Raw genomic sequence first — 111,077 nt, forward strand, 5'->3', positions numbered from 1 at the left:
GTGAGCGGCCGCTGGTCGGCATAGCCGGCGGCGGTGAGGCGATCACCGCGCACCCCGGCGTCGATGAACAGGCGCACGACCGACGACGCACGCACCGTCGACAACTCCCAGTTCGACGGGAAGCGTTCGGTGCTGATCGGCACGCTGTCGGTGTGGCCTTCGACGGTGATCGGGAAATCCGCACCGGCGAGCACCTGCGCGACAGCTCGCAGCACCGCGACCGCCGGCGCGCCGAGCGTCGCGTCACCGGGCGCGAACAGCACGCTGGCGTTGATCTCGACGGTGATTCCATGCACGCCTTCGGCAACGCTGACCTGTCCGCCTGCGGTGAGCGGCTGCAGTACGCGGCGTATTTCGTCCGCCATGCTGTTGATGCGCTGCATTTCGGCTTCGCGCCGGGCGTCAGGGGTGCGACGACGCGACATGGGCGGGGCTTGCGGCTAGCAGCGTGTCGGACTTGAGCACCGCCGGCGCTGTATCCGGGGGCTTGATTTCACAATGTGAGAAACGGTCGGCATTTCAGGTTCCAATCAGCGGTTTCCTGTCCGAAATCGCAATGCCCCTGTCCTTTTTTCTCACTGCGGACGCAATACGGCCATGCGCTTCAAGTTCCACGCCAAGCACACCAGGGTCCACTCGGCGCGCACGTTGTCGAGCCCGCGCAGCAGGAACTGGCGAAATCCCATCACCGACTTGATGATGCCGAACACCGGTTCCACGGTCTGTTTCCGGAGCGCGTAGGCGGCGCGGCCGGCCCGGGTCTTGAGGGCGTGCTTCATCTGTTCGACGGGGCTGGCGGGCTGCTCGAGCGGGGCGGGCTCTTCGAAGCGGCGGCGCCAATCCGGATGGTGCTCGTCGCGCCCGACCGCGATCAGCGGTTCGATCCCGGCGGCCTGGCAGCGCTCGACGTTGCGCTCGCTGAAGAAACCGGTGTCGGCCAGCAGTTGGTCGGGCTGATTGAGCCCTTCGGGCAGGGCCGCGATGCGGGCCAGCATCGGCTCGACCTGCTCCTTGTCGTTGCCCGCCTGGGTAAGGTGGGGCACCATCACCAGCATCGACTCCGTATCGACCAGCGCCTGCGCGTTGTAGCACTGCTCGAAGCCGCCGCCGGTCACTTTCATGATGCGCGAGTCTTCGTCGGTCAGATTGAGCTGGTCGTCCGCGCGCGGACCGGGGGCAGGCGGGGTCGGCGGCTTGCCGCCGGGCTTCTTGCCGGTGGCCGCCGCCTTGGCCTGACGCTTGGCCAGCTTGGCATCAAACTCGGCCTGTTCGCGCTCGAAGCGCTCCTTGGCGCGCGCTTCGATCTTGGCCTTGGCGGCCGCGATGGCGGCCAGCCGGTCTTCTCGGCGCTGGATCTCCGCGGGCAGATCCACGCCCTCGGGCACGCAGCTCCGATCGGCCGCTTCGGCCAGCGCGAGCATCTCCTGCACTTCGGCCTTGAGCTGGGCCTCGATCTTCTCGGCGTGCCCATACGAGAGCGCGCTGTGTCGGCTGGCGTTGGCGTGGATCTTGGTACCGTCCAGGCTCACGGTGCCAAAGCGCGAGAGCTGGTTCTCGCGGGCGACTTGCAGCACCTGCACGGTAAGCGGTAACTGACGAGCGTTCTTGACTACTTCGAGATCCCGAAGAGATCGGATCGCAGCGGGTTGGCAGCGAAGTGCTGCTTCCACAGACGGGGGGTGAGTTGCGCGACGTCGGCAGCGGGGTGTTGGCCGACACGCTGCAGCACATCGACCAGATAGTCGTACGGATCGATGTCGTGCAGCCGGCAGGTGGCGATCAGGCTCTGCGCGATACCGACGTATTTGGCGCCGACCTCGGTCCAGCAAAAGAGCCAGTTGCGACGACCCATCGGCACCACGCGTAGCGCCCGCTCGAGATGGTTTGTGTCGATCGCCACTTCAGGATCGCGCAGGTACACCTCGAGGGCGGCCCGGCGCTCCCGCACATAAGCCATGGCGGTGGTGAGCGGCGAGCTGGGCAACAGGCCGTGGGTGTCGAACTGGGCATCGACCCAGGCGAAGAACTCGTGGACCACGGGCTGTGCATGCTCGATCCGGTACGCCCGGCACGCCTCGCCGACGAGCGTGGCCTCGCGGATGCGTTTTTCGACCGCATAGAGCTTGCCGATCATCTCCAGCGCCCGGCCCGCGCGCTCGGGCTCGACCGACTGGGCGTCGAAGAACTTCCTCCTCGAGTGCGCCCAGCATTGCGCGTGCGTGAGCCCGCACTTCTCGGCATAGCGTTCGTAGGCGCCATAGCCATCGGTGAGCAGCACCGCCCCCTCGGGCGGCGGGTCGGTGCCCAGGATCTGCTCGATGTGCTGCGCCTTGCGGCTCTCGCGATAGACGAAACAGATCTCGTCACGTTCGCCATAGACCGGCCAGAAGTAGCCGCCCTTCATCTTGCCGGGGCCCGCACGGCCGGCCTTGATCGGGGTCTCGTCCATCGCCTTGATGCGGCTCGCGCGGATCGAGTCGAGTTGGGCCGTAAAGATCGGTTCGAGCAGCGCGAGCGCCCCGTGGGTGAGCTGCGTGAGCCACGGGCGCGACACCCTGATGCCATTGTCGCCGAGCCGCTGGTGCTGGCGGTAGAGCGGCTGGTGGTAGCAGAACTTGTCGGTGATGAGCCCGGCGACGAAGCTCACATCGGCGCGGCTGCCGCGAATCACCCCCCCGGGTGCCGCCGGGCAGGAAATCGCCTGGGTGTCGAGGCGCTTGATCACCGGACGCACGTACTTGAGGATCACGTAGCTGCCCGGGCGCTGCGCCAGGCGGTGACTGACCTTTTCGCCGATCACCTCGAACTGGTCGGGGGCGAGCCCCTCGGCCTCGGGGTTGGGCACCTCGATGGTCTCGACCGGCACGCGGGCCTCGTCGAAGAACAGCGCCGATGCGTCGCCCTTGGCGCAGTCGCTGGTGCGGGCCCGGCGGGTGTGGGCGGCAATGTCCTGACCGGGGGGCGGCGGCGAGGATTCGGGCACCGGCAACTCGCCCAGGCTCATCTGATGCGGGTTGGCGTCCACGAGGCGCTTCTCGCTCTTCGCCCCGAAGAGCTGGCGCCGGAACCAGTCGAGCTGGTGGCGCATCGCCTCGCATTCGCCTTTGATGACCTCGAACTGGCGCTGCTGCGCCAGATGCGCGCCCGCCAGTTCGACGACCTGATCGGCCGTCCACCGGGCGGCTTCTTCACGGGTCGGCAGCTGCGTCAAAGGCGTCGGAGGCATGGCGTCATTTTACCAAAAAAGCCAGCATTCATGCGGGTTTGCGGTGACTTGCGGGCAGCGCGAAGCGCTTTTTGAAGCGTGCCGGCTCGATGCCTTCGAGCAACAGCTTCAGCCCCGTCCAGTCCATCTCGCGGCTCGTCGCCCGCGACCAGTCCGACACGAAGCGACCCGACTCGAGCCGCTTGGCCCAGATGCAAAACCCGCTGCGGTCCCAGTACAACACCTTCATCTGGGTCGCGCGCCGGTTGATGAACACGAACAGATGCCCCGACAACGGATCCTGTCCCACGCCGTGGCGCGCCAGCGCATACAAGCCGTCGAAGGATTTGCGCATGTCGACCGGGCGCCCGTACAGATGCACCCGCACCGCGCCTTCGGGAAAGAACATCAGCCGCGCACCAGGTGCAGCACCACGCCGTCACCCAGGTCAAGCTTCAACTCCCAGCGCGAAGCGCCGCCCGAACCCAGCACTCCCAGATCGACGAACGCCTCTTGCCGAGCCGGCCCCACCGCGACGGCCTTGCCGCACACCGGCCCGACGATCGCACGCCAGCGCTGAAAGCTCGAGACGCTGATCGACTCGTGCGCGCAGAATGCCGTGACGCTCAGCCCGCTCGAACCGTGGCGGGCGAACACCTCCTGCCACTCCTCTCGGCTGCGCCGGCGCCATTTGCGCTTGAGCACCCCTGCCATGAACGATCCCTCCATTGTTGACCCTGGAGGCAATTGTCCACGTCGATCACGTGCCCTGGAATAACGCCGGTCAGTTACCGCTTACCCTGCACGAAGGCATCGGCGAACTGATCGCCGAAACGGCGGCGGAACGTCGCCAGCGTGTCGTGGTCCGGATGCTGGTCGCACGCGATGAAGCGGAAGGCCAGCGAGTCGTACGTGGCCCGCTCGATCTTGCGGCTCGAATGGGTTCCCGTCGCGTAGCCGTAGATCAGCAGCGACAGCAGCAGCGCCGGGTGGTAGGCATCGCTACCGCGACCCGCGTAGGCGCGCTCCAATGCCGACAGGTCCAGCCCTTCCACCACATCGACCACGTAGCGCGCCAAGTGCGATTCGGGCAGCCAGTCCTGCACCGACGGTGGTAGCAGGTAGTCCGTTTGGCGATCGATCGGGCGGAAGCGGCTCATGCTCTCGGGTTCCAGGGGCGACGCGTCATTTTACAGGGGATAGTCCGACACGCTGCTAGGGCCGAGCGGCGCGCGGCAGGAGGAATTCCATCACCGGCTTCAGCTCACATAGCCCTGCATGCGACTCTCGATGATGCGCGGGTTGTCGCCGCTGGCGATGCCGACGAGTCCGTCCACCAGCATCTCGCGCTGCGAGACGCCACTCGCGACATGCGCCAGGAGCTTCTTCGAGATCGGCAGGAAAATCAGGTTCGCGAAGGCGACGCCATAGATCGTCGCGGCGAATGCGACCGCGATGCCCGAGCCGAGCCGCGACGGATCGGAGAGGTTTTCCATCACGTGGATCAGGCCCATGACCGCGCCGAGAATGCCGATCGTCGGCGCGTAGCCCCCAGCCGCTTCCCAGATCTTCGCGCCGAGCCGCATCTGCGCGCTCCAGGCGTCGATTTCGACTTCGAGCACGTCGCGCAGGTGCTGCGGCTCCACACCATCGATGAGCAGTTGCAGCCCCTTGCGCACGAACGGATCGGGCAGCGTTTCGATGCGCTCTTCGAGCGCGAGCAGGCCTTCCTTGCGCGCGATGTGGCTCCAGTCGGTGGTCTGCGCGATGAGGTCGGTGTGGTTCGAGGACGGCGGCACGAACACCCATTTCGCCATCCGCATGCCATCGCGGAATACCGGCAGCGGGCTCTGCAGCATCACCGCGCCGAGCGTCCCGCCGACGACGATCAGGAACGCGGTCGGCTGCACCAGCGAGGAAATATGGCCGCCCTCGAGCACCTGTCCCGACAGGATCGCGGCGATTCCGAGCGTGATGCCGATGAGACTGGTCTTGTCCATGCGAGAGAGCCGGTGAAACCCCGTTCAGGCCGCGGCCGGAGGGGTCTTTCGCGGTCGGCCGCGCCGCGCGCCGCCGGCCTCGCCAGCACCGAGGATGCGCGCCCGCAGCCGATGTCGGCGCGCGCCGGCGCGTTGCGCCGCGCTTCGCCCCATGCGAAGCCGGAGAGCTGGCGCTCGATCAGTTCGCGGATGCCGGTCAGCTCGTCCATCAGCCGCGCATTCGCCTGCTGCAGGTCGCGGATACGCATGTCCTCTGCGCGCGGTGAGGCGTCATGCGCCGCGCCCGGAGCCGCCGCGGCGGGACGTGCTTCCACTGCGACCCGAGCCGGCGATGGTTCGGCAGGCATCGCGTGCGCGCGGGGCTCGGCGTACCAGTCGCCCCCGAGCGGATCCGTGCCGCGCGGCATTGCCGGCGTGCGCATCATGTAGTCCGGCGCTTCGACTCGCGGCGGCTGGAACGGCCTGACGACCGGTGCGGAGGCTTGACGCTCCACGGGCGGGCTTGCGGGCGCTGGACGTCGGCCGGACAGGCTGACGTGAAAATCGTCGTCGATATCCGGCGGGGAAGCCGGGAACGGGGCCCGGGCGGGAGCGGCCGCGGCCGCGACCGGGGCGGCGGGGGCCGGAGCTGGAGACGCCGGACGTGTCGCGCTCTGCAGTGCACCGACCGCGTCGGCCGGCAGCGCGAGGATCTCGACGCCGCCTTCGACGGTGCGGTTCGCCAGCACGATCGCATCGGCGCCGAGTTCGGCCTTGAGTGCACGCAGTGCCTCGCGGGCGGTCTGGGCGAAATGGCGCTTCACGTTCATTTGAGTGTCCCCCGGCTACGCACTCGGCGCAGGATGGTTCCGATTATCGTCGGCGCCGCGGACCCCGATAGGGTGGAATAAAAGCGGTTTCCCCCGCCTATTCGGGCATGCGTCAGCGCGCCGCGCCGCCGACCATCGCGGTGACACGAATCGTGCGCGTCTCGGGCACTTCGGAATTCGCGATGACCTTGAGCGAAGGCACCGCCCGCCGCAGGAAGCGCGACAGCAGCCAGCGCAGTTGCGGCGGCACCAGCAGCACCGGCGGCAGCCCGATGTCCTCCTGGCGTTGCGCCACTTCCGCGGCGTGGCGCAACAGGCCATCGGCGAGGCTCGGCTCGATGACACCGCCCTCGCCGCCGCCGGCGCCGACCGCCTGGCCGAGGATGCGCTCGAGCGAAGGATCGAGCGCCATGACCTTGCCCGCGGCATCCGGACCGGTGTGGCCTTCGAGCAGCACGATGCGCGTCGAGGCGACGTTCAGCGCGAGGCGCAGGAGTGTGGTCACCAGCAGCACGGTCGGGAACACCGAGAACTCCAGCGGCTTCTTCGTGTACATCGCCACCAGCATCACCATCACCGAGATCGCGATGTTGAACGTGAAGAACACGTCGAGCGCGAACGCCGGCAGCGGCAGCACCATCATCGACAGCACCATGATGATGAAGACCGGCGCGCCGAGCATCCGCAGGTTCGCCGGCGCCATCAGCGCGCGCAGGTTCAGGGCTTCGAACATTGCCTACCTCAAGAGAGTCGGAGCGCGGCGCATCAGGCCGGTGCGCCCGGGTCCATGTCTTCGGGCACCGGCAGCTTGCCCGGCACGACAGGCGGGACATCGCCGCCGGCCATCCAGCGGTTGAGCTGGTACACGTAGGCCATGACTTCGGCCACCGCGGTGTAGAGCGCGCCCGGCACCGCCTGCTCGAGTTCGCAGTGCTTGTACAGCGCGCGCGAGCGGCGGCGCCTCGAGCAGCGGCACCTTGTGCTCCTTCGCCAGCTCGCGGATCTTCAGCGCGATCTCGCCACGCCCTTTCGCGACGACGACCGGCGCGCCCATCTTCTGCGCGTCGTATTTCAGCGCGACCGAGAAATGCGTCGGGTTCGTCACGACGACGTCGGCTTTCGGCACTTCGGCCATCATCCGCCGGCGCGCCATCTCGCGCTGCATGCTCCGGATGCGGCCCTTGACGTGGGGGTCGCCTTCCTGCTCCTTGCCCTCGCGCTTGACCTCTTCCTTCGTCATGCGCAGGCGCTTGTGGTATTGCCACAGCTGGAACGGCACGTCGATCAGCGCCAGCAGCGCGAGTCCCATGATGATCAGCAGCGCAGAAAACAGCACCGCCTGCAGAAAATCCGGCACCGCGCGCTCCACCGCCTCGGAAGTCAGCGCGAAGATGTGATCGCGTTCGCGCCACATCGCGAAAACGCCGATGCCGCCGACGACCGCCGCCTTGAGCAGCGACTTCAGCATTTCGACCAGCCCGTGCAGCAAGAACATCCGCCCGATGCCCTTGAGCGGATCCATGCGGTCGAGCTCGAGCCCGAGCGCCTTCGGCGAGAACACGAAGCCGCCGAGCAGGATCGGCGCACCGACCGCGGCCACCATCAGCACGCCGAACAGCGGCAGCATCGTCAGCAAGGCTTGCGTGAACAAGTCGCCGAAATCCTGCAGCATCAGCTGCGGGTCGAAGGCGAGCGCGCGCTCGAAACGGAAGCCGTGGCGCAGCATGCCGAGCATGCGCTCGCCGATCCAGCCGCCCATCAGCCACAGGCCGCTGGCGCCGGTGATCAGGACGAGGAAAGTCGACAGCTCGCGCGACTGCGGAACCTGCCCTTCCTCGCGGGCCTGCTCCAGCCGCCGTGGCGATGCCTGTTCCGTTTTCTCGAGATCGCTGTCTTCGGCCATCGCCGGCTCCTTGCCTGCGCCGCGCCGCAAGTCGCCCGCGCGATGTGGGCGAACGACGAGCTGCGGGGATTATCGCGGCGCGACGACAGGCGACAGCGGGCGATAAGCGGCGGGAAAGACCCTTAATTCAGGAGCCGGAAGGCGAAACCGGGACGAACCGCGCTGCTCAGCGCGCCGCGGGGAGCTTGTCGACACCGCGGATCCGGGCGCCGGGAGCGATATTGCGTCCCGCAAACCAGTCCCGGTTCATTTCCAGCGCGAAGCGTGCCGGGCCGGCGGCACAGTGGCTGTCCTCGCTTCGCGGCTGCATCTGCTCGATGTTGAGGATGCGCCCTTCGTGGTCGAGAAACGCGACCGACAGCGGGATCAGCGTGTTCTTCATCCACATGCAGTGGCGGGCGTCGTGGGCGAAGACGAAGATCATGCCGCGGTGCGCCGGCATGGCGGGCCTGTTCATCAGGCCGGTCTGGCGCGCTTCGTCGGTGTGCGCGAGCTCCGCCTCGATGCGGTACATCCCCGCTCCCAGTTCGACGAGCGGCAAGTCGGCCTGCGCGGCCGGAACCTGGAGCAGACAGCTCGCGAGAAACAGCGCGGCGTGACGGACGAAACAACGTTTCATGAACATGGCAGCAGCCCGGGTGCGGTTTCGACGCGGAATTCTACTCTTGGCCGCCTCTGCGCCGTCCGTCCGCGCCCGCGAATCGCTTCGCACCGGACATTACCGGGCTTTGCACCTGCTCGCTGCGCCACTGGCCGGGAGCGAGCCCGGCCAGCGACCAGTCGCCGATCGCCACCCGAATCAGCCGCAGCGTCGGGAAACCGGCTTTCGCCGTCATCCGTCGTACCTGGCGGTTCTTCCCCTCGTGCAGCACGATCTCGAGCCACGAGGTCGGCACGTTCTTGCGGAACCGCACCGGCGGATCGCGCGGCCACAACCAGTCCGGCTCGGCGACGCGGCGTGCACTGCATGGACGAGTGACGAAGTCCCCCAGATCGAGCCCGCCACGCAGCGCGGTCAGCGCCGTCTCGCCGGGCTCGCCCTCGACCTGCGCCAGATAGGTTTTCGGCAGCTTGTGGCGCGGATCGGCGATGCGGTGCTGCAGCGCGCCATCGTCGGTGAGCAGCAACAGGCCTTCGCTGTCGGTGTCGAGCCGCCCGGCAGGATAGACGCCGGGCACCGGGACGAAGGCCTTGAGCGTGACGTGCACGCCGTCGCCGGAAAACTGGCAGATCACGCCATACGGCTTGTTGAGGAGGATCAGGCGGGACATCGGATCGCTGCTTTGGCCGGTCCCCGACGGCGCGGCGCGCGTTGCTTCGCGTCCCGCGGCCCGGCTCTCGAGGGCCGCCACCGCGTTCAGTCGTTGGACGATTTCGCGTCAGCGGCGGCTGTGGTCGTGACCCTCGCGGCGGTGGCGGAAGGTTCCTCCGCCGCTTCCGCTGCCTCCGCCGCGCTCTGCCGGATTCGCGCCAGCACCGTCTTGCCCTTGGTCGTGAGGAAAGGTTCGACCATCAGCTGGAGGCCTTCATCGACGTATTCGGCGAGCGTGTAGCGATCGCGGAACGCCCAGTACTTCAGCGCCCACGCATGCGCGAACGTGACGCACTGATAAGACAGGAGATGCTCGTTGATCGGGCGCATGAAACCCCCCGTGGTGCACGCGCGAATCGCCTTCTCGATCAGGCGGTTGGTACGGGTTTCGCCGTCCATGATCAGACCGCGCCGATCGGCACGCAACGACTTCGTCGAGCGATAGGCGAGCACCGTCGCGTCGCGCTGCGCGTCGACGATCGCGCAATACGCCCAGATCGCCCGGCACAGGCGCTCGACCGGGTGCGTCAGGCCTTCGATCTGGCGCGGAATCTCGTTCTCGTAGGTATCGAGCACCTGCTTCAGCGTCAGGAACAGGATATCGTCCTTGTCGCCGAAGTACTGGTAGATCAGCCCGGTGCTCACCTTGGCCTCGCGGGCGATCTGCAGAATGGTCGTCGTGTAGTAGCCTTCTTCGGAAAAAAGCTTCGTCGCCGCACGGATGATCTGGTGACGGCGCTCCTCGACCAGTTTCGGGTCGGAAACCACGCTCTTGACGCTTTCTGCTGAACTCATGATCGTTCCTCGGGGATGTTCTGTTGCTGCCGCCGGCCGGCGCCGGAATCGCGTCGGACGTCGTATTGTGCCATCACTGCGTGCGTGTTTCCGCGCCCGCGGTCATGAGGGCCCGCCTCGACAGCGCTGGCGGAACCGCCTCGCGCAGCGCTCCCGGCAGCGGCGCCGCCACACATGGCACTTTTACTGCCGCTGCTTGTCGAGGAATCGCTGCACGCGCCGCTGCGTCTCGGCGTCGGCGAGCAGCGCCGCGCTGCCGGAGAGTTCCACTTCGAATCCATTTTCCTCGGCGGCGACCGCGACATCGATGCAGCGCTTGCATTCGGCAAGCGCCGTACCCGGCAGCGCCGCAATGCGTTCGACCACGGCCCGCGCGACCGATTCCAGCTCGGCAGCCGGCGCGACCCAGTGCGCACAGCCGAGTGCGACCGCTTCCGCGCCGCCGATCACTTCGGCGCCGAGGATCAGCCGCCTTGCGACCGCTTCGCCGCAGATGCGCGTCATGCGCTGTGTGCCGCCCGCCGCCGGCAGAAGCCCGAGCCGCGCTTCGGGCAGGCCGATCCTGGCGGAGTCGGCGACGACGCGCAGATCGCACGCGAGCGCGAGTTCGAAGCCCCCGCCCATCGCCGCCCCGCCAATCTCGACGACCGACACCTGCGGGAGACGTTCGAGGCGCGCATACACTTCCTGCATCCGGCGGGTCATCGCGATCATCTGCCTGCGCCCGGTCTCGCTGTCGAACAACGAGCGGATCAGCTCCAGATCCGCACCGGCGCAAAACACCCGCTCGCCGCTGCGGATCCACAGCACGTTGACGCGCGGCGTGCGTTCGATCTCGGCGAGGATGCGGTCGAGCTGCTCGATCCATTCCTCGTTGATCGCATTGACCGGGGACCGGCACAGTGTCACGGTCGCGACCGAAGCTTCAATAGTTAGCGAAATCATAAATCCCTCGATGGAGCCCGATTCCCGGCCCACGGCGCCGCTACGGCGCCCGCTGAAAGGGGAATCGGCACGGCGCGATCAAGTATAAAAAGGGGCATCGCCGGCGTTTGCGGACGTCGGAGGAGATGAGCAGCGTGGTATCACGCAAGCCGTTCGATGCGATGCCCCGAAAGCGGATCGCCAGAGCCCGTGTTCCGACGAAAACCGCGGCGGCGCAAGGGACGCCCTCGGGCGCCGGCTCCCTCTGGCCGCGCGGCCATGTTTTTCCCTCTCCCGCCCCGACGCCGTACCGACACCGGGGCGTTGCCGTTTCCGGCTCAGTTGCCTTCGAACTTCGGCACCTGCTTGTTCACGAACGCGTTGTAGGCGCGCGTGAAGTCCTGTGTCTGCATGCAGATCGCCTGGGCTTCGGCCTCGGTCTCGAGCGCCTGCTCGATCGTCTGGTTCCATTCCTGGTGCAGGCACTTCTTCGTCATCGAATGCGCGAACGCCGGGCCGTTGGCGAGCGACAGCGCCATCTCCTGCGCGCGTCCGAGCACCTTCTCGGCCGGCACGATGTCGTTGAAATAACCCCAGGCGCGGCCCTCCTCGGCACTCATCGAGCGGCCGGTGTAGAGGAGCTCGGACGCGCGGCCGTGGCCGATGATGCGCGGCAGGATGCTGCACGCGCCCATGTCGCAGCCAGCGAGGCCGACGCGCACGAACAGGAATGCAGTCTTCGCTTCCGGCGTTGCGTAGCGCAGGTCCGAGGCCATCGACACGATCGCGCCGGCACCGGCGCAGATGCCGTCGACCGCCGAGATGATCGGCTGCGGGCAGTTGCGCATTTCCTTGACGAGGTTGCCGGTCATGCGCGTGAAAGTCAGCAGGCCGTTCATGTCCATCTTGGTCAGCGGCCCGATGATGTCGTGCACGTCGCCGCCCGAGCAGAAGTTGCCGCCGGCGCCGGTGATGACCACGGTGCGCACGTCATCGACATACTGCAGCTTGTGGAAGGTGTCGCGCAGCTCGGCGTAGCTCTCGAACGTGAGCGGGTTCTTGCGCTCGGGACGGTTCAGGGTGATCGTCGCAACGCGGTCGGCGACTTCCAGCTTGAAATGCTCGGGGCGCCATTCGGCGGCTTTCAGCTTGTACATAACATTCTCCTGATGATCGACTGTTGGGAAAGAGTGGGGGTCGGGTTGGGGTTGGAACTGGCAGGGAACCGGTCAGCCCGCGAGCGTCAGCCCGCCGCTCACGCTGATGACCTGGCCGGTGATGAAACTCGCCCGGTCGCTGGCGAAGAACAGCACCGCATCGGCAAGTTCGGACGGCTTGGCAAGGCGCCGCATCGGCGTCGCCTTGACGAAAGCTTCGCGGTGCTTCTCCGGCACTGCCTGCAACAGCGGTGTGTCGGTCGGTCCCGGGCAGACACAATTGACGTTGATGTTGTAACGCGCGACTTCACGGGCAAGCGACTTGGTGAACGCGATCGCACCGCCTTTCGCTCCCGAATACACGGTCTCGCCGAGGCTGCCGACGCGCCCCGCGTCGCTCGCGACGGTGACGATCTTGCCGGCGCCGCGCTCGATCATCTGCGGCAGGAACGCGTGCGAAACCGCGACCGGCCCGAGGAGGTTGAGGTCGATGACCTTGCGCCAGAAGTCCGGTGTGTTCTCCATGAACGGCTGGATCTTGCCCCACCCCGCGACGTTCGCGACGATGTCGATCTGGGGGCGGCGGCGGTAGGCTTCGTCCTTGAACGCAGCGATCGAATCGAGATCGGTGACGTCGAGGCGGATGAAGTCCACACCCAGTTGCTGTTCGCACAGCGCGCCGGCGACGGCGGCGCCCTTCTGCTCGTCGATGTCACCGATCAGCACATAAGCTCCGGCGCGCGCCAGCGTTTCCGCCGTCGCCAGGCCGATTCCCGATGCTCCGCCCGTGACTACTGCCGTTTTTCCGTCAAGCCGCATTTTGTTCTCGCCTCCTGATTCACAAAGTTTTGCCTGGTCGGGTGTCCGGATGCCGGCCTTGCCGCTCACGAACCCCTTTTGTCACACGCCGCGCCTGGTTCCGTATCGAAGTGCAGCTGGTGTATGAATGATTGTTCAGTCAGTCGATCAAGTCAACCCCCCTGATGCAGGATTCCTCTCGTCTACGCGACAAAGCTCTCCGGGCGAGCGCTGGCCCAGCCCGGATCAGGCGGGCGTCATCGCGGCGGGAACAGGGAATATCCCGTTGCATGATGTAACACGACAGGGACCCACCGCTCGTCCGCGACGCGCGCAAGTGCCGGCTATCGATCGACGTGTGCCGCCCCGGGAAGCCACGTGTTCGAGAGCCTCGGCAACGGCTTCGCATGTCGCACAGTTGACTGTTGTGACTGAGCACTCAATCATTCATCCATATTCCAGGGGAAAGCAATGCAGAAGACTTCATGGGCGGCAGTGGGCATCGCGATCTTTTCAGGCATGGTGGCGGCAGCGGCCATCGGCAAGGTCCCGCCCGCGCTGCCGGCAATGCGCGACCAGCTGGGGCTGACGATGGTCGAGGCGGGCTGGGTGATGTCGACGTTCGCGACGCTCGGGGGCTGTTGCGCGCTGTTTTTCGGTGGTGCGAGCGCACGTGTCGGCGAGCTTCGGCTGGCACTGCTCGGGCTCGCGATGATGGTGTTCGGCGCGCTCCTCGGCGCCTTCGCGCAGAGTTACACGCTGCTGCTCTTGTCCCGCGTGCTCGAGGGCAGCGGCTTCATCGCCGTCGTCGTCACCCTCCCCTCGCTGATCACGCGCAGCACGGCGCCACGCGACTATCGCCTCACGCTCGGCCTGTGGAGCATCTACCTGCCGTTCGGCAGCAGCGTCGCGATGCTGACGGCACCGTTCCTGCTCCCGTCACTCGGCTGGCGGGGACTGTGGCTCGTTCTCGCCGGCGCGACGCTCGCCTGCGCGACACTGCTCTACCGCATGCGCCAGCGCTTCGTCGCGCCGGCGAACGCCCCCAGCGGCCCCGCTTCGGACGTGATCCTGGAAACCCTGCGCAGTCCGGGCGCGTGGTGCCTGACCGCCGCGTTTTTCACGTATACGCTGCAGTGGTTCACGCTGATGGTGTGGCTGCCGAGCTTCCTCGTCGACCACCGCGGCCTTTCGGTGTCGCTCGCCGGCGCGCTGACCGCAGGGGTGGTCGCGGCAAACGTGCCCGGCAACATAGTCGGCGGCTGGCTCGTCCACCGCGATATCCGCCGTGGCACGCTGATCTGCGGAACGTCGCTGTTCATGCTGGCGTGCGCGTTCGGCATTTTCGACGAGCGCCTGCCGGACGCACTGCGCTACGGCCTGTGCCTGCTGTTTACCTCTGTCGGCGGCATTCTCCCGGCTGCCGCGTTCTCGGGCCTGACGGCTCATGCGCCGTCGCCCCGGCACATCGGGGCGGTCAATGGACTGCTCGTGCAGGGCTCGAACCTCGGCCAGTTCATCGGACCACCGGCGATTGCCGCAGCCGTTACTGCGGGAGGCGGGGACTGGCGCGCCGCGACCGGTCTCATGGCGGGGGCCGCTGTGGCAGGCGTCGCCGCCGGGCTGTTGCTGCTGGTGATCGAACGCACGCCGCCGGACACGCGCAGCGCTCCTGCCGGACATGCGGTGGCGGAAGGGGGCGGCTCGAACTGCTAGGAACGCGGAACGAAACAACGGCGGTCTTCGAACCGCCGTTTGTGTGCTTGCTGCTGCAAGGCGGCGTCGGAGGTGGCCGAGCCGAGACTTTGCCCGGCCACCTCCGACGCGGCTCACATCATGCGGCCGTTTTCATCATTTCCCGCAAACGGTATTTCTGGATCTTGCCGGTGGCAGTGCGCGGCAGCTCTTCGACGAAGCGTATCGTGCGCGGGCACTTGTAGATCGACAGGTTCGCTTTCAGCGTGTCGAGCACTTCCTCGGACAGCCGCGCCTCGTTGGCCGTCGGGTCCTTCGCCACGGCGATCAGCGCAAGACGCATCAGCCCGTCGTCCTGCTGGATGCCGACGACCGCGGCCTCGGAGATCCCCGGCGCAGTCATTGCACAGGATTCGATCTCCGACGGGCTCACCCATTGCCCGGAAATTTTCAGCATGTCGTCGGCGCGCCCGTTGTGGTACCAGTACCCGTCGCGGTCGAAACTGAACATGTCGCCCGGGTAGTACCAGCCGTCCCGCAGCGCCTTCGCGGTCAGCTCAGGCTGCTTCCAGTAACCGGCGAACTGTGACGGTGTCCTGATCGCGATCAGCCCCGGCACGTCGGGCGTGACGATCTCTTCGCCGGCCTCATCGACGAGGCGGACTTCGGCCCACGGCACCTTCTTGCCGCACGAACCCGGCCGCTGCTCGTGCCCCTCATTGACGAGAAACAGGAAAATCGTCTCGGACGCGCCGATGCCGTCGATGATCGGCTTGCCACAGACTTCGAGCCAGCGCTGGTAAAGCGTCTCGGGCAGCTTCTCGCCGGCCGACAGGAAATGGCGGATCTGGCGGCAGGCGGACGTTTCGGCGACGCCTTCGCGCAGCAGGTTGCGGTACATCACCGGTGTGCTGAAAAAAAGCGTCGGCTTGTGGCGCTCGATGATCTCGGCCATCAGCGTCGGGTCCGGCCAGCCGGGCGCGATGATCACGGTCGCCCCGCAACGCAGCCCCCCCATCAGCGAATGGCCGAGCGCCCAGCCGAAGAACATCTTGGATGTGGTGAAGATGCGGTCTCCCGGCACGACGCCGAAATACTCGCGCTCCATCCGGTCCGCGATCAGCACGCATTCGTGGGTATGCATCACTGCCTTTGGCCGGCCCGTCGTGCCCGAGGAGTAAACCCAGAACGCGACGTCGTTCGGTGCCGCCGGCTCCGATTCGAGCGCGTCGGAGCAGCCCGCGACGAAGCTCTCGAGCGATACGCAACCCGCAGGAAGTGCGGGGCCGCGGACCACGACCAGCGGCCGGGATGCGAGCTCGCCGGCAATTTCCTCGTACAGGTGCACGAACTCGGCGTCGATCATCAGCACCCGGCACTCGCTGTCCTCGATCACGTAGCGCACATCGCGCGGCGCGAGGCGGACGTTGAGCGCGACCGAGACGGCGCCGATACGCAGCGTGCCGAGGTAGGCCGCGACCATTTCGGGCGAGTCGTCCATGAGGAAAAGCACTCGCTCTCCCCTGGCGACGCCGTGCTCCTTCAGCGCGTTACCGGTGCGATTGACCATCGCGTTCAGTTCACGATAGCTCACCGAGCGTTCGCCACTGACGATCGCGGCCTGCTCGCCGAGACCCAGGGAAAGGGGGCGACCGATGATTTCGTCGGCCGCGTTCATCGTTCCGTATCGCGCGGTATTGTCAAAGCTCATGTCTACTCCACAACGACAGAAAAAAATCCCCGGTGCGAGGACCGGGGAACGAGACGACTTTGCGCTCAGTTACTCAGCAGCGCCTGGGCTTCGGCGAGCAGTTTCTGTCCGTCATGCCCCTTCGCAGTCACCTCCTTGACCCACTCGGCAGTCACCGACTCGGAGGCTTTCTGCCACTTCTTCACTTCCTCTGCAGGCACCATGTAGAACGTGTTCTTGTGGTCGACACCGGACTGGCGCCCCGTGAGCGTCGCATCGTCCCAGACCTTGCCGGCCCACGCCGACACTTCAGCGCCGCTGTTCGCGTCGATGACCTTCTTCAGCTCCGGCGGCAGGCTGTCGTATTTGGCCGGGTTCATCGCCAGCACGAAAGCCGAGGTCGACAGCAGCGGCATGCTCGGGTCGGTCTCGGTGTGGTATTTCACGACGTCCTGCACCTTCATCGCCGGCACCACTTCCCACGGGATCATCGCTCCGTCGATGACCCCCTTGGCGAGGCTCTCGGTGACCAGCGGCACCGGCATCGGCACGGGCGTCGCGCCCAGCGCAGTGAGCATCCGCGTCGCCAGGCGCGTCGGCGCCCGCACTTTCAGGCCGCGCAGGTCGTCCATCGTCTTGACCTGCTTCTTCGAGGTATGCAACGCCATGCCAGAGATCACGTGGAAAACGAGCGGCCGCACCCCCTTGTATTCGTCGGTCGCATTTTTGGTCGCGTAGGTCCACAACGCCCGGCTCGATTTCTCGCCGGAGATGCCCATGAACGGCAGCTCGAACGCTTCCGTCACGAGGAAGCGACCCGCCTGGTAGCCGGGCAAGGCCCAGACGATGTCGGCGATGCCGTCCTTGGCCTGGTCGAAGAGCTGCGGCGGCGTGCCGCCCATCTGCATCGCCGGGTAGATCTGGCATTTCAGCCGGCCCGCGGATTCCGCGCTGATCTTCGCGCACCACGGTTCGAGAAATTTCAGCTGCGTGTTCGACGACGGCGGCAGGAAGTGATGTACACGCAGCGTGACGACATCGTCTGCCGCCTGGACCGGGGCTGCGCCGAGCGTCATCAGCACGGAAGCGCAAAGCGGAGTGAGCAGGTTGCGGGTTTTCATCGTTTTTTCCTTTGAACAGATCGAATGAACCGGCTCCGGCTAGCCGCCGAAAGTCCGTACCAGGTACAGAGTGATGACCGGGAAGAACATCAACAACATGATGCGCGCGAGGTCGGAGGCGAGGAACGGCATCACCCCCTTGAAGGTGTCGCTGAGCGGGACGTCCTTGGCGAGACGGTTGATGATGTAGATGTTCATCCCGACCGGCGGATGCACGAGGCCGATCTCGACGACCATCAGCACGAGGATGCCGAACCAGATCGACTTGTCCGCCTGGCTCAGGTCCCAGAACTCCAGGCCCATCACCACCGGATAGAAGATCGGGATGGTCAGCAGGATCATCGCCAGCGCATCCATGACGCAGCCGAGGAAGACGTAGATCAGCAGGATCGCGGTCAGTACCAGCAGCGGCGACAGCCCGCTGTCCTTGACCCAGTTCGCGAGCTCGGCCGGCATCTGCGTGAGCGCGAGGCCCGTGTTGAGCATGTCCGCGCCGAGCAGCACGAGAAAGATCATCGCCGTCGCTTCGGCTGCGCCGAGGATGCTGTCCTTGACGCCTTCGAGGCGCATCCCGCCCGAGACGACCGCGAGGATGCCGCACGCGGCCGCACCGACCGACGCCGCCTCGGTCGGGTTCGCCCAGCCACCGTAGATGCCGACGATCACGACCAGGAAGATCAGCGCGACCGGCATCACGCTCACCACCGAACGCAGCTTCTCGGCGAGCGGCACGTGCGGTCCGGCAGGGCCGGCTTCCGGCTTGAGCGTGACGATGATGCGGATCACGAGCATGTAGCCGAGCATCGCGATGAGGCCCGGCAGCACCGCCGCCATGAACAGCTTGCCGATCGATTCCTGCGTCAGCACGGCGTAGATCACGAGCGGCACCGACGGCGGGATCAGGATGCCGAGCGTGCCGCCGGCCGCCAGCGCGCCCGTCGATAGCGAGCCGGAATACTTGTAGCGCTTGAGTTCCGGCAACGCGACCTGGCCCATCGTGGCTGCCGTCGCCAGCGACGAGCCGCAGATCGCGCCAAAGCCGGCACAGGCACCCGTCGAAGCCATCGCAACACCGCCGCGCCAGTGGCCGACCAGGGAACTGACACAGCGGAACAGCGCTCGCGACAGCCCCCCGTGCGTCGCGAACTGCCCCATCAGCAAGAACATCGGGATGACGGCGAGGTCGTAGTTCGAGAGCCGCGCATACGCGAGATTCTTCAGCATGTTGAGGAAAGGCGACCAGTCGCCGCCGGTCATCGTCAGGAAGCCGCCGGCCCCTACCGTGAACATCGTGATGCCGATATGCACGCGCAGCACGAGCATCACGAGCAGGAGGCCGAACATCGTGACGCCGATTTCGATGCCGCTCATTTCGCTTCTCCCAGGGCATGACGGAAGCGCCGCCCGGCAATGTACAGGCCGGTGAGCGCGAACAGGATGAAACTCGGCACGATCAGCGCGATCGCGATCCATCCAGGCCATCCCAGCATCAGCGATGCCTCGCCCGACTCGAACGACGACACGGCGCCGACTGCCGTGCGCCACGAAATCAGCAGCGCGACGGCACACATCAAGAGTGCAGCGAGGCCATCGAGGAAGGCGCGCAGGCGCTCCGGCATCCAGGTCGTGAAGAAATCGACTTTCACGTGTCCGTCAGTCATCTGGCAGTACGCGAAGAACGTCGCCGCGGCCACGGCCGCGCCCATCTGCAGGAGCTCGAAATCACCGGGAACCGGCATCGAAAACAGCTTGCGCCCGACGATCGAAACCAGCGACATCGCGATCAGCACGATGAACAGGCCTCCGCCCGCGAGCGCGAGGGCGCGGCTCGCCGTATGCAGCCGCATCCCCCACGGTCCGTGCGGCAGCGCTTCGGGATGGGCGACGTGTTCGACGGAACCGGGCTCGAGCTGGATTCCATCCTCGTCTGCGGGCACCTTGGACCGAACAGGAAACTCTTCGACGCTGCGCGGCGTAGTCGTCGCATCGTAGCTCGCAATGCTTGCATGCATGTTCTGTCTCCTCTTATATGGACTGCATGAACAGGCAGTCACACAGGAACGGGTATTTTCCCGGTTGATCCCGGCCCGCGCCGCCAAACTCGTGGCCGTGGCGGGCACCGGACGCGAGTGCGAAACGATCTCCGATCGCTCGCACTGGACGGCCGGCGTCAGTGCTCCTGTTGCCGTTCGTACGCTGAAAGCGTCTGCCGGGCGATGATGAGTTGCTGGACTTCGGTCGCGCCTTCGTAGATGCGCAGCGACCGGATCTCGCGGTACAGGCGCTCGACGGGGTGATCGCTGACGACTCCGCAGCCGCCCCACATCTGCACCGCGGCATCGATGACTTGTTGCGCGGTCTCGGTGGAAGTCATCTTCGCCATCGCGGCGGCGCCCGTGATGGTCTGCCCCTGGTCGCGCAGCCACGCAGCGCGGTAGGTCAGCAGCGCCGAGGTGTCGACGGCAGTGGCCATCTGCGCGAGCTTCGCCTGCGTGATCTGGAAATCGGCGAGCTTCTGGCCGAACATGTCGCGCGTCGTCGCGCGCTTGAGCGCTTCGTCGAGCGCGCGCCGCGCAAAACCCAGCGCCGCGGCAGCAACCGACGTGCGGAAGATGTCGAGCGTCTGCATCGCGACCTTGAAGCCCTGGCCGGGCACGCCGAGGAGGCAGGACTTCGGCACGCGGCACTCGCGAAAGCGCAGGCGGGCGAGCGGATGCGGTGCGATGACGTCGATGCGTTCGGCGATCTCGAGCCCGGGTCGGTCGGCGTCGACGATGAAAGCCGAAAGCCCGCGGGAGCCGGCCGCTTCCCCAGTGCGGGCGAAGACGACGTAAAAATCGGCAATGCCGCCGTTCGAGATCCACGTCTTCTCGCCGTCGATCACGTACTCGTCGCCGTCCTGGCGCGCGCTGCATGCCATCGCGGCGACGTCCGAGCCCGAGCCCGGTTCCGACAGCGCGAAGGCGGCGATCGCCCGGCCCGACGCGACGCGCGGCAGGTAATCGCGTTTCTGCGCGTCCGTTCCATGCAGCGTGATCGCGCCGGAACCGAGCCCCTGCATGCCGAATGCGAAGTCGGCGAGCCCGGAGTGACGTCCCAGCGTCTCGCGCAGCAGGCACACCGCACGAGTGTCGATGACATCGTGGCAACCTCCGTACGCGGTGCCGCCGACGACGTAGCGCAGCCAGCCGGCAGCGCCGAACTTTGCCACCAGTTCGCGGCATGCGGTGTCGAGATCGCTGCCATGATGTTCGGTCACATTCGCCGACGCCCAGGCCTCGAGTTCGATCTGCAGTTGACGGTGGGGCTCGTCGAAGAACGGCCACTCGAGATAGGTCTGATCACTCATCTACTTCTCCTCCTGCAAACGGGAAGGTGAGCCGATGTCACCTCCTCCTCTGGTTCATTGTCCTGGTCCGCGCTGCCCGCAGCCGTGGTCTTCAGCCGGATCGGGGCGGCGATTCCCGCACCGCCCGTGCTCCGCGCAACCTCACATCACTTCGCCGCCGGACACCGAGATCGCCTGGCCGGTGATCGCTTCAGCTCCCGGCAGGCAAAGCCACAGCACGGCGTTCGCGACTTCGTCGGGACGGACCAGACGACCCTGCGGGTTGTGCTTCGCCAGCTCCCCTTGTGCTTCGGCTTCGCTGCGGCCGGTCTTGGCACGGATATTCGTGATCGCCTCGCGCACGATGTCGGTGTCGGTGTAACCGGGACAGACCGCATTCACCGTGATGTTCTTCTGCGCCAGTTCGAGCGCCAGCGCGCGCGTCATGCCGATGACGCCGTGCTTGGCGGCGCAATAGGCCGAAACGTAGGGATAGCCTTTCTGCCCGGCGGTGCTCGCGACATTGACGATGCGGCCCCAGCCGGCGGCGAGCATCCCGGACAGCACGGCCTTCGTCCCGAGATAGGTGCCGGTGAGGTTGACATCGAGCATCCGCTGCCACAACGCGAGATCGGTCTTGACGAACGGCGCGCTCGACGCCTGACCGGCGTTGTTGACCAGAATCGAGACCGGCCCGAACCGGCGTGCGGCAGCATCGAAAGCGGCTGCGACGGAGGCCGGATCGGCGACGTCGACAGCTTCGCAATGCATGTCGCAATGCACGCCGATGAGTGCGCGCAACGCGTCCGCCCGCTCTTCGAGCGGTTCGCGCCTGCGTCCCATCAGCGTGACGCAGGCGCCCTGTTCGGCCAGGCGCTGTGCGATCGCGGCACCGATGCCGCGGCCGCCTCCGGTGACCACTGCGTGCTTGCCGGAAAGTTCGCGCACCGTACTCATTTCATCATCTCCTTCCTTGACCGGAACCCGCCGCCATCTGCCTGGGGCTCCGCTTGCTGCCCCACGAGCCGCGCATCCCGTAAAGGTGTGGCTGCCTCTAAATCGATGAATGAATGGTCACTCATTCATGTCGGCACGTCAAGCCATATTCCACATTGAAAGGACAATTCTTCCGGTCCCCGGCTGGTGTCGATGAAGCTCGTCTCTTTCGGAGGCGATAAGGACGGAGGCGGTGTCAATGCGGACCTGGAGCGCCTTGGCGCGCTCCTGGTTGACTACAGGCAGTCCCGCGTTGGCGCGGCAGACCTTGACGGTCGCCGCGCCAGTTGCCCGGTCAGGGCAGCTGATATTCCAGATTCACCCGCTTGGACGGCGTGAACTTCTGTCGCGAGAAGAATTTCTCCAGCGCGAAATCGTCCCAGTTCACCAACGTGTAGACTTTCTTCACGCCCGCCGCCTTCATGTTCATCATGAACTGGTCGAGCATTTCACTCGCGATGCCGTGGTTCTGGAACTCGGGATGAACGCCGATGGTGTCGATCGTCGCCGACGTTTCCGGGACTCCGAATTCGCCGAAATAAACGTCACCCATGACGAAGCCCACGATCCTGCCGTCGACTTCGCAGACGATCGACGAGTTGATGTTGTGAGCCGAATTGAGGATCGTCTCGAACTTGCGTTCGTAGTAATCGTGACGGGAGCGCTTCGCACCGATTTCGTCGATTGCGACGATTGCGCCGAGATCATCCTTCTTCAGTACGCGCATTACACGGTTCTTTTCGGGCATTTCCCCTTCTCCTCGATAAATGCAGCGTCGGCCGGGATGCCGGCGCTGCTTCAGCCCGGACTTCAGGCCGCTTTCGCCTGCTTCTGCATCAGCGTGTAGCCAAAGAGCGCTGCGCCCAGCGCGCCGGCGATCTGGCTGTCGACCTTGGTGTCGACCGCCTTGATGCCGAGGATGCGCTCGATGCGCTTGACGACACCCGGGTTCTTCGCAATGCCGCCGGTGATGAAGAAGCCTTCCTCGACGCCGATGCGCTCGAGCAGGCTCACGACGCGCTCGGCCATCGCCTGGCAGTAGGCCGCGATCACCATGTTCTTGGTGTAGCCGGCTTTCAGCAGGCCCAGCGCTTCGGACTTGGCGAACACGACGCAGATCGACGACACGGCTTCGGGCTCGACTTCGACGTCGAACGAACGCGGACCGAGGTCGGCGATGGGGATCTGCATCAGGTCGGAGATGACTTCCATGCCGCGCCCGGTACCGGCCGCGCACTTGTCGTTCATCAGGAAGTTCGTGACCTTGCCCTTCTCGTCGCAGTGGATCGCCTTGCAGTCCTGGCCGCCCATGTCGAGAATCGTGCGCACGGCGTTGCCGCCCATGTAGTTCGCGCCGCGGGCGTGGCACGCGATCTCGGTGATCGCCTTGTGGGCGAACGGCACGTTCACCCGGCCATAGCCGGTGCCGACGACGTAGTTGATGTCCTCGAGCTTCATGCCGATCTTGTCCATGATGCCCTGCAGCGCGTTGCGCGCCGAGTCCGGCGAGTTGTTGCCGGTGCGCATGCTGTTGTAGCCGTAGAGCTCGCCGTCACAGACCAGCACCGCCTGCGAGGACACCGAGCCGACGTCGATGCCGCAGGTGATGATCTTCGCGTCGCGCCAGTCCTTGTTCTCGTCCCAGACGGTGTTTTCCTGCCAGCGCCAGAATTCCTTCTTCTCGGGTGCGGTGGCCGCAGCAGCAGCAACTTCTGCATTCATTTGATTGCTCCTATTATCCGTATCTGTTCGCGTGTCGGTTCAGTGCACTCGTTCGGCCGCAATCAGCGCGCAACCGAGCGCGCTGACGAATTCGGGCAGCTCGGGCAGCAGCACTTCATCGACGTCCATCGCGTTCTTGAGCGATTGCACGAAGCCCGGGTTGTGCGCCATACCGCCGATCAGCACGACGTTGCCTTCGATACCGACGCGACGCACCATCGCGCACACCCGGCTCGCCACCGCGTCGAGCACCGCCTTGGCGATGTCTTCCTTGGGCGTCGAGGAGTGGATCAGCGACACCACTTCGGACTCGGCGAACACCGTGCATTGCGCGTTCATCGGGATCGACTTGTCCGACTTCAGGCTCGCTTCGCCGAATTCCTGCAGCGTGAGCTGCAGCGCGCGGCTCATCGCCTCGGCGAACGATCCGGCCCCGGCAGCGCACTTCTCGTTGCCGGCGAAGTCGATCGCCTTGCCGTCCGAGTCGGTCTTGATGCCGCGGCCTTCCTCGGCACCGACGTCGACCACGGTGCGCGCCTGCGGGTACATGTACACCGCGCCGCGCGCCCCGGCCGTCATCTCGGTGACGCCTTCGGTGGCGAACTCGACCTGTTTGCGCCCGGCACCGGTCGCGAACACCGACTTCACCTGGTCACGCGACACGCCGGCTGCGGCCAGCGCTTGGGTGAAAGCCGCCTCGGCGGCCTGGTCGGCGTCGATGTCGCCCGGCATCATCAGGTGCGTCTTCTTGATCGCCAGCTGCGGCTTGCCTTCCACATCGATCTCTTCGAGCAGCACCACCTTCACGCTGCGCGAGCCCATGTCGATTCCTGCAGTAATCATTCTCGTGTCCTCGTTCGAATTCTATTCTGATATGCCCGCGAATCGGACGCATCGACGCGGCGCCCGCCGTACGCAAGGTAGGGCGGGCGCCATCGGGAGCGGAACGGCGCGCAGGCGGCGCGAAAAAATCAGGCGGCGAGACGGCGCAGGCCGAGCTGCTCCATGAATGCATCGACGCGGGCCTGGGTGCGCACTTCGTCGAACTCGCGCTCGTCGCCCATGTTTCCTTCGTACGTCATGATCGGGATGCCCGCCTTCGCGATGGCCTGCCGGTTCTCCATGATGCCGACCGACAGACCTTCGCAGCCGCGGTTCAGGTGCATCATGCAACCGTCGACATTCCAGTCGCGCGCGATGTTGAGCATCATCTCGGACTTCACCGACGGATCGAAGAACTGCTGCCACAGCGGCTTCGACAGGTTCCAGTCGGCATACAGACGCAGCGCCGTATCGCGATCGTTCATCTCGATGCCCTTTTCCCACGGCAGCGTGCGCGCACCCCACGAACCGTCTTCCTTGTACTCCCACGTGCCTTCGAGGCCGAAGGTGTAGAGCGAGCCGATCGACACCGCACCGTAGGTCTCGAGGTAGCGGAAGATCTTCAGGAAAGGCCACGGCGGTTGCGTGTCCGACATCAGCCGGCAGCGCTCGTTGGGCACTGCCGCTATGCCGCGCGCGACGCGGTCCTTCACTTCCTCGTACAGCTCGTCGTAGAAGTCGGCACACCACTGCGAGGACTTGTGCAGGATCGCCAGCACGTACAGCGAGTACATCGTCTTTTCATCCAGCGGCGCGGGCACCGCTTTCTGCAGCTCGCAGATCTGCGCCCAGCGCGCGGTCGAGCGCATCTCGTTCTTGATCGCGCGGATCAGGAGCTCGTCATCGCACTTGCGTCCGGTCGCCTTCTCGACGAACTCGATCGAGTCGTGCAGCTGGCTCGTCACGTAGTCGAGGCTGTCGGACGTCAGGTCCTTGTACGCGCCGACCGACACGTCGACGTAGAAGTCCGGGATCTTCTTCGTGCGCGAGACGTGCTGATACCACTTTGCATGCGAGCAGCAGATCTGCGTCTGGAAAATGAAGTCCGACGTCGGCCACTTGCCGCCGTAGAAGTACTCGTCCAGATGCATGCTGCCCCAGTAGATGCGCATGTAGGAGCACATGTCGCGCGCGAAGCCGTACGATTCGGCCGCGTCGAGGCAGCGCTGCGTGAATTTGCGGTCGAGCGACACGCCAGCCGAATACGGCTCGCCGGTCAGCGGATAGACGTCGTCGCCGAGCGAGGTCGGGATCGCGTCGAACGACCAGCCGGCCGCCGACCAGCGGATGCCGCCGTTGTCCTTCGCGCGCGCGAAGTTCTGGTAGTACTGCTCGCGCAGCTGCTTGGCCTTGCCCCACAGCTTGAGCGGTTCGGTCGGGTACAGGTTCGTCATGGTTGGTCTCCTTGAGGGCTCAGAACAGCTCTTCTTCGCTCAGCGTCTCGAGCATCGCTTCGATGCGGATACGGAACGGGCCGATCGGGTTCGTGATGTCGAATTCCAGGAACAGCGTCGGGACGCCATTCGCTTCGAGGTGACGCTTCAGGTCCGGATAATCGCCCTCGTGGGGGTCGCAGAACTTCTGCTGCAGGAAGATCGCGCCCTGGACGTTGTATTCCTTAGCCAGATTGAGCACGTGGTCGTAGCGCGTGTGGACCGGATAATCCTTCGTCGGGCATGCCGGGCGGTCGCAGTAGCGCTCTGCGATCGCGCGGATGACGTCGTCGCCGGGTTTCGAGGCGTTCCAGAAGTAACGGGTACCCGAGCACTGGTCGTCGATGACGATCGTCGCGCCGACCGATTCGACCATCGCCATGAACGCGACGTCGTCGTTTTCCGAACCGATGGTCATGAAGCGGGCACCGGTCTTGCGCTCGACCTTGCGCGACGGCAGCGCCGCCAGCACTTTCTTCAGCTGTTCGTTGTGCTCACGCTTATCGATGAACTGAGCGGTGATCGACGCGTACAGCGCTTCGACGCCCGTCACCTTCGGATCCGCTTCCTTGCGGTAGTCGAACAGCTGGCGCAGCAGGCGGCGGTTCTCGTCGCACACGGCGAGCGCGTCGCGCAGCATGTCGTCGGTGATTTCCTTGCCGGTCAGCGTCTGCAGGAACACGCGGAAGCGCTGCACTTCGGCGACATGCGCCTTGCGAGCATGCGGCGACTGCACATCGTTCGGCATCGCGACGTAGTAGTCCCACTTCACCGTCGGGACATTCTGACGCCACGAACTGTAGGTCTGGCGGTACTGGATGCACGACTGCGTCAGCGTCACGCCTTCGGCGTAGTCGTAGCGGCCGAGCAGCCCCTGCGCGAGCGAATCGCGACAGAACGGGCAGAACATGCCGAAGATGTGCGGCTCGGTCACGTTTTGCGGTTCATGGGCACCGAGCACGCGCACCGGCAGCATCCCGAAGGCAATCAGCAGTTCCTCCGGCGAATAGGTACACATCGTCGCCACCACCTGCCCGCCCGTACGCGCCTTCCATGCCCGCGCGTAGTCGTGACGCTTCTCGTACCACTCCTTGAACTGGTCAAACAATCCGTCGTTCATGAACCTGCCTCCTTAAGAATGTTCCGCTGCGCGGCGGATCCGGCCATCTGAAAAACTATCGAGCGATACAAATCCCATCCGCCCTGGGGGTTTTCACTTGTTTGATGCCAATCAAACGACTGAATGAACACTCACTCTACTCCCGGTTTATCGGGAATGCAAGCGTTCAGGGGAAATCGAATCTGCCGCCAAACAGGGGCGGCTCGGGAGTGTCGTCGGATGGGCGGAATGCCGCAGTCGTGGCTCAGCCAATCACGGCCGCATGACGAACCACAGCGGCGTCGCTTGACCCCGAGCTCGTTTCGGCTTCACTGCGGGCGTTGTGGGTGAACGGAAAAAGCGGCCGAAAAGGCCGCTTTTTCTCGTGTTTTGGCGGAAGCGGTGAGATTCGAACTCACGAACGGTTGCCCGTTGCCGGTTTTCAAGTTTGCCGTAATTTAGCTTTCTGCAGCTTTACCTAAATTTCTCAAGCTGTACTTACCTTTATAATTCAAGCAATTAAAGCAGTGGCCAGCTTAACGTAGTTTGCTGTACCTTTCTCTAGCGTGCTTACATAGCGCTTACAATGCGCCTAGCCAGGGAGAGTGAATATGACAAAGCTGACGAAAACCTATATCGACAGGCTCGCATTGCCGGAAGGCAAGGACGGCGAGTTCCACTGGGACACCGAGGTCAAGGGCTTCGGGCTACGAGTCAGCCCTACCGGGAAGGTCAGCTACCTTATGCAGGGCCGCGTCCATGGACGGTCAGCCCGCATCACAATCGGACCACATGGGGTCTTCACTGTGGATCAGGCGCGGGAGGTTGCGCGCGAGCACTTGCGCAGCATGCGGATGGGCATCGACCCGCGCGAGGTCGCCAAACAGAAGAAGGCAACTGCAGAGGCCGAAGCGGTGGCGGGCGTCACGCTGCAGGAGGTATGCGACGCATATGTGAGCCGACCGGGCAAGCTGAAGGCCAGCACGCAGATCGAGATTAAACGGCACGTCGCCACGACCTTTGTCGCGTGGAAGGACAAGCCCATTGCTGCGATCACCGAGGACGACTGCCGGAAGCGTTACCGGGAGATGCTCACGAAGGGACTGCGCGGCGACCGCGACGGCGGTTCGCCGGGGCAAGCAAACCAAGGGTTCTCCGTCCTCCGCGCCCTCATCAACTATGCCGCTCGTCAATATAAGAAGGCGGACGGCTCGCCGCTCATCCTGCGCAACCCCGCCTCGGCGCTGAAAGACGATTGGGTCGCCCTCCCGGAGCGCAAGACCCGCATCCCCGAATCGAAGATCGGGGCGGTATGGAACGCGCTGCAGCAGTGGCGCAAGGTCGCCTACACGCGCGACACCGAATCCAGCATCGACCTCGTTACCTTCCTCCTGCTCACCGGGGCTCGCATTGGCGAAGCGGCAGCACTGGAATGGGAGCGCGTGAATCTTGACGAGGGCTGGTGGCACCTGCCCGACCCGAAGAACCGGAACCCTGTGTGGTTACCGCTATCCACTCAGGCCGCCGAACTGCTCAAGACCCGGCGTCGCATCAAGGACAATCCTTTTGTATTCACGTCGTGGGGGGAGTGTAAGCATATCTCCGACCCGCGCGACACGATGAAGAAGCTGTCCGCCGTCGCTGGGACCAAGATCACGCCCCACGACCTGCGGCGCACTTTCACCACATTTGGCATCGCACAGTGCAGCGTCGAACTTCACAAGATCGAGCTACTGACGAACCATGTGCCCAAGGGGGTCACTGCCCGGCACTACCTTGAGACGTCGCACCTGCAGTACCTGAAGCCGGAAGTCCAGCGCATCGCTGATTGGATTGAGGAACAGGGACGGATCGCGAAGGGTGACAACGTCATTGCAATGGCTGCTAGGCAGGGCGACGCAGGTAGCTGAAAACACTGCGTTTTTAATTTTAGTGCAGCCTGCATAAAGCTATGTTAATGTAGCACCACCTAAGCCTGTCCCGCGCAATGCGGGCCAGCACAGCGCCGCACTGGGGCACGCCCGCGAGGCAAATTCCAGAGCCATGAGCCGGTGGAGCAAGGGTGAAAGCCCCCCATGACCCGGACACCCCCGAATCCGTCTGGGGCAGGTGACCACACAAAACTCGACGGCAAGCATAGCCTTGCTGACGCATCCCTACACCGATCGCAGCAAGGCAAGTCGGAGACTTGTCACCATGGCTGCTCACACCCCCGCTATCACCCTCCTCACCAACGACGAAACCGCCGCTCTGATCGGCATCAGCCCCGAAACGCTCCCCGTCTGGCGCGTCAAAGGCAAAGGGCCGGCTTTTCGCAAAATCGGCCGCTTGGTCCGCTACTCCGAAGCGGAGGTTCTCGCTTGGCTGGACAGCAATTCCCACACCAGCACTAGCCAATACCCGACGCGCCTGAACCCGTCGCGTCTAGTGGCAGCTTGAACCTCCGCCAAACACCGAAAACGACGCGGAGCGCTCGGATTCGCACCTATTTCGCAGGGACCGGGCTTGCCGTTACCGAAACGGTGAGCCGCCTGTGAGCCCATCAGAGAGAAAGGTAAGCGGAACGCTTGCCGGAGGAGTAGATATGCAGGAAGCACAAAAAAGCAACGGCGAGGGGGCAATCCTCGCCGCTACCGGAGAACATACGCAAAGCTATACGGCAAGCATACCACAGCCTACCCTGTGGGGCCAGATTCCGGCAGCGCTGCGCCAGCGCCCGCAATGGTGCCATACGATCCCCGACTCCAAAGCCCCGCACCAAGCGAATGGCCGGTCAGCGAGTCCGACAAACCCAGCGCACTGGTGCGACTTCGAGACCGCGTGCGACGCTGCTGCGCGGTGCGGCGGCGGAATCGGGTACGTGCTGACCGCCGACGACCCGTTTGCGTGCATCGACTTGGACGTGAAGGACGACACCACGCAGGAGCAGCGCGAACGCTTCGACAAGATCGTCAGCACCTTCGACAGCTACACCGAGCGTTCGCGCAGCGGAAAAGGGATGCACGTATGGGTTGAGGGCGAGATCGGCAAAGGCGCACGTCGCGACAGCGTGGAGGTGTATTCGCAGGAACGCTTCATCATCTGCACAGGGAACGTGATGGCGGACCGCCCCATCACCCCCCGCCACGACATGCTCGATGTCTTGGTGGCAGAGATGAGACGGGGCAGCGCACCGGAGGTCGAGCTTGAAGATGACCCGGACCCCGATTCCGGCTGGTACGTAGTCGAGCAGGCGCTTGATGAGAACGGAGCGTTCAAAGACGAGGAGTTTGGCAGACTGTTCGCTGGCGATTTGGAAGGGCGCAACTACCCGTCGCAATCCGAAGCAGACTTGGAGCTGGTCAAGCTACTCGCCCGCTGCACCGGTTCCAACGAAGCCTGCTGGTCGGCGTTTCGTATGTCGGCGCTGGGCAAACGCGAGAAGGCAAAACGCCCAAGCTACAAGCGCAGCACACTTGTGAAGGCACGGACGCACCTCGCGAACGATGCGGTACAGGAGGCACACGGGAAGGAGATTGCTGACGCCCTGTTCTGGCGCCTTACCGGTGGCGCGTCGCTCCCCTCTACCGACACCTCGCGCCACTTCCAGCTACTAACCGACGACGACCTGCAACGGCTCCCGCCCCAGCGCTGGCTGGTGAAAGACATCATCCCCGACGGAGGCTTTGGTACGCTTTACGGTCAGTCGGGCACCTTCAAATCGTTCCTTGTGCTCGACCTGCTGGCACACATTTCCACAGGCTCCCCGTGGTTTGGGCACCGCGTCAAAGCTGCGCCCGCCGTCTATATCCCTTTCGAGGGTCAAGGTGGCATCCCGAAACGGGTCGCAGCGTGGAGGCTTGCTCGTTCCCGTCAAGCGGGCCTGGATGTAACAACCAACATGCGATTCATCACCGACCGAATGAACCTGCGCCTTCAAGCAGACCGCGAAAAGCTCGTGACGACGCTGATTGAGAAGGGATGGGCGGGCGGCGTGCTGTGCCTCGACACACTGGCACAGGCGGGCGGAGGCATCGACGAGAACGGCCCCGAAGGCATGGGCGAGATGATCGCTATCTTCCAAGAGCTACAGCACAAGTTTGGCGGGACGGTCCTTGTCATCCACCACAGCGGCAAGGTTGAAGCGGCCGGGATGCGCGGATGGTCGGGTCTGCGCGGTGCGCTCGACTTCGCCATCAAGTGTCAAAAAGCGGTAGGCAAGAATGCTTCAAAGTTCGACGCCCAATTTGTGCTGGACAAGGTGAAGGACGGCGAGGACGGCAAGACCTTCGACTTTTCGATGCTGCGTGTCCATCTTGGATATGACGAAGAAGGCGACGAGGTTACTTCGCTCGCGGTGACTCCTCGCATCGCCCCACAGGTTGCGCCGCCGGTCTCCGATAGCATGCGGGATGTTGAGGATGATGAATTCATCTGGAATTGGATCAAGAACGAGGTGGCTGCTGGGCACTATCCAAGCAAGAACTCGCTGAAGGGCGATCTCAACGCGATGAAGGAACAGCGGCCGATCACACAGGTGCGAATTTCCCCTGCTGTTGATCGACTATTGGCGAGTGGCCGCCTTCAAAAAATGTCTGACCCGAGCAGGGGGAACCCATGGCTCCGGGCAATTGAAACTACGCCGAGTGAGTGTCTCGCAGTGGGGGTTCGCTAGCTTTGGGGGTTCGCTGGGGGTTCGCTGGGGGTTCGCTAGCCCTCACTTAGAGAACCCCCGACCGCACTTACCCCCCAGCGAACAGGGGTTCGCTAGGGAGGGGTAACCCTATAGCAGCGAACCCCCCCCCAGCGACCCCCCCCCCCCTACCCCACCTGTGGAAATGCATGCGCTAGCCGCAACCGTACCCCAGCGCATACCGCCAGCACGCTGCCATAGCGCTGCCGCTGCAGGAATGGTACCGACGCGCGGTTTTAGGGGGTGGGGGTATGGGTAGCTATGCCCCCGCTGTAAAAACCGCGCACAGCGCGTTTTACGCGGTCGCGCTCGCGCACAGGTTGCTGACGACCAAAAGCAAAAGCCCCGCTCAGTGGCGGGGCTCGGTGACACGGGCTGCTTTGTGGGAGATCAGGGCTTCGGCTGGCGCCCTGTCAGTCCATTGAACTGGCGCCAGCGGGCGTACTGCGTCCGCACCGTCGCCGGGTTGATGCCGCTGCTTTCGCTGATCGCGGCAAGGTGCTTGTTCTGTAGCTCCTCGTAGCCATCGAAGATCGACCACGCCTTCGCGCACAGGCCGCCCTCCTTCGGGCGCTTGATCCCGTTGCGCTCTTCAAGCTGGACCCTCGGCTTCGCCTGCTTCGGCTCGACCTGCTCGCTGTCCGCCTGCTGGCTGTCCGCCCCTGTGGTCGCACCCGGCTCGCCCGGCTCCATCGCCTTCCATCCAAAGCGCACCTCGTCGCCGTCTTTATGCACGGTGATTTCCACCAGCTCGACGGGCACCCCGGCAGCGACACCAGCTCGGCGGGCGTTCTCGCGCTTCGTGTAGGTCTTGGCTTCCATGTCGTTCTCCTTCATCGGTTGTTGGCGTGATTGATGCTCAACATAAGCGCGATTCAAGGCAACGGCCGACAAACAGCGATATCAATTCCTTTTGAATATCGGAATTAACCTACACCAAATCTGTAATACGGCGTTCGTCATACTATCAACGTGAGCTAAGCTATTGTTTTTTACCTGTTATTTTACGAGAACAGTTGTGTTACCACCCCGTAACAGGTAATTTGTAAGCACAAAACAAGCGCTAACCTATTTTGGGAGTCAAATCATGTCCGTCTATGCAGATGTCACACCAGCCCTCCACCCTGCCGTTATCGAAGAGCTCCCCGGCTACGAGGACCACAAGGGTTATGTTCAAGAGATCACCGAAGCTTTCTCGGTCGCGTACGAAGGGATTGCAGACCTGCACAAGGCACGGGCTGCGGTGGCGCGAAACCCGACGATGAACGAAGCAGCGCAATTGCTGATGGTGGCGAAAGAAGCCACTAAACGAATGGACGCTATGACGCGCAAGTTCGATTCGGCAACCGCCAACCTGAGCAAGGCGATTGACGCTATTGAAGGCGACCTGACCCGCCCGCTCGCCACCTCCGCCGCTGCAGGGCCAATCCCTACTGAAATTCGCGCCTACGTCCATTCTCTGGACAACGACAAGCGCAGCGCTTTCCTGAACGAGGCAATGGCGAATAAGGACGAGCAAACCCTCGCCGCCGTGCTGGGCGCTCCCAGCTACCTGTCTGGCATCACCGAGGCGGACAAGGCATACCGGGTCCGCCGATACCACGAGCAGACCAAACCGGAACTCGCGCAGCGCTTGGACCTCATGAAGCGCGCCCGGGAGATGGCGCATAACCGAGCGGGGCTGATCTACATGCAAATCGAGAAGGCTATGGGCGCGCCATGGAGCCGCGTGCAGGAATTGCGCGAGCAGACCGGCGCAGCGGAATCAGCGTTTAAGAGATTTGCCAGCTGACCTGTATCCCCCCTGCAGAAAACAGGACGGCGCGAGTTATCCATCGTCGTCGTCCTAGGTGACACATAGGAGTTGAACATGGCAAGACAGCTATTCAAGCCCGGCCAGTCCGGCAATCCGAAGGGACGCCCGAAAGGGTCGGTTAATAAGCAGACGCTGGTGTCGCAGGCGCTGATGCAAAACGCGGAGAAGGTGGCCCATGTGGTATGCAAGGCAGCAATGAACGGCGACATGCAGGCCGCACAGCTTTTGATGAGCCGCGTTCTCCCGATGCTGCGTTCGACTAGCGCCACTGTGCAATTTGAACTCGACACCACTGGCCCGCTGACCGAGCAAGCGAAGCAAGTGCTTCAGGCTGTGGCGGATGGGGATCTGAACCCCGATACCGGCAAGTGGCTGATTGACAGCATTACCGCGCTCGCTGGGCTGCGTCAGGTAGATGAACTGGCGGGACGGCTGGATGCGCTGGAAGGGGAGCGAGCATGAACCCGACCAATATGACCACATTGGTAACAGAAGACCTGTTCGAGCAATTGGTCGTCATGGCTATCCCGCGCCATGCGCGAGCTGTGGAGCTCAGGTACGACGGCAATTTCTGGTTGATTACCGGCCCGAAGACTCGCGCCGGCTTGATCGAGAAAGCCAAGCAGTCGCTTCGTCATTACAAGTATGTGACCTATTACTTGGACGGGAATTACCCGCCCTACGACCGTCAAGCAATGATCACCGCCGTTTGCGAACCGACGCTGCCTACCTATCCCGTGGTGGCTTTTCTTCGGTCGCTCTGGCAAGCCGCTGAGAAAGACCCGCATCCCGAGGTGCGAGCGTATGCGCGGGCTGTACTGGACGCGAACCCCCAAGCAGGCGTGACCAAACGAAGGAGAGCAGCATGACCACAGTAACGACGCAAGACGAGCAGGAGATGATTCAGGTGATGAGCGGGCCGGACGGCGCGACAGCGGTACTGCTCGTCTATGGCGGATGTAGCTGGCTGGTGGAACGGGAGAGCCTTGCGCGTTCCATCGCAGCGGCGAAGGGAGTGCTGCGTGACTACCGGCATTCTACCTACACGGTGCGGGCCGAATGCACGCCGAGCGATCTGTGGGCAACGATCACGCCGGTGTTCTCGGCCAAAGACATGCCCGCCGACGCGCTGGCCAAGCTGCAGGACGCTGCGCAGAACGATCCGGACCCTGCGCGGCGCGAAGTGGCACAGCGGGAGCTCGATGCTCGCCACTGGTCGCTTTGTCAATGCCGATTTAAAACTGACACGCTTTCCCGGCGGTTGCCGATTTAAAACTGATACACCTCTATCCCATTGACATGTGCGACGGAGCGCCCCGAAGGGAGGGCCGAAGGCCCGACCGCAGGGGCGCTCCGTCGCGCGGCCCTCAGCCGGCGACCGCCAGCGCTTGCACCATCCCGGCCTTGCGCTGGTGTTTCAGCCGGTAGCTCTCGCCGCTGATCGGCACGATGTGCGCGTGATGCAGCAGCCGATCCAGTAGCGCCGCCGTGAGCGTCGCATCCTGGGCGAAGGTGCTGTCCCACTGCCCGAACGACAGATTGCTGGTCACGATCAGGCTGCCCCGCTCGTAGCGCGCCGCGATCACCTGGAAGAACAGGTTGGCCTGCTCGCGCGTCATCGGCAGGTAGCCGATCTCGTCGACGATCAACAGCCGGTAGGCGTTGATCGCCCGCTGCATCACGTTCTTGAGCTGGTTGCGCTCATGCGCCAGGACCAGCGTCAGCAGCAGGTCGGCGGCGGTGGTGAAGCGCGTCTTGATGCCGGCCTGCGTGGCGCGGTAGCCCAGCGCGATGGCCAGATGGGTCTTGCCCACCCCGCTGGGGCCCACCAGCACAACGTTCTCGGCACGCTCGACGAAGGCGAGGCTGGCCAACTCCTCGATCTGGCTGCGCTTGAGCCCGCTGGCAAAGCCATAGTCGAAATCCTCCAGCGTCTTGATCGCGGGGAAGCCCGCCAGGCGCGTGAGCATGCTTTGCTTGCGGCTCTGACGACCGGCCGCCTCGGCCCGCAGCAACTGTTCGAGGAAGTCGCTGTAGGCCAGTTGATCGGTGGCCGCCTGCTGGGCCGCTGCGGCATAGCCTTGGGCGGTGAGCGGCAGGCTCAGCGTCTGGCACAGCGCCTGGATCCGTTCGTATTGCAGGTTCATGCGCCGATCTCCTGCGCCTGTTGCAGCGTCTGCAGCAACGCGTCGTAGACGGCCAGCGGATGCTGGGCGGGTTGCGCCGTTTCGAGGTGCGCACGCACGGCGGGCGGGCGCACGGGGCCCTCGTCGTGTGCCGCCTCAGCCTGCGGCCGGGCGCCCTCGATGTCGCCCCGCCACGGCGGTGCCAGCGCCTGCAGCGCAGCCCGTTCGGCCGCCAGCCGCGCTACCGGTTGCTCGCCGGTGGTGCCATGCACGCGCACGTTGGCGACTTCGTCGAGCCAGCGGCGCACCTGCACCGTGGCCGTGGCGGCGTCGAGCACCAGACCGGCCTGCTTGAACTGCGCCACCAGCGGCACGTAGAACGAGCGCCGCAGATAGCCGTTGAAGCGCTCCACCTTGCCCTTGGTCCGTGCCCGATAGGGGCGGCACAGCTTGATCACGAACCCGGCGTGACGGGCGTAGTCCAGAAAGCCGGCGTGGTAGCGGTGCGCGCCTTCGCCGTCGACATCGCGCTCGAGCACCACGGTCTTCATGTTGTCGTACAGCACCTGGCGCACCACGCCCCCGAACGCCGCGAAGCTGCGCTCGTGGCAGCCGATCAGCGTCGTCACCTTCATGTCGGTGACAAACTCGACGTAGCTCATGCGGCTGTAGCCGAGCGTGGCGCAGAACGCGTACAGCGGCTGCGCGCCCTTGCGAAACTCCACCCAGTCGACCTGCATCTGGTGGCCCGGCGCCGTCTCGAAGCGCACCACCGGCTCCGATGGCTGCGCCGGCTTGAGCATGTGCATGAACGCGCGCAGCTGGCTGGCGCCACCCTGATAGCCCTGCGCCACGATCTCACGCATCAGGACCGAGGCCGGAATCCAGTGCGGATGCGCCGCCGCCTGGCGTTCGCGCAAGTACGCCTCGAAGGGCGCCAGCTTCGTCACCCGCTGGACCTTGCGCGCGTAGCGCGGCAGCCCCGGCGACGCCAGGTGCGCACGCACCGTGTTCACCGCACACCCCACCTCGGCGGCGATCCGCCGAAGGCTCAACCCGTGACGCCTCAACAGTTCGATTTCCACATACACCTCGTCTGTGATCACCCGGGCTCCAAATGGCCCGATCTTCTCAACTCGGTGTATCAACTTTCAATCGGCAGCCCGTATCAACTTACATCCGGCAGTGACAGCTTCGCCCGTGGCCCGGGAAGCGCGCGTGAGGGTTCGCGTCTCGACCGCCGTCCTTGCCCGACTTGGACGGCTTGAGCAAATGAAGAGCGCTGCCAAGCCAGGGAAGCTCTGGCCGCGGATTATGGGGCTGGACGAGTGGGAAGAAGCTGCACAGGACTCGCAGCATGAGCTCGTGGAAGCCACTCACCCGTCGGGGCCGCGAATCCGCATCCTCACCGACGGTAACGCCTTCGACCGGGGCGAGCAGGCCAGGCGCCAGCAAGCGGACCACAGGGCAGCGAACAAGGAAGCTAGCAGCCAGCAGCGCGACGGGAACCGGGAATACCTCCGTCGGCAGCAAGAGATGCGAGCAGAGGCAGAACGACAAGCGTTAGGAAACCGTGGCTAAACGGAACCAGCATCGGGGTGATTACATAGCTTGACGGTGCCGAACCCGCCCATGGTGGCGGGTTTGTTTTGACTGCATGCTTCGAATCGACGTTGCGTGGGCGAAGACGTGGCGCAGGAGACCTTAGCGCCGTAGACACACCGTCACACACCGTCACACACCGTCATTCACCGTCATTCACCGTCGTCTCGCAATCCCATTAATTTTTCCTTGCGTCGCTTTGTACGTCATGATCTAATTCGCCTAACGAACCATGAGAGGCAGACCATGACGAACCTAGAGCAGCCTCTTGCTGCGTTGCGATCGCTGATTGCCCAGAAGAAGAAAGAGCTTGATGAACTGGAAAACGCGTTAGCCGTCATTGAGAAGTTCGTATTGGAACCGGAGAAGATCGCCGGGAACGATGTCTCGGAAGGGGACGGTGTAATTAAACTCGATGAGCTGGTCTTAGAAGGAGGACCTTCAGGGCGACACAGCACCTTTACAAACGACGTAATCGACGTGATACGACGGCTTGGAGATCAGGAGTTCTCCGTCGCGCACATCGACACGCTCATGCGAAAGATGGGAAAGATTTCGGGTGAAAAGTCGCCACGCCCGCGGATCTCAGCACTGCTTGGTAAGTTGGAAGAAAGCGGGATGCTTGAGCGCACCTTCAAGGGCGGGGGTAACGTACCCCATAAATACAGATTGAAGGTGCAAGACGAAACTGCTCAGAATGAGCTGTCTGAAGAGTTATGAAACAGCCAAGTTGGCGCTTGGCTGTTTCATTAGGGAAAAGTCCTTGGTGGGCCCAAGGGACTCTCGCTAGCTTTGACGAAAGCGTTGCAATAGTAGCCCTCAAAGGGGGGCGTTGCAAGGTTGCGAGTTCTGTGTTCGGGCCCTGTCCTAATTGGAGCCCATCATGTCGCAACGCGATCTGTTTGGAGTGCCGGCCGAGGAGGAAGGGACCGTCATCTACACGATGACGATCCGCCTTAAGTCCGGAAAGGTGATTCGGAGGCCGAACGGCCGTCCGTTCCGCATCGTGATTCGCCCGAAGAAGTAATTCGGGGCGGCTATTAACAATCGCTGCAACGGCGCCTTCAGTGAAGGTGCCGTTTTTTGTGCGATGGGCGAGATTTTGCAGTTAATTGCACTGCTCGTTACCCTAATCTTCTTACCATGTGCTTACAAGGCACATTTCTTACGTACCCAAAGCACCTACTTCACGAGAAAAACATACAGCTAAGTGCTTGTTTTTGTTGGCGGAAGCGGTGAGATTCGAACTCACGAACGGTTGCCCGTTGCCGGTTTTCAAGACCGGTGCAATCGACCACTCTGCCACGCTTCCCGGGCGGTTCGGGCAGGTTTCCAGTTGCGCTGCCGTGCTGCCGAGAGCGGCGAAGTATACCACCGGGCGCGCCCTGCACTGCCACACGAAAGTTGCCGGCCGCAGCGCGGGCGATTGTGCCCCAGGGGAGTCCTCCGCCTCAATTCCGCTCGAAAAGGGCGATCGACTCCACATGCGAGGTTTGCGGGAACATGTTCGCAATGCCGGCGCCCCGCAGCACGTAGCCTTTCTCGTGCACCAGCACGGCAGCATCGCGCGCGAGCGTGGCCGGGTTGCAGGATACGTAAACGATGCGCGCGGGCGATTGCAGGGTGCTGAGCGCCTTGACGACCGCGATCGCTCCCTCCCGCGGTGGATCGATCAGCAGCTTGTCGAGCCTGCCGAGAGCAGCGAGGCTGTCTTCGGTCGCTTCGAACAGGTTTGCGGCGTGGAATTCGCTGCGGCCGTGCAGGCCATTACGTCGCGCGTTCTTCGCCGCACGCCTGACGAGTGATTCGCTGCCCTCGACGCCTACCACGGTGGCTCCGCAGCGGGCGATCGGCAAGCTGAAATTTCCGAGCCCGCAAAACAGGTCGGCGATGCGCTCGCCGGGCCGGGGATCGAGCAACTGCAACGAGCGACGGATCAGCAGGCGGTTGATGTCGATATTCACCTGGGTGAAGTCGGTCGGCTGGAACGCCATCGCGACGTCGAACTCGGGCAGCGTATAGGCGAGCGGCGCTGCACCTTTCGGGTGGAGCGGATGCGCCGTCGCCGGCGCCCCGGGCTGCAGCCACACCTGCACGCCGTGCTCGCCGGCGAAAGCGGCGAGTCGCGCCTCGTCGGCAGGAGTCAACGGCAACAGGTTGCGGAACACCAGCACGATCGCGGTGTCGCCGATCGCGATTTCGATCTGCGGCAGCCGGTCGGCTATCGAGAGGCCGCCGACGAGCTCGTGCAGCGCCGGCAACATTCCCGAGACGTGAGGAGGCAGGATCGGGCAGCTGCGCATGTCGGCGATGTAGCTGCTGCGCCGTTCGTGGAAGCCGATCAGCACTCCGCCTTTTTTCGGCACCACCCTCACGCCGATCCGCGCGCGATAGCGGTAACCCCAGGACGGGCCGTGGATCGCCGCGTAGATGATGTCGGGCCTTACCTTTCCGACGTGCCACAACGCGTCCTCGAGCACGCGCTGCTTGGCGGCCGCCTGCGCGACCGAGTCGAGATGCTGCATCGAGCACCCCCCGCATACGCCGAAATGCTCGCAGCGAGGTCGAACGCGCTGGGCGCTGGCCTTGATGATGCGTGTCGCCTCGGCAAGGTCGTAACTCGGCCGCTGACGATAGACCGTATATTCGACCTGCTCGCCCGCAAGTGCCCCCTCGACGAAGACGACTTTGCCGTCAACATGCGCGACCCCGCGACCTTCGTGATCCAGCGACTCGATGACTGCGACAGGCATTGAAGATCCACCAAAAGTCGATAATTTTACGTCTCTCCGCGGCACATTTCCCAGCGGTACACTGCGGGGAGGAAAACTTGACGGCAGCAAACGTCCGACGGTCTTGCTCGGCCACCCATACAAATCGAAACATACCGTCCGGCGGGATGCCACAACCCTTGTGCCGTGCGGAATCCCGGTGTTTATCCTGGTGCGGCACTGCAACATATAACGAGTGACTGCGACATTGACATGCTAGAATTTCCATTGGTCTACCGCTTGCATAATCGTTTTGACGATCTGCAGCCAGGGCGGATCAACTGCTGTCATCACCTCTATCCAATAAGGAAACCAGACATGAAACAATCGCTCCTCGTCGCTGCCCTCCTCACTTTCGCCCTGTCCGCATGCGGCGAGAAGGAAGAGCCCGCAGCTCCTCCTCCCGCGCAGGAAGCAGCGCCGGCAGCCGCCGTCGAGGAAACCGCTAAGGAAGCCGTGGAAAGCGCCAAGGAAGGCGCGGCCAACGCGGTCGAAGCAGCCAAGGAAGGCGCCGAGCGAGCTGTCGCAGCAGCCAAGGAAGGTGCTGAGGCCGCTGTCGAAGCAACGAAGGAAGCCGTTCAGAAGTAACTGCCTGTTCCGGAACGAAAAAGCCGGCGCAAGCCGGCTTTTTCATGAGCGAAGGAAATATCTCCGACGCGAGTTCCCGGTCATCCCTATGGGATGACTCTACCCCTCAGCGCAGTTGCTCCTGCAACAGAGTGAGAATCTTGCGCGCGGTCGCTGACGAATCTTCCCCGCCTTCGCGTGTCATCACGGTGATCACCGAGGCCTCCTGTTCGCCCTGCACCCGCAGGCGATATTCGCTGCCGCTTGCCGCGACTTCGTCCTTGCCGCGCCAGAACGCCAGCTTCGACAGGAAGCCCTCGGATTTCTTCGACTCGATGTCGACCTCCGGATCGACATAGCGCACGAAATACAGCCCCTTCGAACGGTCGCGATCCTCGACCGTGAAACCGATCCGGTCCAGCGCGAGCCCGACCCGCCGCCACGCGCGATCGAAAGACTCCTGCATCGCCAGGCTCGCCTTCCCGCCGGCAGTCTGCAGCGTCGCGCGCTCGGCCTCCGGAGCCGCGGCAAGGATTGCCTGCGCGCGCTCCTCCTTCGCGCCGAGGCGTACCATCAGGCGGCGCAGCATCTCGGCCTCGAGGTCCGGATCGGCGGGCCGAGGCTGCCAGATCGTCGTGTCCTTCGCTTCGGTCGGATAGATCTCCACCATTCCGCGATGGCTGATATAGATCTCGACCGTGTTCGGCTCCTTGCCCAGCTCGAGTCGGGTGCGGAATTTGTCCCGTTCCGGCGTCGAGAACAATCCATCGAGCACCCCGCCGATCGCGGAGCGCAGGAAGTCCTGCGGAATCTTCGCCCTGTCCTCGGCCCAATCCGTTTCCATCACCCCGACTTGCGGGCGCTCGATGTTCACGATGAAGCCGAGTTCGAGCCAAAAATCCTTGACCTGCGGCCACAGCACGTCCGGGGTTCCCGGAACGACGAGCCAGCGCTGCGTGCCGGCGCGTTCGACGCTCATGCTTTGCACTGCAGGCAGCACGTCTTCGGTCGCCGCTGCCTGCGGCTGCGCGGCGCGGTCGTTGGTATAGGCCGAATAGGTCGCGACGCCGCGCGGCGAGACGTCCGGCACGGCATAGCGGTCGTCACGCGTCGGGGCCGTGAGGTCGGGAGGGATTTCGAGCGGCGGCAGCTGGCGCGCGCTTTTATAGTCGATCTTCTTCGATTCGACGAGTGAGCCGGAGCATCCGGCCAAGGCGAGTGAAAGGGCGAGAAGTGAAGCGGAGGTGCGGACGCTGCGATTCATGAGTTTCCGAAAGTCCTGAAGATTCAAACGTTCACGCCGGCGCGACGCATCGCGAGCAGCACCCGCTCCTGCGAGGCGGACGACAGGGGGGTCAGCGGGAGACGAATGCCGGACTCGATCAAGCCCATGCGGGCAACCGCCCACTTGACCGGAATCGGATTGGCTTCGCAGAAAAGATCGCGATGCAGGCCGACGAGGCGCCCGTTGATCTCGCGCACCCTGAGCGCCTCTCCCGCCAGCGCTGCGGCGCACATCTCGTGCATTGCCCGCGGTGCGACGTTGGCGGTGACCGAGATCGTGCCGTGACCGCCGAGAAGAATGAAAGCAGCCGCGCTCATGTCGTCGCCGGTGTAGAGGGCGAAGTCCTTCGGCGCGCGCTCGATCAGGTCGCAGGCGCGGTCGATGCTGCCTGTCGCGTCCTTGATGCCGATGATGTTCGGGATCTCGGCCAGGCGCAGCGTCGTGTCGTTCGACAGATCGGCGACGGTGCGCCCGGGCACGTTATAAAGGATCAGCGGCAGTTCGACAGCTTCGGCGATCGAACGGAAGTGCCGGTAAAGGCCTTCCTGAGTCGGCCGGTTGTAATACGGAACGACTGAAAGCTGCGCGACTGCCCCCGCCTCCTGTGCAAAGCTGGCCAGTTCGATCGCTTCGGCTGTCGAGTTGCCGCCGGCTCCGGCAATCACCGGGATGCGTCCGGCGGCATGCTCGACCGTCGTGCGAATGAGTTCGCAATGCTCCTCGACGTTCACTGTCGGCGATTCGCCGGTGGTGCCGACGACCACGATCCCGTCGGTGCCTTCGGCCACGTGGAAGTCGATCAAACTGCGCAGACGAGGGTAATCCAGGCTGCCATCCTCATGCATCGGCGTGACGATGGCGACAAGCGATCCGGTAATCATGGAAGTGGTCGAAAGATTAAAAACGCTGATTCTACCCGATCGACGGCAGACGACCACCCCGGTGCGGCTGCGAACTGCGTCGCCCGCGCCCCATCACAGATCGGCCAGCGCCTTGATATGCGCAACCACAGAGCGGGCGAGCGAAGACAGCGCGTACCCCCCTTCAAGGACGGAAACGATGTTCTTGTGTCCGCAGTCCGCGGCAAGCGCCTTGACCTGCTGCGTCGCCCAGACATAGTCGGATTCGACCAGGCCGAGCGATCCCATGTCGTCTTCGTAATGCCCGTCGAAACCTGCGGAGATGAAAATCATCTGCGGGTTGTGGTTTCTCAGCGCGGGGATCCAGAGGTCGCTGACGATCTGGCGGAAAGTGTCTCCGCGCGCACCGGCGGGGACCGGGACGTTGACCATATGGGCCGCCGTGCAGTCCACGCCGCTGTAGGGATAGAACGGATGCTGGAAAATGCTCGCCATCATCACCCGGGGATCCTCGCGGAAGATATCCTCGGTGCCGTTGCCGTGGTGAACGTCGAAATCGACGATCGCCACGCGCTCCAGTCCATGCGCCTCGAGCGCGTGGCGCGCCGCGATCGCGACATTGTTGAGGAAACAGAATCCCATCGCCCGGGCCCGTTCCGCGTGGTGACCCGGCGGGCGCACCGCGCAGAACGCGTTCTCGATCTCGCCCTTCAGCACCAGATCCGTCGCCAGCACGCCCGCACCGGCCGAACGCAACGCGGCCTTCATGGTCTCGGGATTCATCGCGGTATCCGGATCGAGGTGGCGAATGCCATGCTCGGGCACGCTGTTCATCAGCTCTTCGAGGTACGCGGCAGGGTGTGCGCGAGTGATCTGCTCGGGCGTCGCCTGGGGTGCGTCGTAAAATGAGAGATAGAGGTCGAGCCCGGCCGCGATCAGGCGGTCATTGATCGCCGCAAGCCGGTCGGAGCATTCCGGATGGAAGGTCCCCATATCGTGCAGCCAGCATTCCCGGTGCGTAATGAACGCCGTCGTCGTCATATCCCTCCCCTCACTCATTGCAGGCGATATCACCGCGGCCTGGCCTTCGTTTCTTCGCCTGCGCGGGCGCAGCCTGATGATCTTTGCCGTTTATTATCACCGCTTCCCGGTCAATTTCACAGTACACAGCCCCATGCCTCACGGCCGTGCCGCCCCCTGCCTCGCGGAGCAATCCGGCCTTTCCCATCCGGGCGGCTCCACAACTTCGCGCCGCGGCAACTCAAGGCGGTTCCCGTTCTGCATCAGCGCGACACCTATTGCCGACCACCTGGTTTCCTGGCCGTAACAGGGGGACGAGGGATTCCCCGCGACTACCACCCAGACACACCGAGACACACGAGACACAAATGAAACAACGCTTTATCACCCCGCTCCTCGCGCTCGCGCTCCTCTCGGGCACAGCGCTCGCCGATGCGTCCTATGTCCGGCGCGAAGAGGTCAGAACGTTCGTCCGCACGATGGAGGAAAAACACGGCTTCGACGGCGGGGAAGTGCTCGCGGCGCTCGACCGCGCCCGGCACGACCCCGACGTTATCCGGCTGATCAGTCCGTCCGGGTCGTCCGGCCTCCGCTCGTGGCAACGCTACCGCGCCCGCTTTCTCGACTCGGCACGCATCGGTAGCGGCATTGCATTCTGGCAGGAGCATGCGGCGACCTTGCAGGCTGCGTACGAACGCTACGGCGTACCCCCGGAAATCGTCGTCGCGATCATCGGCGTGGAAACCCACTATGGCCGCAATACGGGAAATTTCGAGACGCTGTCGGCACTCGCCACGCTGGCGTTCGACTATCCCCCACGGGCGCCGCTGTTCCTGCGCGAACTCGAAAACCTGTTCCTGCTGGCACGCGAGCAGCAACGCGATCTTTTCAGCTACTACGGTTCGTATGCCGGCGCGATCGGCTACCCGCAGTTCCTGCCCAGCAGCATCCGCAGCTACGGCGTTGATTTCGACCACAGCGGCACCATCGATTTCGATCTGGAACCGACCGATGCGATCGGCAGTGTCGCACGCTACCTCGCCGAGCATGGCTGGGTGCGTGATGAACTCGTAGCGGAGCCGGCGCGCATCGCGTCCGAAGCCGATCTGCAGGCGCTGATCGACGCAGGCATCAAACCCATGCTTTCGCCGGAACAGCTGGCTCAGGCCGGCGTGACGAGCCTCGATGGCACGTTACGCGCGGCTCCGGCGACCCTCGTCGACCTTGCGACGCCCGACACTGGAACCGAATACTGGCTCGGATACCAGAACTTCTACACGATCACGCGCTACAACAAGAGCAGCTTCTACGCGATGGCCGTGTTCGAACTGTCACAGGCATTGCGTGAGCAGCAAAAGGCTGAAACCGCCCGCGTGGAATGAATGAGAGCGGGCGGACCTACAGCAGTTCGTCCCGCGAAATGCCGCGCCGTTTGACGGTCCTTCGCAACTGGCCCAGCGCCTCGAGCTGGATCTGGCGTACCCGCTCACGCGTCAGGCACAGACGCGACGCGAGTTCCTCCAGCGTCATCACTTCGCATTCGTCGAGCCCGTATCGATGCCGGATCACCAGGCGCTGCTTTTCGTTCAACATCCCGATCCATTCCTGGATCAGCTTCTCGACCTCCGCATCCTGAATGTGGGTATCGGGAGGCTCGGCCTGATCGTCGGCAAGCGATTCGCCGATCGAAAGGGTCGGGTCGATCTCGAGCGGCGCGTCGAGCGACGCAGTGTGCTCGCTCAGGGCGAGGATCGCGCGCACCTCATCGACCGACTTGTCGAGACGATGTGCCACCTGCTCGAGCGTGAACTCGCCGTTGCCCGACGCTTCGAGAGTGCGCTGCGCGCGCAGCACCTGATTCAGCTCCTTCACCACATGCACCGGCAGACGGATCGTGCGCGACTGGTTCATGATCGCCCGCTCGATGTTCTGGCGAATCCACCAGGTCGCATAGGTCGAGAAGCGGAAACCGCGCTCAGGGTCGAATTTCTCGAGCGCATGCATCAGGCCGAGATTTCCCTCCTCGACCAGATCGAGCAGCGGGATGCCGCGATTGAGGTAATGTTTCGCGATGTTGACGACCAGGCGCAGATTGCGCTCGATCATGATCTGGCGAGCGGGAAAATCGCCGGTACGCACTCTTCGCGCAAGCGCAGCTTCTTCAGCTGCCGTAAGCAGCGGATTCGCCCCAATCTCGTTCAGGTAGATCTGGGTGACGTCGCTGAGAAACTCGTTCTCGAACGCGGGCGCGACCCGCTCGACGAACACCTCCACCTCGGGGGGCAGATCCGGCTCCTGACTATCCACATCGTCACGACTCACCGGATCGTACATAGCCTCCTCGTCAGCGTGCAGGCAGATATTTCATCGGATCGACCGGACGTCCCTGCTTGCGAATCTCGAAGTGAAGCTTCGGGCGATCCGCATCGGTACTTCCGAGCTCTGCGATTCTCTGACCCTTGGTAACCGACTCCCCTTCCTTGACCAGCAGCTGCTGGTTGTGCGCGTATGCCGTAAGATAGTTAGCATCGTGCTTGATGATGACCAGTTTCCCATAGCCGCGCAAGCCGCTGCCCGAATAGACTACCTTGCCCCCCGCCGAGGCAATGACCGGATCACCCGGCTTGCCGGCGATATCGAGCCCCTTGTTGGCGGCTTCGTCGAACGTGCCGATGACCTGGCCGCTTACCGGCCACAGCCAGACAGCATCGGCGGCCACCGTCTTGTCCGCTTCCGGGGCGACTGGTGGCACAACCGGAGGCAGGGTCGAGCGAGGCTGTACCGAAGCCCACGCTTCGTCGCTATAGGGCTGCTTTCCACCCTTCGGCTCCTGCTTTACCAGCACGCCGTTGCCGTCGCTCCCCGGCTTCACCGGCTGCACCTCCACAGGTTCGCCGATCGCGATCGGCTGCGCAACTGCATCCGCCGGGGGGCCGACGAGCAATTCCCGGCCCACATGTATTTGATTCGGATCCGTCAAATTGTTCCAGACGACCAGATCTTTTGCTGTCACCTCATAGAGCCGTGCGATACCCATCAAGGTGTCGCCCGGTCGGACTACATGAACGGGCTGCTTCACACCGTTGATCGGGGTCTCCGATGGCGCCGGGGTCGAGAGGGGGGGCGTGGTGTCGCGGACAGGAGCCGGGCCTGTCGCTGCGCAGGCCGATAGCAGCGCGGCGAGAAGCACGGGGCCGAAAAACTTCAACGAAGTGGATTTTACTGAATGGATCATTCCGTACCAGTGAGCAAGGGGACGAAGCGCACGGCTTCGAACCGGCTTTCCCTGAAAATATTGCCGTGCCGCTCGGTCATCACGAGACGCTGGTCGGCGCTCCCGAGCGGGATCATCAGCCGCCCGCCCGGAGCCAGTTGCTCCTTCAGCGAGCCCGGGATGCCGGCCGCCGCAGCAGCCACGATAATGGTGTCAAAAGGAGCGGCTTCGGGCAATCCCAGATTGCCGTCGGCGTATTTGAGACGAACGTTCGGCAGCCGCAAGGGCCGCAGGTTTTCGCGTGCCCGGTCGAGAAGGGGGCGAATGCGCTCCACGGCAAACACTTCGGTCGCCACGAGGGACAGTACCGCGGCCTGGTAGCCACAGCCGGCGCCGACTTCGAGCGTCCGTCCCAGTTCGCGGCCCGCGCGCAGGATCTCGATCATGCGCGCGACCACCAGCGGTTGCGAAATCGTCTGCTGGTATCCGATCGGCAGCGCCGTGTCGTCGTACGCGCTGAAGGCGAGGCCTTCATCGACAAACGCGTGGCGCGGAATCTGCATCATCGCCGCGAGGACCTTCTCGTCGGCGATTCCCTGTGCACGGAGCCGCTCGACCATGCGGGCACGGGCCCGGCTCGAGGCCTGCCCGGGGTCCGGGGGGCGCATGCTCATCTACCGATCCATTCGGCGACGCTGGGAATGAGGCCGTTGTGGGTGAGGTCGATCTGTAACGGGGTGACGGAAACGAAGCCTTCCGCCACCGCCTGGAAGTCGGTCCCCTCACCCGCGTCCGCAGCCTGCCCGGCCGCGCCCACCCAATAGACGGTCTCGTTGCGCGGCGTCACGCTGCGAATCACCGGTTCGGCCTTGTGCCGCTTGCCCAGCCTCGTGACGCGGAGGCCGCGCAGTTCTTCGTAGGGGCGGTCCGGCACGTTCACGTTGAGCAGTACCGGATGCTGGAAAGGGATGCGTGTGAATCGCTCGGCGAGATCGCGCGCGACTCGCGCAGCCGCCGAAAAATCGGTCGCCGCCTTGCTCACGAGCGACACCGCAATCGCCGGCACGCCGAGCAGGAATCCTTCCGTCGCGGCCGCGACCGTCCCCGAATAAATCGTGTCGTCGCCCATGTTCGCGCCGTGATTCACGCCCGACACGACCATGTCCGGGAGGTGATCGAGCATGCCGGTGACCGCGAGGTGCACGCAATCGGTCGGGGTGCCGTTGACGAAATGGAAACCGTTTGCTGCCCGCCGCAGCGACAACGGGCGATCGAGCGTCAGGGAATTGCTCGCGGCGCTTCGGTCACGCTCGGGCGCCACCACCGTGACGTCCCCGACCTCCTGCAGAGCTTCAGCGAGGGCGGCTATCCCCGGAGCAAAATAACCGTCGTCGTTACTCACTAGAATGCGCATGATTCTTCCGTTCGGAATGGCACGAGCGCCCACACCGTGCCCGGTGTACGCAAGAGAAGCGGGGAATGTTAGCACAGCGGCACACGCCCTCCGCACCGCATCGGCACGCCCGTCCGAAGCGGCGCGGCAGGCAATCTCATGAGACCGCCCCCTTGCAGGGCGGCACCACTTCTAACAGGCGCCGAAGCAGACCCGGTCCCGGCCGTTGTGCTTGGCGTGATACATCCGCTGGTCCGCTTTCTCGATCAGGGCTTTCCAGTCGCCGGCGCCGTCGATACTGCGCTCCGCCAAGCCGATGCTGGCAGTCACCGGCGTGCCATCCGGGGCGGTGCCAAGGCCGAGCCTGCACAGGCGCTCGACCGCCGTCCGCGCTTTGGCGAGATCGGTGTTGGGCATGATGACGACGAATTCTTCGCCGCCCCAGCGGACCAGTATGTCGACCCGACGCAGCGCCGCCGTGATGTGCGTGGCGAGCGTGATCAGGACCTTGTCGCCCGCTTCATGGCCGAAGCGGTCGTTGATGCTCTTGAAGTGATCGACGTCGATGAAGGCGACCGTGATCGACGCCTGGTTGCGATTCGCGAGGCCCAGTTGCAGTTCGAGCATTTCTTCGCCGCTGCCGCGCGAAAAGGCGCCGGTCAGGGGGTCGCGCACCGACTGGCGCACCAGCGCCGTCATGAACGCGAGCTGGCTCATCCCGGCAGTCATCGACACGCCGGTGATCAGCATCAGCAACCAGAACGAGCCGGCGAACGACGGCCAGTTGAGCGTGGACCAGCTCAGATAGCCGGCGAGCGCTTGGGCGAGCAGGATCGGGCTCGAAATGAACACGTTCTCGATCAGCGTCAGCGGAAAAACCGACAGGCCCGCGAGCAGGACGAATGGCAGGAAAGCGTAGCCGGCGCCGATCGCCGCTGAAAGCTCGGACAGCTGGTACGTCCCGAGCAGGGTGTGCGAACCGACATAGAATGCTGTCGGAATTGCAAACAGGACCGCAATCGCGCGGTAGGCATCGAACAGGTTGCCCGACGGCCGGTAACAGATCAGGAGGGTCGCGAACGCCGCGCTGGCAAGAAGCCGCATCAGCGCGAGGGTGACCCACAGTGACGGCGGAAAGACGACGAAGTCGATCACGCTCCACAGCGGCGTGAGCACGGCGAACAGAAACGCGAACATTCGCACGCGATTGACGATCATCGTCGCCCGGCGCCGCATCAGAAGCGGCATGTGCCGGTTCGGAAGGAAGAGGTAGCCGAGCTCCGACTTATCCAGCTCTCCCAGCGGGCCGGCGAGCCTGTGCCACAACGTGTCGGCCAGATATGACATCCGTGATCTTTCCCTTCAGAACGTTGGTGCGCTGATCGATGACCGGGCACCAGTCTAGCAGCCGGCTTTGGCCGTTTTCAGCGTCGATCTGCGGGAAAACGAGACGTTTTTTGCGGATTCCGACCCAACGTGACCGCTGAATCCGAGAAGGGTGTGACCGGTGTTTCCGGGATGGTGACCGCGGATTCCGATTTGATCGTGACCGATTTGGGCGGTCGTCGGAATGACCGGTCACGTTGTCGGAATCGCCGGTCACGATCAGATCGGAACGGGTGTATGCAGCAGGCGTGGCAACGTCGTTTATCAGACCGGCTACCCTCGCGCGCTTTGCGCGGAGACCGAGGATGCCGGCGGAGCGGATTGCCATGCACAAGATCAGGGAGCTGTTACGGCTCAAATACGACTGCGCGCTGTCGCATGAGCGCATTGCCCGCGCGCTGTCGATTTCCAAAGGCGTGGTCGCCAAGTATGTGAAGGCGGCCGAGGAGTGCGGCCGGCCGTGGGCCGAGTTGTCGGCGGCCGACGAGGCAGAGTTGCGCCGGGTGCTGGGGGTCGCCCGGCGTGGACGTGGCGCGAGCGTCGCGAATGTGCCGCCGGATCTGGCGGCGGTGCATCAGGGGCTCAAGCGAAAGAACGTTACGCTGGCGCTGCTGTGGGAAGAGTACGTGCAGACGGCCGACGGGCCGAGCTATCAGTACTCGCGCTTTTGCGACCTGTACCGCGCGTTCGCCCGCACGCTCAAGCGCTCGATGCGCCAGGTTCACCGCGCCGGCGAGAAGCTCTTCATCGACTACGCCGGCGACACGGTGCCGATTGTTGACGCCGGCACCGGCGAGATTTCCCGCGCGCAGATCTTCGTCGCGGTCCTCGGGGCCTCGAGCTACACCTTCGCCTGTGCCACGGCGACGCAGTCGCAGGCGGATTGGCTGGGGTCGTTGGCGAAGGCGCTGACCTTCATCGGTGGCGTGCCCGAGCTCGTCGTGCCCGACAATACGCGCTCGCTCGTTGGCCAAGCCGACCGCTACGAGCCGCAACTGCAGCGCACCACCGCCGAGTTCGCCGCGCACTACGGCGTGGCGATCCTGCCCGCGCGCCCTTACAAGCCGCAGGACAAGGCCAAGGTCGAAGTCGGCGTGCAGATCGTGCAGCGCTGGATTCTGGCGCGGCTGCGTCACCGGCGCTTTTTCTCGCTGGGGGAGTTGAACGAGGCGATCGCCGCGTTACTCGAGCCGCTGAACACGCGTGCCTTCCGGCGCCTGCCAGGCTCGCGCCACGAAGCGTTCGAGACGCTCGATCGGCCGGCGCTGCGCCCGTTGCCCGCCACCGCGTTCCAGTTCGCCCAATGGAAACGGGCCAAGCCCAACATCGACTACCACGTCGAGTTCGACGGGCATTACTACAGCGTGCCGTATGCGCTCGCCGGCCAACCGGTGGAGTTACGCATCACCGCGAGCAGCATCGAATGCTTTGCCGCAGGCCGTCGCGTTGCGGTGCATGCGAGAAGCCACCGGCACGGGGCTTTCACCACGCTCACCGAGCACATGCCCGCATCGCATCAGGCGCACCGTCAGTGGTCCCCGGGCAAACTCATCGCCTGGGGCGCCACGGTCGGGCCTCACACCGAGCAGGTGGTCAGCCACCAACTCGAACGCATGCCGCACCCCGAGCAGGGCTACCGGGCGTGCCTCGGGCTGATGCGCCTCGGTCGTCAATACGGCAACGAACGCCTCGAAGCCGCGGCGACCCGCGCCGTCACCCTCGGGGCGATGCGTTACCGCAACGTCGCCTCGATCCTCAAGAGCGGGCTCGACCGCGCGCCGCTCCCCGCATCCACTGCGCAGCAAAGCGAGCTCGCGCTACCGGCCGCTCACGAGAACCTGCGCGGTGCGCGCTACTACCACTGATTCCACCCACCGGAGAACATCGATGCTGATGCAACACAGCCTGCAACAACTGCGCACCCTGCGCCTGGAAGGCATGGCCCGCGCCTTCGAGGAGCAGCTCACCCAGCCCGCCATCACCGCGCTCAGCTTCGAGGAGCGTTTCGCCCAGCTCATCGATCGCGAGATCCTGCTGCGCGACGGCAAACGCATCGATCGGCTGCTCAAGGCCGCCCGCATCAAAGCCGCTGCCGCCTGCCTGGAGGACGTCGACTACCGCGCCGGGCGCGGCCTCGAGCGCAGTCAGATCGCCGCGCTCGGAACCGGCCAGTGGATTCGCCACCACCAGAACTGCCTCATCACGGGCCCCACCGGCAGCGGCAAGACGTGGCTCGCCTGCGCGCTCGCCAACGCGGCGTGCCGGCAGGGCCTCGCGGCCTACTACGTGCGTCTGCCGCGGCTCTTCGAAGAGCTGCGCATCGCGCATGCCGATGGCAGCTTCAGCCGACGCCTGATGCAGCTCGCGCGCATGGATCTCATCGTCATCGACGATTGGGGCCTGGCCGCGCCGTCGGCGCAGGAGCGAAGCGACCTGCTGGAGCTGCTCGACGACCGCGTCGGCACGCGTTCGACCGTGATCACCAGCCAGCTGCCGATCGAGCACTGGCACACCTACCTGGGCGACCCGACCTTCGCCGATGCGATCCTCGATCGCGTCGTGCACGCCGCGCACAAGCTCGCCCTCAAGGGCGAGTCGATGCGCAGAAAGGAAAAAGCATGAGGCCGTGCGCGCGATACGCCTTACCCACAGGCGCCCGCCCGCCAGCGTATGAGGCGCGCTGGCGGTCGCCTGTGGATAAGCCTGCGCACTGCCCCCAATCGACCGTGATCGTGACCGACGCGGTTAGAATCTGAACCCCACGCTTGCGCGCGCCCCCACCGGTCACGTTCGTCGGTGCAGGCGGTCACGTTCGTCGGAATGCGCAGTTTTTCTCGGCTCGATGCCGATTTCGCAAGAATTGACGAAGTCATAACCCAGGTCGAGCGCGGCACGCCGGGCGCGTCCCCTGACGGATCCTTTCTGCCGAATCGGCATAGGGAATATCCCGCTGAAGGGACCGCTGCGCCTCTCGCCGGTCTCGTTCCGCCTATGGAGCCCGGCCCCAGGACGCTCAGTCGTAACGCTTCCTGTAGATGCGCATGGGACCGTCCAGCTCGGCGAAGCGGGCTTCGATGCTCGTCCGTTCGAGCACCTCCTTGAGCCCGAGGCAGAGAAATCCCCCGGGCGGGAGACTGTCGTCGAACAGGCGCAGGCAGCGTTCCTTGAGCGGCGGCTTGAAATAGATCATGACGTTGCGGCACACGATCATGTTCATTTCGCCGAACTCTGCGTCGGTCGCAAGGTTGTGCGGCGCGAAGACGATGTTTTTTCGCAACGCCGGGGACAGGAGCGCGTGCTCGTAGCGCGCCGTGTAGTAATCCGCGAAGGATGCAGCCCCGCCGCTCAACTGGTAGTTGCGGGTGAACAGCTGCATGTTGGCGACCGAGAGGATGCCTTCCTGCGCGCGCTCGAGGATCGCCTCGTTGATGTCGGTGGCGTAAATCCGGTAGCGCCCCGCCATCCCCTCCTCGTTGAGCAGGATCGCCATCGAGTAGGCTTCCTCGCCGGTGGCGCAGCCCGCATGCCAGATCTTGACGAACGGATACGTCCGGAGGAACGGAACGACTTTCGTGCGCACCATCCTGAAGAAGGCGGGGTCGCGGAACATTTCCGTGACGTTGATCGTGATGCCGCGCAGCAGCGAATCGAAGACGCGGCGGTCGCGCAGCACCCGTGACTGGGCAAGCGAAAACGTCTCGAACCCGGATTCGCCCAGCCAGTGCAGGAGGCGGCGCCGAATCGAGGCTTCCGCATAGTCGCGGAAGTCGTAGCCGTACACCTGCTCGATTCCCTCGAGAAGCAGGCGTATTTCCACCTCTTGCAGATCCGGTTGCGGGTGGCCCCACTCAGACACGCTGATACATCCACACCCGAATCAGCGAAAACAGCTTGTCGACATCGATCGGCTTGGCGATGTAGTCGCTCGCTCCGGCCTCGAGGCACTTCTCGTAATCGCCTTTCATCGCTTTGGCGGTCATCGCGATCACCGGAAGCTTGGCAAAGCGCGGATTGCGGCGGATTTCGCGCATCGCGGCATAACCGTCGGTTTCCGGCATCATGATGTCCATGAGCACGATCGACACATCCGGATGCTCTTCCAGACGGGCCAGCGCCTTGCGGCCGTTGTCCGCCTCGATCACGACCATGTTCTTTTCGGCAAGCACGCTCGACAGCGAGAACAGGTTGCGCATGTCGTCGTCGACCAGCAGGACTTTTCTGCCTTCGAGCATCGCCTCCTTGTTAAGTGCCGCGCGGATCATGCGCTGCTTGTTCGCGGGTAGCCTGGTCTCGACCTGGTGCAGGAACAAGGTCACTTCGTTGATCAGCCGCTCGGGGCTCTTCGCGCCCTTGATGACGATGCTTTCCGCATAGCGCCGGAGTCTGCGCTCGTCATCCTCGCTCAGTTCCTGGCCCGAATGGATGACGACCGGGATGCGCTCGCCGCGTTCCATCGCCTGCATGTGATCGAGCAGGTCGAAACCGGACATCTCCGGCAGCCCCAGATCGAGGACGACGCAATCGAAGGTTTCGGACGCCAGCAGATCGACCGCTTCGCGTCCCGAGGCGGCCACCGAGATCTCGACCTCCTTGTCATCGAGCAGCGCGACGATGCTGTACGCCTCGTTCTGGTCGTCCTCGACGACGAGGAGCCGCTTGACCGACTTCGTCACCGAGCGCTCGATCGCCTCGAGCACCTCGTTCAGCTGGTCGCTGCTGACGGGCTTCGTTGCGAAGCCGATCGCCGCCATCCCCAAAGCCTTTTGCCGCTCCTCGAGGCAGGTGAGGAAATGCACCGGGATGTGGCGGGTGCGCGGATTGTCCTTCAGGCTGCGCATCACGTTCCAGCCGTCGATGCCGGGCAGCATCACGTCGAGGATGATTGCGTTCGGCAGCTCCCGCTCCGCGAGTTCGAGTCCCTTTTCCCCGCTCTCGGCGACGAGGACGGAGAACCCGCGCTCCCGGATCGTTTCCTGCAGGATCTTCGCGAACTCGTGGTCATCCTCGACGACCAGGATGCTCCGGTCACCGGCTTTCGAATGACCGGGCTCCTCCGGTTTTGCGGAACGGACCGACAACTCGGGCTCGGTAGCGATCACCGGCGGCTGCGCGAGCAGCGCGGCGGACGGACGGCGCCGCTCCGGCGCCTTGTCGCTTTCGACGCAGAGCGGCAGGTACAGGACGAACACGCTGCCCTTGCTCTCGCTGCTGCTCATGCGGATATCGCCATGCATCCTGCGGGCCAGCTCGAGCGAGATCGAAAGGCCCAGCCCGGTGCCGCCGTATTTGCGGCTGATCGAACCGTCGGCCTGCTGGAAGGCATCGAAAATGCCTTGTTGCTTGTCGGCCGGAATACCGATGCCGGTATCGCTGACTGCGAACGCGATCGCGGGCACCGGTAAGGGATTCGCGCTCCCGGAAGGGAAAGTCACGCACAGCCTGACTTCGCCGTGCTCGGTGAACTTCAGGGCGTTGGAAACAAGATTCTTCAATATCTGATGAACGCGCTGCGTATCCCCGTGGAACGTTCGGGGAACATCCGCTTCGACTTCCACGCTGAATGCGATCCGCTTCTGCTCGGCCTGGGACTGGAACAGGCTGCGCATCGAGGTGGACAGGTCCTCGACGGCGATATCGGCGAAGTCGAGTTCGATCCGCCCTGCCTCGATCTTCGACAGATCGAGAATATCGTTGATGAGGTCGAGCAGATCGGTGCCGGCCGAGTGGATCGTCGACGCGAACTCGACCTGCTTTTCGCTCAGGTTGCCGTCCTTGTTCTGCATCAGCAGGCTGGACAGAATCATCAGGCTGTTGAGCGGCGTGCGCAGTTCGTGCGACATGTTCGCGAGAAATTGCGACTTGTACGCACTGACGCGCTCGAGTTCCTGCGCCTTCACGCGGAGGTCTTCGGCAGCGAGCTTGATCTCGCGATTCTTCGCCCGGATGTTTTCGCGCTGCGTCTCGAGCATCTGGGCGCGTTCTTCCAGCTCCTCGTTGCTTTGCTGCAGTTCCTCCTGCTGCACGCGGAGTTCTTCGGCCTGCTGCTGAGTCTCTTCGAGGAGCTCGGCCATCCGCTGCCGCGACAGACTGACGCTCAGGCCGATCGCGACGGCTTCCTGCGCCAGGCCCAGGAACTCGAGCTGGATGTCCGTCATTTCGGAGAAAGTGCCGATCTCGAGCGCGCCGATCAGCCGCGCTCCATGCAGCAAAGGCAGCGCGAGGACGACTTTCGGCACGGACTCGCCGAGCGCGGAGGCGATCGGCAGATAATCGGCCGGCACGTTCGCGAGGCAGATCGGCTTGCGTTCCCGGGCGGCCTGCCCGATCAGCCCCTCACCGAGACGGAAGCGGTCGCCGAGGTTCTTGCGCCGGGTGAAGGCATAGCTCGCCGCCAGGCTCAGTTCCTCCGCACGCTCGTCGAGCAGGTACAGCGCGCCCACTCCCGCTTTCAGGTATTCGACGAGGTACGCAAGCACCTTGTCAGCAATCTCCGACGTCGCGGGCTCTCCGCGCATCACCGAGTTGAGCTCGTTCAGCCCGCTCTTGAGCCAGTCCGCGTCACGAGCCTGCACACGCGCCTGACGCAACGACGAAGTCATGTTGCGGAAGGAGTGGTCGAGCTCGTTCTGGACGACGCTCAGTTGCGCCGCCGCCTTGAGCAGGAGGCCGGTTTCATCGTGCGGCAGCACTTCCGGGTCGATCTTGAGCGGTTTCGACTCGCCGATCTCCTGGCTCAGGTCTCCCGCTCCGATCGCCTCGACGACACGCGCCTTGTCCGAACTGCTTTCGATCACCCGCTTGACTTCGCCGGCGGCGCGTCGCAGCGAGCGGTTGACGCTGTGCGTGACGACGAAGGTCAACACCCCTCCGGCAGCCAGGATCAGTATCAGCGTGACGACGAGCAGGCGCCCGGCGGACTCAGCCTCGTTCCCGGCGGCCTGCTGATAGGCCGACGCCCGCGCGGACGAGAAATCCGAAACGACGCTCATGCGGTCGAGCAACGCATTGATGAGCCGGTCCGAACGCTCGCCGTGCAAAGCAATTGCCTCGGCGCGGCGGCCGCTTTTGACGAGCGCGATCGTCTCGGCGCGCACCACCTTCCAGTCGTCCCGCGCCTGCTGGATCCGATCCAGGTCGACAGGGCTGCCGCCGTAACGCTCCCGCAGCAACGCGAACCTTGCGTCATTGTCCTTGCGCCGCGCCTCGAGCCTCTGCTCGTAGCCCTCGACTTCTGCTGCGCCGGCGTAGTGCACGAGAGTGCTCATGACCTGCTGGGCGACAAGAGCTTCCGTCTTCGCTTCGCGAATCGCGATGGCGACGGTAAAGGGGTGCCGGTACATGCTCGCGGTCGAGTCGGCGAGGCCCTGGATGCTGCGCAGGCTCATCGCACCCAGCAGCAGGGTCGCCACCAGAATCAGGGAAAACCCGGCCACCAGGCGCGTCGTGATACTCGTCTGTCTTAGCATTGCTCGATGCTCATGTGAGGGGGCTTACTTTCCGACGACGCTCAGCCGGCGGTCGCAACTCGCCGCCATGACGTGCCAGCGTCCGTTGCCGTGCATGCGTTTCGCGCCACTGGCCGAAAACTTCTTCGCCAGCTCGCTCGCCGGGATCGGCTTGCTGTAGAGGTACCCCTGGTATTCATCGCATCCCAGCCTGCGCAACGCACCGAGCTGGGCTTCGTTCTCCACCCCTTCGGCGATGACGTTGAGCCCGAGCGCGTGGGCCATCTGGACGATCGCGGTGACGATGGCATGGGTGTCGCGGTCGTGCGGCAGGTCGCGCACGAACGACTGGTCGATCTTGAGGATGTGGATCGGAAGCGCCTTCAGGATCGCGAGCGACGAGTAGCCGGTGCCGAAGTCATCGACCGCGATCGATACGCCGGTTGCACCGATCTGTGCGAGCACGCTTGCCGCGTGGTCCACGTCGCGCATCAGCAAGGTTTCGGTGATCTCGAGCTCGATATGCGCCGGAGACAGCCCGTGCTCGTCGAGCAGGCGCGCGAGCGTGTCGGGCAGCGCCGAATAGAGCTGCGGCTCGGCGACATTCACTGCGATTCGTACGGTTTCCTCGAGCCATCCCGCATCCTGCCACTGGCGCGCCTGACGGCACGCCGCGCGCAGCGCCCATTCGCCCAACGGCACCAGCATGCCGGCTTCCTCGGCGAGCCCCATGAACTGTTCGGCAGAAAGGAATCCGAGTTGGGGATGGTGCCAGCGCAGCAACGCTTCCATTCCCGCAATCGTTCCCTCGACGACGTTGACTTTCGGCTGGTAGTACAACTCGAATTCGTCGTTCTCCAGCGCCTGCTGCAACTCGTGCTCGTGCCGGATGCGTTCCAGGAGGCGGCGGTTGAGCTCCTCGCGATAGAACTCGTGGCCGTTACGTCCCATCTGCTTCGCTTCGTACATCGCCAGATCGGCATTCTTCATCAAAACGCTTGCACTCGCCCCGTCGTCCGGGTAAAGGCTGACCCCGACACTCGCCGACACTTTCACCGTGCTGGCGCCAAGCTCGAACGGCTGCGCCAGGGCGGCGCAGATCTTGATGGCTACTTGCGCGGCATCGTCCCTGTCGTGCAGGTTTTCGAGCAACACGACGAACTCATCGCCGCCGAACCGGGCCAGCGTGTCAGCTTCCCGCACTGCGCAGCGCAACCGCGCGGCGACCTGTTTCAGCAGCTCGTCCCCCTTGTCGTGTCCGAGGGAATCATTGACGCGCTTGAAACGATCGAGGTCCAGAAACAGCAACGCGAGACGGTCATTCTGGTGGCCGGCGACGGAAATCGCACGGGCGAGACGGTCATTGAGCGAGCGGCGGTTGAAAAACCCCGTCAGCGTGTCCCGAAGCGCGAGTTCCCGCGCAAGCTTTTCCGCCCCGCGGCGCTCTGCAACCTCCGTCTGCAGGGCCGCGTTGGCACGCTCCAGATCCTCCAGGCGCTGCACCTGCAGCTCGCGGTTGAGATCCGCGAGCAAGGCCGCCTTGTGCTCCAGTTCCCGCCGTTGCCGGCACAGCTCGACGAACACTCCCACCTTTGCCTGCAGTACCTGCGGGACGAGCGGGGTGAAGAGGTAATCGGCAGCGCCGGCCTCGTAACCCTTGATCCGGTCGAGTTCGTCGGATCGGTGAGCAGTCAGGAATATGATCGGTATCGCAGCCGAACGGGGGCGGCCGTGAATCAGCCGGGCAGTCTCGAATCCGTCGAGTCCGGGCATATTCACGTCGAGCAGGATCGTCGCGAACTCATGCTCGAGAAGCTGCCGCAGCGCCTCCTCGCCCGATCGCGCAGTCATGATGGTGAAACGCAGCCGCTCGGCCGCTGTTTCCAGCAGGGCGGCAACGGCTTTCAGACTGGCATCGTCGTCATTGACAACGAGCACCAGGGGGTTCTCTTCGGGATCCATAGGGGGTGCCCGGTACGAATTGCGGTTTTAGTGGGATGCCTCAAGGCATAAAACTGCGAACTATAGGGCCATGAAAGGGCATCAGCCAGCGCGCAAAGCTGCTCGCGCAAGTGCATTCCCCGAAGCGGTATGCGGAATTTTAACCTTGCAATCTTCAGGGTTTCAGCGCGCACTCCAGCGGCAAAAACCGCTTTCCGCTTGGGAGTTATTCGATTCCCGGAGGGGGTGAAGGGGCACGGGTGCGGTCCCGGGCTTCCCACCCGGCATACGGCTCTCCGCGACGATTTGATACAAAATCGCCGCCTCCCGGGGCGAGGCGAGCGGATCCGCCCGAACCGGTCGTCCGACAAGCAAAAAAGCTGGAAGCCATCGGGCACGCCGACGGCCGCGCGCCATCGTCCTCGAAGATGGCGAGAGCTTCGAGCAGGCCTGCAAGCGCCTTCCTCAAGGACGGCGGTATCTTGTCGTGCGCCGCGCCCTGACAGCGGATGAGTTCGCCCAGGCCGCCCCGAACAGCAGCCGGCTGGTAGCTGGCGACGACTGACCCGAGCGACTGGCGATTGCGCAGCGGATTGTGGAGCGGTGCAATTTTGCGTTTTGTACCGACGACCGTCCCTGAACGCATGGGAGCAAGGGGGGGGCAGACGCTCCTGTCCCTGTCTATAAGGAACCCGGTCGAGAGCGGGTTTTTTGCGTCGGCGCCGGAGCTTCGCGTCGAGCACGACATGACGATTTCCCCGGTCCGTAAAAAGCGGATTTTTTCTATTTATTCCCCAGTCCTTCCCCGGCCCCAGAAAGCAAAAGGCCAGTCCGCGAGAACTGGCCTAAGTGCTTGAATCTATGGTGCTGCTGACCGGAATCGAACTGGTGACCTACTGATTACGAATCAGAATTTCCATCAATTCCGCCCATTCCCATTCAACGCCGAAATTGCAGTAAGTGACTGATTGCGCTAAGGCTACACGAATCAGAACGTTGATTTGTGTTGAGCGATATTGCTACAATCTGGCTACACTGTGGCTACACGGGAGCGCGTGTAGCCAAATTCTCGTGTGTCATCAGAGGCCGACTACACCGTGTAGCCAAAATCCAGAGGACATATCATGCAGCGCAAACGCCTGACCCCGGACCGCATCCGCCGCTTCAACTGCCCGGACGGGACGAAGCAGGCGTTCCTGTGGGACACCGTGGCCCCCAGGCTTGCCGTGCGTGCGACGGCTGGCGCGAAGTCCTACATCTTCGAAGCGAAGATGAACCGGCAAACCATCCGCCGCACGATAGGCGACGTGCGCGCCTGGAATCTCGACGATGCCCGCTTCGCCGCAAGAACAAGAACGCTGCCTGAATTGCAAATCTAGGCTATACAAACTATGATTGTCTCGTTCCGTCACAAGGGCTTGGAAGCGTTCTTCCGCACCGGCTCCCAGGCAGGCATCCAGCCGATGCACGCCAAGCGCCTGCGGGAGATGCTGACCGCCTTGAACGCTGCCGCCGGACCGGAAGACCTTGCCCGCCCTTCTTGGCGCTTGCACGGCCTGACCGGCGACCGCGCCGGCTTCCTGTCCATGACGGTGCAAGCCAACTGGCGGATGACGTTCAGATTCGAGGGCGGAGCCGTGGAACTGCTGGATTACCTCAACTACCACTGAGGCACGACACATGAACATGCACAACCCCGCCCCGCCCGGCGAATTGCTCGCCGGCTGGCTCGAAGACCTCGACATGAGCGTGACAGCCTTTGCTGCGCACCTGGGCATCAGCCGCGTGATGCTCTCGCGCATCCTGCACGGGCATGCCGCCATCACCGCCGATATGGACCTGCGATTGTCCGAAGCGCTGGGCACGACGCCGGGCTACTGGTTGAAGCTGCAAGCGCAGCGCGACCTGTGGGCGGCCGGCGAACGTGCCAAGGAACGGCCGCCGGTGGCGCGCATCGGAGCCTGACCGAGCAATGCCGCGCCTACCTCGACGGAGGGAAAACCGGGACACCTTCACCCGGCTGGCGCGGCACCCAAACGAAGGAGCGCGAGAAGGAGCGCAAGCGATGGACGATTTTCAATCGGCATTGAATGCCGCAATAGACACGATGGCAGCCGATATCGATATGGCTTGCAAACGCCGGCTGCGCGACACGAAGTGGAACCTCGCACTCGAACGCGAACCATGCTTGAAAGGGGCGGTTTCCCTGCGCCGCATTGTTCATGCCCTCGCCCTGCGAGCAGCTGAAAGCGTACAGGAGGGAAGGCCCGAATTCAGGCTGCATCCAAACGAGCGATGGCGGTGGAAGTATCACCGCTACCTCGTCGCTGTTGTTCGGCTGAACGCTGCACTCGCTGAGGCAGCGCGAAGAGGTGGGTTCAGGGTGCGGGATAGCCTTACGCGATTGCCCGCAGACAACATCGAACTGCCGAATACAGAAACAATCCTCCAATGGGAGCGCGCGGCCCTCCCCGATACGCGAACCCCAGAGAGCAAACGGCGTGCCGCCGAGCTGATGACGACGTTCAATGGCTGGTTACTTTGCGGTGAGCATTTTTCGGCATCGCTCGTCGTCGATTTGGCGGAATTCTCGGCGTGGGCGGAAGCTGAAGGCATTGTCACCCGTGGCGAAATCGCGGAGAGGCTTTCAGCAATTGAAGATGAGTTCATGGCGATGCAGGCCATTGCACAGGATTCGCGCATGCCCTCTGAGGACCAGAAGCAGAGCGACCCGCAAGACGACGCCGACGCGCCGACAGAGCATGCCGCACCTGAAGAGGCTACCCCGCCCGGCCCGCCCCCACTCATCCAAAAATGGCAGGAAAGCGAAATTCTTCGCGTACTGCGCGAGCGTGGCTATGACCCGCAACGCCTGCCGCGCGGCCCCGCTGGCACCCCCGGTCCAAAGGCCGAAGTGCGCGCCTCGCTTGATATGACTCCGGCAGTGTTCAAAAAAGCATGGGAACGGCTGCGCTGGTACGGAGACATTGCCGACGCATGACCGCAACCCTACCCCTAATTGGGGTATGGGGGGGCGGTTGCGGGGGATACCGTAGGGGTAAATATCTTTGCATTCGCCAACGTTGATTGACCGAGCAATTCCGCAAGGAAATCAACGATGGTTTTCCGAAAGGAGAACCGACGAATGCAAGCCCAAACCATCCCGACCGCATGGCGCAATGATGCGCCGCCCGCCCGGACCCTCTCGACCGAGCAGGCCGCCGCCGCCCTGCATATCCGCCCGCAAACCCTGCGCGCCGCCATTTGCCGCGATGGGCATTACGCCGGCATCGTCCCGCGTAAATTGCCGTCACGCTTCTTGGCGTGGCCTGCCGCTGAAGTAGCCCGGTTGCTCGATGGGGAGGTGGCAGCATGATGCCCGAAGTCCTTTTCCGGCATCCGGACGGCGACGGCTCCGTGACTGTCGCAGGAGCCCGCCTGATAGTCGTCAATGGCGTTGAGGACGCGACCGCTTCCGTATCCATTGGCCCGGCTGGCCTTCGCGCCCTGGCTGAAAAGCTGCGCGAGATTGCCGACCGCATGGAGGCGTCGAAATGAAAACGCCCGGAACCCATACCGCAGTCCCGAGCGCCGTCGACAAGCGCCATTCTACCTCCGCCGACCTTTTCCCGGAACTGAACCCGGCATTCCGTGCGCCGATCCTGCCGAAGTCCGGAACCGTCAAAGCCAAGGCGCTTGCCGCGCTCATCGCCGGCCCGGTGTCGCAGCCGACGTTCCCGCATTCGTGGAGGTTGGCCGCGTATGTCGCCGAATTGATCGATGACGGATGGGTGGTTCTGTCCAAGGACATCGCCTTTCACGGTCGCGTCATTGCGGAATACCGGATCGATCCGCAAGACCCGGCGACCCGTGCAGGCCTCGCAGCGATGACACAACGCGGATTCATTGCGCCGCATCTGCTGGGCTTGCTGGCGGTATCCGCGCCCGCTGTGGCCGCGCTGGTGGCGATTGTGTGGGGGTGGCTGGCATGAGCAAGATCACGCCGCCCTTGCGCCTGCTGGTGGATATTCCGGCGTGGCAGCGCGAAGTGTTCAACATGCCCAACCCCGCCGCCGCATGTGGTGCACTGCTGTTGCTCAAGATGCACTTGTGGAGGGTTGGCCCCATCCCCGACGACAACCACACACTGACACGCATCACCGGCACGACGCCGGCCGAGTGGAAGAAGCTGCGTCGGGATATCGAGCCGCTGTTCATCGTGATGCACGGCGAATGGCAGCGCGAGGACTGGAACGACGAACTGGAACAGGCCTACCACGCCGTCAATCGAGCCTCGCAGGCCGGCAAGAAGGCCAACGCAGCACGATGGGGACAGTGCAAAAAGGTATCCGAATCGGAGTCCGAATCGGATCGCAATCGGAGTCCGAATCGGATCCCGGATCGGATCCTAAATAATAAAGAGAACCGCAACGGCCAAAAACCAACCCCCCAAGCCCAAAAACCAAAGGCCCGGGCCAAGGCAAGCAAGTTTGTTTCGGGCGACTTCGAGGACGATGTTCGGATCGCGGAACGTGACCTTGGGATCGGGGGTGAGGTATGAGCGCCCCGACCCAGCTTCGCCCGTATCAGGAAAGGGCGCTTCACGAGACACGCTCTGCCCTGGCCCGGGGGGCTAGGCGGGTGGCACTCTACCTGCCGACCGGTGGAGGCAAGACGGTTTCAGCCGAGGCCATGATTCGCGGAGCCGTCGCCAAGGGAAAGCGCGTGCTGTTCCTCGCCAACAGGAAGCAACTGGTGGCGCAGGCCTCCGCGCACCTGACCCGCGCCGGCATCGCGCATGGCATCCTGCAAGGCGAGAACACCCGCCATCTTCACGCCCCTGTGCTGGTGGGCAGCATCGACACCGTCCGCGCCCGAAACTACATCTTCGATGACGTGGCGCTGCTCATCGTCGACGAGGCGCACGCGGTCGCAGGATCGAAGAAATACCGTGACCTGCTGTTCCGCTACAACCGCGTCCCCGTCATCGGTCTGTCTGCTACGCCCTTCGCGCCGGGCTTGGGCAAGCACTACGACGAACTCCGGGGGCCGCTGTTCGAGGAGCTTGTCATCGGCGCGACGATCCGCGAACTGATTGACTTGGGCAACCTCGTCGATTGCGACGTGTTCGCACCGGCCGACCCGGATCTTTCCGGCGTGCGGACACAGCGCGGCATCGGTGGCGAACTCGACTACAGCGAGACGCAACTCGCGGAAGCGGTCGATAAGCCGCAACTCATCGGCGACATCGTGCAGCATTGGTTCAAGCTGGCGCGCGGGAAACAGACCGTGGTGTTCGCTACGAGCATCGCGCACTCGCAGCACATCGTCACCGAGTTCGTCCGGGCCGGCATCGCCGCCGCGCATATCGACTATCACTTCGACGACGACGAACGCGCCGCCGTGCTCGATCGCTTTGCGCGCGGTGAAACCATGATCCTGGCGAACGTGGGATTGTTGGCCGAAGGCTGGGACTGCCCGGCGACCGAGTGCATGATCCTCGCCCGCCCGACGAAGAGCCTGATTCGCTACATTCAAATGGTGGGCCGCGTGCTCAGGCCGCATCCGGGCAAGGAACGCGCCGTGCTGCTGGATCACAGCGGGACCGTGCTGCGACTCGGGTTTGCGACCGACGAGCTACCCCTCGAACTCGACGACGGCAAGGCGAACGCATCCACCCGCAAGAAGGAGGAGCGCAAGCCGTCCGAGCCGAAAGCCTGCCCGAGCTGCAAGTTCGTCCGCCCGGCCGGCGTGCATGCCTGCCCGTCCTGCGGATTCGCGCCGCAGCGCCTGAACGATGTGGAGATCGCTGACGGCGAACTCGTGAAGATCGATCGCAAGGTCAAGAAGCCGGCGACCCCGGACCGCAAGCAGCACGTCTATTCGCAACTGCTGCACATCTGCCGCAAGAAAGGGCACAAGCCCGGATGGACTGCGAACCAGTACAAGAAAATGTTCGGCGTGTGGCCGCGCGGACTGCGGGACGTGACCGCAACGCCGACGCCCGAAATCGAAGGCTGGCTGAAGTCGCAGCGCATCGCCTACCTCAAGAGCCGCGAGAAGGCGCAGGAGGGCCGCGCGAATGTCTGAGAGACTGGACGTGCGCCAGATCGCAAAAGGTCGGTGGCGCGGCATCCTGCTGGGGCTGGGGCTCGACGAGCGCACCTTGAGCGGCAAGCACACCGCCTGCCCCCTGTGCGGAGGCAAGGATCGCTTTCGCTTCGACGACAAGGATGGGCGCGGGACTTACTTCTGCTCAGGCTGCCGGCCCGGTGATGGCGTCCATCTTGCGATGGGCATCACCGGCCTGTCGTTCAGGGAAGCCGCGCAGCGCATCGAGCAGCTTGCAGGCGTGGTGCATCCCGTCACCCGCACCCCCGAGCGCAGCGACGACGACAAGCTCGACGCCCTACGCCGGGTGTTCCGCGAGTCGAAGCCCATCGAACGAGGCGATGAAGCGCATCGCTACTTGGCTGGGAGGGGGTTGGCGCTGTACGACCTGCCCGAGTCCATCCGCCTGCATCCCGGCATGCAATATCGGGACGACGAAACGAGCGGCATGTTCCCGGCGATGGTGTCGCTCGTGACCGGGCCGGACGGGAAAGCGCGCAGCTTGCATCGGACATACCTCAAGGACGCACGGAAAGCGCCCGTGGCGGCTCCGAAGAAGCTGATGCAGGGGTTACCCCTTGCCGGCGCTGCGATCCGCTTGACGCCCGTTTCCGAAGTGCTGGGCATTGCCGAAGGCATCGAGACTGCGCTTGCCGCATCCGAGCTGTTCGAGGTGCCCACATGGTCCTGCATCAGCACTGCCGGCATCGAGAGCTTCGAGCCGCCGGAAGGTGTCCGGGAAATCGTCATCTTCGCGGACCACGACGCCAACTTCGCCGGCCAGAAAGCCGCCTATGCCGCCGCGCACCGTCTGAAGATCCGTGGCTTCGAGGTGAAAGCGTGCATCCCGCCGAGCGTGGGCGACTGGCTCGACGAACTGAATCGCCGCAAGCGGAAAATTCAGAATGGGATCTGACACGCATGACGACATCTAAGCCAGCCGGCCGGACACGGGTAGGGGGCATCGAAGGTCTGGACCCCCTCAAGGCGGGAAACCGCTCGGTTTCGCACGCGCGGAAAAAATCCCGGTTTTCAAAAAGGATTCAAATCGGGAGGGGGCGGGCAAAAAGGCTGGCACTTCGCCCCCGGTCACCACCTAGTTCCAGCCGTGCAAGTCCTAACCCGGAAAAACCAGTCGTGCGCGACACCCGCTCGCGCGCAGGAGAGAGAACAACATCATGCAGACCTACCCAAGAAGCATCAAAACCGCTCTGAACCGCCGCGCGCATGCCGAAGGGCTCGCATATGAAGAAGCCGTCAAAAGCCGCCTGCTGGCCGAACTGGAGCGTTTGAAGGCCAATGGCGCGACGCCGGCGGAACTTGTCGCCTATCTGGAGGGCGAGCATCCGGCAACTGAGGGGAGCGGCCCGCCGTTCCCGGCTGACGCGCTTCGTCCGTTCCCGGTTGGCGAGCTTCGTCCGTGGGGGCTGACGCGCTGAAAGTCGAGCGCGACGAGAACGACCAGAGGAAGGAGCCGACCGTCAGCGAGAAGGTCGCGCTGGCGGAGGCGATTGCGGAGCGGTTGCAGGGGCGGCAGGGGCGCCCGGAAAAAGGTGGAAATATTTCCACCATTTCCGACGACGCAGGCAAGACCCGCGACATCGCCGCGAAGAAATCCGGCCTTGGCTCCGGCAAGACGTGCTCGACTCCGGGCGCGTGTAATACAACACAGCGTACAGCGTACAAAGTACAGCCCGGCCGGGAGCACGATTCACCCCGACGAGCGCGTTCAGCCCGGCAAAGAGGTCATTTCGCCACGAGAGGCGACAGACAGGCCGGCCAGACCCGCGACATCGCCCTGCGCAAAGCCGGCCCCTGCATCCCCCGGAAAACCGCCCCATTTCGCGGTCATGCGCAGCGATGGAACCGGCCGGTAACGGGCCCTGAACGCATGGACTTCTGACCCGCCCCCATCCCCGACCCGGCCGCGCGCCGGGTTTTCCGTTTGTGGGGCTCGCCCGGCTACACCTGCCGGAATTGGCTACACCGTGGCTACACGACGACCAGAAAGCAAAAGGCCAGTCCGCGAGAACTGGCCTAAGCGCTTGAATCTGTTGGTGCTGCTGACCGGAATCGAACTGGTGACCTACTGATTACGAATCAGTTGCTCTACCGACTGAGCTACAGCAGCAAGGCGGCGAAATATACATCAGGTAGGCGCAGGGTTCAACTGTTGCGTCGCATGAAAGAGCTGTACTCGTCCGCGGCAAAACGCACTGCAGGCATGCGGCTGCCTTCCTGTCGCCGGCACCTCTCAAGCCTGCTGCCAGTAGTCCGGGCGGCCGTAATGATTTTTCAGGTGATCGATGAAGAGCCGGACGCGCAGCGCGAGATGCTTGCGCTGCGGAAAGACGGCGTAGATGCCCGTGGTCGGCGCGGCGAACGTATCCAGCACGGACACCAGACGCCCGGCGCGCAAGTCGGCGTCTACCTCCCACAGCGAGCGCCATGCGAGGCCGTGACCGGCAAGCGCCCACTCGTGCAGCACTGCGCCATCGTTGCATTCGAACCGGCCGCCGACCTTGAGCGTGATCGTCTCGCCGTCCTCGTCGCGGAACAACCAGCCCCGCTGCTGGCCGAGCGACAGGCACTTGTGGCCGGAGAGATCCTGCGGCACCACTGGTGTGCCGAAGCGCGCGAGATAAGCCGGGCTCGCGACGACCACGCGGCGATTCTCGGCGAGCCGGATCGACACCAGGCTCGAATCGGGAAGCTCGCCGATGCGAATCGCGCAGTCGATGCCTTCGTTGACGAGATCGACGACGCGATCGCTCAGATCCATCATGCATGACACTTCGGGGTTCATTTCGAGGAAATCCTGCATCAGCGGTGCGACGTGGATACGACCGAAGCCGGCGGGCGCCGACACCCGGATATGCCCGCTCGCCTTGACCCCGCCGAGGCTGACCGACGCTTCGGCATTCGCCAGATCGTGGAGGATGCGCTGGCAATCCTCGAGGAACGCAGCGCCTTCGAAAGTCAGCGCGATGCTGCGCGTCGTGCGCGTCAGCAGCTTGACCCCCAGGCGCTGTTCCAGCGCATCCAGACGCCGTCCGATGATGGCCGGCGTGACGCCCTCGGCCCGCGCCGCGGCCGAGAGGCTGCCGCGGCTCGCGACGCTGACAAAACTCTCGACCTGTTTAAATGTGTCCATTTTGTACTGAAAGTAACAGATAAATTGACTAATGCATGTCTTCTATCGCGCGCATGATACCAATACACTCCTCCTAAACTTCGGGGTGGAGAACACGCTGCCCGATAATCGAGATGCCTTCGGCAGGGTTGCTGGTCGCAAAGGCGCACAAACCGAAATTCCGACGACGATGAAACTTCCTGGCCAGATCCGCGCGATCGCTTTCGACGCCTACGGCACCCTCTTCGACGTCTATTCCGTCGGCGCGCTCGCCGAGCAGCTTTTTCCCGGCCACGGCGAAGCGCTGACCGCGCTGTGGCGGCTGAAGCAGATCGAATACTCGTTGCTGCGCACCCTGTCGGACCGCTACAAACCGTTCCTCGAAGTGACGGACGACGCGCTGCGGTTTTCGGCGAGCCGGCTCGGCCTCGACATGAACGATGCCCGGCACCGCCAGCTGATGAACCAGTACGCGTGCCTGTCGCCGTTCCCCGAAAACCTCGGCGCGCTGAAGACGTTGCGCGAGCTCGGCGTGCCGCTGGCCGTGCTGTCGAACGGCACGCCGCGGATGCTCGACGTCGCGATCAAGAGCGCCGGCATGAACGGGCTGTTCGATCACGTGCTGTCGGTCGACACGGTGCGCCAGTACAAGACCGCCGACGCCGCGTACCAGCTCGGACCCGACGCTTTCGGCTGCGCGGCGCGCGACATCCTGTTCGTCTCGTCGAACGGCTGGGACGCGGCGGGGGCGACCTGGTTCGGCTACACGACCTTCTGGATCAACCGCTCGGGCCAACCTCTCGAAGCGCTCGACGTGACGCCATCGGTGATCGGCCAGCGGCTCACCGACGTGGTCGATTTCGTCCGCCCGCGCTTTGTCGGCACGCCCCGCGCATGAGCGTTCCCCGATGACCCCTACCGAACTCCTCGTCATCGGCACTGCCGCGGCGATGGCCGGCGCGATGAACGCGGTCGCCGGCGGTGGGACGTTCTTCTCGTTCCCGGCGCTGCTTGCGATCGGCGTGCCGCCGGTGATCGCGAACGCCAGCAACGCGGTCGCGCTGTGGCCGGCGAGCCTGTCGAGCGCCTACGCGTATCGCAGCGAACTGGCACACTTCGGCAAGGGCCTGCCGGCGCTCACGGCCGTCGCGTTCGTCGGCGGCATCGCCGGCGGCCTGCTGCTGCTGGCGACGCGCGACGACACGTTCTCGATGCTGATTCCGTGGCTGTTGCTGATCGCGACGGTGATGTTCGCCGGCAGCGGGCGGATTTCCGCCCTGCTCGCGCAGCTGCGCGGGCAGGGCGCGAGCGGCCCGTCGCACGCGACACCGGGCGGCCTGCTGTTCCAGTTCGGAGTGTCGATCTACGGCGGGTTCTTCGGCGCCGGCATGGGGATCGTGATGATCGCGGCGCTGGCGATCCAGGGCCATCGCGACATCCACGACATCAATGCGCTGAAGAACTGGCTGTCGGCGGTGATCTACAGCGTCGCCGTCGTGACCTTCGTCATCGCCGGCGCGGTGAGCTGGCCTCACACGCTGGTCATGCTGGCGACCGCCGCGGTAGGCGGTTACTGGGGCGCGGTCGGCGCCCGCAAGGTTCCTGCCGCGTGGTTGCGGCGCTTCATCATCACGGTCGGCACTTTCCTGACCATCTACTATTTTTACACGACGTACCTGCAATAAAAGGCGAGACATCATGACCGAACGAATCCAATGTAATCAGCTCCAGGTGGACGCGGCGCTGCACCGCTTCATCGAAAACGAAGCCCTGCCCGGCACGGGCCTCGAGGCGGCGGCGTTCTGGAAAGGCTTCAGCGAACTGGCGAACGAACTGGCGCCGAAGAACCGCGCGCTGCTCGCCGAGCGCGACCGCCTGCAGGCCGAGATCGATACCTGGCACCGCGCGCATCCGGGTCCGATCCAGGACATGCCCGCGTACCGCGCTTTCCTCGAGTCGATCGGCTACCTGCAGCCGGTGCCGGCGCCGTTCAAGATCACGACCGCCAACGTCGACAGCGAAATCAGCGAGCAGGCCGGCCCGCAGCTGGTCGTGCCGATCATGAACGCCCGTTACGCACTCAACGCCGCGAACGCGCGCTGGGGCAGCCTCTACGACGCGCTGTACGGCACGAACGCGATCCCTTCGGACGGCGGCGCCGAAGCCGGCTCGTCGTACAACCCGGTGCGCGGCGCTCGCGTCATCGCCTTCGCCCGCAATCTGCTGGACCAGGCTGCGCCGCTCGCGCAAGGCAGCCATGACAAGACCAAGGCCTATGCGGTCGCTGGCGGCAAGCTGATCGTTACGCTGCTGGACGGCAGCCAGACCGGCCTCGCCGATCCCGCCAAGTTCGCCGGCTTCCAGGGCGACGCTGCGGCACCGTCTGCCGTGCTGCTCAAGAACAACGGCCTGCACCTCGAGATCCAGTTCGACCGCAAGCATCCGATCGGCAAGACCGACGCCGCCGGCATCAAGGACGTGCTCGTCGAAGCTGCCGTCACGACGATCATGGACTGCGAGGATTCGACCGCCGCGGTCGATGCCGAAGACAAGGTCGTCGTCTACCGCAGCTGGCTGGGGCTGATCACCGGCACCCTCGTCGAGACCTTCGACAAGGGTGGCAAGACGGTCGAGCGCAAGATGAACCCGGACCGCGAATACACTGCCCCGAACGGCTCCGCGCTGCGCCTGCATGGCCGCTCGCTGCTCTTCATCCGCCACGTCGGCCACCTGATGACCAATCCGGCCATCCTGCTTGCCGACGGAGCCGAGATCCCCGAAGGCATCATGGACGGCGTCGTCACGACGCTGATTTCGATGCGCGACCTGAAGCTGAAGCGCAACTCGCGCACCGACAGCATGTACATCGTCAAGCCGAAGATGCACGGCCCGGCCGAAGTCGCCTTCGCAAGCGAACTCTTCGGCCGCGTCGAGCAGCTGCTGGGCCTGCCCGCCGACACGATGAAGGTCGGCATCATGGACGAGGAGCGTCGCACCTCGGTGAACCTCGCCGGCTGCATCAAGGCCGCCGAATCGCGGGTCGCCTTCATCAACACCGGCTTCCTCGACCGCACCGGCGACGAGATGCACACCGCGATGGAAGCGGGCCCGATGATCCGCAAGGGCGACATGAAGGGCTCGGCGTGGATCCAGGCCTACGAGCGCCAGAACGTGCTGGTGGGCCTCGACTGCGGCCTGCGCGGTCGCGCGCAGATCGGCAAGGGCATGTGGGCGATGCCGGACCTGATGGCCGAGATGCTCGAGCAGAAGATCGGTCACCCGAAGGCCGGCGCAACGACCGCATGGGTGCCGTCACCGACCGGCGCGACCCTGCACGCGCTGCACTACCATCAGGTGGATGTCCAGTCCGTGCAGCAGGAGATGGAGAAAATCAGCCTCGCCGCCGAGCGCGACACTCTCCTCGACAATCTCCTGACCGTGCCGGTCGCGGCCTCCGCGAACTGGAGCGCCACCGAGATCCAGCAGGAACTCGACAACAACGCGCAAGGCATCCTCGGTTACGTCGTGCGCTGGATCGACCAGGGCGTGGGCTGCTCGAAGGTGCCGGACATCAACAATATCGGCCTGATGGAAGACCGCGCGACGCTGCGCATCTCGAGCCAGCACATCGCGAATTGGCTGCGCCACGGCGTAACGAACGAAGCCCAGGTCCTCGAGACGATGAAGCGCATGGCGGCGGTCGTCGACCAGCAGAACGCGGGCGATCCGCTGTACCGCCCGATGGCGCCGGATTTCGACCAGTCGGTCGCGTTCCAGGCGGCAAAGGACCTCGTGTTCAAGGGCTGCGCCCAGCCGAGCGGTTACACCGAACCGCTGCTGCACCGCTGGCGCCAGGTCGCGAAAGCGCGCGGCTGACGCTGAGATGCGCTGGCCCGCCGTGCCCGCCGTCCATGGATGGCTGTCGCTCGACCGGCGCGGTGGCTGGCGGCTCAAAGGAGAGCCGGTCACGCATGCCGGGCTGAACGGCTTTCTGAACGCGAATTACCGCTCGGACGGCGACGGCAACTGGTTCGTCCAGAACGGACCGCAGCGCGTCTTCGTGACGCTGGATTACACGCCGCTGGTCCTGCGGCTTGACGTGGACGACAGCCTCACGGCGCACACCGGCGCGGCGACGGGCCCGATCTTTGCGGCGTACCTCGACGAGGACGGCAATGTGCTGCTGCATGCGTCGCAGGGTGTCGGGCTGCTCGACGATCGGGATCTTTCCGCATTCGTCGGGCAGTGCCGGGCCGACGACGGTGGGCCGGCGAGCGACGCTGCCTTCGTCGAAGTCATGGGCGGCGGCTCGGGAGTGGTGTGGCACGGCCTGCCGCTGCAGGCGATCAGGCACGCGGAGGTCGCCGCGCGTTTCGCGTTCCGGCCCCGCCCGGAGCCCTGAACGCACAGTTTTTTCCCGGTCTTCCTCCGGCACGCAGCCCGGGGACACATCGATGGTGACGGCAACATTCCGATTCTACGAAGAGCTGAACGACTTCCTCGCCCCGGCGCGGCGCCGGCGCGAGTTCGACGCGCCCTGCGCACGGGCGGCAACGGTCAAGCACATGGTCGAAGCGCTCGGCGTGCCGCACACTGAGGTCGAACTGGTGCTCGTCAACGGCGAATCGGTCGATTTCGGCCGCCTGCTGCGCGACGGCGACCGCGTCGCGGTGTATCCGAAATTCGAATCGCTCGACATCACGCCGCTGCTGCGCGTGCGGAGCCACCCGCTGCGGGTGATGCGCTTCGTCGCCGACGCGCATCTCGGCGGACTCGCGCACCTGTTGCGGATGACCGGCTTCGACACGCTCTACGACAACCACTTCGACGACGGCGAGATCGAGATCATCGCCGGGCGTGACGCCCGTATCGTGCTGACGCGCGATCGCGAACTGCTCAAGCGCCGCACGCTGACGCACGGCTGCTACGTACGGGCGCTGAAGCCGGCGCAGCAGGTGCGCGAGATCTTCGACCGGCTCGACCTCGCCGGCAGCGCGAAGCCTTTCACGCTGTGCCTCGACTGCAACGCTCCGCTGCGGCCGATCGGCAAGGCGCAGGTCGAAGACCGCCTGCCGCCGGGAGTGCGCGCGAGCCACACGCGTTTCAGCACCTGCGACGTGTGCCGCCGCGTTTTCTGGGAAGGATCGCACTGGCGGCGAATGCGCGTCCTCGTCGATGAACTGCTCGCGGGCTCCCCGCCGCTCCCGCCGGAAACTCCCGCTGCGCCAGGCCCCGCTCGCTACCCGAAGTGAAAGCCATCCCGCTGCGGGATGCCTACTGCACCATCGGCAACCTGAACTCTTCGGCATGCAGTGCGACCTCCGGCGGGAACGGCTGCGAGCGGCGCGTCACCGGATTCAGGCACACCACGGTGCAGTCCGACGTCGAGCAGACTTCACCGGTTTCGGTATTGACGATTTCATGGCGGAAACGCACCACCTTTTCCCGCATTTCGAGCACCCCGCTGCGCACGAATACCGTGTCGCCCGGATACAGTTCCTTCTGGTAGCTGATGTTCTGCTGCACCATCGCCAGATTCACCGCGCCGCTGCGCAGCAGCGACGCGGACAGCCCGAGCATCGCGTAGAACTGCCAGCTCGCCGCGTCGTGGAACTCCATGTAGGCGCGGATGTTGATATGCCCCATGTGATCGCGTTGCCATTCATGCACCGTGCCGCGCGCCGTTTCGACCATCGTCATTGCCGTCTCCTCCAGCCGTCACCACTGTCATCGAGTCGCCACGATAGGGCGTTCGGGCGGGTGTCGGCAATACCGGGCAATCGCAGCGCTGTCGCGGTGTGATCAGTCGCACGGACGTGGAGGCCGCCCGCACGCGGCCGGTCACGTGCCGTTCGCCGCCATCTGGGCACGGACGCCGCACGGTGCCGCTAGAATGTGGTGGTCATCTCGGTCGGAACTCCACCTTGAGCACTGCCCTGTACCGCTGGTTCGACCGCAACATCCTGGAACTCGGCCGCGAGATGCGGCTGTCGTACCTGCCGCCGCTGATGGTGTATGTCGCGGCCGGCGTGTCGGGCCTGACCGGGATCGTCGGCACGTTTTTCGTCAAGGACTATCTCGGCCTGTCGGCGGCTTTTCTCGCCGCGCTCGGCTTCTGGGCCGGCATTCCGTGGGCGCTGAAGATGCCGATCGGCCATCTCGTCGACCTGATGTGGCGGCACAAGGCCGGGCTCGTCTATCTCGGCGCAGCCCTCATTGCGACGAGCCTCGCGATCATGATCGGGCTGATCTCCCGGCCGGACGAGATGCGCACCGTGATGAGCGCCGAAGCGTGGTTTGTGCTGTCTGCGCTGCTCGCGCCACTCGGCTACGTGATGCAGGACGCGGTCGCCGACGCGATGACGGTCGAGGCGGTGCCGCGGCTCGACGCCGACGGCGCTCCCTACCCGGCCGAGACGGTAAGGCTGATGCACACGACGATGCAGATGCTCGGGCGCGTCGCGATCATCGGCGGCACGGTGCTGGTGTCGCTCGCGAACGTCGCGATGTTCCAGGGCGCCGAAACCCTGCCCGAGTCCGCGAAAGTCGCGATCTACGTGCGCATCTACGAGCTCGCACTGGTGATCCCGCTGCTGTCGATCAGCGGCGTGCTGCTCGCCGGGGTGCTCAAGCGGCGCGAGGCGCGGCGACTCGAGGCGCTCGGCCACAGCCACGCGGAAGTCGATCGCCTGGTGCACGAGCCGCAGGAAAAAACCGCGCCGAACTGGTGGATCCTCGGCGGCAGCGCGGTGTTCGTCGCGCTGACCCTCGGCGTCGGGCTGTCCGGCATGGCGTATGGCCAGGAGCTGATCTTCGCATCGTCGTTCGCGATCATCGGCGTGATGATCGCGAAGCTGCTGCGCGAACTCGCGCCGGAGGCGGCGCGCACGCTGCTCGGCACCGTCATCGTGATCTTCGTCTTTCGCGCGATGCCGACCCCGGGGGCCGGCGCGAGTTGGTGGATGATCGATGTGCTCGGCTTCGACCAGAGCTTCCTGTCGCGGCTCGATCTGATCACGAGCACGCTGACGCTCGCCGGCCTGTTCCTGTTCCGCCGCTTCATGGCGGAAAAGTCGATCGCGCAGATCGTCATCGTGCTGACGCTTGCCGCGACGCTGCTGTCCGGACCGATCGTCGGCATGTTCTACGGCCTGCACGAATGGACTGGGCGACTCACGGGGGGATTCATCGACGCGCGCTTCATCGCGATCGCGAACACCGCGCTCGAGTCGCCGCTTGGGCAGGTATCGATGGTGCCGATGCTGGCGTGGATCGCGAATTCCGCTCCCTCTCACCTGAAGGCGACGTTCTTCGCCGTGATGGCGTCGTTCACGAACCTCGCGTTGTCGGCGGCGCAGCTCGGCACGAAATACCTGAACGAGATTTTCACGGTCAGCCGCGAAGTGCGCGACCCGGCCAGTGGCACCGTGACGATCCCGGCCGACTATTCCGAACTCGGCGTGCTGCTGATCACCGTCACGCTGCTGGGATTGTCGCTGCCGCTGCTGGCGATCGCGGTGACGCGGCTGTTCGGGCTGCGCAGCGCCTGAACCGGCCTGTCCGACCTGCGGGCGTTGCACGCGCGGCGCGACAGGCGGAAACTCTGGTCAAACGACAACGGGAGGACAGCGCCATGACACCGACCTCGGTACACGACATCCGCAACGTCGCCCTGCTCGGCCATTCCGGCGGCGGCAAGACCACTCTGCTCGAAGCGCTGCTCGTCGCGTCGGGGACGATCGGTGCGGCCGGCAGCATCGAGCGCGGCGACACGGTCAGCGACTTCGACGCGCAGGAAAAGGCGATGGGCCATTCTCTTGCAACGTCGATCGCGCACTTCGAATGGGCCGGGCACTGGGTCAATATGCTCGACACTCCGGGCCTGCCGGACCTCGCCGGCCGGGCGCTGTCGGCGCTGCCCGCGGTCGAGACGGCGGCGGTCGTCGTCAGCGCGCAGGCGGGCATCGAAAGCGGCACGCGCCGGATGATGGACGCCGCGGCCGACAAGTGCCGCCTGATCGTCGTGTCGAAAATCGACGCCGCGAGCACTGCCGACCTCACGACACTGATGGAGAAGCTGACGGCGACCTTCGGCCGCGAATGCCTGCCGGTCAACCTGCCGGCTGCCGATCGCGCGCGTGTCATCGACTGCTTTTTCTCGCCCGACCACGGTACCGAAACCGCATTTTCGTCGGTCACCGCGGGGCATGAAGCGATCATCGACCAGGTCGTCGAACTCGACGAAGCGTTGATGGCAAGCTATCTCGAACAGGGCGAGTCGCTCGACCCCGAGCAGCTTCACGCGCCGTTCGAACAGGCATTGCGCGAAGGCCACCTGATTCCCGTGTGCTTCGTTTCGTCGCGCACCGGCGCCGGGGTGAACGAGCTGCTCGACATTCTCGGCCGTCTGATGCCGGACCCGACGGAAGGCAATCCGCCGCGCTTCGTCAAAGGAGAAGGCAGCCAGGCGCAGCCGGTCGAAGTCGCGCCGGATCCCACTCGTCACGTCATCGCACATGTATTTCAGGTCGCAAACGATCCGTACCGCGGCAAGCTCGGGCTGTTCCGCATCCATCAAGGCACGCTCGGCCCGAACAGCCAGCTCTATATCGGCGACAGCCGCAAGAGCTTCAAGGTGGCCCACCTGCTGCGCCTGCAGGGCAAGAACCAGGTCGAGACGCCGGTCGGCGTACCGGGCGATATCTGCGCCGTCGCGCGCGTCGACGACATCCATCCGGATGCCGTGCTGCACGACTCCCACGACGAGGACACCTACCACCTCGCTGCGACGCGCTATCCGCAACCGGTGTTCGGTCTCGCGCTGATCACCAGGAAACATGGCGACGAACAGAAGCTGGCCGAAGCGCTGACGCGGCTCGTCGACGAGGATCCGTGCCTGGAAGTGGGGTTCGATCCCCAGGCGCGCCAGACGGTGATCCGGGGTCTCGGAGAACTGCATCTCAAGATCGTGCTGGAGCAGTTGCGCACGCGCTGGAACCTGCAGCTCGACACCGCGACCCCGACGGTACCGTATCGCGAAACCATCGCCGCCACTGCCGAGGCACGCTACCGCCACAAGAAGCAGAGCGGCGGTGCCGGCCAGTTCGGCGAAGTCGCGCTGCGCGTCGAGGCTCTTCCGCGCGGTTCCGGCATCGAACTCGGCAACGAGGTCAAAGGAGGCGCGATCCCGACGAACTTCCTGCCAGCCGTCGAGAAAGGCGTGCGCCAGGCGCTCGCCGAAGGGGCATCCTCCGGCTTCCCGGTGCAGGACGTGCGCGTCGTGCTGACCGACGGCAAGCATCATGCAGTGGATTCGAACGAAATCTCGTTCGTCACGGCCGGGCGTCACGCGACGCTCGAAGCCCTGCTCGCCGCGCGGCCGATCGTGCTCGAACCTCTGGTGACGGTCACGGTGAAAGTCGAAGACAGTCATTTTGGCGACATCACCGCCGAGTTCGCCGCGCGCCGGGGCCGGCTCACGGCCACCGAAAGCCCGGCGAGCGGTTGGACAGTGCTGACTGCGACCGTGCCGATGGCCGAGATGGAAGGCTTCGAGGCGCGACTGAAAGCGATCTGCGCCGGCGAGAGCGAATTCGTGCTCGTCGCGAGCGGCCACGAGCCTGCGCCGCAGGAGGTGCAGCAGCGGCTCACCAAGCTCCATGCCGAGCGCAGTTCCGGCCAATAGCGCAGACCGGCTCCCGCACCGGGAGAACCGCGCGCATGCGGCCGGGGAGCAGCAGCGCCCCGGCCGCATGCGCTCTCTGTTGCGCTCACCCGGACCCTCGGCTGGAACAATGAAACTGACCGAACAACAGCGGACCTACTGGCGCCGCACCTTGCAGCTCACGGTAGCGCTGCTATCCGTCTGGTTCCTCGTCACGTTCGGGGCCGGTTACTTCGCCGACGAACTCAACCGGTACTCCTTCCTGGGCTTCCCGCTCGGCTTCTACATCTTTGCCCAGGGATCGCTGCTGACCTACCTGGTCATCATCGCGATCTACGTCCATGTGATGAACCGCCTCGACCGCTGCCACGGGGTCGGCGAACGCCGGTAGGGGAACATCCGGGGCGACGGCGCGAACATCCGTCGTAAACGCAAAAACCCCCTTTCGGGGGCTGCGAGGTGTTTTGACGGACGCGAGTTACATCCGCGCGATCATCGCATCACCGAACGCCGAGCAGGACACTTCCTGGGCGCCTTCCATCAGGCGCGCGAAGTCGTAGGTCACGACCTTGTCGCCGATGGCGGCTTCCATGCCCTTGATGACGAGATCAGCCGCTTCCGTCCACTTCATGAAACGCAGCATCATCTCGGCGGACAGGATCAGCGAACCGGGATTGACCTTGTCGAGGCCGGCGTATTTCGGCGCCGTGCCGTGCGTCGCCTCGAAGCAGGCGTACTGGTCGGAAATGTTCGCGCCCGGGGCGATGCCGATGCCGCCGACCTGGGCAGCCAGCGCGTCGGAGATGTAGTCGCCGTTCAGGTTGGTCGTCGCGATCACGTCGTACTCGGCCGGACGCAGCAGGATCTGCTGCAGGAAGGCGTCGGCGATCGAGTCCTTGACGACGATTTCGCGACCGGTGTTCGGGTTCTTGAACTTGCACCACGGGCCGCCGTCGATCGGCTGCGCGCCGAATTCCTTCTGCGCCAGCTCGTAGGCCACGTCGCGGAACAGGCCTTCGGTGAACTTCATGATGTTGCCCTTGTGCACGATCGTCAGCGACTTGCGGTCGTTGTCGATCACGTACTTGAGCGCGGCGCGCACCAGCCGCTGCGTGCCTTCGACCGAAACCGGCTTGATGCCGATCCCGGACGTTGCCGGAAAGCGGATCTTCCTGACGCCCATTTCGTTCTGCAGGAACGCGATGACCTTCCTGGCCTGCTCGGAGTCTGCCTGCCATTCGATGCCGGCGTAGATATCCTCCGTGTTCTCGCGGAAGATCACCATGTTGGTCAGTTCCGGGTTCTTCAGCGGCGAAGGCACGCCCTTGAAGTACTGGATCGGGCGCACGCACTGGTAGAGGTCGAGCTCCTGGCGCAGCGCGACGTTCAGCGAGCGGATGCCGCCGCCGACCGGAGTCGTCATCGGACCCTTGATCGACACCGAGTATTCCTTGAGCGCGTCCAGGGTTTCCTTCGACAACCACTCGTCCGGGCCGTAGACCTGAGTCGACTTCTCACCGGCATAGACTTCCATCCAGTGGATTTTTCTCTTGCCGCCATAGGCTTTCGCGACTGCTGCGTCGATGACCTTGATCATCACCGGGGTGATGTCTACACCAATGCCATCGCCTTCGATGAACGGGATGATCGGATTGTCGGGGATGGGCTGGCCAGGAATGATTTTCTGACCGCCGGTCGGGACCGTGATGTGAGATGTGCTCATGCCTACTCCCTCTATGTGGACTCGATTCGATTGACTCAGCTTTGCACTGAAAACCTTCGACTGGCAGCTTGGGGATCACCTCGCAGGCGGGCGCTCCCGGGAACGACGTATGCGAATGATGCGCCTCCCCCACTCCGGATATCAATTCACTGATTATGGCGCAAAATCCCGGCACCTTCCTTCCGGCGCCAGGATTTCCGCCTGCGCGCACCTCTTCCACGGCGCGCGCTTGGTCACGCTCAGGCGGAGGCTTCCGCCAGAATCGCATTGAACGTGGCGCTCGGGCGCATCACCGCGCGGGTCTTCGCCGGATCGGGCAGGTAGTAACCGCCGATATCGGCCGGACGTCCCTGGGGTGCATGCAGTTCGTCCACGATCTTCTGCTCGTTTTCGGCCAGCGCCTTCGCCATCGGCGCGAAACGGGACTTCAGCTCCGCATCGTCGTCCTGCGCGGCCAGCGCCTGTGCCCAGTACAGTGCAAGGTAGAAGTGGCTGCCACGGTTGTCCAGCTCACCGGTCTTGCGCGACGGCGACTTGTCGTTGTCGAGCAGTTTTCCGGTCGCCTCGTCGAGGGTCCTGGCGAGCAGCTTGGCCTTGTCGTTGCCGGTCTTGATGCCCATGTCCTCGAGCGACGCCGTCAGCGCGAGAAACTCCCCGAGCGAATCCCAGCGCAGGTGGTTCTCCTCGACAAGCTGCTGCACGTGCTTCGGCGCCGAGCCGCCCGCTCCGGTTTCGTACATCCCGCCACCGGCCATCAGCGGCACGATCGACAGCATCTTCGCGCTGGTGCCCAGTTCCATGATCGGGAACAGGTCGGTCAGGTAGTCGCGCAGGATGTTGCCGGTCACCGAGATGGTGTCGAGGCCGCGGATGACGCGTTCGAGCGTGTAACGCATCGCCCGCACCTGCGACATGATCTGGATGTCGAGCCCGGTCGTGTCGTGATCCTTGAGATAGGTCTCGACCTTCTTGATCAGCTCCGCCTCGTGCGGACGATAAGGATCCAGCCAGAACAGGGTCGGCATGCCGGAGTTGCGGGCACGGTTGACGGCCAGCTTGACCCAGTCGCGGATCGCGGCGTCCTTGGCCTGGCACATGCGCCAGATGTCGCCTTCCTCGACGTTCTGCACGAGCAGCACTTCGCCGGTGGCAATATCGACGATACGCGCCTCGCCGGCCTCCGGAATCTCGAAAGTCTTGTCGTGCGAACCGTATTCCTCGGCCTGCTGAGCCATCAGGCCGACGTTCGGGACAGTCCCCATCGTCCTCGGATCGAAATTGCCGTTGGTCTTGCAGAAGTTGATCATCTCCTGGTAGATCCGGGCGAAGGTGCTCTCCGGCATGACGGCCTTGGTGTCCTTCGGCTTGCCGTCGGCACCCCACATCTTGCCGCCGATGCGGATCATCGCCGGCATCGAAGCGTCGACGATCACGTCGTTGGGGGCGTGCAGGTTGGTAATGCCCTTGGCCGAGTCGACCATCGCCAGTTCCGGGCGGTGCTCGTGGCAGGCGTGCAGGTCGCGCACGATCTCGTCACGCTTCGATTCCGGCAGCGGGGCGATTTTCTCGTAGAGATTCGACATGCCGTTGTTGACGTTGACGCCCAGCTCATCGAAGAGCTTGCCGTGCTTCTCGAAGGCCTCCTTGTAGAAGATCTTGACCGCGTGACCGAACACGATCGGATGCGAGACCTTCATCATCGTCGCCTTGACGTGCAGCGAAAACATCACGCCGGTCTTGCGTGCGTCTTCCATCTGCTCTTCGTAGAACGCGCACAGCGCGTTCTTGCTCATGAACATGCTGTCGATGATTTCGCCGTCGAGCAGCGCGACCTTCGGCTTGAGCACGATCGTCTTGCCGCTATTCGTGATCAGATCCATCTTCACGTCGCGCGCGCGATCCAGCGTCATCGACTTCTCGCCATGGTAGAAGTCGCCGCTCTTCATGTGTGCAACGTGGGTGCGCGACGCCATGCTCCACTCGCCCATCGAGTGCGGATGCTTGCGCGCATAGCGCTTGACTGCGGCCGGGGCGCGGCGGTCGGAGTTGCCTTCGCGCAGCACCGGATTGACCGCACTGCCGAGTGCCTTGCCATAGCGCTGCTTGATAATCTTTTCTTCGTCGGTTTTCGGCGTTTCCGGGTAGTTCGGAATCGCGTAACCCTTCTGCTGCAACTCGGCAATGGCAGTGGTGAGCTGCTGCACTGCGGCGCTGATGTTGGGAAGCTTGATGATGTTGGTGTCCGGATCCTGCGTCAGCCGGCCGAGTTCGGCGAGGTTGTCGGGCACCTTCTGCGCGTCGGTCAGGTAGTCCGAAAACTCGGCAAGGATACGAGCGGCCACCGAGATGTCGCTCTTCGCGATATTGATGCCCGCAGGCTGGGCAAACGTCTCGATGATCGGCAGCAGCGAGTAGGTCGCCAGCAGCGGCGCCTCATCTGTGAGCGTGTAGATGATGGTCGGACTCTTCGTTGTCATGCATTTCTCCCTCGTTATTTTGCCTGCGCGAAACCTGACGGACGCAGAAACAGGACGAGACACGGCCCTGAAGGCCTGATCGCATCCGCTCATTTCCTGACGGCGCATGATTATAGACCTGCGAGTGCAGCCGGTTGCCGCCAGGCGCACAATCTTACTCTTGTATAAGACACAAGATCTAACCCCCTACGCGGTTGACAATGATGCAATCCGCATCGGCGAGCCGTAAGACGGGGTCACCACGGGTTGAAGCGATTTGGGCCTATGCGGATAAACGGTTACAATGTTTGTCCAAATATATCTCACCACACCCCCGTGCCCGCCGGACAACGATTTACCGTTCCGGCAACCTCTCCTGTCTATCCGGCGGGGCACTGCCGGTTCTCCCGTCGTCGCGCCGCCTCTTGCGCGGCCCCGCGCCCGTTCTGCTCGAACCTGCGCTCGCGCCGCGGGGAAAGACCCTCCTCGCCCTCTCATCGCCGGCAACAAAAGTCGGCGCACAACCAGAAAATGGAGAACTTCCTATGCTTATTGCGACCGATCTCGACGGAACATTTCTCGCCGGCCACCCCGAAGCGCGTTTGCGCCTGTATCAGCTGATCAATGCACACCCTGAAATCAAGCTGGTCTTCGTCACCGGGCGCGGACTCGAGGTCGTGTTGCCACTGCTCTCCGACCCGTCGATCCCGACGCCCGACTACATCGTTTGCGACGTCGGCGCGACGGTCGTCGATGGCCGTACGCTGCAACCGGTGCAACCGCTGCAAGCCGGCATCGACGCGCTGTGGCCTGGCGAGCGTGTCGTCGCCGCGGCGATGGCATCGTTCGTCGGCATCGAGCGCCAGGAAGTGCCGCAGCAGCGCCGCTGCTCGTATTTCTGCGCGCCCGGCACCGTCGGCAGCGACCTTCGCGGGATCGCCGCCGAGCTCGGCTGCGACATGCTGTATTCGGCCGAACGCTATCTGGACATCCTGCCGCGCGGCGTCAACAAAGGCAGCACGCTCGATGCACTGGTGCGGCTGCTCGAGATCGACCGCGACGCGGTGCTGGTCGCCGGCGACACGCTCAATGATCTGTCGATGTACGAGCGGGGGTTCGTCGGCGTCTGCGTCGGCGAGTCGGAAGCGGCACTGCTCGACGCGACCCGCGAGCGCGCTCATGTGTTGCACGCGCGCCATCCGGGCTGCGGAGGCATCCTCGAGGCGATCGCCCACTTCGGTTTCCTCGGGCCGGCAGGCGTCGAGGCGGAGTTGCGCGAGACCGACACCCCGGGGCGCTCCGAACTCGTCATGGTCTATCACCGGCTGCCGTACGAGGAGGTATTCGAAAACGGGCGCATCACCCGCGCAGCCCCGAGCTCGCCGAACGGCATCATTCCGACGTTGCTGAGCTACTTCAGCGACGGGCGCCCCGGCGCATGGATCGCATGGTCGATGCATGACCCGAAAAAAGCGATCCCGTTCGAAGTCCATACGACCGTCGACCGCGAGCGCTACCCGCACCTGGTCGCTGCGCGCGTACCGCTGACGAAGGACGACATCGACATCTTCTACAAGCGCTTTTCGAAAGAAGCGTTCTGGCCGACGCTGCACACGTTCTGGGAGCGCGCGCAATTTCGCGAGGATGACTGGCACGTTTACCTGAAGGTCAACCGGCTCTTTGCCGAGCGCGCCGCAGCCGAAGCGGCCGAAGGCGCGGTCGTCTGGCTGCACGACTACAACTTGTGGATGGTGCCGGCGGTGCTGCGCGAGTTGCGTCCGGACGTCAAGATCGCGTTCTTCCACCACACCTATTTCCCGTCGGCGGACGTGTTCAACGTGCTGCCGTGGCGCCGCGAGATCATTGGCAGCCTACTGCAGTGTGACTACATCGGCTTCCATATCCCGCGCCAAGCCGAGAATTTCGTCGATGTCGCGCGCGGCGTCGCACCGCTGACCGTGCTCGAGCGCCGCAACTGCGCGCCGCGCTACCTCACTTACGGCTGCGCCGTCGGCCTCGATGAAGTCACGACCGCGATCGAGGTCCACGGCCGCCGCATCGGCCTCGGCGCCCACCCGGTCGGCCTCGACGTCGAGCGCGTGCGCAAGATCCTCGACCAGCCTTCGACGCGCAAGCGCATGGCCGAATTGCGCGCGGATCTCGTCGACACGCGCGTGATCCTGTCGGTCGAGCGCCTCGACTATACGAAAGGCACGCTCGAGAAGCTGCTCGCATTCGAGCGTCTGCTCGACGCGCATCCCGAGCTGCAGGGCAAAGTGTCGCTGATGGCGGTGTGCGTGCCGGCAGCGAAGGAAATGACGATCTACGACGCGTTGCAGACGCAGATCGAGCAGGCGGTCGGCCGCATCAACGGGCGCTTCTCCCGCGTTAGCTGGACGCCGGTGCAGTTCTTCTTCCGCGCGCTGCCATTCGAGGAAGTCGTCGCGTGGTATGCGATGGCCGACGTGATGTGGATCACGCCGCTGCGCGACGGCCTGAACCTCGTCGCGAAGGAGTACGTCGCGACGCAGGGCATGATCGAGGGGCGGGGCGTGCTCGTGCTGTCGGAGTTCGCCGGCGCGGCAGCCGAACTGCACGGCGCAGTGCTGACCAATCCGCACGATCTCGCGGACCTCGCGGCGCGCCTGTATCAGGCGATCGCGATGAACGACGCCGAGGCCGAAGCACGCCTGCGCGAGCTGTTCGCCATCGTCGAACACAACGACATCCACCGCTGGGGACGGAATTTCCTCGAAGCCGTTACCACGCCGGTCGGCGAAGACTCGCTCGCCGGCACGGGCTGCTGAACCGGCGCGTTGCGGGGGGGCTCCGGCCCTCCGCAGGTTTCGGGATAAAATGTGCGTCGTCATGCCGCTGCGCGCCAACGTCGCACCTCATCACCGAGACGAGGAATCCATGGACGCATCCGTCGGGGAAAACCCGGTCGCCCAATCGATCGCCCAGGCGATGATCGAAGGCTTCAACAAGCACTACCGGATCTTCCGCGAGACCTCCCGTCGGGCCAAGGAAAGTTTCGAGGCCGCCGAGTGGCAGGCGCAGATCGACGCGGTGCGCGAGCGGGTGCAGTTCTACGACGAGCGCGTCGACGAGGCAGTGCGGCGCCTGCACGAGGAGTTCGACGCCGATTCGCTCGACGACAGCACCTGGCAGCAGCTCAAACTCCAGTACATCGGCATCCTGATGCGGCACAAGCAGCCGGAGCTCGCCGAGACCTTCTTCAACTCGGTGTGCTGCAAGATCCTGCACCGCACGTATTTCAACAACGACTACCTGTTTGCGCGCCCCGCCGTCTCGACCGAGTACATCGAATCCTATCCGCCGGTCTACAGCAGCTATTACCCGCAGGACGAAGGCTTGCGCACCACGGTGCGGCGGATCATCGAGGATTTCGACTGGCAGCGCCCGTTCGCGAATCTCGATCGCGACATCGACAATATCCTGCGCGCCGTACACGAACACATCGGCGCCTGGCCCGACATGGAAGTCAACTGTCAGATCCAGGTGCTGTACTCGGCGTTCTACCGCAACAAGACCGCCTACATCATCGGCAAGGCGATCAACGGCTACCAGGAATATCCGTTCGCGCTGGCAGTACGGCACAACCCGGCCGGCCGGCTCGAGGCCGACACGATCCTGCTCGACCCGTGGCGCATTTCGGTGCTGTTCTCGCTGTCGCGTGCGTATTTTCTCGTCGATATGGAAGTGCCGTCCGGCTACGTTCACTTCCTGCGCTCGATCATGCCGAACAAGCACCGTTCCGAGCTCTACACGATGCTCGGGCTCGGCAAGCAGGGCAAGACGATGTTTTTCCGCGACCTCATCGCGCACCTGCGCCACTCGAACGACCAGTTCATCATCGCACCCGGCATCCGCGGCCTCGTGATGCTGGTGTTCACGCTGCCGTCCTACCCCTACGTGTTCAAGATCATCAAGGACGTGTTCGGCGCGTCGAAAAACATGGACCGCGCGACTGTCAAGCGCAAGTACCTGATGGTGAAGCAGGTCGACCGTGTCGGACGCCTCGCCGACACGCTGGAGTTCTCGTACGCCGCGCTGCCGCTGTCGCGCTTCCACCCCGAGCTGCTCGACGAGTTGCGCGCGCTGGCGCCGTCGTCGTTCGAGATCGAAGGCGATTCGGTGATCATCAAGCACCTTTACATCGAACGCCGCATGACGCCGCTGAACATCTACCTCGAGCACGCGGACGACGACCAGGTCGAATACGCGGTGCGCGAATACGGCAATGCGATCCGCGAGCTGGCGACGGCCAACATCTTCCCCGGCGACATGCTGTGGAAGAACTTCGGCGTGACGCGCTATGGCCGCGTGGTGTTCTACGACTACGACGAGATCGAGTTCATGACCGCGATGAACTTTCGCAGAATTCCCCCGGCACCGTATCCGGAGATGGAAATGGCCGCCGAGCCGTGGTATTCGGCGGGTCCGATGGACGTCTTTCCGGAAGAATTCGCGACGTTCCTGCTCGGCGCCCCGCGCGTGCGCAAGGCTTTCCTGAAGCACCACCGCGACCTGCTCGACGCCAAGTTCTGGCAGGACGTGCAGGCCTCGATCCGCAAGGGTTACCTCGAGGATTTCTTCCCGTATCCGACCGAACTGCGTTTCTGCAACATGTGGAGCAACGAGCGCGGACGCGCACACCAGGCGGCCTGACGGGCGGCCGCCTCACGCATCGTCCTGCCACCCGAGCTCCAGCACCCAGGGCGCCGGTCGCGCGTCCAGCGCAGCGCGGATGTAGGGAACGGTCGCGGCAGGAAGACCGTCACGCCCGAACCAGCCGAGTCCGTCGCACTTGTCCGGTTCGCGAATCTGCGGCTCGCCCGTGAAACGCTTCGCGCGAACAAAGAAATCGACACGATTTGTGTCGGAGCGGCGGTGCACGACGCCGACGTATTCGAGCGCATCCGCGTGCAAGCACAGCCCGGTTTCTTCGGACATTTCCCGCACGGCCGCTTCGAGCAGTGATTCACCAGGCTCCACATGGCCGCCGGGAAGGCTGTACAGCCCGTCGAAAAACCCAGTGCCCGCGCGTCTGAGCAGCAACACTTCGCCGTCCTGCTCGACGATGACGTGTACGCCGACCGGAATCCCGTGACGCATTCAGTGCTTGCCGGTGCTGCCGAACCCGGCTGCGCCGCGATCGCTTTGCGGGAATTCATCGACGATGTTGAAGCCGACCTGCAACACCGGCACGACCACGAGCTGCGCGATGCGCTCCATCGGCTGGACCGTGAAGGTCTCGCGCCCCCGATTCCAGGCCGACACGAAGATCTGCCCCTGGTAGTCCGAGTCGATCAGGCCGACGAGGTTGCCGAGCACGATGCCATGCTTGTGACCGAGGCCGGAGCGCGGCAGCACCATCGCCGCGAGGCCCGGATCGGCGAGGTGGATCGCGAGCCCGCTCGGAATCAGCGTGGTTTCGCCCGGATGCAGGGTCACCGGTGCGTTCAGGCACGCGCGCAGGTCGAGCCCGGCTGCACCCGGCGTCGCATACGCGGGCTCATGGGTGCGCAGGCGGTCGTCGAGAATCTTGACATCTATTCGGTGCATTTTCCCCTCGGAACTGGAATCGTCGCCCGCGTAGTCCACACGCCGCAGCAAACGGAAATGACTTTGTTGATTATCGCGCCGTTGCCCCGGATCACGACGCCGCGGCCGGTCGCGCTCATTTCGCCAGGCGGGTCGCCCGGATCGCCAGCAGACCGGCCAGATGCTCGACGATCTTCTGCGCGACGACGGTTTTCGCTGCGCGCGGCTGGGGATGGCGCCCCGCGTCGTCGTACAGGATCACCTGGTTGTCGTCACTGCCGAGCCCATCCTGCACGAGATTGCCGACCAGCATCGGCAGGCGCTTGGCGCGCCGCTTGCCTTCGGCGTATGCATCGAGCTCGCGGCTTTCGGCTGCGAAACCGACGCAGAACGGTGCGTCCGGTCGTGCCGCGACTTCGGCGAGGATGTCCGGGTTGGGAGTCAGCGTGAGAGTGAGCTCGGTGGACGACTTCTTCACCTTGTGCTCGGCGGCGGACAGCGGCCGATAATCCGCGACCGCGGCGACGCCGATGAAGACATCGGCATCCGGCAGCGCCGCCGCGACGGCATCGCGCATCTGCAGCGCGCTGCGCACGTCGACGCGATCGACACCGAGCGGCGCCGGGAGTCCGGTAGGCCCGCTGACGAGCACGACTTCGGCGCCGGCGCGTCGGCACGCCTGCGCGAGGGCGTAGCCCATCTTGCCGGAACTCGTGTTCGTGATGCCGCGCACCGGATCGATCGCCTCGAAAGTCGGCCCGGCAGTCATCACGACCTTGCGCCCGGCGAGCAGCTTCGGCTGGAAAAAGGCAATGAGGTGCTCGAGCAGGTCGTCAGGTTCGAGCATCCTCCCCATGCCGGTTTCGCCGCAGGCCTGGTCCCCGGCGGCCGGGCCGACCACCGTGGCGCCATCGGCGGCGAGCTGTGCGATGTTGCGTCGCGTCGCCGGGTGCTCCCACATCTGGCGGTTCATCGCCGGCGCGACGAGCAGCGGGCACTCGCGCGCGAGGCACAGCGTCGTCAGCAGGTCATCGGCGATGCCGTGGACGAGCTTCGCGATGACGTCGGCCGTCGCCGGCGCGATCAGGATCGCGTCGGCGCCGCGCGTCAGGTCGATATGCGCCATGTTGTTGTCGACGCGCGGATCCCAAAGATCCGACCACACCGGGTTGCCCGACAGCGCCTGGAAAGTCACCGGCGTGACGAAACGCGCGCCGCCGGCGGTCAGCACGACGTGCACGTCGGCACCCGCTTTTCCCAGCAGTCGCACGAGTTCCGCAGCCTTGTACGCCGCAATCCCGCCGGTGACGCCAAGCACGATCCGGCGCCCGCTCAATTCGCTCATGGCATATTCCGTATAATTAACGAACACATCCTCACACCCGTTACCCCATGGCAATCACCGACTGGCCGGAAAACGAGCGCCCGCGCGAGAAACTCCTCACCCGCGGCACTGCCGCGCTGTCCGACGCCGAACTGCTCGCGCTGTTCCTGCGCGTCGGCATGCGTGGAAAAAGCGCAGTTGATCTCGCGCGCGACCTGCTGCAACAGTTCGGCTCGCTGACCCGTCTGTGCGCCGCCTCCGCCGCAGAATTTTCCGCGATCCCGGGCATGGGCCTCGCGAAGTATGCCCAACTGCAGGCGGTCATGGAACTGGCGCGGCGCGCGCTGGCCGAGCAGATGAACGATGCCGACGTGTTCGAGTCGCCGCTCGCAGTGCGCAACTGGCTGCGCCTGCGCATCGGCTCGCTGCCGCACGAGGTGTTTCACGTTCTGCTGCTCGATGCGCGCAATCGCCTGATCGAAGCGGTCGAACTGTTCCGCGGCACGCTGACGCAGACCAGCGTCTACCCGCGCGAAGTCGTCAAGCTCGCGCTGGCGCGCAACGCGGCGGCAGTGATTCTCGCCCACAACCACCCTTCGGGCGCGGCCGAGCCGAGCCCCGCGGACGAACTGCTGACGCGCAGCCTGAAGCAGGCGCTCGAACTGGTCGATATCCGTGTCCTCGATCACTTCATCGTCACCGCCCATGCGCAGCCCCTGTCGTTCGCCGAGCGCGGGTTGCTGTAGCGTGTGGCCGGCGGGCGCACCCCGCTCCGACCTGCGGAAATGGCAAAAGCACCCGCCCGGGCTTTGCCGCGGTGGTCATGCCCACCCTGCCCCGCGAACTCCGCCGACCCTCCGCCAACCGGCAGAAGACCTTGAAATCCTTGACTATCATCCACTTCGCAATTAGAGTGCTCGATTCTTTTGCAAACCCATCAACTGGAGCAACACCATGTACGCGGTGATAAAAACCGGCGGCAAGCAGTATCGCGTCGCAGCCGGCGAAAAGATCAAGGTAGAACAGATACCGGCAGACGTGGGCTCCGAAATCACCATCGACCAGGTTTTCATGGTCGGCGAGGGCGAGTCGGTCAAGATCGGCACCCCGGTGGTTTCCGGCGCTACAGTCACGGCGACCGTGGTGTCCCACGGCCGTCACGACAAGATCAAGATTTTCAAGATGCGCCGCCGCAAGCACTACCAGAAGCATCAGGGGCATCGCCAGAACTACACCGAGCTTCGCATCGAAGCGATCTCGGCCTGAGTCCGGAGGTAATTCGACATGGCACACAAAAAAGCTGGCGGCAGTTCCCGTAACGGCCGCGACTCGGAATCGAAACGCCTCGGCGTCAAGCGCTATGGCGGCCAGTTCGTGCTCGCCGGCAACATCATCGTTCGCCAGCGCGGCACCGAATACCATCCGGGCGAAAACGTCGGCATCGGCAAGGACCACACGCTGTTCGCCCTGAAGGACGGCACCGTGCAGTTCACGATCAAGGGCGCGCAGCGCCGCCGCACCGTCGTCATCGTGCCCGAAGCCGCCTGAAACCCGGCGGCGTTCCGGTTCGAAAAGCCCTATCCTTGCGGTAGGGCTTTTTTGTTTTTGCCACAGGCACATCATCATGAAGTTCATTGACGAAGCACGCATCGAGGTCATGGCCGGCGACGGCGGCAACGGCTCGGCGTCGTTCCGGCGCGAGAAATTCATCCCGCGGGGCGGCCCGGACGGCGGCGACGGTGGCCGCGGCGGCAGCATCTACGCGCTCGCGGACCGCAACCTCAACACGCTCGTCGACTACCGCTTCACGCGCATGCATCGCGCGCAACGCGGCGAGAACGGCGGCAACAAGGACTGCTACGGCAAGGGCGGCGAAGACATCGTGCTGCGCATGCCGGTCGGCACGGTGATCACCGATCTCGAAACCGGCGAACTCGTCGCCGACCTCGACGAGGACGGCAAGCAGGCGATCGTCGCGCGCGGCGGCAAGGGGGGTTTGGGCAACCTCCACTTCAAATCGAGCGTCAACCGCGCCCCGCGCAAGCGCACGATGGGCGAGGAAGGCGAGCGCCGCGCGCTGCGCCTCGAACTGAAAGTGCTGGCTGACGTCGGCCTGCTCGGCATGCCGAACGCCGGCAAGTCGACATTCATCCGCGCAGTCTCGGCGGCAAAGCCGAAAGTGGCCGACTATCCTTTCACGACGCTCGCACCGAACCTCGGCGTCGTGCGCACCGACCAGAACCGCAGCTTCGTCATCGCCGACATTCCCGGGCTGATCGAAGGGGCGGCTGAAGGGCATGGGCTCGGCCACCAGTTCCTGCGCCATTTGCAGCGCACGCGTGTGCTGCTGCATCTCGTCGACCTCGCACCGTTCGATCCCGACGCCGATCCCGTACGGGACGCCAAGGCGATCGTCGAGGAACTGCGCAAGTACGATGAATCGCTGTACAACAAGCCGCGCTGGCTTGCGCTGAACAAACTCGACCTGATTCCCGAAGACGAACGCGCCGCGCGCGTCGCGGCCTTCCTCGAAGCCTACGGGCCGGTCGAACGCCATTTCGAGATCTCGGCGCTGACCGGTGACGGCTGCAGGAAGCTGGTCTTCGCGATCCAGGACTTCCTCGATGCCGGGCGTGCCCAGGCGGAAGCCGAGAAAGCGGCCCGTACCCATGCGGAAGCGCTCGCCGCAGCCGAAGCCGAAGCCCGCGTCGAAGCGGCCTACCAGGCACGGCTGCAGGCGCTCCTCGCCGAAGGCGAAACTGGCACCGGCGACGACGGCCGCGACGGGAACGAGAACGACCCCGCCGATGAGCAGGACACCAACCGGCCCAATCATTAGGAACCTTCGCAGCCCGTCATGAGAGACAAGATCCGCAACGCGCGACGCATCGTCGTCAAAGTCGGCAGCGCACTCGTCACGAACAACGGCGCCGGACTCGACAAAGCGGCGATGGGCGACTGGGCGCGCCAGATCGCAACGTTGCGTGGCGCGGGCAAGCAGGTCGTGCTGGTGTCGTCCGGTGCGATCGCCGCGGGAATGCAGCGCCTCGGCTGGCAAAAGCGCCCGCACGAAATGCACAAGCTGCAGGCCGCCGCCGCGGTCGGGCAAATGGGCCTCGTCAAAGCCTACGAGGATGCCTTTTCGCGTCACAATCTCCACACCGCGCAGATCCTGCTGACCCACGACGACCTCGCCGACCGCAAGCGCTACCTCAACGCACGTTCGACGCTGACGACGCTGCTCGAGCTGGGCGTCGTGCCGATCATCAACGAGAACGACACGATCGTCACCGACGAGATCAAGTTCGGCGACAACGACACGCTCGGCGCGCTGGTCGCGAACCTCATCGAAGCTCATGCGCTGGTGATCCTCACCGACCAGCAAGGCTTGTACACTGCCGACCCGCGCCGCGACCCCAATGCGACGCTCGTCTGCGAAGGTCGGGCCGAGGACAGGTCGTACGAAGCGATGGCAGGCGGCGCCGGCACCGGTATCAGCAGGGGCGGCATGATCACGAAGATCCGCGCCGCCCAGCGTGCGGCGCGAAGCGGGGCGCACACGTGCATCGCGAGCGGCAACGAAGTCGACGCGCTGATCCGCCTCACGCAGGCCGAACCGCTCGGCACCCTGCTCTACGCGACCAGTTCGCCGCTGCAGGCGCGCAAGCAGTGGCTCGCCGACCACCTGCAGCTCGCGGGCGACCTCATTCTCGACGACGGCGCGGTCGTTGCGTTGCGCAGCGGACGCAGCTTGTTGCCCGTGGGCGTCGTCGAGGTCGGAGGCGAATTCGAGCGCGGCGCAGCGGTCGCATGCCGTAGCGCCGGCGGTGACGAGATCGCACGCGGCCTAGTCAACTACAGTAGCAGCGAGTGCCGCCGCATCGCGCGCAAATCCAGCACACAAATCGAAAAGCTGCTCGGCTACATCGACGAACCCGAACTGGTTCACCGCGACAACATGGTACTGCGATAAACCGCACGGCTTCGTGACAGCCTGCATTCATCGATGAGGGCGAACCATGTTTCCACACAGCGATTCCTGATCCGGATTGAATGGGACAGTAGCGGGGCCGGGCGCTGCGCTGCCGATGAGGCCAGGGCATATCGCCGTCAGGTAGCAACCATCGCTGCGCGTTTCCCTGCGTAGCCGGCCCCGACGCCTCCGCGGATCAACTCCCACATCGGGCGAATCAGCGAACGCAGCCCTTCCTTGCTCTGCTCCACGTCCATCATCGAGGGCACCCGGGTACCGCGATGTTCGATTGGCGGGCCGACCTGCACGATACTGAACCCCAGCCGGGACAGATGTGCGGCCAAGCGGGGCTCCGTAATGACGAACACCTTTTCGATGCCGCATTGCTCGGCCAATGCCATCGTTCCCAGATACAAGCCAACCGGGATGAATGGAAAACGCGGGCTGGCGCTCGATCCGAAGTCGCGGTTTCGCAGCGTCATCTCGGTATGCTTTTCACCGCGACGGCGACGATACATTTTCCTGACCGCGAGCCGGGAGACTTCCGCGATCTCGTGTCGCGGCAGAGCCCGCGAATCGATCGTGTGCTGATCCAGGTTCGCCCGACAAGTGCTCTCGAACGGAAAAGGATGAGCGGGATCTTCCGGGCGCGCGAGCACCAACCGGGTGCAGCCGACGAGCGTATGCGATTCGTCTGCCGTACGCAGCAGGCAATGCACACTGTGGCGGTCGTATTCGTCGGTTTCATGCCGATTCTCGCGCAGCGGCTCGAACCCGAGGTCTTCGCAGTACACCTCATGGCGAATCGTGAAGACCTGGTCGCGCGTGGATTGATCCAGCGCAGGCAAAATCTCGAAGCGGCTCCCGAATCCCTTGCCCAGGTCGGAATCACAAGAAAACGGTGTGCGCATAATTTCCCCAGTGCGCTCTTTTCCCCAGTGCGCTCGAATTCGCCGGACCGGCCCGATTTTATGATCCGTGCCGCCCTATCCGCGGCGCAGAAAAGGAGCAGGCTCCTTTCACAATCGTGCAGCCCCGCTTGACGTGCTGTACCGTCTGAATCCGTGTCATTCAGCGCTGATCGTACCAGTCGACGAGAAATCGGAAAGCCGTCGAACTGAGGGCGATTGATTATTAGTAACCGGCCTGTCCGCAGCGGCAACCGGCAGCGGTTCATGGTATCGACAACCTCTTTGTAGTCAAGTCTCAATCCGGATTCAACGCCAGCAGACGCTGACTGAATAGGTCGCGAAGCAGGTAAAAATGCGCTACGGACAGTGCATGCCGCACGCGGCGGATGCGTAGCGACGCCGTGGCGCAAGAAGGAAGGGGACCCCGATCAAGCCGGACAGGAGAACCGGGGACGGGACGTGGCAGGCCCTCGGCGAGGAACGTGGGTTGCATACCAGCGTGGGGCGGCCCGACCAGCGCCGAGCCGCCGTCTCCCCTCTCCTCATCCTTTTAGCGGATTCAACAATGGGCTCCTGCACGACGGACATCAGCCGGCACGGCGACGCACCGCGAGCAGCAGGCGCATGCGGCGGCCTGCAGCGCGCAGCGCGCCCTGCGAGGCGCCGGAAATGAAGGGTCCCCCCGGTGTCGGGCGGGAGCCGTTCGCCGCTTCGCGCGAAGGCGCACACACGCGCGAGAAGCTTCGCGCGCTCGCGTGGCTGCTCGATAGTTCGATCCGGCTGCCCGGCGGATTTCGCATCGGCGTCGAGGCGCTGATCGGGCTGGTGCCCTTCCTCGGCGACGCCGTCGGCGTGCTGCTGTCGGGCTACATCGTTCGCGAGGCGGCGCGCCTCGGCATGCCGCGCAGCGTGCTGCTGTGCATGATCGGCAATGTCGCGATCGAAGGCATCGTCGGCGTCGTACCGATCCTCGGCGACGTTTTCGATGCCGCATGGAAGGCGAACCAGCGAAACGTGCAATTACTCGAACAGCACGTCGACGACCCCGCGGCAACCACCCGCAGCAGCCGCCGCCTCGTCGCGCTGGTCATCGCCGGGCTGCTCGTCGTGATGCTGATTTTCGCGACGATTTCCGCGCTGATCGTGAAGGCGATTCTTGCTGCGGTAGGAGGCTGATACGGTTGCGAGGACGGAGGCCGAGTTCCCCTCGGCCTTCGTTGCGCTCAGGCCGACCCACGTTCACGACCTTGCCGTTCAAACCATCCACGCGACCGCAAAGATGCCGAGCATCGCGAACGAAATGCCGAGCTTCGCGACGATCGCGACGATGAAGCCGAGCCCGGCGGCGACTCCTGCACGCGCGGCCTGACGGTGGCCGGTGCGCGCGAGCAGCCACAGGCCGGCAAACACCAGCGGCGTGCCGGCAAGAGCGGCAGGATCACGCCGGCGAGCCCGGCGAGGATCGTGCCGTCGCGGCCGCATTGCTTGGGGGGTCGCGAGCTTCACTTGAACATCTCCCTGTAGCGGCCGTCGTGCATCCACGCGGCGTGCTTGGGCGCCTTCTTCGTTTGCGCCCATTCCTTGAGCATGTCCCATTTCACCTCGTCGAGGGCCTCGAGCATCTTCAGCGTCGAGCTGCTCGCGAAGGGCATTCCCAAAAACGCATCGGCGCTCGTCGCGCTGAACTTCCCGGGCGACGACCAGTGGGTGAGGTTCGCACTCCCGCACGCCGGCGACTATCACGAGATGCTGCACGGGGATGAGCCGGTACCCGGCGTCGAGGCCGGCGGCATCCGGACGCTGCGGGTGCCGTCGAATTACGGACGAGTGTGGTTGCTGCGGGCATGACCGTCCCGCTCGCCCGCGCGCTTCTCCCATCGTTCGATCAGTCGGCGCAGGTTGGCGCGCGCGGTCGGCTCGCAGGGTTCGAATGCGGCAGAGAAATAGATTCGCGGGCGCGCGAGCAATGCCCTCGGCACGCGCAGCCGCCCCGCAGCGAACTCGCCGTCCGCGTACTGCCGGAATTCGTCGCGCACCGCGTCGTCGAATGCCCGCACCTGCGCCGGCGCACACGCGAAGATCGCGAGATCGATGTCGAGGAAGTGCTCGCAGTCCGCGTAGGCGGCCGGATCCCCCGGGAAAAATGCCGGGCCGGGCTCGTGCGTCTTCGTCGCGAGAATCAGCGCGGCGGCAAGCTCGACCTCGGGCGCCGGGAGCAGATCCATACACCGCCGCCGCATCGCGTCCGCGCTGCGGGATTCGTTCCGTGAATACGCGCCCGCGTCGGTCTCATAAACGAAGTCGTGGAACCAGATCGCCGCACGCACCGCGACCGGGTACGCGAGCCGGGCCGCGACGCGGTCGTACTGCGCGAACATGAACGCCACATGCCACAGCGTGTGGTACCCGCGCGGCGGCGCCGAATAGGCGTCGGCCAGTTCCCGCCACAGCACATCGCCGTCGAAGTCGCGCAGGCAGCGCGTATGCAGTTGCGCGAGCCAGTCGGAAGGGAGGGTCGAGTCGAGGTGTGGAATTGCCGCGATCACGGTCGGGTTCGACTCCGTCTCACTCGATCAGCGTGACGACGACTTGCCGCATATGGCCCCGCGCCCGATGCTCCCACAGGTAGATCCCCTGCCACGTCCCGAGCAGCAACTGCCCGTCGTTGAACGGCACCGTCACGTCGGTGCCGCTCAGCACCGAGCGCGCGTGCGCCGCCATGTCGTCGTCGCCTTCGAGGTCGTGTCGGTACGCCGGATCGCCGTCCGGCGCCCAGCGGCGAGCAAGCGTCTCGAGGTCGCGCCGCACGTCGGGGTCGGCGTTCTCGGTCATCAGAAGCGAACAGCTCGTGTGCCGGACGAAAACATGAGCGAGCCCCGCGCCCTTCGGCGCGCGTTCGACGATCGCGGCGACTTGGCCGGTCACGTCGCTCATCCCTCGCCCGCTGGTGCGGATTTCGAACGTTTCCTGGTAAGCCATTCGTGGATCTCCCGTGATGACTGCACCTTGGGCTGAACGCTCCAGTTCCTTGACCTCGGTCCGGCGTAAGCGGTAACTGACCGGCGTTATTCCAGGGCACGTGATCGACGTGGACAATTGCCTCCAGGGTCAACAATGGAGGGATCGTTCATGGCAGGGGTGCTCAAGCGCAAATGGCGCCGGCGCAGCCGAGAGGAGTGGCAGGAGGTGTTCGCCCGCCACGGTTCGAGCGGGCTGAGCGTCACGGCATTCTGCGCGCACGAGTCGATCAGCGTCTCGAGCTTTCAGCGCTGGCGTGCGATCGTCGGGCCGGTGTGCGGCAAGGCCGTCGCGGTGGGGCCGGCTCGGCAAGAGGCGTTCGTCGATCTGGGAGTGCTGGGTTCGGGCGGCGCTTCGCGCTGGGAGTTGAAGCTTGACCTGGGTGACGGCGTGGTGCTGCACCTGGTGCGCGGCTGATGTTCTTTCCCGAAGGCGCGGTGCGGGTGCATCTGTACGGGCGCCCGGTCGACATGCGCAAATCCTTCGACGGCTTGTATGCGCTGGCGCGCCACGGCGTGGGACAGGATCCGTTGTCGGGGCATCTGTTCGTGTTCATCAACCGGCGCGCGACCCAGATGAAGGTGTTGTACTGGGACCGCAGCGGGTTTTGCATCTGGGCCAAGCGGCTCGAGTCGGGTCGCTTCGTGTCGGACTGGTCGCGGGCGACGAGCCGCGAGATGGACTGGACGGGGCTGAAGCTGTTGCTCGAAGGCATCGAGCCGGCACGCTTCAAAAAGCGCTTCGCGCTGCCCGCAAGTCACCGCAAACCCGCATGAATGCTGGCTTTTTTGGTAAAATGACGCCATGCCTCCGACGCCTTTGACGCAGCTGCCGACCCGTGAAGAAGCCGCCCGGTGGACGGCCGATCAGGTCGTCGAACTGGCGGGCGCGCATCTGGCGCAGCAGCGCCAGTTCGAGGTCATCAAAGGCGAATGCGAGGCGATGCGCCACCAGCTCGACTGGTTCCGGCGCCAGCTCTTCGGGGCGAAGAGCGAGAAGCGCCTCGTGGACGCCAACCCGCATCAGATGAGCCTGGGCGAGTTGCCGGTGCCCGAATCCTCGCCGCCGCCCCCCGGTCAGGACATTGCCGCCCACACCCGCCGGGCCCGCACCAGCGACTGCGCCAAGGGCGACGCATCGGCGCTGTTCTTCGACGAGGCCCGCGTGCCGGTCGAGACCATCGAGGTGCCCAACCCCGAGGCCGAGGGGCTCGCCCCCGACCAGTTCGAGGTGATCGGCGAAAAGGTCAGTCACCGCCTGGCGCAGCGCCCGGGCAGCTACGTGATCCTCAAGTACGTGCGTCCGGTGATCAAGCGCCTCGACACCCAGGCGATTTCCTGCCCGGCGGCACCCGGGGGGGTGATTCGCGGCAGCCGCGCCGATGTGAGCTTCGTCGCCGGGCTCATCACCGACAAGTTCTGCTACCACCAGCCGCTCTACCGCCAGCACCAGCGGCTCGGCGACAATGGCATCAGGGTGTCGCGCCCGTGGCTCACGCAGCTCACCCACGGGGCGCTCGCGCTGCTCGAACCGATCTTTACGGCCCAACTCGACTCGATCCGCGCGAGCCGCATCAAGGCGATGGACGAGACCCCGATCAAGGCCGGCCGTGCGGGCCCCGGCAAGATGAAGGGCGGCTACTTCTGGCCGGTCTATGGCGAACGTGACGAGATCTGTTTCGTCTATCGCGAGAGCCGCAAGGCGCAGCACATCGAGCAGATCCTGGGCACCGACCCGCCGCCCGAGGGGGCGGTGCTGCTCACCGATGGCTATGGCGCCTACGAACGCTATGCCGAGAAGTGCGGGCTCACGCACGCGCAATGCTGGGCGCACTCGAGGAGGAAGTTCTTCGACGCCCAGTCGGTCGAGCCCGAGCGCGCGGGCCGGGCGCTGGAGATGATCGGCAAGCTCTATGCGGTCGAAAAACGCATCCGCGAGGCCACGCTCGTCGGCGAGGCGTGCCGGGCGTACCGGATCGAGCATGCACAGCCCGTGGTCCACGAGTTCTTCGCCTGGGTCGATGCCCAGTTCGACACCCACGGCCTGTTGCCCAGCTCGCCGCTCACCACCGCCATGGCTTATGTGCGGGAGCGCCGGGCCGCCCTCGAGGTGTACCTGCGCGATCCTGAAGTGGCGATCGACACAAACCATCTCGAGCGGGCGCTACGCGTGGTGCCGATGGGTCGTCGCAACTGGCTCTTTTGCTGGACCGAGGTCGGCGCCAAATACGTCGGTATCGCGCAGAGCCTGATCGCCACCTGCCGGCTGCACGACATCGATCCGTACGACTATCTGGTCGATGTGCTGCAGCGTGTCGGCCAACACCCCGCTGCCGACGTCGCGCAACTCACCCCCCGTCTGTGGAAGCAGCACTTCGCTGCCAACCCGCTGCGATCCGATCTCTTCGGGATCTCGAAGTAGTCAAGAACGCTCGTCAGTTACCGCTTACGGTCCGGCGGCTGCGGATCAGAGGCCCTCACCGCAGCCGTCCTCGCGCGCCTGCGCCTCCACCCAGTCCGCGAGTTCGGTGAGGGTGACGAACTCCAGGTCGGGCCGCAGGTCCTCGCGCTCCCAGCGTCCGCCCACGCGGTTGAGCCAGCACGCGCGCAAGCCGGCGCGCACGGCGCCCGCCACGTCCATCTCGACGTGGTCGCCGACGTGCAGCACTTCGGCCGGCATGCAGCCCAGACGCGTGCACGCCGCCAGGAAGATGCCGGGATCCGGCTTGGCCGCGCCGTGCTCGCGCGCGCCCAAGTGAAAGGCGAAGTGCGCAGTCAAGCCGATTCGCTGCAGGTCGGCGTTGCCGTTGGTGATCGCCGCCACCGGCATCCGCGCGGCGATGCGTTGCAGGGCGTCGAGACTGTCCGAATAGCACTCCACTTGGTTGCGCGCGGCATAGAACGCTTCGAACGCCGGCTCCAGCAGGGACAGATCGGCACCGCTCTCGCGCAGCGCGTGCGCCAGCGTCAGCCGCCATAGCGGAAGCTGAGCCCGTCGGAGATGGTCAGTCTGCACAACGCCGGCAGCACAGTAAGCTTGGCGACTTCACGGTCTTCCTCATCGTCGCGGTCATGGATCTCGGCCAGCCGATCCAGGCTGATGCGCGCATCCTGGACTGATTGCGCAAAGGTGATGAACGCGTTGATTGGACCGTTGAGCTGCCGGTGATGTATTGCACCGCCAGCATCATGCCCAATGTCACCTGGCCGATCGCCTCCGCCGCGTCGGCGATCTCGCCGAACAAGACACCCTCCCGCGTGATCCCCGACTTCTCGCGCAGCGTATCGAGGTTGAAAGTGTGGCCGTGATACCGTGCGATCATGCGCAGACAGGTAGGCCCGCAGTCCATCAGGTCGATCTGCTGGTAGAAATGGAATTTCGGCTTCATGCTGTCTGGAAAAGCGCCGTCGCCGGCGGATTGCTCTCGGCGAAACGCTCGTAGCTGAAGTTGTACGGCTGGTTGGCGAAATCGAGGCGGCCGATGAGCGGGCCTCAGCGCACCAAGTGGTGACGGTACTCCGCGACGAAGCGCCGGTAGCACAGCTGTCCGCGCGGCGTGTAGAGGTCGGCCTCGGGCCCGGCGCATCGCCACGACTTTCGCGGCAGAGCTTGACATCGCAGTAGCGCCAACGATGGATATTGCTTCGGACCGCGCTACGATGGAATCATGAGTGATCTGCTTTGGGTAATCGAGCTTGCCGGTGCCATGCTCGTCTGGGTGAGGACGAGAGGATCGTCTCGCCGCCAGCAGCAGGCGGGTTGGTTGATGGCTGCCGGCCTCGTGCTGGGCGCCTTGCCGGATGCCTTGGAGGTTATGCGAGGCCGGAGCTTCTTCGCGGCACTCTTTGAAAGCTGGCAAGCATTCGACTCCAGCGCATTGTCATTGGCGGGGCTGCTGTCATTGCTCCTCGGCATTGCCCGGCTCACGACGGCCCCGGGCCGAACGGACAATAGCGATGCAAAGTTTCACTCTCTCGCCAACGTTGCTGCCGATGCCATTATCACCATCGATGAACACGGCACCATCCAGTCCTTCAACCTGTGCGCAGAAAGGATGTTTGGCCGATCAGCCGAAAGCATGATCGGGCAGAAACTCCACCCAATCATTCCAGAGCGTTATCGACGCTTGCACGATGACGGCGTCAGTCGCGTCAGCCGCAGTGGCGAAACGCCGTTCGACGGCGAAACTCGGGAATTTCATGCGCTCCGCAAGGACGGCAGCGAATTCCCGATCGAGCTCACCGTTGCAAGCTGGTTCGGAGAAGACCGGCGTCTCTCGTTCATCGGCATCATTCGGGACATCACCGAGCGCAAGCGCCTCGAGGCTGAGCTTCGCCAATTGGCGACAACGGATCCCTTGACGGGGATACTGAACCGACGTCGCTTCACCGAATTGACTACGCAGGAAATACATCGCGCCCACCGACTGCGTCATCCGCTGACTCTGATCATGCTCGACATCGATTGGTTCAAACGAATCAACGATGCTTTCGGCCACACGGTAGGCGATCGCGTCATCCAGTCGCTGGCTTCGGCATGTGCGAGCGAGCTGCGTGAAATCGACATCCTCGGTCGCCTGGGGGGCGAGGAGTTCGCGGTAGTGTTGCCCGAACTCGGAGCCTCAGGGAGTCTGGAAGTCGCCGAACGGCTGCGGCAAAAAGTCGAGGGGTTGCAGATTACGCTCAACGACGGCCGCATTGTTCGCTTCACATGCAGTCTTGGCGTTGCCGTGCTTAAAGACACCGACCAATCACCAGACACGCTTCTTGTCCGCGCCGACAATGCACTGTATCGCGCCAAACGAGACGGGCGGAATTGCGTCAGGGCAGCATCCGACTCATGATGCAGGCAAAATCGAACGCCCGCAAAAAACAAAGGCCAGTCCTTGAACTGGCCTTTGTATTTGAATCATTGGTCGGGGCGGCGGGATTCGAACTCGCGACCCCTTGCACCCCATGCAAGTGCGCTACCAGGCTGCGCTACGCCCCGACACAAGCGAGCATTATAGCGATATTTTCGACATTTGCCAGTACTGCCTCAGGCCTTGAGGTGCTCCAGCGTGGTGACGATTTCGGACCGCACGTGGGCGATCAACGACCGCAGACGGGAGACTTCCTCGGCCTCTTCATGCTGGTGGATCGCCGTCTCGCCGAGCTTGTTGCGGGCGCCCGAAATGGTGAAGCCCTCCTGATAAAGGAGTTCCCGGATGCGGCGGACGAGCAGGACTTCATGGTGTTGATAGTAGCGTCGGTTACCGCGTCGCTTCACCGGTTTGAGCTGGGTGAATTCCTGTTCCCAGTACCGGAGCACGTGCGGTTTGACGGCGCACAGTTCGCTGACCTCGCCGATCGTGAAATAGCGCTTTGCCGGAATCGGCGGCAGCTGAATTGCCGGCGCCTCGTTATGGCTGCTTGCTTGCATCGCTCAGCTGCTCCACGGCGGCCTTGAGTTTCTGACTGGCGTGAAAGGTCACGACCCGACGCGCAGTGATCGGGATTTCCTCGCCGGTCTTCGGATTGCGACCCGGCCGCTGCGGCTTGTCGCGGAGCTGGAAGTTGCCGAAGCCCGAGAGCTTCACGCACTCCCCGCGCTCCAGCGCCTGGCGGATCTCCTCGAAAAAGCCTTCCACCATGTCCTTGGCTTCGCGCTTGTTGAGGCCGACCCGCTCGAACAGCAGGTCAGCCAGTTCCGCTTTGGTCAGGGTCACGTTCATTGCACTATCCACGCAGCCGCGCCCCCAAGGAGGTTTCCGTATGGCGGACGATCGCTTCGACCGCCGCATCCACTTCGGCATCTTCGAGCGTGCGCTGAGTATCTTGCATCAACACCCTGAACGCAAGGCTCTTTTTTCCCGGATCGATGCCTTTGCCATGATAGATATCGAATAACTCCATTCCCATGACAATCGTCGGGGCGGCCTCTTGCATGACCTCGATCACGCGCGCAGCGGTCAGCGCCTGTTCGACGACCAGGGCGACGTCGCGCGTGACTGCGGGCTGGCGGGAAATCTCGCGATACGCCGGGAGATCTGCCAGCAGCGCGGCGTCCAGTTCGATCTCGAACACGACGGGCGCCGTTCCCATTTCATAGCGTTGCACCCATACCGGGTGGATCTCGCCGAGGAGTCCGATACGCCGTCCATCGAGCAGGATGCTCGCGGCGCGCCCAGGATGCAGCGCGGGGTCCGACAGCCGTTCGAAGCCGAGTGCGCGCGGTGCGAAAAGCGCTTCCACGTCGCTCTTCACGTCATAGAAATCGACCTGGCGGCTCGCAGCGCCCCACTGTTCGGGCAACGCAAGACCGGCGGCGAGCCCCGCAACGCGTAGCGGTTGCTGAAAGCCGGCGACCGGCTCGCCGTCCGCCTTGCGTTCGAAGCAGCGACCGATTTCGAACACGCGCACCCTGGCCTGCTGGCGCTTGCGATTCGCGACCAGGTTCGCCGCCAAGCCCGGGATCAGGCTGGAGCGCATCACGCTCATCTGGCTCGCGATCGGATTGGCCAGGCGGATCGGTTCGGCATTCGCACAGAAATCCCGTTCCCAGGCTTCCTCGACGAACGCGTAGTTGACGACCTCCTGGAAATCGCGCGCCGCCAGAAGATGGCGGACATCCCACGCCGAACGGCCCGACTCGGAACGGTCGAGCATCATCAGGGAACCTTGCGGCGCGCAGGCCGGAATGGCGTCGTAGCCGTGCAGGCGCGCCACCTCCTCGATCAGATCTTCCTCGATCTCGATGTCGAAGCGGAATGACGGCGGCGTGACAAGCAGCGCGTCACCCTCACGCTCGACCGACAGATGCACGCCCTCGAGCAGCCTCACGATCGCGTCGTCGCCGAGATCGATACCAAGCAGGCGGCGCGCGCGCGCGGGACGCAATCGAACTGCCGGGCGCTCCGGCAGGTGGTCCTTGGCCACCGTTTCATCGGCGGGCCCTGCGGTGCCGCCGCAGATGTCGAGAATGAGCCGGGTTGCACGCTCGATCGCCCGTGCGGGGAGTTCGAAATCGACGCCGCGCTCGAAACGATGGGATGCATCCGAGACGAAGCCGTAGCTGCGCGCGCGCCCGGCGATGGCCGCCGGCGCGAAGAATGCGCTCTCGAGGAACACGTCGACGGTGTCGAGCGTGATGCCGCTGTCTTCACCGCCCATGATGCCGGCGAGCGCCAACGCACGCGCCTCGTCCGCGATCAGCAGCGTGTCGGCCGCCGGAACAACGGTCTGCTCGTTGAGCAGCAGCACTTTTTCGCCTGCGTGCGGATAGCGGACGTGGATCGCGCCGACGAGCTTTGCATTGTCGAATGCGTGCAGCGGCTGTCCCAGTTCAAGCATCACGTAGTTGGTCACGTCGACCAGCGCGCTGATCGAGCGCACGCCGCTGCGCTGCAGGCGCTGCTTCATCCAGTCGGGCGTCGGCGCCTTCGCATCGACGCCGCGAACGATGCGGCTGCAATAACGCGGGCAACCGTCCGGAGCGTCGAGGACGACCGGCCGGCGATCATCGATGGCCGGTACCACCGCTTCGATCTGCGGCAGCGCGAACGGCTGGCCGGTCAAGGCCGCGACTTCGCGCGCGACACCGGCAAGGCTGAGACAGTCCGAGCGGTTCGGGGTGAGCTTGATCGTGAAGAGCGTGTCGTCGAGCGCGAGGAAATTCCGGATGTCCTGCCCGATCGGAGCATTGTCCGGCAACTCGAGCAAGCCCCCGTGGTCGTCGGACAATCCGAGTTCTCGCGCCGAACAGAGCATGCCGAAGGATTCGACGCCGCGCAGCTTTGCCGCCTTGATGTCGAAGCCGGGAAGTTTTGCCCCGACCATCGCGCAGGGAACGCGCAGGCCCGCTGCCGCATTCGGCGCGCCGCAGACGATCTGCAGCAACTCGTCCTGCCCCACGTCCACCTTGCAGAGCTTCAGCTTGTCGGCGTTCGGATGCTTCTCGGCCTCGATGATGCGACCGACGACGACGCCTGAAAATGCCGCTGCGGCGGGCACGGCCTCCTCGACTTCGAGACCCGCCATCGTCAGCAGGTGGCCGAGGGACTCGCTGTCGAGCGGAGGATTGACGAGACTCCGCAACCAGTGTTCCGAAAATTGCATGATTCGATTACCTGAATTGGCTCAAGAAGCGCAGATCGCCTTCGAAGAAGAGGCGCAGATCGTTGACGCCGTAGCGCAGCATCGTCAGCCGGTCGGGACCCATGCCGAACGCGAAGCCGGTGTAGCGTTCGGGATCGATCCCGCCAAAGCGCAACACGTTCGGATGAACCATCCCGCAGCCGGCGATTTCGAGCCAGCGGCCTTTCAGCGCCCCGCTCATGAACGCGACATCGATCTCGGCGCTCGGCTCGGTGAACGGGAAGAACGACGGGCGGAAGCGGACCTGGAGCTCTTCGGTCTCGAAGAACTTGCGCAGGAAATCGGCGATCACGCCCTTGAGATCGGCAAAACTCACCGATTCTCCGACCCACAGGCCTTCGACCTGATGGAACATCGGCGAATGCGTCGCATCGGAGTCGACGCGATACACCCGTCCCGGAACGATCACGCGAATCTCCGGCATCGACTCGCGATCGCCGTAGCGCGCGACGTGATCGAGCATCGTGCGGATCTGCACCGGGCTGGTGTGAGTCCGCAACAGTACGTCCTCGTGTCCTTCGAGGTAGAAAGTGTCGTGCATCGAGCGCGCCGGATGGTTTTCCGGCGTGTTCAGCGCAGTGAAGTTATGCCAGTCGGTTTCGACTTCCGGACCATCGGCGACGACGAAGCCGATCGAACGAAACAGCGCTTCGATGCGTTCCAGCGTCCGGCTGACAGGATGCAGCCCCCCCTGCGCGGCGCCTCGTCCCGGCAGCGTCACGTCGAGCGCTTCGGCAGCGAGCTGGGCGACCAGTACCGCTTCGCGCAGCGCCTGGCGCCGGGCTTCGAGGGCCGCCTCGATCGCATCTTTTGCGCGATTGATCTCGGCGCCGGCGACGCGACGCTCCTCTGCGGCGAGCTTGCCCAGGCCTTTCAGCCGCTCGGTCAGCGCTCCGGTCTTGCCGAGGTAGCGCGCCTTGGCCTGTTCGAGCTGGACGCCGTCCGCTGCCGCGGCGAACTCCGCCGCCGCCTGTTGAACAAGTTGATCGAGCTTATCCATTTGCTTGCCGTGGAAAATTCAGGAAAAAAAAAGGAGGCCAGGCCTCCTTTTTTCATGCCGCATGCTATTACGCAGCGAGTTTGGCCCGGGCTTGGTCGGCAAGCGCCGCAAATGCGGGTTTGTCGAACACAGCCAGATCGGCCAGAACTTTGCGATCCACTTCGATCGCTGCCTTTTTCAGGCCGTTCATGAAGGTGCTGTACGTCAGCCCGACTTCACGCGCGGCGGCGTTGATCCGCGCAATCCACAGCGCGCGGAACTGGCGTTTGCGCTGGCGGCGGTCACGGTAGGCGTATTGCCCGGCCTTCATCACCGCCTGCTTGGCGATACGATAAACGTTCTTGCGGCGACCGCGGTAACCCTTGGCCTGATCGAGAACCTTCTTGTGACGCGCGCGCGCCGTTACTCCACGTTTAACTCTGGACATGGCGGTCTCCTATCAAGCGTAAGGCAGCATTGCGCGGATCAGCTTTTCATCGGCAGCGTGGACTCCCGTCATGCCGCGCAGCTGGCGCTTGCTCTTGGTGGTTTTCTTGGTAAGGATGTGGCGCTTGAACGCCTGGGACCGCTTGATCCCGCCACTAGCGCGAACCTTGAACCGCTTCGCGGCTCCGCTCTTGGTCTTCATCTTGGGCATTGCTAACTCCAGGTTTATGAATGCCGTCAGGTAGCGTCGCCATGCGGCGCATTTTCAACCTGACACCACTTGTTTTCCGGCAGGCTTGCTGCCGGTAGTTGCCTCCCGCGGAGAGCGGGGGGGCAAATTCCGTATTGCGGATCAGCGGTTCTTCTTCGGCGAGATGACCATGATCATCTGACGCCCTTCCATCTTGGGCATCTGCTCGACCTGTCCGATCTCTTCAAGATCCGCCTTCACACGCTCAAGCTGCCGCAGCCCGAATTCCTGGTGGGCCATCTCGCGTCCGCGAAAGCGCAAAGTGACTTTGCACTTGTCGCCCTCTTCGAGAAAACGCTTCAAGTTCCGCAGCTTGATCTGGTAGTCGTTCTCATCCGTCGCCGGACGGAGCTTGACTTCCTTGATCTGCACCTGCTTTTGCTTGAGCCGGGCTTCGTGGGCCTTTTTCTGCTCCTGGTACTTGAACTTGCCGAAATCCATCACCCGGCACACCGGGGGTTGCGCCATCGGCGCAATTTCGACCAGATCCAGGCCAGCCTCTTCGGCCGCGTTCAGGGCTGCATTCAGCGAAACAATGCCGAGGGGCTCGCCGTCCTCGCCGACCAGTCGGACTTCGGGCGCGCTGATCTCTTCATTGACGCGCTGCTTTTTTTCTTGAGCGATGGTTCAGTTCTCCACGAATGCCAAAAAATCAGATCGAGCCCGACCGCGCCTCAATTTCGCGCTGCCAACGCTCGATCAGTGTATCGAGGGGCATCTGGCCAAGATCCTGACCTCCCCGCGCGCGCACTGCGACGACTCCTGCTGCCTTTTCCTTTTCGCCGATGACAATCTGGTAAGGCAGCTTGTGCACGCTATGTTCGCGGATTTTATAGTTAATCTTTTCGTTACGCAAATCCGCCTCGACCCGGAAACCCGCCTGCTTCAGCCGCCTGGCGACTTCGGTTGCGTAGTCCGTCTGCCCTTCGGAAATGTTCAGCACGACTGCGTGGACCGGAGCCAGCCATAACGGCAGAGCGCCGGCGTAGTGCTCGATCAGGATGCCGATGAAACGCTCGAGCGAGCCGAGGATCGCGCGGTGCAGCATTACCGGATAGTGCTTGGCGTTGTCCTCGGCGACGTACTCGGCTCCCAGCCGCACCGGAAGGTTGAAGTCGAGCTGCAAGGTTCCGCACTGCCACACGCGGTTGAGACAGTCTTTCAGCGAGAACTCGATTTTCGGGCCGTAGAAGGCGCCCTCGCCCGGCTGCAGGTCGTACGCCAGCCCCTGGGCATCGAGCGCGGCGGCGAGCGCGGCTTCAGCTGCGTCCCACTGGTCGTCGGTGCCGACGCGTTTGTCGGGCCGCGTCGACAGCTTGATCAGGATCTCGGTAAAGCCGAAGTCGGCATAGACTTTCTGCAGCAGTTCGATGAAGGCGGCGGCTTCCGTCTGTACCTGCTCGTCGGCGCAGAAAATATGCGCATCGTCCTGGACGAAATTGCGCACTCGCATGATGCCGTGCAGCGCACCCGACGGTTCGTTGCGGTGGCACGAACCGAACTCGGCCATGCGCAGCGGCAGATCGCGGTAGCTCTTCAGCCCCTGGTTGAAGATCTGGATGTGGCACGGGCAGTTCATCGGCTTGACCGCGTAGTCGCGCTTCTCCGACTGGGTCGTGAACATCAGTTCCGAGTACATGTCCCAGTGGCCGGATTTTTCCCACAGCGAGCGGTCGACAATCTGCGGCGTTTTGACTTCCTGGTAGCCATTGTCGAGAATCGTGCGACGCATGTACTGCTCGACCTGCTGCCACAGGGTCCACCCCTTCGCGTGCCAGAACACCATGCCCGGCGCCTCTTCCTGGATGTGGAAGAGATCGAGCAGCCGGCCGAGCTTGCGGTGATCGCGCTTTTCGGCCTCCTCGAGCATGTGGAGATAGTTCTCGAGGTCGTCCTTCTTCGCCCACGCAGTGCCGTAGATGCGCTGCAGCATCTCGTTTTTCGAGTCGCCGCGCCAATAGGCGCCGGCGACTTTCGTCAGCTTGAAGACCTTGAGCTTGCCGGTCGATGGTACGTGCGGCCCGCGACACAGATCGATGAAATCCCCCTGGCGATACAGCGACACGTCCTCGGCCTGCGGGATCGAGGCGATGATTTCGGCCTTGTAGTGCTCGCCCTGGGACTTGAAGAACTCGACTGCCTTGTCGCGCGGCCACACTTCGCGCGAGACCGGAATCTCGCGCCGGGCGAGCTCGGCCATGCGTTTTTCGATCTTCTCGAGATCCTCTGGAGTGAACGGACGCTTGTAGGCGAAATCGTAATAGAAGCCGTTCTCGATCACCGGACCGATTGTCACCTGCGCTTCGGGAAACAGTTCCTTGACCGCATGCGCAAGCAAGTGCGCGGTCGAATGCCGGATCACGTCCAGGCCTTCGTCACCTTTTTCGGTAACGATCGCAAGTGGCGTGTCGGCCTCGATGCGATACGAGAGGTCGACGAGCCGTCCGTCCACTTTGCCGGCGAGCGCCGCTTTCGCCAGCCCTGCACCAATCGATGAGGCGACCTCCGATACCGTGACGGGATGATCGAAGCTGCGTACAGAACCGTCGGGAAGCGTGATATTCGGCATGATCTCGAGGCCTCGGACAAATGTTTCGGCGAATTGTGGACGAAAAAAAAGTGCGGGCGAACCGCACTTTTTTTCTGGAGCACTACAGCGGAGCCCGATTTTCAATTTCCGGCTTCGGTAGTAGTTCGGAACATCACTGCCCGGCTCCATGTGTTGGTAGGCGCGATTGGACTCGAACCAACGACCCCCACCATGTCAAGGTGGTGCTCTAACCAGCTGAGCTACGCGCCTGCTAAGAGCTGCGCATTATAGGTATCCCCGCTATGCAACGCAATAGCCCCGAAAAACTTTTTCAGCCCGCCCTCTATCGCAAGGATTTCGTTCAACCCCTCACGGTCGGAATGTACCCGGTTCGTACGGCACGGCTGGATCAGGGACGAGAAAGCGCATTGATGGAAATGAAACCCGCCATTGGCGGTCCAATTGCAGTGAAACAGGAGGTCTCTCGATGACGACGCAGGACGGTGGTTTTGTTTCGCGACTGTCAGGCAGGTTGGCGAGCCTGCTAGGGCTAGCGTTGATAGTGGCCGCAGCGGGCGCGGGACATGCAGTTCCGGCAACATCGCCCGCCACGGCGATTTTCGCCGGGGGGTGCTTCTGGTGCATGGAACCGCCGTTCGACCGGCTCGACGGTGTCGCGTCGACAACCTCCGGCTACATCGGCGGGCACGTACCGAACCCCGCCTACGAAGCTGTTTCGTCGGGACGCACCGGGCATGCCGAGGCGGTGCGGATCGAGTACGACCCGGAGAAAATCAGCTATGAACAGCTGCTCGACGTGTTCTGGCGCAATATCGATCCGACCGATCCCGGGGGGCAGTTCTGCGATCGGGGCAGTCAGTACCGGGCGCAGATCTTCTATCAAAATGATGGGCAGCGAGCCGCGGCCGAACGCTCGCGCGCCGCGCTTGTCGCGAACAAACCGTTTGCCCAGCCCGTCATCACGGAAATCGTGCCGGCGACGAAATTCTATCCGGCCGAGGAATACCACCAGGACTATTACCTGAAAAATCCGCTGCGCTACAAGTTCTATCGGCACCGCTGCGGGCGCGACGAGCGGCTCGAATTCCTGTGGGGCGTGGATGACGGAGAGAAAAAGTGATGAAGAGACGACTCTTTCTTGCGGCGCTTTTCGGTAGCGCGGCTGCGCCGCTCGTTCGTTCGGTCGAGCAGAGCACCGAAGCCTTGCCGCTGAAAATCGAGAAGATTCACCGCAGCGACGAGGAGTGGCGAAAGCTGCTCACGCCGGAGCAGTTCCGCGTACTGCGAGACGACGGGACAGAATCGGCCGGCAGCAGCCCGCTGAATGACGAGAAGCGCAAGGGCGAATACGTATGCGCCGGCTGCGAGCTTCCGCTCTTCACGTCGGACATGAAGTACGACAGCGGCACCGGATGGCCGAGTTTCTTCACGACGATTCCCGGGCACGTCGAAACGAAACTCGACTTCAGAATGATCCTGCCGCGCACGGAGTATCACTGCGCGCGCTGCGGGGGGCACCAGGGCCATGTGTTCGACGACGGCCCGCCGCCGAGCGGCAAGCGCTGGTGCAACAACGGCGTCGCGCTGAAATTCGTGCCGGCGGCCGGCTAGCGGCTGCGGCGCCCGAGCCCTGAGCCGCGCCGCGCGCGCTTCAGTGGCTCGTGCCTTCCTCGCGCATGGTCTTGTTCCAGACGTTGTACTTGCCGACGGGTTTCTTCATCGGGATGCGCTTGACCTCTTCGAGCGTCTGGGCGTCGTAGACGATCAGCGCCCCGTCCATTTCCCACAGGCTGGCGAGCGCGTAACGACCGTCGCGCGTGAACTCGACGTGCGCGAGCGTCTGGCCGGGAGGGGCTTTGAGCTCCCT

The 111,077-nt window shown here is 64.2% G+C and carries 111 protein-coding genes, 4 tRNA genes and 6 pseudogenes (3 of these 121 only partly in view); 51 read left to right on the plus strand and 70 right to left on the minus strand.

The genetic code is table 11. The features are described from left to right. Window positions 1–4, plus strand: the final stretch of a protein-coding gene (locus EBN1_RS01810; protein WP_241762846.1) for a DUF262 domain-containing protein. The gene continues 404 nt to the left of window position 1, outside the view; the window shows 4 of its 408 coding nt (coding positions 405–408); its start codon lies beyond the left edge, outside the window; the stop codon is at window positions 2–4. On the opposite strand, the pseudogene EBN1_RS01815 reads toward EBN1_RS01810, so the two are convergent. The 17 genes and pseudogenes from EBN1_RS01815 to EBN1_RS01890 all read right to left on the minus strand — a co-directional run. Beyond that, window positions 1–380 (minus strand): annotated as a pseudogene (locus tag EBN1_RS01815) (OmpA family protein); its annotated part reaches 31 nt to the left of the window's first position; the annotation flags it as partial. The gene EBN1_RS01810 and the pseudogene EBN1_RS01815 overlap by 35 nt on opposite strands. 195 nt (window positions 381–575) lie before the next feature. Then, a pseudogene (locus EBN1_RS01820) lies at window positions 576–1,580 on the minus strand (IS1182-like element ISAzo1 family transposase); the annotation flags it as partial. Window positions 1,581–1,609: 29 nt separating this feature from the next. After that, a complete protein-coding gene (locus EBN1_RS01825) occupies window positions 1,610–3,226 on the minus strand; it encodes an IS66-like element ISAzo19 family transposase (RefSeq protein ID WP_011236212.1) in 1,617 nt (538 codons plus the stop codon). A 28-nt stretch (window positions 3,227–3,254) separates the two neighbouring features. Then, window positions 3,255–3,614 carry an IS66 family insertion sequence element accessory protein TnpB gene (tnpB, locus tag EBN1_RS01830; protein ID WP_011236213.1) on the minus strand — a complete coding sequence of 120 codons (360 nt, stop codon included), beginning with the start codon at window positions 3,612–3,614 and terminating at the stop codon, window positions 3,255–3,257. After that, entirely contained in the window at window positions 3,614–3,919 is a 306-nt protein-coding gene (tnpA, locus tag EBN1_RS01835; protein WP_011236214.1) for an IS66 family insertion sequence element accessory protein TnpA, read from the minus strand. The genes tnpB (EBN1_RS01830) and tnpA (EBN1_RS01835) overlap by 1 nt, the downstream gene beginning before the upstream one ends. A gap of 86 nt (window positions 3,920–4,005) precedes the next feature. After that, a pseudogene (locus EBN1_RS01840) lies at window positions 4,006–4,365 on the minus strand (transposase); the annotation flags it as partial. 99 nt (window positions 4,366–4,464) lie between these two features. Continuing rightward, complete coding sequence (locus tag EBN1_RS01845) at window positions 4,465–5,205, minus strand: flagellar motor protein (RefSeq protein WP_011236216.1); 741 nt, start codon at window positions 5,203–5,205, stop codon at window positions 4,465–4,467. Continuing rightward, window positions 5,094–6,014 carry a flagellar biosynthesis protein FlhF gene (locus EBN1_RS01850; RefSeq protein ID WP_011236217.1) on the minus strand — a complete coding sequence of 307 codons (921 nt, stop codon included), beginning with the start codon at window positions 6,012–6,014 and terminating at the stop codon, window positions 5,094–5,096. Before EBN1_RS01850 ends, EBN1_RS01845 begins: the two co-directional genes overlap by 112 nt. A 112-nt stretch (window positions 6,015–6,126) precedes the next feature. Beyond that, a complete protein-coding gene (locus EBN1_RS22955) occupies window positions 6,127–6,426 on the minus strand; it encodes an FHIPEP family type III secretion protein (RefSeq protein WP_370298884.1) in 300 nt (99 codons plus the stop codon). After that, window positions 6,424–6,747 (minus strand): annotated as a pseudogene (locus EBN1_RS22960) (FHIPEP family type III secretion protein); the annotation flags it as partial. The gene EBN1_RS22955 and the pseudogene EBN1_RS22960, both read right to left, overlap by 3 nt. Window positions 6,748–6,779: 32 nt before the next feature. Further along, a pseudogene (flhB, locus tag EBN1_RS01860) lies at window positions 6,780–7,917 on the minus strand (flagellar biosynthesis protein FlhB). Window positions 7,918–8,083: 166 nt separating this feature from the next. Further along, window positions 8,084–8,536 (minus strand): DUF192 domain-containing protein, encoded by a 453-nt coding sequence (locus tag EBN1_RS01865; protein WP_083783014.1) that lies wholly within the window; start codon window positions 8,534–8,536, stop codon window positions 8,084–8,086. A gap of 40 nt (window positions 8,537–8,576) precedes the next feature. Continuing rightward, window positions 8,577–9,188 carry an rRNA large subunit pseudouridine synthase E gene (locus tag EBN1_RS01870; protein ID WP_041646808.1) on the minus strand — a complete coding sequence of 204 codons (612 nt, stop codon included), beginning with the start codon at window positions 9,186–9,188 and terminating at the stop codon, window positions 8,577–8,579. Between the two features lie 86 nt (window positions 9,189–9,274). Further along, on the minus strand, window positions 9,275–10,024 hold the full coding sequence (locus EBN1_RS01875) for a TetR/AcrR family transcriptional regulator (protein ID WP_011236222.1): 750 nt from the start codon (window positions 10,022–10,024) through the stop codon (window positions 9,275–9,277). 183 nt (window positions 10,025–10,207) lie between these two features. Continuing rightward, complete coding sequence (locus tag EBN1_RS01880; protein ID WP_011236223.1) at window positions 10,208–10,969, minus strand: enoyl-CoA hydratase/isomerase family protein; 762 nt, start codon at window positions 10,967–10,969, stop codon at window positions 10,208–10,210. Window positions 10,970–11,286: 317 nt separating this feature from the next. After that, the gene (locus EBN1_RS01885; protein ID WP_011236224.1) at window positions 11,287–12,105 is read right to left on the minus strand and encodes an enoyl-CoA hydratase family protein; all 819 of its coding nucleotides are present in this window, start codon (window positions 12,103–12,105) and stop codon (window positions 11,287–11,289) included. Window positions 12,106–12,177: 72 nt separating this feature from the next. Continuing rightward, on the minus strand, window positions 12,178–12,924 hold the full coding sequence (locus EBN1_RS01890; RefSeq protein WP_011236225.1) for an SDR family NAD(P)-dependent oxidoreductase: 747 nt from the start codon (window positions 12,922–12,924) through the stop codon (window positions 12,178–12,180). Window positions 12,925–13,374: 450 nt separating this feature from the next. Between EBN1_RS01890 and EBN1_RS01895 the strand changes: the two genes are divergently transcribed. Next, on the plus strand, window positions 13,375–14,619 hold the full coding sequence (locus EBN1_RS01895) for an MFS transporter (RefSeq protein ID WP_011236226.1): 1,245 nt from the start codon (window positions 13,375–13,377) through the stop codon (window positions 14,617–14,619). Window positions 14,620–14,737: 118 nt separating this feature from the next. Here the strand turns inward: EBN1_RS01895 and hbdA are convergent, their stop codons facing one another. From hbdA to bzdN, 11 genes are all read right to left on the minus strand, one after another. Further along, complete coding sequence (hbdA, locus tag EBN1_RS01900; RefSeq protein ID WP_011236227.1) at window positions 14,738–16,309, minus strand: 3-hydroxybenzoate--CoA ligase HbdA; 1,572 nt, start codon at window positions 16,307–16,309, stop codon at window positions 14,738–14,740. A gap of 65 nt (window positions 16,310–16,374) precedes the next feature. Beyond that, on the minus strand, window positions 16,375–17,409 hold the full coding sequence (locus EBN1_RS01905; protein WP_011236228.1) for a TRAP transporter substrate-binding protein: 1,035 nt from the start codon (window positions 17,407–17,409) through the stop codon (window positions 16,375–16,377). A gap of 39 nt (window positions 17,410–17,448) precedes the next feature. Then, window positions 17,449–18,780 carry a TRAP transporter large permease gene (locus EBN1_RS01910; protein ID WP_011236229.1) on the minus strand — a complete coding sequence of 444 codons (1,332 nt, stop codon included), beginning with the start codon at window positions 18,778–18,780 and terminating at the stop codon, window positions 17,449–17,451. Next, complete coding sequence (locus EBN1_RS01915; RefSeq protein ID WP_011236230.1) at window positions 18,777–19,421, minus strand: TRAP transporter small permease subunit; 645 nt, start codon at window positions 19,419–19,421, stop codon at window positions 18,777–18,779. The genes EBN1_RS01910 and EBN1_RS01915 overlap by 4 nt, the downstream gene beginning before the upstream one ends. A 158-nt stretch (window positions 19,422–19,579) precedes the next feature. After that, window positions 19,580–20,758 (minus strand): acyl-CoA dehydrogenase family protein, encoded by a 1,179-nt coding sequence (locus EBN1_RS01920; protein ID WP_011236231.1) that lies wholly within the window; start codon window positions 20,756–20,758, stop codon window positions 19,580–19,582. Between the two features lie 141 nt (window positions 20,759–20,899). Beyond that, window positions 20,900–21,694, minus strand: coding sequence for an SDR family NAD(P)-dependent oxidoreductase (locus EBN1_RS01925; RefSeq protein WP_011236232.1), 795 nt, complete (start codon window positions 21,692–21,694; stop codon window positions 20,900–20,902). Between the two features lie 334 nt (window positions 21,695–22,028). Continuing rightward, window positions 22,029–22,481 (minus strand): GNAT family N-acetyltransferase, encoded by a 453-nt coding sequence (locus EBN1_RS01930; RefSeq protein ID WP_011236234.1) that lies wholly within the window; start codon window positions 22,479–22,481, stop codon window positions 22,029–22,031. A gap of 62 nt (window positions 22,482–22,543) precedes the next feature. Then, entirely contained in the window at window positions 22,544–23,455 is a 912-nt protein-coding gene (gene bzdQ, locus EBN1_RS01935) for a benzoyl-CoA reductase, bzd-type, subunit Q (protein ID WP_011236235.1), read from the minus strand. A gap of 39 nt (window positions 23,456–23,494) precedes the next feature. Then, window positions 23,495–24,298 (minus strand): acyl-CoA dehydratase activase, encoded by an 804-nt coding sequence (locus tag EBN1_RS01940; protein WP_011236236.1) that lies wholly within the window; start codon window positions 24,296–24,298, stop codon window positions 23,495–23,497. Between the two features lie 128 nt (window positions 24,299–24,426). Then, window positions 24,427–25,731, minus strand: a complete 1,305-nt coding sequence (gene bzdO, locus EBN1_RS01945; protein ID WP_011236237.1) for a benzoyl-CoA reductase, bzd-type, subunit O — start codon at window positions 25,729–25,731, stop codon at window positions 24,427–24,429. A gap of 19 nt (window positions 25,732–25,750) precedes the next feature. Continuing rightward, the gene (gene bzdN / locus EBN1_RS01950; protein WP_011236238.1) at window positions 25,751–26,890 is read right to left on the minus strand and encodes a benzoyl-CoA reductase, bzd-type, subunit N; all 1,140 of its coding nucleotides are present in this window, start codon (window positions 26,888–26,890) and stop codon (window positions 25,751–25,753) included. Window positions 26,891–27,480: 590 nt separating this feature from the next. Here bzdN and EBN1_RS01955 point away from each other — a divergent pair. The 3 genes from EBN1_RS01955 (at window position 27,481) to EBN1_RS01965 (ending at window position 31,523) form a co-directional block, all read left to right on the plus strand. After that, window positions 27,481–28,779: a tyrosine-type recombinase/integrase gene (locus tag EBN1_RS01955; protein WP_011236241.1), complete on the plus strand. Its 1,299-nt coding sequence runs from the start codon at window positions 27,481–27,483 to the stop codon at window positions 28,777–28,779. Window positions 28,780–29,065: 286 nt separating this feature from the next. After that, window positions 29,066–29,308, plus strand: coding sequence for a helix-turn-helix transcriptional regulator (locus EBN1_RS01960; protein WP_041645526.1), 243 nt, complete (start codon window positions 29,066–29,068; stop codon window positions 29,306–29,308). 145 nt (window positions 29,309–29,453) lie between these two features. After that, window positions 29,454–31,523 (plus strand): AAA family ATPase, encoded by a 2,070-nt coding sequence (locus EBN1_RS01965; protein WP_157866561.1) that lies wholly within the window; start codon window positions 29,454–29,456, stop codon window positions 31,521–31,523. A gap of 408 nt (window positions 31,524–31,931) precedes the next feature. Here the strand turns inward: EBN1_RS01965 and EBN1_RS01970 are convergent, their stop codons facing one another. Next, a complete protein-coding gene (locus tag EBN1_RS01970; RefSeq protein WP_011236245.1) occupies window positions 31,932–32,363 on the minus strand; it encodes a hypothetical protein in 432 nt (143 codons plus the stop codon). 265 nt (window positions 32,364–32,628) lie between these two features. Between EBN1_RS01970 and EBN1_RS01975 the strand changes: the two genes are divergently transcribed. The 4 genes from EBN1_RS01975 (at window position 32,629) to EBN1_RS01990 (ending at window position 34,630) form a co-directional block, all read left to right on the plus strand. Then, window positions 32,629–33,333, plus strand: coding sequence for a hypothetical protein (locus EBN1_RS01975; protein ID WP_011236246.1), 705 nt, complete (start codon window positions 32,629–32,631; stop codon window positions 33,331–33,333). Window positions 33,334–33,411: 78 nt separating this feature from the next. Then, window positions 33,412–33,819, plus strand: a complete 408-nt coding sequence (locus EBN1_RS01980; protein WP_011236247.1) for a DUF5681 domain-containing protein — start codon at window positions 33,412–33,414, stop codon at window positions 33,817–33,819. Beyond that, window positions 33,816–34,226 carry a hypothetical protein gene (locus EBN1_RS01985; RefSeq protein ID WP_041645529.1) on the plus strand — a complete coding sequence of 137 codons (411 nt, stop codon included), beginning with the start codon at window positions 33,816–33,818 and terminating at the stop codon, window positions 34,224–34,226. The genes EBN1_RS01980 and EBN1_RS01985 overlap by 4 nt, the downstream gene beginning before the upstream one ends. Beyond that, window positions 34,223–34,630 carry a hypothetical protein gene (locus tag EBN1_RS01990; protein WP_041645531.1) on the plus strand — a complete coding sequence of 136 codons (408 nt, stop codon included), beginning with the start codon at window positions 34,223–34,225 and terminating at the stop codon, window positions 34,628–34,630. The genes EBN1_RS01985 and EBN1_RS01990 overlap by 4 nt, the downstream gene beginning before the upstream one ends. Before the next feature lie 94 nt (window positions 34,631–34,724). Here EBN1_RS01990 and istB (EBN1_RS01995) read toward each other — a convergent pair whose 3' ends face one another. Further along, a complete protein-coding gene (istB, locus tag EBN1_RS01995) occupies window positions 34,725–35,504 on the minus strand; it encodes an IS21-like element ISAzo17 family helper ATPase IstB (RefSeq protein WP_011236051.1) in 780 nt (259 codons plus the stop codon). Beyond that, the gene (gene istA / locus EBN1_RS02000; protein WP_011236249.1) at window positions 35,501–36,589 is read right to left on the minus strand and encodes an IS21-like element ISAzo17 family transposase; all 1,089 of its coding nucleotides are present in this window, start codon (window positions 36,587–36,589) and stop codon (window positions 35,501–35,503) included. The genes istB (EBN1_RS01995) and istA (EBN1_RS02000) overlap by 4 nt, the downstream gene beginning before the upstream one ends. A 742-nt stretch (window positions 36,590–37,331) precedes the next feature. Here istA (EBN1_RS02000) and EBN1_RS02005 point away from each other — a divergent pair. Both EBN1_RS02005 and EBN1_RS02010 read left to right on the plus strand, forming a co-directional pair. Further along, window positions 37,332–37,805 (plus strand): hypothetical protein, encoded by a 474-nt coding sequence (locus EBN1_RS02005; RefSeq protein ID WP_011236252.1) that lies wholly within the window; start codon window positions 37,332–37,334, stop codon window positions 37,803–37,805. 163 nt (window positions 37,806–37,968) lie between these two features. Then, entirely contained in the window at window positions 37,969–38,112 is a 144-nt protein-coding gene (locus EBN1_RS02010) for a hypothetical protein (protein ID WP_173361271.1), read from the plus strand. 197 nt (window positions 38,113–38,309) lie between these two features. Here the strand turns inward: EBN1_RS02010 and EBN1_RS02015 are convergent. Together EBN1_RS02015 and rlmD are read right to left on the minus strand one after the other, a co-directional pair. Then, window positions 38,310–38,397, minus strand: a tRNA-Ser gene (locus EBN1_RS02015). Between the two features lie 139 nt (window positions 38,398–38,536). Further along, entirely contained in the window at window positions 38,537–39,838 is a 1,302-nt protein-coding gene (gene rlmD, locus EBN1_RS02020; RefSeq protein ID WP_011236254.1) for a 23S rRNA (uracil(1939)-C(5))-methyltransferase RlmD, read from the minus strand. Between the two features lie 231 nt (window positions 39,839–40,069). Here rlmD and EBN1_RS02025 point away from each other — a divergent pair, with 231 nt between their 5' ends. Next, window positions 40,070–40,444: a hypothetical protein gene (locus EBN1_RS02025; RefSeq protein ID WP_241762791.1), complete on the plus strand. Its 375-nt coding sequence runs from the start codon at window positions 40,070–40,072 to the stop codon at window positions 40,442–40,444. 106 nt (window positions 40,445–40,550) lie between these two features. On the opposite strand, the gene bamC is transcribed toward EBN1_RS02025, so the two are convergent. From bamC to EBN1_RS02040, 3 genes are all read right to left on the minus strand, one after another. Beyond that, window positions 40,551–41,687, minus strand: coding sequence for an outer membrane protein assembly factor BamC (gene bamC / locus EBN1_RS02030; RefSeq protein ID WP_011236256.1), 1,137 nt, complete (start codon window positions 41,685–41,687; stop codon window positions 40,551–40,553). 23 nt (window positions 41,688–41,710) lie between these two features. Beyond that, window positions 41,711–42,589 (minus strand): 4-hydroxy-tetrahydrodipicolinate synthase, encoded by an 879-nt coding sequence (dapA, locus tag EBN1_RS02035; RefSeq protein ID WP_011236257.1) that lies wholly within the window; start codon window positions 42,587–42,589, stop codon window positions 41,711–41,713. A 93-nt stretch (window positions 42,590–42,682) separates the two neighbouring features. Then, a complete protein-coding gene (locus EBN1_RS02040) occupies window positions 42,683–43,609 on the minus strand; it encodes a histone deacetylase family protein (protein ID WP_011236258.1) in 927 nt (308 codons plus the stop codon). Here EBN1_RS02040 and EBN1_RS02045 point away from each other — a divergent pair. After that, on the plus strand, window positions 43,590–43,895 hold the full coding sequence (locus EBN1_RS02045; RefSeq protein ID WP_157866562.1) for a hypothetical protein: 306 nt from the start codon (window positions 43,590–43,592) through the stop codon (window positions 43,893–43,895). The genes EBN1_RS02040 and EBN1_RS02045 overlap by 20 nt on opposite strands. Before the next feature lie 61 nt (window positions 43,896–43,956). After that, a complete protein-coding gene (mltB, locus tag EBN1_RS02050; protein WP_011236259.1) occupies window positions 43,957–44,970 on the plus strand; it encodes a lytic murein transglycosylase B in 1,014 nt (337 codons plus the stop codon). A gap of 16 nt (window positions 44,971–44,986) precedes the next feature. Here the strand turns inward: mltB and rpoS are convergent, their stop codons facing one another. From rpoS to EBN1_RS02075, 5 genes are all read right to left on the minus strand, one after another. Continuing rightward, window positions 44,987–45,922 (minus strand): RNA polymerase sigma factor RpoS, encoded by a 936-nt coding sequence (gene rpoS, locus EBN1_RS02055; protein WP_011236260.1) that lies wholly within the window; start codon window positions 45,920–45,922, stop codon window positions 44,987–44,989. A gap of 10 nt (window positions 45,923–45,932) precedes the next feature. Then, the gene (locus EBN1_RS02060; RefSeq protein ID WP_422103710.1) at window positions 45,933–46,625 is read right to left on the minus strand and encodes a peptidoglycan DD-metalloendopeptidase family protein; all 693 of its coding nucleotides are present in this window, start codon (window positions 46,623–46,625) and stop codon (window positions 45,933–45,935) included. A 194-nt stretch (window positions 46,626–46,819) separates the two neighbouring features. Then, a complete protein-coding gene (locus tag EBN1_RS02065) occupies window positions 46,820–47,476 on the minus strand; it encodes a protein-L-isoaspartate(D-aspartate) O-methyltransferase (RefSeq protein WP_011236262.1) in 657 nt (218 codons plus the stop codon). Beyond that, entirely contained in the window at window positions 47,473–48,216 is a 744-nt protein-coding gene (surE, locus tag EBN1_RS02070) for a 5'/3'-nucleotidase SurE (RefSeq protein WP_011236263.1), read from the minus strand. Before surE ends, EBN1_RS02065 begins: the two co-directional genes overlap by 4 nt. Before the next feature lie 171 nt (window positions 48,217–48,387). Continuing rightward, the gene (locus EBN1_RS02075; protein ID WP_011236264.1) at window positions 48,388–49,542 is read right to left on the minus strand and encodes a GGDEF domain-containing protein; all 1,155 of its coding nucleotides are present in this window, start codon (window positions 49,540–49,542) and stop codon (window positions 48,388–48,390) included. Between the two features lie 344 nt (window positions 49,543–49,886). On the opposite strand from EBN1_RS02075, the gene istA (EBN1_RS02080) reads away from it, so the two are divergent. Further along, window positions 49,887–51,446, plus strand: a complete 1,560-nt coding sequence (istA, locus tag EBN1_RS02080) for an IS21-like element ISAzo4 family transposase (protein WP_011236265.1) — start codon at window positions 49,887–49,889, stop codon at window positions 51,444–51,446. A 22-nt stretch (window positions 51,447–51,468) separates the two neighbouring features. Continuing rightward, window positions 51,469–52,203, plus strand: coding sequence for an IS21-like element ISAzo4 family helper ATPase IstB (gene istB / locus EBN1_RS02085; RefSeq protein ID WP_011236010.1), 735 nt, complete (start codon window positions 51,469–51,471; stop codon window positions 52,201–52,203). 391 nt (window positions 52,204–52,594) lie between these two features. Here the strand turns inward: istB (EBN1_RS02085) and EBN1_RS02090 are convergent, their stop codons facing one another. The 3 genes from EBN1_RS02090 to EBN1_RS02100 are packed head-to-tail and all read right to left on the minus strand — an operon-like array spanning window position 52,595 to window position 58,988. After that, window positions 52,595–53,398 (minus strand): CheR family methyltransferase, encoded by an 804-nt coding sequence (locus tag EBN1_RS02090; RefSeq protein ID WP_241762792.1) that lies wholly within the window; start codon window positions 53,396–53,398, stop codon window positions 52,595–52,597. 31 nt (window positions 53,399–53,429) lie between these two features. Next, a complete protein-coding gene (locus EBN1_RS02095; RefSeq protein ID WP_011236267.1) occupies window positions 53,430–57,047 on the minus strand; it encodes a response regulator in 3,618 nt (1,205 codons plus the stop codon). Between the two features lie 24 nt (window positions 57,048–57,071). After that, complete coding sequence (locus EBN1_RS02100) at window positions 57,072–58,988, minus strand: putative bifunctional diguanylate cyclase/phosphodiesterase (RefSeq protein ID WP_011236268.1); 1,917 nt, start codon at window positions 58,986–58,988, stop codon at window positions 57,072–57,074. A 1,103-nt stretch (window positions 58,989–60,091) separates the two neighbouring features. Between EBN1_RS02100 and EBN1_RS02105 the strand changes: the two genes are divergently transcribed. The 12 genes from EBN1_RS02105 (at window position 60,092) to EBN1_RS02160 (ending at window position 66,981) form a co-directional block, all read left to right on the plus strand. Next, window positions 60,092–60,346, plus strand: coding sequence for a hypothetical protein (locus EBN1_RS02105; protein ID WP_041645537.1), 255 nt, complete (start codon window positions 60,092–60,094; stop codon window positions 60,344–60,346). A gap of 12 nt (window positions 60,347–60,358) precedes the next feature. Further along, window positions 60,359–60,637, plus strand: a complete 279-nt coding sequence (locus EBN1_RS02110; protein WP_041645539.1) for a type II toxin-antitoxin system RelE/ParE family toxin — start codon at window positions 60,359–60,361, stop codon at window positions 60,635–60,637. Window positions 60,638–60,647: 10 nt separating this feature from the next. Continuing rightward, window positions 60,648–60,932, plus strand: coding sequence for a HigA family addiction module antitoxin (locus EBN1_RS02115; protein WP_041645541.1), 285 nt, complete (start codon window positions 60,648–60,650; stop codon window positions 60,930–60,932). A gap of 100 nt (window positions 60,933–61,032) precedes the next feature. Then, on the plus strand, window positions 61,033–61,968 hold the full coding sequence (locus EBN1_RS02120) for a hypothetical protein (protein ID WP_041645544.1): 936 nt from the start codon (window positions 61,033–61,035) through the stop codon (window positions 61,966–61,968). A 144-nt stretch (window positions 61,969–62,112) separates the two neighbouring features. Then, window positions 62,113–62,343 carry a hypothetical protein gene (locus EBN1_RS02125; protein WP_041645547.1) on the plus strand — a complete coding sequence of 77 codons (231 nt, stop codon included), beginning with the start codon at window positions 62,113–62,115 and terminating at the stop codon, window positions 62,341–62,343. Beyond that, the gene (locus EBN1_RS02130) at window positions 62,340–62,525 is read left to right on the plus strand and encodes a hypothetical protein (protein ID WP_011236273.1); all 186 of its coding nucleotides are present in this window, start codon (window positions 62,340–62,342) and stop codon (window positions 62,523–62,525) included. Before EBN1_RS02125 ends, EBN1_RS02130 begins: the two co-directional genes overlap by 4 nt. Then, complete coding sequence (locus EBN1_RS02135) at window positions 62,522–62,959, plus strand: hypothetical protein (protein ID WP_011236274.1); 438 nt, start codon at window positions 62,522–62,524, stop codon at window positions 62,957–62,959. Before EBN1_RS02130 ends, EBN1_RS02135 begins: the two co-directional genes overlap by 4 nt. Beyond that, the gene (locus EBN1_RS02140) at window positions 62,956–63,528 is read left to right on the plus strand and encodes a DUF1376 domain-containing protein (protein ID WP_011236275.1); all 573 of its coding nucleotides are present in this window, start codon (window positions 62,956–62,958) and stop codon (window positions 63,526–63,528) included. The genes EBN1_RS02135 and EBN1_RS02140 overlap by 4 nt, the downstream gene beginning before the upstream one ends. Next, window positions 63,525–65,057 (plus strand): DEAD/DEAH box helicase, encoded by a 1,533-nt coding sequence (locus EBN1_RS02145; RefSeq protein ID WP_011236276.1) that lies wholly within the window; start codon window positions 63,525–63,527, stop codon window positions 65,055–65,057. Before EBN1_RS02140 ends, EBN1_RS02145 begins: the two co-directional genes overlap by 4 nt. Next, complete coding sequence (locus tag EBN1_RS02150; protein WP_011236277.1) at window positions 65,050–65,994, plus strand: DUF7146 domain-containing protein; 945 nt, start codon at window positions 65,050–65,052, stop codon at window positions 65,992–65,994. The genes EBN1_RS02145 and EBN1_RS02150 overlap by 8 nt, the downstream gene beginning before the upstream one ends. A gap of 262 nt (window positions 65,995–66,256) precedes the next feature. Beyond that, entirely contained in the window at window positions 66,257–66,517 is a 261-nt protein-coding gene (locus EBN1_RS02155) for a hypothetical protein (protein WP_011236278.1), read from the plus strand. Then, window positions 66,499–66,981: a hypothetical protein gene (locus EBN1_RS02160; RefSeq protein ID WP_011236279.1), complete on the plus strand. Its 483-nt coding sequence runs from the start codon at window positions 66,499–66,501 to the stop codon at window positions 66,979–66,981. The genes EBN1_RS02155 and EBN1_RS02160 overlap by 19 nt, the downstream gene beginning before the upstream one ends. 152 nt (window positions 66,982–67,133) lie before the next feature. Here EBN1_RS02160 and EBN1_RS02165 read toward each other — a convergent pair. Both EBN1_RS02165 and EBN1_RS02170 read right to left on the minus strand, forming a co-directional pair. Then, a tRNA-Thr gene (locus tag EBN1_RS02165) sits at window positions 67,134–67,209 on the minus strand. 123 nt (window positions 67,210–67,332) lie between these two features. Then, window positions 67,333–68,232 (minus strand): LysR family transcriptional regulator, encoded by a 900-nt coding sequence (locus EBN1_RS02170; RefSeq protein ID WP_011236280.1) that lies wholly within the window; start codon window positions 68,230–68,232, stop codon window positions 67,333–67,335. Window positions 68,233–68,401: 169 nt separating this feature from the next. On the opposite strand from EBN1_RS02170, the gene EBN1_RS02175 reads away from it, so the two are divergent. From EBN1_RS02175 to EBN1_RS02195, 5 genes are read left to right on the plus strand one after another with little or no spacing between them, the layout of a single operon-like run. After that, window positions 68,402–69,109, plus strand: coding sequence for a haloacid dehalogenase type II (locus tag EBN1_RS02175; protein ID WP_041646829.1), 708 nt, complete (start codon window positions 68,402–68,404; stop codon window positions 69,107–69,109). Between the two features lie 10 nt (window positions 69,110–69,119). Continuing rightward, window positions 69,120–69,896: a sulfite exporter TauE/SafE family protein gene (locus EBN1_RS02180; protein ID WP_011236282.1), complete on the plus strand. Its 777-nt coding sequence runs from the start codon at window positions 69,120–69,122 to the stop codon at window positions 69,894–69,896. Window positions 69,897–69,909: 13 nt separating this feature from the next. Then, window positions 69,910–72,087, plus strand: coding sequence for a malate synthase G (locus EBN1_RS02185; RefSeq protein WP_011236283.1), 2,178 nt, complete (start codon window positions 69,910–69,912; stop codon window positions 72,085–72,087). A 7-nt stretch (window positions 72,088–72,094) separates the two neighbouring features. Then, window positions 72,095–72,613, plus strand: coding sequence for a DUF2946 family protein (locus EBN1_RS02190; RefSeq protein WP_011236284.1), 519 nt, complete (start codon window positions 72,095–72,097; stop codon window positions 72,611–72,613). Window positions 72,614–72,665: 52 nt separating this feature from the next. Further along, window positions 72,666–73,463 (plus strand): Mut7-C RNAse domain-containing protein, encoded by a 798-nt coding sequence (locus EBN1_RS02195; RefSeq protein WP_011236285.1) that lies wholly within the window; start codon window positions 72,666–72,668, stop codon window positions 73,461–73,463. Between the two features lie 22 nt (window positions 73,464–73,485). Here the strand turns inward: EBN1_RS02195 and EBN1_RS02200 are convergent, their stop codons facing one another. Beyond that, window positions 73,486–73,911, minus strand: coding sequence for an acyl-CoA thioesterase (locus EBN1_RS02200; protein WP_011236286.1), 426 nt, complete (start codon window positions 73,909–73,911; stop codon window positions 73,486–73,488). A gap of 224 nt (window positions 73,912–74,135) precedes the next feature. On the opposite strand from EBN1_RS02200, the gene EBN1_RS02205 reads away from it, so the two are divergent. From EBN1_RS02205 to EBN1_RS02215, 3 genes are all read left to right on the plus strand, one after another. Beyond that, window positions 74,136–75,761, plus strand: coding sequence for an MFS transporter (locus EBN1_RS02205; RefSeq protein WP_011236287.1), 1,626 nt, complete (start codon window positions 74,136–74,138; stop codon window positions 75,759–75,761). A gap of 83 nt (window positions 75,762–75,844) precedes the next feature. Then, a complete protein-coding gene (gene fusA, locus EBN1_RS02210) occupies window positions 75,845–77,896 on the plus strand; it encodes an elongation factor G (RefSeq protein WP_011236288.1) in 2,052 nt (683 codons plus the stop codon). Between the two features lie 109 nt (window positions 77,897–78,005). Next, window positions 78,006–78,266, plus strand: coding sequence for a DUF4212 domain-containing protein (locus tag EBN1_RS02215; protein WP_011236289.1), 261 nt, complete (start codon window positions 78,006–78,008; stop codon window positions 78,264–78,266). Between the two features lie 87 nt (window positions 78,267–78,353). On the opposite strand, the gene icd is transcribed toward EBN1_RS02215, so the two are convergent. Continuing rightward, window positions 78,354–79,598, minus strand: coding sequence for an NADP-dependent isocitrate dehydrogenase (gene icd / locus EBN1_RS02220; RefSeq protein WP_011236290.1), 1,245 nt, complete (start codon window positions 79,596–79,598; stop codon window positions 78,354–78,356). A 239-nt stretch (window positions 79,599–79,837) separates the two neighbouring features. After that, entirely contained in the window at window positions 79,838–82,075 is a 2,238-nt protein-coding gene (locus EBN1_RS02225) for an NADP-dependent isocitrate dehydrogenase (RefSeq protein ID WP_011236291.1), read from the minus strand. 524 nt (window positions 82,076–82,599) lie between these two features. On the opposite strand from EBN1_RS02225, the gene ggpS reads away from it, so the two are divergent. Continuing rightward, window positions 82,600–84,861 carry a glucosylglycerol-phosphate synthase gene (gene ggpS, locus EBN1_RS02230; RefSeq protein ID WP_011236292.1) on the plus strand — a complete coding sequence of 754 codons (2,262 nt, stop codon included), beginning with the start codon at window positions 82,600–82,602 and terminating at the stop codon, window positions 84,859–84,861. Between the two features lie 109 nt (window positions 84,862–84,970). Beyond that, a complete protein-coding gene (gene aceK / locus EBN1_RS02235) occupies window positions 84,971–86,746 on the plus strand; it encodes a bifunctional isocitrate dehydrogenase kinase/phosphatase (protein WP_011236293.1) in 1,776 nt (591 codons plus the stop codon). A 12-nt stretch (window positions 86,747–86,758) separates the two neighbouring features. On the opposite strand, the gene EBN1_RS02240 is transcribed toward aceK, so the two are convergent. The 3 genes from EBN1_RS02240 to coaBC form a co-directional block, all read right to left on the minus strand. Then, a complete protein-coding gene (locus EBN1_RS02240; RefSeq protein WP_041645551.1) occupies window positions 86,759–87,193 on the minus strand; it encodes an NUDIX hydrolase in 435 nt (144 codons plus the stop codon). Continuing rightward, window positions 87,194–87,643, minus strand: coding sequence for a dUTP diphosphatase (gene dut / locus EBN1_RS02245; RefSeq protein ID WP_011236295.1), 450 nt, complete (start codon window positions 87,641–87,643; stop codon window positions 87,194–87,196). It lies immediately after the preceding gene. 115 nt (window positions 87,644–87,758) lie between these two features. After that, window positions 87,759–88,967: a bifunctional phosphopantothenoylcysteine decarboxylase/phosphopantothenate--cysteine ligase CoaBC gene (coaBC, locus tag EBN1_RS02250; RefSeq protein WP_011236296.1), complete on the minus strand. Its 1,209-nt coding sequence runs from the start codon at window positions 88,965–88,967 to the stop codon at window positions 87,759–87,761. Window positions 88,968–89,014: 47 nt separating this feature from the next. On the opposite strand from coaBC, the gene radC reads away from it, so the two are divergent. From radC to proB, 5 genes are all read left to right on the plus strand, one after another. Further along, window positions 89,015–89,692, plus strand: coding sequence for a RadC family protein (gene radC / locus EBN1_RS02255; RefSeq protein WP_011236297.1), 678 nt, complete (start codon window positions 89,015–89,017; stop codon window positions 89,690–89,692). 208 nt (window positions 89,693–89,900) lie between these two features. Next, window positions 89,901–90,212 (plus strand): 50S ribosomal protein L21, encoded by a 312-nt coding sequence (gene rplU, locus EBN1_RS02260; RefSeq protein ID WP_011236298.1) that lies wholly within the window; start codon window positions 89,901–89,903, stop codon window positions 90,210–90,212. An 18-nt stretch (window positions 90,213–90,230) separates the two neighbouring features. Further along, a complete protein-coding gene (gene rpmA / locus EBN1_RS02265) occupies window positions 90,231–90,494 on the plus strand; it encodes a 50S ribosomal protein L27 (RefSeq protein ID WP_011236299.1) in 264 nt (87 codons plus the stop codon). A 76-nt stretch (window positions 90,495–90,570) separates the two neighbouring features. Further along, window positions 90,571–91,785 carry an Obg family GTPase CgtA gene (gene cgtA / locus EBN1_RS02270; protein WP_011236300.1) on the plus strand — a complete coding sequence of 405 codons (1,215 nt, stop codon included), beginning with the start codon at window positions 90,571–90,573 and terminating at the stop codon, window positions 91,783–91,785. Window positions 91,786–91,803: 18 nt separating this feature from the next. Beyond that, on the plus strand, window positions 91,804–92,919 hold the full coding sequence (proB, locus tag EBN1_RS02275; protein ID WP_011236301.1) for a glutamate 5-kinase: 1,116 nt from the start codon (window positions 91,804–91,806) through the stop codon (window positions 92,917–92,919). A 137-nt stretch (window positions 92,920–93,056) separates the two neighbouring features. Here proB and EBN1_RS02280 read toward each other — a convergent pair whose 3' ends face one another. Beyond that, a complete protein-coding gene (locus tag EBN1_RS02280; RefSeq protein ID WP_011236302.1) occupies window positions 93,057–93,830 on the minus strand; it encodes a PEP-CTERM/exosortase system-associated acyltransferase in 774 nt (257 codons plus the stop codon). A 669-nt stretch (window positions 93,831–94,499) separates the two neighbouring features. On the opposite strand from EBN1_RS02280, the gene EBN1_RS02285 reads away from it, so the two are divergent. After that, complete coding sequence (locus EBN1_RS02285; RefSeq protein ID WP_041645556.1) at window positions 94,500–95,006, plus strand: DUF4112 domain-containing protein; 507 nt, start codon at window positions 94,500–94,502, stop codon at window positions 95,004–95,006. Window positions 95,007–95,084: 78 nt separating this feature from the next. On the opposite strand, the gene EBN1_RS02290 is transcribed toward EBN1_RS02285, so the two are convergent. Both EBN1_RS02290 and EBN1_RS02295 read right to left on the minus strand, forming a co-directional pair. Continuing rightward, complete coding sequence (locus EBN1_RS02290; RefSeq protein WP_157866563.1) at window positions 95,085–95,336, minus strand: hypothetical protein; 252 nt, start codon at window positions 95,334–95,336, stop codon at window positions 95,085–95,087. Then, window positions 95,333–95,452 (minus strand): annotated as a pseudogene (locus tag EBN1_RS02295) (VOC family protein); the annotation flags it as partial. The pseudogene EBN1_RS02295 and the gene EBN1_RS02290, both read right to left, overlap by 4 nt. A gap of 85 nt (window positions 95,453–95,537) precedes the next feature. Between EBN1_RS02295 and EBN1_RS02300 the strand changes: the two are divergent. Continuing rightward, window positions 95,538–95,678 carry a hypothetical protein gene (locus tag EBN1_RS02300; RefSeq protein ID WP_157866564.1) on the plus strand — a complete coding sequence of 47 codons (141 nt, stop codon included), beginning with the start codon at window positions 95,538–95,540 and terminating at the stop codon, window positions 95,676–95,678. Here EBN1_RS02300 and EBN1_RS02305 read toward each other — a convergent pair. Together EBN1_RS02305 and EBN1_RS02310 are read right to left on the minus strand one after the other, a co-directional pair. Further along, a complete protein-coding gene (locus tag EBN1_RS02305) occupies window positions 95,648–96,376 on the minus strand; it encodes an HD domain-containing protein (protein ID WP_011236305.1) in 729 nt (242 codons plus the stop codon). The two genes, EBN1_RS02300 and EBN1_RS02305, sit on opposite strands and share 31 nt — an antisense overlap. Window positions 96,377–96,395: 19 nt before the next feature. Further along, window positions 96,396–96,809 (minus strand): secondary thiamine-phosphate synthase enzyme YjbQ, encoded by a 414-nt coding sequence (locus EBN1_RS02310; RefSeq protein WP_011236306.1) that lies wholly within the window; start codon window positions 96,807–96,809, stop codon window positions 96,396–96,398. A 150-nt stretch (window positions 96,810–96,959) separates the two neighbouring features. Between EBN1_RS02310 and tnpA (EBN1_RS02315) the strand changes: the two genes are divergently transcribed. The 3 genes from tnpA (EBN1_RS02315) to EBN1_RS02325 are packed head-to-tail and all read left to right on the plus strand — an operon-like array spanning window position 96,960 to window position 99,269. Beyond that, a complete protein-coding gene (gene tnpA / locus EBN1_RS02315; protein WP_011236214.1) occupies window positions 96,960–97,265 on the plus strand; it encodes an IS66 family insertion sequence element accessory protein TnpA in 306 nt (101 codons plus the stop codon). Further along, the gene (gene tnpB / locus EBN1_RS02320) at window positions 97,265–97,624 is read left to right on the plus strand and encodes an IS66 family insertion sequence element accessory protein TnpB (RefSeq protein WP_011236213.1); all 360 of its coding nucleotides are present in this window, start codon (window positions 97,265–97,267) and stop codon (window positions 97,622–97,624) included. The genes tnpA (EBN1_RS02315) and tnpB (EBN1_RS02320) overlap by 1 nt, the downstream gene beginning before the upstream one ends. Before the next feature lie 28 nt (window positions 97,625–97,652). Beyond that, window positions 97,653–99,269 carry an IS66-like element ISAzo19 family transposase gene (locus EBN1_RS02325; RefSeq protein WP_011236212.1) on the plus strand — a complete coding sequence of 539 codons (1,617 nt, stop codon included), beginning with the start codon at window positions 97,653–97,655 and terminating at the stop codon, window positions 99,267–99,269. A gap of 45 nt (window positions 99,270–99,314) precedes the next feature. On the opposite strand, the gene EBN1_RS02330 is transcribed toward EBN1_RS02325, so the two are convergent. Both EBN1_RS02330 and EBN1_RS02335 read right to left on the minus strand, forming a co-directional pair. Then, window positions 99,315–99,863, minus strand: a complete 549-nt coding sequence (locus EBN1_RS02330) for an HAD family hydrolase (RefSeq protein WP_011236307.1) — start codon at window positions 99,861–99,863, stop codon at window positions 99,315–99,317. Beyond that, a complete protein-coding gene (locus tag EBN1_RS02335; RefSeq protein WP_011236308.1) occupies window positions 99,853–100,236 on the minus strand; it encodes a cysteine peptidase family C39 domain-containing protein in 384 nt (127 codons plus the stop codon). The genes EBN1_RS02330 and EBN1_RS02335 overlap by 11 nt, the downstream gene beginning before the upstream one ends. Before the next feature lie 279 nt (window positions 100,237–100,515). Here EBN1_RS02335 and EBN1_RS02340 point away from each other — a divergent pair, with 279 nt between their 5' ends. Further along, window positions 100,516–101,691, plus strand: coding sequence for a GGDEF domain-containing protein (locus EBN1_RS02340; RefSeq protein WP_049780152.1), 1,176 nt, complete (start codon window positions 100,516–100,518; stop codon window positions 101,689–101,691). A 69-nt stretch (window positions 101,692–101,760) separates the two neighbouring features. Here EBN1_RS02340 and EBN1_RS02345 read toward each other — a convergent pair. The 10 genes from EBN1_RS02345 to EBN1_RS02390 all read right to left on the minus strand — a co-directional run bounded on the left by EBN1_RS02345 (window position 101,761) and on the right by EBN1_RS02390 (window position 109,459). Continuing rightward, window positions 101,761–101,837 (minus strand) — tRNA-Pro (locus EBN1_RS02345). 48 nt (window positions 101,838–101,885) lie between these two features. Continuing rightward, entirely contained in the window at window positions 101,886–102,269 is a 384-nt protein-coding gene (locus tag EBN1_RS02350) for a MerR family transcriptional regulator (RefSeq protein ID WP_011236310.1), read from the minus strand. Beyond that, the gene (locus EBN1_RS02355; protein WP_011236311.1) at window positions 102,250–102,561 is read right to left on the minus strand and encodes an integration host factor subunit alpha; all 312 of its coding nucleotides are present in this window, start codon (window positions 102,559–102,561) and stop codon (window positions 102,250–102,252) included. Before EBN1_RS02355 ends, EBN1_RS02350 begins: the two co-directional genes overlap by 20 nt. A gap of 4 nt (window positions 102,562–102,565) precedes the next feature. Then, window positions 102,566–104,944, minus strand: coding sequence for a phenylalanine--tRNA ligase subunit beta (gene pheT, locus EBN1_RS02360; RefSeq protein WP_011236312.1), 2,379 nt, complete (start codon window positions 104,942–104,944; stop codon window positions 102,566–102,568). 7 nt (window positions 104,945–104,951) lie between these two features. Beyond that, the gene (gene pheS / locus EBN1_RS02365; protein WP_011236313.1) at window positions 104,952–105,983 is read right to left on the minus strand and encodes a phenylalanine--tRNA ligase subunit alpha; all 1,032 of its coding nucleotides are present in this window, start codon (window positions 105,981–105,983) and stop codon (window positions 104,952–104,954) included. Window positions 105,984–106,050: 67 nt separating this feature from the next. Continuing rightward, window positions 106,051–106,410, minus strand: a complete 360-nt coding sequence (gene rplT, locus EBN1_RS02370) for a 50S ribosomal protein L20 (protein WP_011236314.1) — start codon at window positions 106,408–106,410, stop codon at window positions 106,051–106,053. Between the two features lie 12 nt (window positions 106,411–106,422). After that, window positions 106,423–106,620: a 50S ribosomal protein L35 gene (gene rpmI / locus EBN1_RS02375; RefSeq protein WP_011236315.1), complete on the minus strand. Its 198-nt coding sequence runs from the start codon at window positions 106,618–106,620 to the stop codon at window positions 106,423–106,425. 141 nt (window positions 106,621–106,761) lie between these two features. Beyond that, a complete protein-coding gene (infC, locus tag EBN1_RS02380) occupies window positions 106,762–107,283 on the minus strand; it encodes a translation initiation factor IF-3 (protein WP_011236316.1) in 522 nt (173 codons plus the stop codon). A 28-nt stretch (window positions 107,284–107,311) separates the two neighbouring features. Then, complete coding sequence (gene thrS / locus EBN1_RS02385) at window positions 107,312–109,228, minus strand: threonine--tRNA ligase (protein ID WP_011236317.1); 1,917 nt, start codon at window positions 109,226–109,228, stop codon at window positions 107,312–107,314. Between the two features lie 154 nt (window positions 109,229–109,382). Beyond that, window positions 109,383–109,459 (minus strand) — tRNA-Val (locus EBN1_RS02390). A 217-nt stretch (window positions 109,460–109,676) separates the two neighbouring features. Here EBN1_RS02390 and msrA point away from each other — a divergent pair. Continuing rightward, entirely contained in the window at window positions 109,677–110,330 is a 654-nt protein-coding gene (msrA, locus tag EBN1_RS02395; protein WP_011236318.1) for a peptide-methionine (S)-S-oxide reductase MsrA, read from the plus strand. Beyond that, entirely contained in the window at window positions 110,330–110,821 is a 492-nt protein-coding gene (msrB, locus tag EBN1_RS02400; RefSeq protein WP_041645564.1) for a peptide-methionine (R)-S-oxide reductase MsrB, read from the plus strand. Before msrA ends, msrB begins: the two co-directional genes overlap by 1 nt. A 40-nt stretch (window positions 110,822–110,861) precedes the next feature. Here msrB and EBN1_RS02405 read toward each other — a convergent pair whose 3' ends face one another. Continuing rightward, on the minus strand, window positions 110,862–111,077 hold the 3' portion of the coding sequence (locus EBN1_RS02405) for a nitrite reductase (RefSeq protein WP_011236320.1). Its footprint extends 1,389 nt past the window's final position; the window shows 216 of its 1,605 coding nt (coding positions 1,390–1,605); the start codon falls outside the window, past its right edge; the stop codon is at window positions 110,862–110,864.

The sequence above is a fragment of the Aromatoleum aromaticum EbN1 genome (assembly GCF_000025965.1).
GTDB classification, from domain to species: Bacteria; Pseudomonadota; Gammaproteobacteria; order Burkholderiales; family Rhodocyclaceae; genus Aromatoleum; species Aromatoleum aromaticum.

Bases quoted from the DNA above. Each gene is read 5' to 3' on its own strand.
- surE (WP_011236263.1), bottom strand. From the start codon at position 48,216: ATGCGCATTCTAGTGAGTAACGACGACGGTTATTTTGCTCCGGGGATA.
- rlmD (WP_011236254.1), bottom strand. From the start codon at position 39,838: ATGCCTGTCGCAGTCATCGAGTCGCTGGATCACGAAGGTCGCGGGGTC.
- tnpB (WP_011236213.1), bottom strand. From the start codon at position 3,614: ATGTTCTTTCCCGAAGGCGCGGTGCGGGTGCATCTGTACGGGCGCCCG.
- EBN1_RS01925 (WP_011236232.1), bottom strand. From the start codon at position 21,694: ATGAGTACGGTGCGCGAACTTTCCGGCAAGCACGCAGTGGTCACCGGA.
- EBN1_RS02120 (WP_041645544.1), top strand. From the start codon at position 61,033: ATGGACGATTTTCAATCGGCATTGAATGCCGCAATAGACACGATGGCA.
- ggpS (WP_011236292.1), top strand. From the start codon at position 82,600: ATGCTTATTGCGACCGATCTCGACGGAACATTTCTCGCCGGCCACCCC.
- EBN1_RS02310 (WP_011236306.1), bottom strand. From the start codon at position 96,809: ATGGCTTACCAGGAAACGTTCGAAATCCGCACCAGCGGGCGAGGGATG.
- EBN1_RS02340 (WP_049780152.1), top strand. From the start codon at position 100,516: ATGAGTGATCTGCTTTGGGTAATCGAGCTTGCCGGTGCCATGCTCGTC.
- rplT (WP_011236314.1), bottom strand. From the start codon at position 106,410: ATGTCCAGAGTTAAACGTGGAGTAACGGCGCGCGCGCGTCACAAGAAG.
- rplU (WP_011236298.1), top strand. From the start codon at position 89,901: ATGTACGCGGTGATAAAAACCGGCGGCAAGCAGTATCGCGTCGCAGCC.
- rpoS (WP_011236260.1), bottom strand. From the start codon at position 45,922: ATGTACGATCCGGTGAGTCGTGACGATGTGGATAGTCAGGAGCCGGAT.
- EBN1_RS02045 (WP_157866562.1), top strand. From the start codon at position 43,590: ATGAACGCCGTCGTCGTCATATCCCTCCCCTCACTCATTGCAGGCGAT.
- tnpB (WP_011236213.1), top strand. From the start codon at position 97,265: ATGTTCTTTCCCGAAGGCGCGGTGCGGGTGCATCTGTACGGGCGCCCG.
- EBN1_RS02075 (WP_011236264.1), bottom strand. From the start codon at position 49,542: ATGTCATATCTGGCCGACACGTTGTGGCACAGGCTCGCCGGCCCGCTG.
- EBN1_RS02190 (WP_011236284.1), top strand. From the start codon at position 72,095: ATGCGCTGGCCCGCCGTGCCCGCCGTCCATGGATGGCTGTCGCTCGAC.
- EBN1_RS02115 (WP_041645541.1), top strand. From the start codon at position 60,648: ATGAACATGCACAACCCCGCCCCGCCCGGCGAATTGCTCGCCGGCTGG.
- EBN1_RS01940 (WP_011236236.1), bottom strand. From the start codon at position 24,298: ATGATTACTGCAGGAATCGACATGGGCTCGCGCAGCGTGAAGGTGGTG.
- proB (WP_011236301.1), top strand. From the start codon at position 91,804: ATGAGAGACAAGATCCGCAACGCGCGACGCATCGTCGTCAAAGTCGGC.
- EBN1_RS02100 (WP_011236268.1), bottom strand. From the start codon at position 58,988: ATGGATCCCGAAGAGAACCCCCTGGTGCTCGTTGTCAATGACGACGAT.
- EBN1_RS01880 (WP_011236223.1), bottom strand. From the start codon at position 10,969: ATGATTTCGCTAACTATTGAAGCTTCGGTCGCGACCGTGACACTGTGC.
- EBN1_RS01885 (WP_011236224.1), bottom strand. From the start codon at position 12,105: ATGTACAAGCTGAAAGCCGCCGAATGGCGCCCCGAGCATTTCAAGCTG.
- EBN1_RS02325 (WP_011236212.1), top strand. From the start codon at position 97,653: ATGCCTCCGACGCCTTTGACGCAGCTGCCGACCCGTGAAGAAGCCGCC.
- EBN1_RS02170 (WP_011236280.1), bottom strand. From the start codon at position 68,232: ATGGACACATTTAAACAGGTCGAGAGTTTTGTCAGCGTCGCGAGCCGC.
- msrA (WP_011236318.1), top strand. From the start codon at position 109,677: ATGACGACGCAGGACGGTGGTTTTGTTTCGCGACTGTCAGGCAGGTTG.
- EBN1_RS02010 (WP_173361271.1), top strand. From the start codon at position 37,969: ATGTCGCAACGCGATCTGTTTGGAGTGCCGGCCGAGGAGGAAGGGACC.
- EBN1_RS02225 (WP_011236291.1), bottom strand. From the start codon at position 82,075: ATGACAACGAAGAGTCCGACCATCATCTACACGCTCACAGATGAGGCG.
- thrS (WP_011236317.1), bottom strand. From the start codon at position 109,228: ATGCCGAATATCACGCTTCCCGACGGTTCTGTACGCAGCTTCGATCAT.
- EBN1_RS01915 (WP_011236230.1), bottom strand. From the start codon at position 19,421: ATGCATGCAAGCATTGCGAGCTACGATGCGACGACTACGCCGCGCAGC.
- istA (WP_011236265.1), top strand. From the start codon at position 49,887: ATGCCGGCGGAGCGGATTGCCATGCACAAGATCAGGGAGCTGTTACGG.
- istB (WP_011236010.1), top strand. From the start codon at position 51,469: ATGCTGATGCAACACAGCCTGCAACAACTGCGCACCCTGCGCCTGGAA.
- EBN1_RS02280 (WP_011236302.1), bottom strand. From the start codon at position 93,830: ATGCGCACACCGTTTTCTTGTGATTCCGACCTGGGCAAGGGATTCGGG.
- EBN1_RS22955 (WP_370298884.1), bottom strand. From the start codon at position 6,426: ATGGCGCTCGATCCTTCGCTCGAGCGCATCCTCGGCCAGGCGGTCGGC.
- aceK (WP_011236293.1), top strand. From the start codon at position 84,971: ATGGACGCATCCGTCGGGGAAAACCCGGTCGCCCAATCGATCGCCCAG.
- EBN1_RS01850 (WP_011236217.1), bottom strand. From the start codon at position 6,014: ATGAACGTGAAGCGCCATTTCGCCCAGACCGCCCGCGAGGCACTGCGT.
- dapA (WP_011236257.1), bottom strand. From the start codon at position 42,589: ATGATTACCGGATCGCTTGTCGCCATCGTCACGCCGATGCATGAGGAT.
- EBN1_RS01845 (WP_011236216.1), bottom strand. From the start codon at position 5,205: ATGGACAAGACCAGTCTCATCGGCATCACGCTCGGAATCGCCGCGATC.
- rpmA (WP_011236299.1), top strand. From the start codon at position 90,231: ATGGCACACAAAAAAGCTGGCGGCAGTTCCCGTAACGGCCGCGACTCG.
- EBN1_RS02335 (WP_011236308.1), bottom strand. From the start codon at position 100,236: ATGAAGCCGAAATTCCATTTCTACCAGCAGATCGACCTGATGGACTGC.
- EBN1_RS02180 (WP_011236282.1), top strand. From the start codon at position 69,120: ATGACCCCTACCGAACTCCTCGTCATCGGCACTGCCGCGGCGATGGCC.
- pheT (WP_011236312.1), bottom strand. From the start codon at position 104,944: ATGCAATTTTCGGAACACTGGTTGCGGAGTCTCGTCAATCCTCCGCTC.
- EBN1_RS02155 (WP_011236278.1), top strand. From the start codon at position 66,257: ATGCAGACCTACCCAAGAAGCATCAAAACCGCTCTGAACCGCCGCGCG.
- EBN1_RS01970 (WP_011236245.1), bottom strand. From the start codon at position 32,363: ATGGAAGCCAAGACCTACACGAAGCGCGAGAACGCCCGCCGAGCTGGT.
- EBN1_RS01920 (WP_011236231.1), bottom strand. From the start codon at position 20,758: ATGAGTGATCAGACCTATCTCGAGTGGCCGTTCTTCGACGAGCCCCAC.
- EBN1_RS02110 (WP_041645539.1), top strand. From the start codon at position 60,359: ATGATTGTCTCGTTCCGTCACAAGGGCTTGGAAGCGTTCTTCCGCACC.
- bzdQ (WP_011236235.1), bottom strand. From the start codon at position 23,455: ATGAATGCAGAAGTTGCTGCTGCTGCGGCCACCGCACCCGAGAAGAAG.
- rpmI (WP_011236315.1), bottom strand. From the start codon at position 106,620: ATGCCCAAGATGAAGACCAAGAGCGGAGCCGCGAAGCGGTTCAAGGTT.
- mltB (WP_011236259.1), top strand. From the start codon at position 43,957: ATGAAACAACGCTTTATCACCCCGCTCCTCGCGCTCGCGCTCCTCTCG.
- EBN1_RS02240 (WP_041645551.1), bottom strand. From the start codon at position 87,193: ATGCGTCACGGGATTCCGGTCGGCGTACACGTCATCGTCGAGCAGGAC.
- EBN1_RS02005 (WP_011236252.1), top strand. From the start codon at position 37,332: ATGACGAACCTAGAGCAGCCTCTTGCTGCGTTGCGATCGCTGATTGCC.
- EBN1_RS01990 (WP_041645531.1), top strand. From the start codon at position 34,223: ATGACCACAGTAACGACGCAAGACGAGCAGGAGATGATTCAGGTGATG.
- EBN1_RS01865 (WP_083783014.1), bottom strand. From the start codon at position 8,536: ATGAAACGTTGTTTCGTCCGTCACGCCGCGCTGTTTCTCGCGAGCTGT.
- EBN1_RS01930 (WP_011236234.1), bottom strand. From the start codon at position 22,481: ATGCCCGAAAAGAACCGTGTAATGCGCGTACTGAAGAAGGATGATCTC.
- EBN1_RS02105 (WP_041645537.1), top strand. From the start codon at position 60,092: ATGCAGCGCAAACGCCTGACCCCGGACCGCATCCGCCGCTTCAACTGC.
- radC (WP_011236297.1), top strand. From the start codon at position 89,015: ATGGCAATCACCGACTGGCCGGAAAACGAGCGCCCGCGCGAGAAACTC.
- EBN1_RS02215 (WP_011236289.1), top strand. From the start codon at position 78,006: ATGAAACTGACCGAACAACAGCGGACCTACTGGCGCCGCACCTTGCAG.
- EBN1_RS02125 (WP_041645547.1), top strand. From the start codon at position 62,113: ATGCAAGCCCAAACCATCCCGACCGCATGGCGCAATGATGCGCCGCCC.
- dut (WP_011236295.1), bottom strand. From the start codon at position 87,643: ATGCACCGAATAGATGTCAAGATTCTCGACGACCGCCTGCGCACCCAT.
- pheS (WP_011236313.1), bottom strand. From the start codon at position 105,983: ATGGATAAGCTCGATCAACTTGTTCAACAGGCGGCGGCGGAGTTCGCC.
- istB (WP_011236051.1), bottom strand. From the start codon at position 35,504: ATGAACCTGCAATACGAACGGATCCAGGCGCTGTGCCAGACGCTGAGC.
- EBN1_RS01910 (WP_011236229.1), bottom strand. From the start codon at position 18,780: ATGAGCGGCATCGAAATCGGCGTCACGATGTTCGGCCTCCTGCTCGTG.
- EBN1_RS01825 (WP_011236212.1), bottom strand. From the start codon at position 3,226: ATGCCTCCGACGCCTTTGACGCAGCTGCCGACCCGTGAAGAAGCCGCC.
- EBN1_RS02355 (WP_011236311.1), bottom strand. From the start codon at position 102,561: ATGAACGTGACCCTGACCAAAGCGGAACTGGCTGACCTGCTGTTCGAG.
- EBN1_RS01985 (WP_041645529.1), top strand. From the start codon at position 33,816: ATGAACCCGACCAATATGACCACATTGGTAACAGAAGACCTGTTCGAG.
- EBN1_RS02065 (WP_011236262.1), bottom strand. From the start codon at position 47,476: ATGAGCATGCGCCCCCCGGACCCCGGGCAGGCCTCGAGCCGGGCCCGT.
- tnpA (WP_011236214.1), bottom strand. From the start codon at position 3,919: ATGGCAGGGGTGCTCAAGCGCAAATGGCGCCGGCGCAGCCGAGAGGAG.
- EBN1_RS02195 (WP_011236285.1), top strand. From the start codon at position 72,666: ATGGTGACGGCAACATTCCGATTCTACGAAGAGCTGAACGACTTCCTC.
- EBN1_RS02350 (WP_011236310.1), bottom strand. From the start codon at position 102,269: ATGCAAGCAAGCAGCCATAACGAGGCGCCGGCAATTCAGCTGCCGCCG.
- bzdN (WP_011236238.1), bottom strand. From the start codon at position 26,890: ATGAACGACGGATTGTTTGACCAGTTCAAGGAGTGGTACGAGAAGCGT.
- EBN1_RS02025 (WP_241762791.1), top strand. From the start codon at position 40,070: ATGCTAGAATTTCCATTGGTCTACCGCTTGCATAATCGTTTTGACGAT.
- EBN1_RS02040 (WP_011236258.1), bottom strand. From the start codon at position 43,609: ATGACGACGACGGCGTTCATTACGCACCGGGAATGCTGGCTGCACGAT.
- EBN1_RS02140 (WP_011236275.1), top strand. From the start codon at position 62,956: ATGAGCAAGATCACGCCGCCCTTGCGCCTGCTGGTGGATATTCCGGCG.
- EBN1_RS02200 (WP_011236286.1), bottom strand. From the start codon at position 73,911: ATGACGATGGTCGAAACGGCGCGCGGCACGGTGCATGAATGGCAACGC.
- EBN1_RS01980 (WP_011236247.1), top strand. From the start codon at position 33,412: ATGGCAAGACAGCTATTCAAGCCCGGCCAGTCCGGCAATCCGAAGGGA.
- EBN1_RS02130 (WP_011236273.1), top strand. From the start codon at position 62,340: ATGATGCCCGAAGTCCTTTTCCGGCATCCGGACGGCGACGGCTCCGTG.
- EBN1_RS01905 (WP_011236228.1), bottom strand. From the start codon at position 17,409: ATGAAAACCCGCAACCTGCTCACTCCGCTTTGCGCTTCCGTGCTGATG.
- EBN1_RS02185 (WP_011236283.1), top strand. From the start codon at position 69,910: ATGACCGAACGAATCCAATGTAATCAGCTCCAGGTGGACGCGGCGCTG.
- EBN1_RS01965 (WP_157866561.1), top strand. From the start codon at position 29,454: ATGCAGGAAGCACAAAAAAGCAACGGCGAGGGGGCAATCCTCGCCGCT.
- bamC (WP_011236256.1), bottom strand. From the start codon at position 41,687: ATGAATCGCAGCGTCCGCACCTCCGCTTCACTTCTCGCCCTTTCACTC.
- EBN1_RS01870 (WP_041646808.1), bottom strand. From the start codon at position 9,188: ATGTCCCGCCTGATCCTCCTCAACAAGCCGTATGGCGTGATCTGCCAG.
- EBN1_RS02175 (WP_041646829.1), top strand. From the start codon at position 68,402: ATGAAACTTCCTGGCCAGATCCGCGCGATCGCTTTCGACGCCTACGGC.
- EBN1_RS02150 (WP_011236277.1), top strand. From the start codon at position 65,050: ATGTCTGAGAGACTGGACGTGCGCCAGATCGCAAAAGGTCGGTGGCGC.
- EBN1_RS01975 (WP_011236246.1), top strand. From the start codon at position 32,629: ATGTCCGTCTATGCAGATGTCACACCAGCCCTCCACCCTGCCGTTATC.
- cgtA (WP_011236300.1), top strand. From the start codon at position 90,571: ATGAAGTTCATTGACGAAGCACGCATCGAGGTCATGGCCGGCGACGGC.
- EBN1_RS02095 (WP_011236267.1), bottom strand. From the start codon at position 57,047: ATGCTAAGACAGACGAGTATCACGACGCGCCTGGTGGCCGGGTTTTCC.
- EBN1_RS01875 (WP_011236222.1), bottom strand. From the start codon at position 10,024: ATGAGTTCAGCAGAAAGCGTCAAGAGCGTGGTTTCCGACCCGAAACTG.
- EBN1_RS01960 (WP_041645526.1), top strand. From the start codon at position 29,066: ATGGCTGCTCACACCCCCGCTATCACCCTCCTCACCAACGACGAAACC.
- bzdO (WP_011236237.1), bottom strand. From the start codon at position 25,731: ATGACGAACCTGTACCCGACCGAACCGCTCAAGCTGTGGGGCAAGGCC.
- coaBC (WP_011236296.1), bottom strand. From the start codon at position 88,967: ATGAGCGAATTGAGCGGGCGCCGGATCGTGCTTGGCGTCACCGGCGGG.
- EBN1_RS02145 (WP_011236276.1), top strand. From the start codon at position 63,525: ATGAGCGCCCCGACCCAGCTTCGCCCGTATCAGGAAAGGGCGCTTCAC.
- msrB (WP_041645564.1), top strand. From the start codon at position 110,330: ATGAAGAGACGACTCTTTCTTGCGGCGCTTTTCGGTAGCGCGGCTGCG.
- EBN1_RS01955 (WP_011236241.1), top strand. From the start codon at position 27,481: ATGACAAAGCTGACGAAAACCTATATCGACAGGCTCGCATTGCCGGAA.
- EBN1_RS02285 (WP_041645556.1), top strand. From the start codon at position 94,500: ATGAAGGGTCCCCCCGGTGTCGGGCGGGAGCCGTTCGCCGCTTCGCGC.
- EBN1_RS01890 (WP_011236225.1), bottom strand. From the start codon at position 12,924: ATGCGGCTTGACGGAAAAACGGCAGTAGTCACGGGCGGAGCATCGGGA.
- EBN1_RS02135 (WP_011236274.1), top strand. From the start codon at position 62,522: ATGAAAACGCCCGGAACCCATACCGCAGTCCCGAGCGCCGTCGACAAG.
- icd (WP_011236290.1), bottom strand. From the start codon at position 79,598: ATGAGCACATCTCACATCACGGTCCCGACCGGCGGTCAGAAAATCATT.
- EBN1_RS02060 (WP_422103710.1), bottom strand. From the start codon at position 46,625: ATGGGTATCGCACGGCTCTATGAGGTGACAGCAAAAGATCTGGTCGTC.
- tnpA (WP_011236214.1), top strand. From the start codon at position 96,960: ATGGCAGGGGTGCTCAAGCGCAAATGGCGCCGGCGCAGCCGAGAGGAG.
- EBN1_RS01895 (WP_011236226.1), top strand. From the start codon at position 13,375: ATGCAGAAGACTTCATGGGCGGCAGTGGGCATCGCGATCTTTTCAGGC.
- hbdA (WP_011236227.1), bottom strand. From the start codon at position 16,309: ATGAGCTTTGACAATACCGCGCGATACGGAACGATGAACGCGGCCGAC.
- fusA (WP_011236288.1), top strand. From the start codon at position 75,845: ATGACACCGACCTCGGTACACGACATCCGCAACGTCGCCCTGCTCGGC.